The organism is Allobosea sp. TAF32 (assembly GCF_052113585.1).
Classification (GTDB): domain Bacteria; phylum Pseudomonadota; class Alphaproteobacteria; order Rhizobiales; family Beijerinckiaceae; genus Allobosea.
On sequence record NZ_JBFRDM010000004.1, the window covers coordinates 1 to 115343 of the forward strand.

The following is a 115343-nucleotide window of genomic DNA, read 5'->3' on the forward strand; positions in this document are numbered from 1 at the left end:
TCTCTGCCATCTCGGCCTCTCCCTGCTGCGCAGTTCGTCCTGCCAGCCCGTCTGCTTCTGACGGCCCCATCGATTGCCTTCTCTGGATTGCTGCGGCGAGTATCCTGCCCGCTGCAATGCCCGGCTTCTCGATCCACCGGTACGCCAGATCGGCGGTCACAATGATGAGGGGGATGCTGACGATCGTCAGAACGAGCATGTTCGATGGCACAGACAACCGAAAGAGCACCCACGCGACGCCCGARATGACCGGATAGTGACAAAGGTAAATTGAATATGATCGTTGTCCAAAATATAGCGCAGCCGGACTCTTGAGAGTAACCGCATAGAGTTCATCCAACGCTGTCTTGTGGTGAACTGCTGTGTTGGAGAGGCCAAARAACACGACCRTCCAAACCAAAACGGGACGCAATGGCTCAAACGGCAACAACACGATGGCCAGCGCGGTAGCGAATAACAGTCCTTGCGGATTGCAGAGCTTCTCCGAATAGATCAGGCGACTTAGGATGCCGATTGCAAAATAGGAAGCCGCAAGGGGCAAGGCACCRGGCTGGACGGTTGAGAGGCCAAATTTTCGKACCGCCACTTCTGAAGCCGCAACAGCAATCGCCATCGGAATAACCCATTGCCGCTTGTCACGCAGCACGAATAGGATCAATGGCGCGACCAGATAAAATTGCCATTCAAGCGATATGCTCCAAGCCGGCATGTTGAAGGCGTATTCGGAATAGCTAAGGATGTTATTTGAAATGGCGCCATGCATCATGAAAAGATGAGAGAATASATGCATCGGCARATGAGCTCGATCGCTCGATGCGACCTCGTTCACTACTCTTGCGAACTCTGGATCGCCAAAACCCGGCGCGCTGAGGGCCGACGCAAGCAACTCACTTGTGAAGAAACCGAAAAAGCATGTCACCGCAAACAGTGGAAAAATTCGAGCAAACCTTCGAATAATATAGGGGACATAGCCCTCCTGCTTCTCCAGAATGACATGGGTTATGACAAACCCACTTATGATAATGAAGACCAGCACGGACGGAAGACCGACGGCTCGAAGAAGCGAGCTCACGCCATTGGCGTTGAACGCCGAGATGTAGGCGAGGTGAGAAAACACGACCGACCAGGCAAGGATGCCTCGAAGTCCTTCTATAGCCACAAACATTTTGGGCCGAACGGTCAAAGGTAACCCCCGAAGGAAAGATCGATATTATTGGCTTTTGATTGTCATATCAATAACATAAGCCGGATTTTGACTCGAAACAATCTTCCTTTCTTTCGCGAGACGTTCCTGGCTGAGACGAGAAAGTAGGCGTAACCTAGGCAGCACTGCTGCGCGACCATCAACGTCACCGCTACAAACGAGTGGCAAACGAACAGAGCGAGAATTGGTTCCCTATGGAATCGATCAGTTGGTGCGGGAGTTACGAACGCCGGGGTTCACGGGCCTCCAGCCCTTGCTCGATGTCCGAAATCGAACACCTCTCGGAATCCTCTCTGCCTTGTCGTCGTCGCATCTGCGGGCTCAGCCAGCGACCGACCGTCGGCTAAACCTCCGTCTCCATCTCGGCCGCCAGATTCTCGTCCCGATGCCCGACACCCATCCTGGCCGGGAAGACGTTGCGAGAACCGAAATCGGCAATGCGCCAGTCGCTCATACGAGAAGGCCGTGGCGCACGTCCCGAAGCTTCCGCTCGTCGCTGGTCGCGTCGAAGCTTGGTTGCCGCATCCGGCCGGCGAGATATCCTCCCGCAATGCATGACGAAACCGTCACCCACAGTGCCCAAAGGGAAAATTGTCTCCGACGCCGTCAACCTAAACTGCCCAGTTCGAACTTCCGGCGCTCCGGAAACGGGCATAGGTGCCCACGGCCATCAGACAGGCGATAACCAGGCAGATTCCTTCGGCAAGCTTGCAGTTCCGTGGCCGGAGTGCCGAGGCGACAGCTTCCGCGGTGGCAGCAAAGCAGGAGGGTTCAATCAGTGGCGCGCGGGAAAACTGCGCCAGGTTGGTTTGCAACCGCCCTTCGAGCGTCCGCGCTTCAATTGCAAGCGCTAGCGGGATTCGTTGGGGGGGCTGGCTACGATGTGGCTAAAAAAGTTTTTAGCCAGTGGCTCCGGTCAAAGCCTAAGTGCTTGATTTTTATGGTCGGAGCGAGAGGATTCGAACCTCCGACCCCTTGTCCCCCAGACAAGTGCGCTAACCGGGCTGCGCTACGCTCCGACGGCTCGGCTTATAGTGGCCGGCCGCGGCAGATGCAATGCGCTTCGCAGCAATCTTGCACGCATTGGAAGAATGGCCATTCCCGGGCGGCACCCAGCCTTGTTTCGCAGTGCAAAAATCTGGACGGCCTCCCCCATATGGGGGGTGCCGATCGAGCCCCCTGCTGCAATCATCATTGCGCGGCGCGGGAATGAACATCCATGAAACGCAGGCATCAAATGTCGCTGATCGTGCGGCGTGCCCAGATTCGCCGCGCGGCCGCCAGCAGGAAGGACGCATCCCGGCTTCAGGAGGCCGAGCGCCCGAAGCTCCGTCTGGTTTTCTCCAACGACAACATCCAGCATCTCAAGGCTACGTGCGGAGGCGAGGGATCGTCGCGCTCCCGCGAATAGGCGGCCCGATTCTCTTGCCGGCGAAGCGGCCGTTCAGCAATCAGTCATCCGCTGCCGCCTCTGATGCGACCGTCGGCGACGCCTTGTCGCCGCGCGAAAGTGAATGCAGGCGAGGTCGTGTTGAGGCTGGACTGGTTCCATTGCGAGGATTGCGGCTCGCCGGGGGTGTCGATTCCCCAGGCTCTCACCGATGCCAGCATCGTTTCATGCGCCAATTGCGGCTACAGGATAGGCACCTGGGCAGAGTATCGCCGTCATGTCGATCTGGCTCTGCGGGCGGAGCAGGCGCGCAAGACGAGCCGCGTCATCGTGGCGGATCCGATCGGATGCGGCGCAGCCGGGGTTTGAGCTGTCGCCCTCGCAGCTTGGGTCCATGCCGGCGCCCGCAGGACTATCGACGCTATCGCTGATTGCGGCCGGATTCGTACCGCGCGGCGGCTTCTGCCGGTGAGGCCGGCTTCGGCAAGGCCGCGAGCCCCCAGACGAGGCCGATCATCAGATAGAGATGCCGCCAATGGTCGGTGTCGATCTGAAGGCCCTGCAGGATCGTCACGAACAAGACCGGCCACAGCACGATCGCATGCTGCTGCCACGGCCGGCGCTGAAACACGAGGCGCCAGCCGACATAGCAGGTCGCGGCCATCAGCCCGAGCCACGCCACGCCGCCCAGCCAACCATAGGAAGCGAAGGCGTTGATGTAGACGTTGTGGGGATCTTCCGTGAAATGCCAGCGGAAGCGCAGGGGACCGAACCCGTTCGGTGCTTCGAGCAGAAGTGAGATCGAGCGAAACTGGTTGCCGAAGCGCCCGGTCACGCCCTGATCGTAGCTCTGGTCGAGACTCGCACGGGTTTCGAAGACGCTGCGGATGTTCTCGAAGGAGAGCGCGACGGCAAGTGCGGCTGCCGCGGCCATGAAGGCGACAAGCGTCAGCAGCGCGATGCGGCTGCGCTGCGTGCCATTGGGGGCGGTCAGGAATGCGAGCCCGATCATCAGCAGCGCGGAAGCGACCAGATTGCCCCAGGCTCCGCGGGAGAAAGTCAGAAACAGCGCGAACAACGGTACGCTGATCAAGGTGAGCCCGCGGAGGAGGCCGGACCGGCCGGTCAGGATCCGGTGCAGGACATAGAGGATCGGCAGGACGAGGTAGGGGCCCAGCACATTCGCATCCTTGAAGGTGCCGGACGCGCGTCCATAGAGCGTGAAGAGGCTGCCCAGGCCGGCGACGTCGAAATAGCCCAGCACGCCCGCGATGCCCGCATACCAGGCAGCGAAGAGGTAGCCCTTCCACAGGGTCTCCAGCCGGCTCGTCGCATCCTCGGCCATGATTGCCGCAAAGAAGATGCCGGTGATCATCAGATAGACGGAGACGGCGGTGAAGCGGACCGAATCGATCTCGTCCATCCATGGAATGAGCGAGAAGATGCCACCGATGTTGTAGAGGAGCAGCAGCACGGCCAGCGGCAGCAGCTTCTGCGAGAAGCGGATGCCGGCGAGGGCGAAGACGAAGAGCGTCAGCAGGAAGACGAGTTCGTAGGGCGAGGGCTCGACCAGCGCGAAGCCGCTGGAGGCGCCGAGGAGCCAGAGCGTCCCGCGCTGGATCGCCGCATATGAGATCGCGAGCCGGGGGCCCGGCGCCTCATGCGACGGGTGCTCGGCGAAGGTGCTCAATACGCGTTCTCGTTCTTGGTCAGCAGCGAGAACGGAGTCTTGAACAAGATGTAGAGGTCGAGCAGCACAGACCAGTTCTCGATGTAGTAGAGATCGTGCTCGACGCGCCGCTGGATCTTCTCGTCGGTATCCGTCTCGCCGCGCCAGCCATTGATCTGGGCCCAGCCGGTGATGCCGGGCTTCACCTTGTGCCGCGCGAAATAGCCGTCGACGACCTGCTCATAGGCGCGATTGGCGGTCGAGGCGTGGATGGCATGCGGGCGCGGCCCGACCAGGGACAGGTTGCCCTTGAGGACGACATTCAGCAGCTGTGGCAGCTCGTCGATCGAGGTCTTTCGGATGAAGCGGCCGACGCGGGTCACGCGCGGATCGCCTCGCGTCACCTGCTTGGCCGCCGCATAGTCGCTTTTGTCATGGTAGAGCGAGCGGAACTTGAAGACCTCGACCATCTCGTTGTTGAAGCCGTAGCGCTTCTGGCGGAAGAAAACCGGTCCCTTGGAATCGAGCTTGATGGCGATGGCTGTCGCCAGCATCACCGGTGAAAGCGCGATCAGCGCCAGCACGCCGACGACCTTGTCGAATATCCATTTGACGACGATGTCCCAGTCGGCGATCGGCCGGTCGAAGACATCCAGCACAGGCACGGTGCCGAAATAGGAGTAGGAGCGCGGCCGCAGCCTCAGCTTGGAGAGATGCGCCGACAGACGGATGTCGATCGGCAGCACCCAAAGCTTGCGCAGCATGGTCAGCAGCCGCGCCTCCGCCGAGATCGGCAGGGTGAAGATCACCAGATCGAGCTTGGTGCGGCGCGCGAACTCGACGAGGTCGTCGATCGTGCCGAGCTTGGGGTAGCCGGCGACAAGATCGGGTGAGCGTTCGTCGTTGCGGTCGTCGAAGACGCCGCAGATGCGCAGGCCCGTATCCTTCTGGCTTTCGAGGGCCCGGATCAGCGCCTCGCCCGCCTCGCCGCCGCCGACGATCGCGGTGCGCCGTTCCAGCCGGCCGTTGCGGGTCAGGTGGCGCACGCCGAGCATGACGACGATCCGGCCACTCAACAAGGCGGCGGCGCCGGCGAAGTAGAAGCCGACCAACCAGCCGCGCGAGACCTGATCGCTGATCTTGAGGATGAAGAAGACCGCCATTGTGACGAGGAAGAGCATCGTCCAGCCGGTGAGAAGACGCACGGCGCTGGCGATCAGGTTGCGCAGCGCACCGATCGGGTAGAGCTGCAACGCCTGGAAGGTGCCGAGAGCTGAAACGGCGAGTGCCGGGATGGCGATTTGATAGGGGAGGGCATATTCGTGCCTGCCCGCCACGTAGAGCCAGTAGATCAGGGCGCCTGTTGCGATCACGGCGAACGCGTCGACCAGCCGGGCGACACCTTCGATCATGACGGGTGATAATGTCGGCTTGACCGGGATGGCGGCGATGCGCTCGGCGAGGGGGTGAAAGCGCCGCGTCTGGCCCGCTTCCGCCCCGCCGAACATCGTCGGCGTTGCCGAGGCGGCCGCGTCCGCCTTCATCATATCGCGGACATCGAAAGTCCCCATAGCGTCCAATCCTCAAGCCGGATCGCAGCGCCGGGCGCGGCGGTCCCGGTCGCGGTCTATCCGAAATTGCTCACGGAACGCTTAACCCGGCCGCTTCTTCTTTCGCAGGATCGGAAAGGGATCGGGCGAGACGGAGGCGTCCCTGACCTCAAAATGCCCCGTGCGACGGGGCCTGAAAAAGCATAATGCGAAAACCCGATTTTGTCGTGGCGGGCCAATGGCTTGCTCGGGGGTAAAGCTACGTAAAAATCAGCCGGATTCTCGTAAGTCGTTGTTATTGCAAGTTATCGAGAGTTGACAATCGCGATTGGCGCCGGCATATTCCTCTGCGATGAGTGTCTGAGAAGCATATATCGCCCGCTTGGGGCATGGCGTCGGGAGCGTTATTTTTCTCCTTGCGCCGATTGTCGAGGTCAAGCCTCCGCAATCGCTTCTTTTCGGAACTGTCGATTTAAAACTCTAACGATTGCTTGGCTGTCCCTGCGTCGCATCTGCGATGTTCAGCGCCGGCTTCGCCCGTGTGCAAAATGTCTTTTCACTGGTTGGTTCTGCTCGCGGCCATTGCCGTCGAGATCGTCGCGACGGCCGCGCTGAAGTCGGCCGTCTCCGCACCCTGGCTCATCGGCGCCCTGCCGCTGGTCCTGATCGGCTTTTCTTTCATCCTGCTCAGCATTGCGCTGCGCGTCATCCCGATGGCGGTGGCTTACGCCGTCTGGGAGGGGGTGGGCATCGTCGGCATCGCCGTCATCGGCCATCTCCTCTTCGGGGAGCATCTCACGGCCGGCCGCGCCCTCGGCCTTGCTTCGATCCTGGGCGGCATCCTGCTCATCGAGAACGGCGTCGGCCATGGCCGCAAGCAGGATGAGCCGGTCGCTGAGGGGAGGCTTGTGTGAATGTCTCGTTCATTCAGGCCGCCCCCTTCCTCTGGCTGCTGCTGGCGGTCACTTTCGAGATCGCCGGCACCTATCTGCTGAAGCTGTCGGACGGCATGAGCCATCGCGTGGCCGGCGCCGGGGGCATCGTCTTCGTCATGGGGGCTTTCGCTGCCCTGGCTCAGGCGATCAAGGGCATGGATCTGGCTGTCGCCTATGCCGTCTGGGGCGGCGCTGGTCTGGTGATCACGGCGGTCGTCGGTGCGCTGGTCTTCGGTCAGCGCATCCGGCCCGTTGGCTGGCTCGGCATTGTGCTGGTCGTTGCCGGCGTCGCCGCGCTGAAGCTGGTCTGACGCCGCCTCAGGCCATGCCGCGCGCGACCATAGCATCGGACCGAAAAGTGGAATCCACTTTTCGAAAAAATCCGATTCGATAACAAATAGATAGATCGCTGTTACCGCGTCCGATAGGACGCGCGGCGATCTATGGCGTCGCGATAGGCGGCGATGACGCCGTCGACCATGTTATGGATGCAGAAGTTCTGGCGGACATGTGCGGCCAGATCGACCGCCTGGGCCAGCCGCTCCGATTCCGGTGTTTCGAGCATCGTACGAATCGCACCGGCGAGGATCTGCGGATCGTCGGTCTTGATCAGCCGGTTGCGGTGCCGCTCTCCATAGATTTCAGCGATCCCGCCGACATCTGTCGAGATCAGCGGCTGCGCCGCGGCCGCCGCCTCGAGGATGACGTAGGGGAGGGACTCGGCGCGTGACGGGATCACCATCACATGCGCTTGCGCCAGCGCCTTGCGAATGGGGCCCGGAGGTTCGAACACGCATTGATCGGCGATGCCGCGCTGATGCGTCATCTGCCGCAGTTCGGCCTCGTCCGGCCCCGAGCCGACGATCAGGAGGCGCGGCTTCAGCCCGTCGCGCTGACGCAGCAGCTGCAGTGCGTCGATCAGCGTGTCGACGCCTTTCGCCGAGCGCAGTTCGCCGAGATACAGCAGATCGAATTGGGCCTGCGCATGATCGATCGGCTCGAATTCGGCATCCGAGACCCCGTTCAGGACAACGCGATGGCCGGTCCGCGGCGCATGCCCGATATGCGCTTCGAAACGCCCGGCGATGAAGCGGCTTTCGAACAGGAACATGTCCGTTGCGCCCTCGAGCAGGCGTTCGACCGCCATATAGACCCCGTGCTCGCGGCTGCCGGGGTTATAATTGAAGCTGCCGCCATGCGGCGTATAGGCGGTGACATAGCGTCGTCCGGGCGAGAGAAGCGCCGGGAACCGGCCGTAGACGCCGCCTTTCGAGCCATGGCAGTGCACGATGTCGGGGGCCAATCTGCGCCGCACTGCGACGGCTGAGAGCTGCGCCTTGGCGTCGGTCATGCTCGGATAGCGAGACATCGGCACGCGCGTCACGCCAAGTGCCAACTGGCCTGACAGCTCCCGGAAGACTTCGTCGGCTCTCGGGCCGCCGGTGTTCGAGTCGCAGAAGATGCCGACGGCGTGCCCACGCTCCACCTGACCGCGGGCCACGTCGAGGACGTGCCGGAACAGTCCGCCGAGGGGCGCGCGGAAGACATGCAGAATTCGTAAGGGGCGCGTGCCGGCAGCGTCCGTCATGGCAGGAATCCGCTGTGCTTCAGAACCAGCGTTCCTTGATGACGATCGTATCTCCGGGCTGGACGGGGTACGTGATCGGCACGGTCGCGGTGACAGTCTGGCCGTCGATCTGCCGGGTGACTTCTGCCGAGGAGCGCTGTCCGCGCGGGGTGAAGCCGCCAGCGATCGCAACTGCGGTCTGCACGGTCATGCCGTTGACGAAGGGGAACTGGCCCGAGGTGGTGACTTCGCCCAGCACGAAGAAGGGGCGATAGGTGTCGACCTCGACCGAGACCTTGGGCTCGCGCAGATAGCCGCCACGCAGCTTGGCTTCGATCGCCTGTGCGAGCTGCTGGGTGGTGCGGCCCTGCGCTTCGACGGTGTTGATCAGCGGCATGGAAATCCGGCCCGAACCGTCGACCGCATAGATGTTCGACAGATTATCCTGCCCGAAGACGATAATGCGCAGCCTGTCCCCGCTGGCGAGCCTGTAGGGGCCCGCCGGCTCGGCAAGTGTATAGTCCGACGCCACATATTGGGGCGCGCATGCGCCCGCCAGCATGGCGGCGGCCAAAGCGAGAGAGGCGAGGCGTCGACTCATCACAAGGCTATCCGTGCAGAATACGCCCGAGCTTTAGGCGCCATATGGTTAAAAAAGGCTTCCCGGCCGCCTGCGTTAAGCGGCGGAAGGCCGTCTTAACCGGGCAATAACCTTACTGAGGCTTCAATGACGGCCGCGTCCCTGTCCGGGAGGCGTGAGTATTGCGTTCAGAGGTGTGTCATGACCGCTCAGGCAGGGATTGAAGCGCGCAGCGTCGGCGATGGCCGGGGCGACATGCTCGACCTCTCCGCGTTGTGGGCCGCGATCAAGCGGCGCAAGCTCTGGATCATCGGGCCGACGGTTGCGGCGCTCGGCCTGTCGTTCCTTGCGGTCAACGTCGTGACGCCGCGCTATACGGGCGAGGCGCGGCTGCTGCTGGAAAGCCGCGGCACGTTCTACGCATTGCCGGGCCAGTCGCTGCCGGACACCTCCGGTCAGTTCGATGCCGAGGCGGTGCAGAGCCAGGTCCAGGTCATCATGTCGCGCGATCTGGCGCGCGAGGCGATCAAGCGCATCGGTCTCGTCGGGAACCCCGAGTTCGATTCCGGCGTCGGCGCGCTGAGCAGCGTGCGCAAGCTGGCGGTCATGATCGGGTTGGGGGGGCACCCCGCCGATCGCTCGCCGGAGGATCGCGTCCTCGAAAAGTATTTTGACCGGTTGCTGGTCTTCCCTGTCGGCCGTTCACGCATCGTGTCGATCGAGTTCACCTCGGTGGATCCGGCTCTGGCTGCGAAAGCGGCGAACACCATCGCCGAGACCTATCTTGAGTTCCAGGAGGCGGCGAAGCAGGAGAATGCCCGCAGCGCCTCGAACTGGCTTTCGACCACGATCGAGCCGCTGCGCAAGCGCGTCGCCGAGGCCGAGGCGAAAGTCGAGGATTTCCGTTCCAAAAACGGCCTTCTGGTCGGCTCCAACAACACGACCATCACCTCGCAGCAGCTCACCGATCTTTCGAGCCAGCTTTCGGCCGCCCGCAGCCAGCAGACCGAGGCGCAGGCCAAGGCCGGCCTGATCCGCGATGCGATCAAGCAGGGGCGGACCTTCGAGATCCCCGATGTCGCGAACAATGACCTCGTCCGCCGCCTGATCGAGCAGCGGGTCAATCTGCGCGCGCAGATCGCGGCGGAATCGCGCAGTCTCCTGCCCGAGCACCCACGGATCAAGGAGCTCAACGCCCAGCTTCTCGACCTCGAAGGGCAGCTGCGCGCCGCAGCCGAGCGGACCGTGCGGACCCTGGAGAACGAAGCCAAGATCGCGGGCCAGCGCGTCGAGAGTTTCCAGGCGGCGCTCGACGGACAGAAGAAGAATGTGTCGTCCGCCAATGACAGCGAGGTGCAGCTGCGGGCACTGGAGCGCGAGGCGCGCACCCTGCGCGATCAGCTCGAGCAATATATGCAGCGCTATCGCGAGGCGGTGGCGCGGGACACGCTGAATGCCACGCCGGCGGATGCCCGCATCATCTCGCGCGCCGTCGAGCCGACCGAGCCGTCCTTCCCGAAGAAGGTTCCCGTCATATTGGTTGCCACGCTCGCGACCTTCCTGGTCGCGCTGGCGACGATCGTCACGCGTGAGTTGCTCGACGGCCAGGGCCGGCCGCTGCCGGACTCTCCGCGCCGGCCGCGCTGGGTCGCAGCCGGCACGAACGAGGACGAGGCGGAGCAGGCAAGGCCTGCGCCGCAAGAGCCTCGGCACGAGCGGGTCGCCGGCTTGCTGACCCATGCCGGGCGCCTGGGTCAGCTGCGGCTCGACCTCGACCGGCCGGAGCGGGTGCTCGCGGAGATCGCCGAGCGGACGCAGGAGGCGCCGCGCGGCATGGCCCCGATGATGCTCGTGCTCGATGGCGGCGGAGAGGGGGCTGCCAACGCGCGTGACCTTGCCAAGCTGCTGGCGCAGCGCTGCCGCTGCATTCTTATCGACCTGGCGGCAGATGATGAGCACGACGAGCCCGGCTTCTCCGAGCTCCTTGCAGGCGAGGCGCTGTTCTCCGACATCATCATGCGCGCGCCGGGCTCACGCCTGCACAGCATCGGGCCCGGCCGTGCCGGCCGTGCCGCCGTGCTGGCGGCGCCCGATCTCGTCGACGTAGCACTCGATGCGCTCTGCGAAACCTATGACTGGGTGCTGGTCGCCGCGGCTTCCAGCGACGATGGCGCCATGCTGAGCCCCGTCGCCCGCCGCGCCCAGGGCGGGCTGGTGATGAGCGGCCAGTTCGGCAATGGCCACGCCCTCGAAGCGGCCTATCGCCTGAGCGAGCTCACCGAGGCGCCGGTCACGCTTGTCCTCGATGCCGAAGGCGGCGTTCCCGCGGTCTCGTCGCCGCGCACCGAGGTGTCGGCCGGGGCATGATCGCCTCGGCGGAGCTTATTCCTCGTCGCGCTTCTTGCCGTGCAGCCAGCCCGATGCTCGCTGCGCCAGCCTGAGCGCTAAGGGAGAGGCCTTGATCCGCCGCTTGAGCTCCCGCTTCGCCCGGGCCGTCGCGGCGAAGAGCCGGCCCTTCAAGGTGAGCGGCAGAAAGGTGTCGACCAGATCGTCATGGTCGTCGCAGAAGGTGGTCTTGTAGCGTGCTTCGCCCACGCCGAGATCGAAGACGGCCGACCCATCATTGCATTTCTGCCGGATCAGCTCGGCCAGCAGCAATTCTCCCGGGCTGGTCCGGATGGTTTCGCTGTCCATGTCGAACGAGGTCGCCATCCCCGAGAACCGCTCGCCTTGCGCGGCGCCGACATAGGTGGCGACGCTTTTCCCCGCCAGATCGAGCGAGTAGAGCTCGATCCTCGGCGCCGCCTCATCCGTGCCGACTGCCGCGCGCGACAGGAATGCGCGCACTGCCGGCTCGGCAAACGGATCTCGCACACCCATCGCGCGGAAGCGCGCCGCCTTCTGTTCTAGGAACGCCAACAGGACGCGCTCGATCTCGTCGGGCGTTCCCGCGCGGATCATCGTCGAAGGGCCGAAATCCCTGAAGCGGCTGTGCTTGTTCTTGAGCTTCTTGCGCGCATGGCTGCTCATTGAGCGCTTCAGCGTGGCATCGCCGTCGCCAGCGATCAGCGCGAGCTTGTAGGCCCGGCTCGGGCTCGGGCCGGCGGCGAGAAGGGCAGGCGGATTGGCCTGGCCTTGCCATCGCGCCGGCTGATTGACGAAGACGAGCGCGTCCAGACCGCCGATCGCCGCGCCGATCTCGGCGAGCATCTGCTGCGCAAGCGCTGCATCGAGCCTGGCGGCGAAGGCAGGAGCATAGAGACCCATATGGTAGTTCGCATGCTTGCCGCCGATGAACTCGGCGAAGCGGATGCCGTTGCGACGGGTGATGACCAGCGGCAGCAGCGCGCAGAGCGCTCCCTGCGCGTCGCGAAGCAACGCGTAGCGGAATGTCATTAGCTCGGCGGCGCCCACCGTCTCGACGAAAGGGCGGACCCAGCCATAGGCCTGATAGGGCGTGACCAGCGCCTGCGCCTCGAATTCAAGCCAGGCCCCCTCGAGCGAACGGATGTCGCTCTCCACGGAGATCGATGCCCAGGGCCGCATCTCTGCATGGCTGGCAGCGGCATCGGTTCGCGGGTGCGATGTTTCGGCGGCGATGGCAGGCATGGCTTCTCGGCCCCTCGGCGGATTGAGGCGTATCCTCCTTAACCCGTCATTGTGAACGGATCGGTCATGATCCTCCGGCCCGGCAGCGCCATTGTGCAACAGCGTTAGCGGGTGGTTGCACGGAATGGCGATGAACGGACGTCACAAGGCCATCGCGGCCGCATTCAAGCTGATGGCGGCGACGGGCGCGGATCGCTGGGGCCGCAGCTTTGCGCAAGGCGCAGGGATGATCCTGACCTTGCACCATGTCCGTCCGCGGCTGGCGCGTGGCTTCGCGCCCAACGCGTTGCTGGAGATCACGCCCGAGTTTCTCGACGAGGCTCTCAGCCTCATCCGGGCCGAGGGCTACGACATCGTTTCGCTCGACGAGGCCGTCCTGCGCCTGCAGCAGCCGAAGCGCGGCCGTTTCTTCGTCGCGCTGACCTTCGACGACGGCTATCGCGACAATGTCGATCACGCGTGGCCGGTGCTGGCGAAGCATGGCGCGCCGTGGACGCTCTTCGTTACGCCGGGCTTTGCCGATCGCACGGCGCGGCTCTGGTGGCTGGAGTTGGAAGAGGCGATCCGTATCTTGCCGCGGCTCGACATCGCCTTGCCTGAAGGCCCCTGCACGGCCCGCACCGAGACCGACGCCGAGAAGAATCGTGCTTTCGACAGGCTCTATTGGCGTCTGCGCAAAGGGCCGGAGACGATTCTCCTGTCGGCGATTTCCCAGCTTGCCGCGCAGGCCGGCATCGATGCCACGGCTCTGGTCGAGCGCGAATGCCTGCCATGGGAGACGCTACGGTCGCTCTCCGGCGCGCCGGGCATCACCATCGGCGCCCACACCCTGACGCATCCGATGCTAGCCAAACATGATGCCGAGGCCGCGCGCCGCGAGATCGCCGAGAGCAAGGCGCGGCTGGAGGCGGAACTGGCAATGCCGATCCGCCATTTCGCCTATCCTGTCGGTGATCCCGGCTCGGCTGGGCCGCGCGAATTCGCGCTGGCGCGGGAGGCGGGCTTCGAAAGCGCTGTCACGACGCGGCCGGGGCATCTTTTTGCCGAGCACGCCGCCCATCTCCATGCCCTGCCGCGCGTCTCGCTCAACGGCCTCCACCAGAACGAGGCTGCGCTGCGGGCGCTGTTGTCAGGGCTGCCGTTCTGGCTGCGGAACCGGGGACGCAGCCTTGATATCGCCTGACGAGGCTCAGGCCTCGTCCTTGCGCTCCATCCATTTGATCAGTGGCAGAAGCGGCAGCACCCAGGCGAGGCCGAGCGCGACATAGGCGATCGTCTGGACGAGCTTCGGCGCCTCGGTGATCCGGCCCTGCGCCAGCGCCATCGCAACCAGCGCGTAGACGCAGACGAAGACGAGGATCAGCACCGTTCCGAGCAGCTTGCGGTTGCGTTGTCTCATCGGGTTCTCCGCCGCTCGCTCGGGCCTTGCATCGCTCCTGCGGCATTGCAGGCGTTGTCGCGCTGTCGCGACGGGTCTATGTCACCGCAATCAGCGCTTGTGAAGCGCCAGCCAGCATCTGCGACCGAAAGCCCGCCCGTGACCCTCGCCCTCGACCAGACCCGCGCCGACGCCAAGGCCGCTCATGCCGGCATCCGCCGCTGGCTCTGGGCGGTGGCGGGCCTCGTCTTCCTGATGGTCGTCGTCGGCGGCGCGACACGGCTGACGGGCTCGGGCCTCTCCATCACCGAATGGAAGCCGATCACAGGTGCGCTGCCGCCACTCTCGGCCGGGGCCTGGACCGAGGAGTTCGCCAAGTATCAGGCGAGCCCGCAGTACCAGATCCTCAACAACGGCATGAGCCTTGGCGAATTCCAGTTCATCTACTGGTGGGAATGGGGCCATCGCCAGCTCGGCCGCTTGATCGGGCTGATCTATCTCGCCGGTTTCCTCGTCGTGGCGCTGCGCCGCCTGCTGCCGGCGCGGCAGATCGCGACGCTGTTCGGCATGGGGCTGTTGCTCGGCCTGCAGGGCGCGATCGGCTGGATCATGGTCGCGTCCGGCCTCCAGCCCGGCATGGTCGCGGTCGCTCCGGTGAAGCTGACGCTGCATCTCACCTTCGCCGGCTTGTTCTTTGCTTCGGTCGTGGCCTTCGCGACGACGCTGACGCCGCTGCGGCGGGTCGAACCGGCGCGGGGCAGGGCGACCGCCTGGCTGCTCCTGCTGTTGCTCTTCGTGCAGGTTGCGCTCGGCGGCCTCGTCGCCGGCTCCAAGGCGGGCTTCACCTTCAACACCTGGCCGCTGATGGACGGCACGCTCGTCCCGCCCGGCTCGCTGCTCTTCGCCCAGACGCCGTTCTGGGAGAACTTCGTCGACAATGTTGCGCTCGTGCAGTTCGACCACCGCATCGGCGCCTACGTTCTTTTTGCCGTCGCGCTCTGGAACGTCCTGCGGCTGCGCCGCGCCGCGCCGGGATCGGGCAGCGCCAAGCGCGCGACCGCCATCGCCGGGCTCGTGCTGGCCCAATCGGCGCTCGGCATCGTTACGTTGCTGCTGGTCGTACCGCTTTGGGCCGGGCTCGCCCATCAGGCGCTCGGCTTCGCCGTTCTGGCGATGGGCGTGGTGCACCTCACGCGCACTGAGCAGGCGGCGCGCTGCTGAGATTTTCGCCGACCGTCGCATAAACAGAAAGGCGCCGTCGCCGGCGCCTTTTTGGTCTGCAGGTCTCGGGAGGTGCGTGGCTCCGCTCCAAGACGCGGAAGCTCAGGCCAGCGCCTGATCCAGATCGTCGATCAGATCGGCGACATCCTCGAGCCCGATCGAGAGCCGGACCACCTCCGGGCCCGCGCCGGAGGCCGTCTTCTGTGCATCGCTGAGCTGTCGGTGCGTGGTCGAGGCCGGGTGGATCACCAGCGAGCGCGTGTCGCCGATATTGGCGAGATGCGAGAACAGCTTCAGATCCGAGACCAGCTTGACGCCGGCATCGTAGCCACCCTTCAGACCGATGGTCATGACCGCGCCGCCGCCCTTGGGCGAATAGCGCTGGGCGAGTTCGTAATACTTGTTCCCCGGCAGGCTGGCATAGCTGACCCAATCGACGGCGGGATGGGTCGACAGATGCTTGGCGACCGTCAGCGCGTTCTCGCAATGGCGCTGCATGCGCAGCGGCAGCGTCTCGATGCCGGTCAGGATCATGAAGGCGTTGAAGGGCGAGAGTGCCGGACCCATGTCGCGCAGCCCGAGCACGCGGGTGGCGATGGCAAAGGCGAAATTGCCGAAGGTTTCGCCGAGCACCATGCCGTTATATTCCGGCCGCGGCTTGGACAGCATCGGATAGCGCTCGTCGCCGACCCAGTTGAACGAGCCGCCATCGACGATCACGCCGCCGACCGAATTGCCGTGGCCGCCCAGGAATTTCGTGGCGGAGTGCACGACGATGTCGGCACCGTGCTCGAAGGGGCGGATCAGATAGGGGCTCGCCATCGTGTTGTCGACGATCAGCGGGATGTTGTGCTTCTTGGCGATGGCCGCGATGCCGGCGATATCGACCACGACGCCGCCGGGATTGGCGATCGACTCGATGAAGATCGCTTTGGTCTTGGGCGTGATGGCGGCGGCAAAGCTCTCGAGATCGTCGGAGTCGGCCCAGATCACGCTCCAGCCGAAGTTCTTGTAGGAGTGGTTGAACTGGTTGATCGAGCCGCCATAGAGCTTCTTGGCCGCGACGAACTCGTCACCGGGCTGCATCAGTGCGTGGAAGCACAGGAATTCGGCGGCGTGGCCTGAGGCGACCGCAAGAGCAGCCGTGCCGCCTTCAAGCGCCGCGACACGCTCTTCGAGCACGGCATTGGTCGGGTTGCCGATGCGCGAATAGATATTGCCGAAGGCCTGCAGCCCGAACAGCGAGGCTGCGTGGTCGACGTCGTCGAAGACGAAGGAGGTCGTCTGGTAGATCGGCGTGGCGCGTGCGCCTGTCGCCGCATCGGGAGCCGCCCCGGCATGGATGGCGAGTGTGCTGAAACCCGGTGCGCGATCGGACATGGCGTTCTCCCTGGCACTTCTGACGAAACCGTTCGTTCGATTTAACGAACGCGGTCGGCAGCGTCAATTCAGGGGCGGGGCGCCAGTTCCGGCCCGATATGCTCCGGCCGCAAGCCCATGCCGACGAGCCGCGCCGGGATGCGGCGCAGCAGCGGGAACCATCGGAGGAGCTTGAGCGGGAAGGGCGGCTGCACCGGCCCGCTGCCGGCAAGGATCGGGGTGATCAAGCGATTCTGGATCGCGACCTGCAAGGCTTGCGTCGCCTTTGTCGGAAAGGCCCGGCGTTCCTGCACGGCGGCGAGATCGCTGTCGGCGACGCGCTTCTCGCGCAATGGCGCGGCAAGCCGGTTGGCGGCCGCGACCGCGTCCTGGATCGCCAGGTTCACGCCGACGCCGCCGATCGGCGACATCGCATGCGCGGCATCGCCGATGCAGAGCAGCCCCGGCTGCCACCATTGCGCCAGTCGGTCGACCGCGACCGAAAGCAGCTTGAGATCGTCCCAGCTCGCGATCTCGCCGGTACGGTCGGCCAGGATCGGCAGCAATTCGGCGAGGTTCGCCCTGAAGGCGTCGAGCCCGGCAGCCCGGAGCTTCTCCAGCGCCCCTTTCGGGATGACATAGGCGCATTGCCAGTAGTCGCCGCGGTTCAGCATCACGGCGAAGCGTCCACGCGCAACCTGCCCGAAGGTCTGCGCCGCATCGCTCGCGCGCCGGGACAGGCGGAACCAGAGCACATCCATCGGCGCGCCGATCTCGTGGACCGAGAAGCCGCCGGCCTGCCGCAGATCCGAATGGCGGCCATCCGCCGCAACGACGAGATCGGCGGTGATCGTCGTCTCGCCATCCTGCGTCTGCGCGGTGATGCCGGTGACGCGCCCGCCCTCGCGGATCAGCCCCGTCGCCTTGGCCCGCATCAGCAGATGGAAGTGCGGCAGCTCGCGCCCGCGATCGGCCAGGAAATCGAGGAAGTCCCATTGCGGCATGAAGGCGATATAGGGCGCCGCGACCGGCAGATGGCTGAAATCCGCGATCGGCACGTCCTGATCGCCGAAGCGGGCGACGATGCTGCGCTCCTCGGTATGCGGCAGCTTGAGGAAGTCGTCGAGCAGGCCGAGCTCCTGCATCAGCTGCATCGTCGAGGGATGGATGGTGTCGCCCCGAAAATCCCGCAGGAAGTCGGCGTGCTTTTCGAGCACCGTCACATCGACGCCGGCCCGCGCCAGCAGGAAGCCCAGCATCATCCCCGCCGGGCCGCCGCCGGCGATGCAGCAGGTCGTCGCAAGCTCGCGCATTGTCCTGCCTCTCCCTTGCGCGTCATTCTCGGGCTTGACCCGAGAATCTCGTGACCAGCTCTCTGGTCTCCGAGATGGTCGGGTCAAGCCCGAGAATGACGCGGATTTATGTCCCCGGCCGGTTGATCGTCAGCTTCTGGAAGCCCTTGCCTGCGAGCGCAGGCTTCCTGGCGGAGAGGATGCGCGAATTGATGCCCTGCCAGCCGATCTCGCCCGACAGCCGAGCATACTCGATCTTCGGGCAGCGGTTCATGATGACTGTGACGCCCTTCGCCTCGGCGCGGGCCGCGGCCTCGTCGTTGCGCACCGAGAGCTGCATCCAGATCACCTTGGGCAGGGGATCGAGCGCCAATGCCTCGTCGGTGATCGGCCCAGCTGCCTGAGAGTTGCGAAAGATCTCGACCATGTCGATCGGGCCGGGAACCTCCTTGAGCGAGGCGTAGACCGTCCTGCCCAGGATGGTCTGCCCGGCGAGGCCGGGATTGACAGGAACGACGTCGTAACCGCGGTCGAGCAGGTATTTCGTCACGATCCAGCTAGGGCGCGCCTCATTCGCGGAGGCACCGACAAGCGCGATCCGCTTCGTTTCGCGCAGAATGCGACGGATCGCGGTGTCATCGTAGGATTCGTGGCTCAATTGCGGGCACTCGCAGAAAAGTGAAGGGTACCGGAACGCTCCAACGGCATATCAACGTACGCTCAACATAGGCCCGCCATGCTTTGGTGCTTTGCTGGCGCGTCGGGGATGGCCCCCGACTTGTCAGTAGAAACGGAGGGCCTGCCATGTGCGACTATAGCCTGCACAATGTGATGTCCACTCCAGCCAAGGTCGGCGACGAACTGGTTTCGACCCGCTTTCCGCAAGCGAGCACCCGCGGCTTTTGCGCTGTCGGCCGGCCGGACGTGGCCGTCTGCGTGATGCCCGGCACGGAGCTGGCCTTCGCGGCCGATATCGAGTGTGATCGTGGCATGGGGCTGCTGCCGAACCGGAGATATCGCGCCCGGGTCGCACGGTTCCGCCAGGTCGACCTCGACAAGCCCTATGTCCATCACGACGCACTCGAGCTGCCGGATGGACGCCTGGTCATGGTGACGAGCCTGGTGGAGGGTCAGTGCGCCACGGTCCTGCAATTGCCGGCCGAGCCGGCGCGCGAGGGCGAGGCCGCCACGCCTGCGCCGGTCGTGGAACACCACTATCGGGAAATCGTCTGAATGCGCTGCAGATAAGCCCGGCAGTCGATGCGCCGGGCCTGCTATGATTCCCAGATCGGCGCGCGCTTTTCCATGAACGCGCCGATCCCTTCCTCGGCGTCGCGCGCGAGCATGTTCTCGACCATGACCGCCGTAGCGTGGTCGTATGCGGCCTTCAGCCCCATCTCGCGCTGCTCGTAGAAGGCGCGCTTGCCGATCTTGACCGTTGCCGGTGATTTCGAGGTGATGATGCCGGCGAGCCGCTGCGCCTCCGCCAATGCGTCGCCGGCCGGCACGACGCAGTTGACGAGCCCCATCCGGGCTGCCTCCGTTGCCGGCACCATCTCGCCGAGCAGCAGCATCTCCAGCGCATGCTTGGCCGAGAGATTGCGCGAGAGCGCGACCATCGGCGTCGAGCAGAACAGGCCGATATGGACGCCCGGCGTGCAGAAACGGGCGTCGCTGCCGGCGACAGCAAGGTCGCAGCTCGCTACGAGCTGGCAACCGGCGGCAGTCGCCGTGCCCTCGACGGCCGCGATCACCGGCTGGGGCAGGGCGGTGATCTGCTGCATCACGCCTGAGCAGCGCCCGAGGATATCCGTGAAATAGGCCCGCCCACAATCTGCATCGGCGCGATGGGCGGTCATTTCCTTCAGATCATGCCCGGCGCTGAAGACGGGGCCGGCGGCGGCGAGGATGACGACGCGCACCGAGCGGTCGGCGGCGATCGCGGTGAAGGCCTCGCTCAGCGCGGTCAGCATTGCTTCGCTCAGAGGATTGCGAGCCTGCGGGCGGTTCAGCGTCAGCGTCGCGATACCCTCGGCATCCCGCCGCAGGAGGATGGCGGTGGCCGGTTGGTGATGCGCGTTCATGACGATCCTTCCCGGCGCCGCCTGCGCTGCCCTATTTGCGCGAGCCGCCTTCGCGTTTAGGCCTATTGTCGGGGGCAGCCGGCCATGCTGCAAGGGGAGAACTTCCGCCTTAGCCTTCGGTTTTTCGCATGACGATCCGCATGAGCGCCGCCGAGATCGAGAGCTATCTCGACGAGGTCTTTCCGCAGCTCCACCATGGCGGCCGCACCTACTTCATCGAGGAGGTCGGCCCGATGACGGCCCGGATGCGCTGCGACTACCATGAGAAGCATCTGCGCCCGGGCGGGACCATTTCGGGGCCGACGATGATGGCGCTGGCCGATCTCGCGCTCTACGCGGCGATCCTCGCCCAGATCGGCCCGGTCGGTCTCGCGGTGACGACGAGCCTCAACTTCAATTTCCTGCGCAAGCCCGGGCAGGCAGCCCTGATCGGGGAGGCGAAGCTGCTCAAGCTCGGCAAGCGGCTCGCCGTCGGCGAGGTCTGCCTCTATTCGCAGGGCGAGACCGAGATGGTCTGCCACGCGACGGGGACCTATTCGATCCCCGCACGCTGATCCCCGGTCCTGCGTGGAAGAATGATGCGGTATCAGGATACCTTTATTCTCATCGCTATGAGAAAATTGCGTTTTTCGGAAACCTGCACTTTAGAAGCGGCTTGACAGCCGGCTCCACGCCTCCTATTGCCAGCCCACACCGCCGCCGGACCTCCGGCGGCTTGTCCTTTTCTTACGCAACCGAAGGGTGCCCGCGATGAAGACCGTCTCGCTCAAGCCCGCCGATGTCGAAAAGAAGTGGGTTGTGATCGACGCCTCCGGGCTCGTCGTCGGCCGTCTCGCCTCCGTGGTGGCGATGCGTCTGCGCGGCAAGCACAAGGCCGCCTACACCCCCCATGTCGACTGCGGCGATAACGTCATCGTCATCAATGCCGAGAAGGTCTCCCTGACCGGCCGCAAGCGTGACCAGAAGGTGTACTACCACCACACTGGCTTCCCGGGCGGCATCAAGGAGCGTTCGGCCAAGTTCATCCTGGAAGGCCGCTTCCCCGAGCGCGTCGTCGAGAAGGCCATCGAGCGCATGCTGCCGCGCGGCCCGCTCTTCCGCCAGATCCTCGGCAATCTGCGCGTCTACAAGGGCGCGGAGCATCCGCACGCTGCCCAGTCGCCGGAGGCGCTCGACGTCGCCGCGCTCAACAGCAAGAACAAGAGGGTCTGACCGTGGCCGAGGTTCTTCAGTCTCTCTCCCAGCTTGGCGATGCAGCCAAGCCCGCTCAGCCGGAAGCTCCGGTCCACGTCAAGAAGGTCGATGCCCAGGGCCGCGCCTATGCCACCGGCAAGCGCAAGAATGCCATCGCCCGCGTCTGGATCAAGCCCGGCTCCGGCAAGGTCACGGTCAACGGCCGCGATCAGGAGATCTATTTCGCCCGTCCGGTGCTGCGTCTCGTCCTGAAGCAGCCCCTGCAGCATGTCGATCGCCTGACCCAGTACGACGTCATCGTCTCGGTCAAGGGCGGCGGTCTCTCCGGCCAGGCCGGCGCTGTCCGCCACGGCATCTCCAAGGCCCTGACCTTCTATGAGCCGGAGCTTCGCGGCCCGCTCAAGAAGGAAGGCTTCCTGACCCGCGACTCGCGTGTCGTCGAGCGTAAGAAGTTCGGTAAGGCCAAGGCCCGCCGCAGCTTCCAGTTCTCGAAGCGCTGATCGTTTCTGGAATTACCGTTATGCGGAAGGGCGGCTCGCAAGAGCCGCCCTTTTCGTATTGGCTGCAGTTTCGCGCCAGATCAGCCGGAGTCCGCCGTGAGCCGTCCCGTCCTCCTCGTCACCGGCGGCAGCCGCGGGATCGGCGCGGCGACCTGCATCATGGCGGCCAGGCGCGGCTATGATGTTGCTGTGAACTACCAAAGCAACGGCAAGGCTGCAGCCGCGGTCGTCGAGGCCTGCGAGGCGGCCGGCGCAAAGGCTCTCGCATTGCAGGGCGACATGGCCGATGTCTCCGACATCATCCGCGTCTTCGCTGAAGCCAGGGCGGCGCTCGGTGCGCTCACCCATGTCGTCAACAATGCCGGCATCACCGGCAAGTCGAGTTCCCTGGTCGAAGCGGATGCCGCCGTGATCCGTGAGTGCATCGACGTCAATGTCACCGGTGCAATTCTGGTCGCGCGCGAGGCGGCCCGCGCGCTGATCGCCCATGAGGCGGCGCCGGGGAGGGCGATCGTCAACATCTCCTCGGTCGCGGCCGAACTCGGCTCGCCCGGCGAATATGTCTGGTATGCGGCCTCGAAGGGGGCCGTCGATTCCCTCACCCTCGGCCTCGCCAAGGAGCTGGCGCCTCATGGCATCCGCGTCAACGCGGTGGCGCCCGGCATCACCGAGACGGAGATCCACGCTCTTTCGACCGGAGAAGCCGGCCGCGTCGCACGCATCGCGCCGCTGATCCCGCTCAAGCGCGCAGCCACCGCCGAAGAGATCGCCGAGGCGGTGCTGTTCCTCCTGTCGGAGGCATCCAGCTATACGACGGGCGTGATCCTGAAAGTATCTGGCGGCCGCTGACGCCGATGCCGGGCTGCGCTGGAGCGGGGAGCCCGGCCGCTTCGGGAGCGCGCGGCGGGCGATCAGGGAGCGAGCGGGTCTGACGACCCGCTCGCGACGCTACGCAACGCTACTTTGCACGCAACAACTCGTCGCGGGGCGAGGAATTCCTCGGGCCCCGACAGTGTCAGTCGCAGACCTCGACCTGCTTCATCGCGCCATCGATGGGAGCCTGGGTGAATCGGCAGGGATTGGCCTTCAAGGGCGGCGAGTAATAGGCATCCGTCGCCTGATCATGGTATTTTGGATATTCCTGCGGCTCCTCCTGGGGTTGCGGAGCGAGTTGGTTCGCAGCCGGCTGATGTGCCTTGGCGGCTATGGGGGTGACCAGATTGCCGGCACTGCTCAGCGTCGGATTCGGCGTTGCCGGATGGGCTGAGGCTGCCGATTGCACGGCAATGCCTCCAAGGGCAAAAGTCAGGGCGAACGCCGCTGCGGCCAGTGTCTTCTTCATCGCTGTCTCCGAAACCACTGCATCGATAAGCAAGGGGTTATTCGTTCCTGCACGCTTGCAGGAACACCCAAGGATGCTTCCGGAAAAAAGACGCTCCGCAGCTTGATCCGTGGCATTTTCGCGGCAAGGATCACAATGATGTGCGTGCTTATTATACGGAGGCATATGAAGCCGACGGGGCGTAGGGAGCGCCGCCTCTCGCGCGTCGTTCGCCGCTGATGTAGCAAGAGCCTATGCGCGTCCTCCTCATTCTGATCGCCTTCGGCATGATCGCGGTGCCGGCCTTGCTGATGCTGGCGCAAGAGGATCTGCCGCGCGCTCGGCGGATAGGCAGGGCATTGGCCATCTTCCTCGCTCCGGCGGTGGCGCTCGGCTTCATCCATGGCGTCCCGGAGCTCGACGGGCGCGCGATCAACAACCCCAACGCCTGGACGATGCTGCGTCTCGTGCTGACGGCGCTGGCGCTGATCCTGCCCTGGTGCCTCTTCGTCTGGTTCAACGCGCGCCGTTGATTCGAAGGACCGTCATGAGCGAAGCCAGCGACAAGCCGCCGATCGACCACGCCTTCACGGGCGAGCGGCGTGGCGGCGCGGCCGACCCGACCTATGCAGGCGCGCTCTCCTTCATGCGCCGGCCCTATGGCAAGGATGTCGCGGGCTGCGATCTCGTGATCTGGGGCGTGCCCTTCGATCTTTCCGTCACCAACCGGCCCGGTGCGCGGTTCGGCCCGCAGGCGATCAGGCGCGCGAGCGCGATCTTCGACGGCGATCCGCAATATCCGTCGGGTATCGACCCCTTCGCCCGTCTTTCGGCCATGGACTACGGCGACTGTGCCTTGCCGCGCGGTGACCTTTCGGGTTGTGCCGGGGCGATCGAGGCGGAGGCCGCCGCCATCCTTGCTGGCGGCGCGCATCTGATAACGCTGGGCGGCGATCATTTCATCACCCTGCCGCTGCTGCGCGCCCATGTCGCCCGCCATGGCCAGCTGGCGCTGATCCAGTTCGATGCCCATCAGGATACCTGGGATGACGGCCCCGGCGGGATCGGTCATGGCAGTTTTGTGCTGGAGGCGGTCCGCGAAGGGCTGATCGATGTCGAGCGCTCGATCCAGATCGGCATCCGCACCGTCGCACCGCGCGACTGCGGCATCGCCATCCTCGACGCCTATGAGGCACACGCACTCGGCGTCGCCGGGATGGCGCAGCGCATCCGGGAGCGGGTAGGGCAGGGTCCGGCCTACCTCACCTTCGACATCGATGCGCTCGACCCTGCCTTCGCCCCGGGTACGGGCACGCCGGTCTCGGGCGGGTTCAGTGCGGATCAGGCTCTGCGTGCCCTCTGGGCGCTCCGAGACCTCGACATTCGCGGCATGGATGTCGTCGAGGTCTCGCCGCCTTATGACCACGCCGACATCACCGCGATCGCCGCCTCGACCATCGTGCAGCATCACATTCAGGCACTGGCGCTGAAGCAGGCGGGTTGAATCGGTTTGCGAACAGGTGGAATCGAATTCCGAGCCGCTGCCCGCAAGCCGTTGCGGCGACTCGGAAAAGAGGAACGCCGCCTTCGATCCGCCGAACCGGCACGAGCGTGGCGCGGTGCGGTTATGCTTCGGGCCGAAGCCTGCCGTTATTGACAGGGCCCGGTGGCTCCCTCATATCGAAGCGATGGTCAGTAACCTGTCCCGACGTCGCCCGTACTCGGCCGCTCCGGCGCGCCCGCGATGACGCTCGGCCGATGACCGAACGCCCGCGACCGCGCCGAGAAGCGCGGTTTTTTTATGCCTGAAGCCCATCCATTGACGTGCCTACCCAGCGATCGGGGGTCCTGATGAGCCAGAACCTGAAAACCATCTTCATCGACGGCGAAGCCGGCACGACCGGGCTTGGCATCCGCGAGCGGCTGGGTGCGGTGCCGGAGGTCGCGGTCAAGAGCATCGACCCCGGCAAGCGCAAGGATCCGGCCGCGCGGAAGGACATGATGGCGAGCGTCGATCTCGTCGTGCTCTGCCTGCCGGACGACGCCGCCAAGGAATCGGTTGTGCTCGCCGACGAACTCGGCACGAACGCGCCCAAGATCGTCGACGCCGCCACCGCCCATCGCGTCGCGCCGGGGTGGATCTATGGCTTCGCCGAACTCGAGCCGGGCCATGCCGAGAAGATCGCCAAGGCCGATCGCGTCGCCAATCCGGGGTGCTATCCGACCGGCGCCATCGCGCTGCTGCGCCCGCTCGTCGATGCCGGACTGATGGCGCACGACCATCCCGTCACGATCAATGCCGTCTCCGGCTATTCCGGCGGTGGCAAGTCGATGATCGAGGAGTACGAGACCGGTGTCGCACCGGCCTTCGAGCTCTACGGCCTCGGCCTGCGCCACAAGCACCTGCCGGAGCTGCAAGCCTATGCCAAGCTGACGCGGCGGCCGATCTTCGTGCCCTCCGTCGGGAATTTCCGGCAGGGCATGCTGGTTTCGATTCCGCTGCATCTCGACACGCTGCCCGGGCGGCCGAGCATCGCCGATCTTCATCATACGTTGGCCGAGCGCTATGCCGGCTCGAGCTATGTCAGCGTGCACTCCCAGGAGGGGATGGGCGGCAAGATCGAGCCGGAAGCGCTGAACGATACCAACAAGCTCGAGCTGCGCGTCTTCGGGCAGGACGATCTCGGCCAGGCCGTGCTCGTCGCGCGCCTGGACAATCTCGGCAAGGGCGCCTCGGGCGCGGCTGTCCAGAATATCCGCCTGATGCTCGGCCTGCCGGAAGGCTGAGGCCGCGCGGGGCACTTCAACCGCCGATTGCGTCGAAAGGCTTAGTTGGTCTCCCCCAAACAGGGGAGGCCAAGTTGTCGTGGCAAGACTATGCTGCCGGTCAAAGAGGAAGACGTGGCGGGCAGCGATTTCGAAAACGCGCTGATCGACGGCATTTATGAAGCCGCGATCGTGCCTGAGGGCTGGTCCCGCGTCCTGCGGGATACGGCCCGGCTCGCCGGTTGCAAGGAAGCGCTGCTCGGCACGGTCCTCGATGACGACGCCCGCCTGATCGCGTCCTCTCCCGAGTTCGGGCAAGCTTATGAAGAATTGCTGCGGCGCATCCCGTTCGGCATCAACGAGCGGGCGCAGCGTCTGCTCGTCCATGGCCGGCTTGGCTTCATCACTGACAAGGACGTTTTCAGCCAGGACGAGATCGCAAGCGCGCCGCTCTATCAGGACATCCTGATTCCGGCCGGCTATGGTTCCGCTGTCGCCACCGCCATAGCGGCGCCGTCCGGCGACCTGACGATTGTTCATTGCGAGCGGTCCGTGACCGAAGGCTATGTGGATGCAAAAGGCATCTCCGCCCTGGAAAGCCTGCGGTCGCATTTCGCGCGCGCCGGTTTGCTGGGGCGCCGGTTGGCGATGGAGCGGGCGCGAGCCGCGTCGCAGGCCCTCGAGATGATGGGCCTCCCCGCGGCCGTGCTGGGGTTGCGGGGGCAGGTCATCGACGCCAACGCGCTGTTTCAGGATCTGATGCCGGGCGTCTTCCAGGATCGCGCGGCAAGGCTCGCGGTTGCGCACGCCCCCGCGGACGATCTGTTGGCCGCGGCCATCGCGGCCTTGTCGCGGCCCGATCTGCCGCAACCGGTACGGTCCCTCCCGATACCGGCACGGCGGGGCGGCGTGCCGATGGTGCTGCATCTCTCGCCGGTGCGCGGGCAGGCGCGCGATGTGTTTTCCTTCGCCAGCGCCATCGTGGTCGCGACGCCGGTGACGGCGGGGGCCGGGCTCGAGGCCGGCCTGATCGGCGGGCTCTTCGACCTGACCCCGGCGGAGGCGCGTCTGGCCGCCGCGATCGCGGGCGGGCATACGCCCCGCGAAGCCGCACAGCGCCTCGGCGTGACCGAGGCGACGGCCCGCACGACGCTGAAGCGCATTCTGGCGAAGACGGGCTCGCGCCGGCAGGCGGATCTCGTCGGGCTGCTCAAGAGCGCCGCGCCGCCGCGGTGAGCCTTGGACCCCCCATTTGGGGGATGCCAGCCCGGCGAAAGCGGGCGAGAGTGTCGAGGCAGAGACGGCTTTGCCGTCCGCGAACGAAACTTTGCGCCGTCAAAGCCGGGTCAAGCGGCTCTGGCGGCGTTTTTTATCCGCCTCCACCGCCAAAAAAGACGCCGGCAATGGCCGGCGTCCGATGCTGTTCCTGAGTGGCGGTTGGCTCGCTAGGCGAGAGAACTCAGCCCTTGTAGGCGACGAAGTTCTGCTTCTGCTCGCCAAGGCCCTCGATGCCGAGCGCCACGACCTCGCCGCCCTTCAGGAAGCGCGGGGGCTTGAAGCCGAGGCCGACGCCCGGAGGCGTGCCGGTGGTGATCACGTCGCCTGGATCGAGGCGCATGAACTGGCTGATATAGTGGACGAGATAGGCGGCGCCGAAGATCATCGTCTTGGTCGAGCCGTTCTGGACACGCTCGCCGTCGACTTCGAGCCACATGCCGAGGTTCTGGATGTCCTTGATCTCGTCGGTGGTCACCAGCCAGGGGCCGAGCGGACCGAAGGTCGGGCAGCCCTTGCCCTTGGCCCATTGCCCGCCGCGCTCCTGCTGGAATTCGCGCTCGGAGACGTCGTTGCAGACGCAGAAGCCCGCGATTGCGGCCATCGCATCCTTCTCTTCGATGTAGGAGCCGCCGTCGCCGATCACGATCGCGAGCTCGACCTCCCAATCGGTCTTCTTGGAGCCCTTCGGGATGATGACGTCGTCATTGGGGCCGACGATGCAGTTCGGCGCCTTGTTGAAAAGGATCGGCTCCTTCGGGATCTCCGCGCCGGTCTCGGCAGCGTGGTCCGCGAAATTGAGGCCGACGGCGATGAAGTTGCGGACGTCGCCGACACAGGCGCCGATGCGCGGCGAACCCGAAACCAGTGGCAGCGATTCAGCCGAAACCGCCTTGACCTTGGCGAGCGAGGCCGAACTCAGCGCCTTGCCGGCAACATCAGGGATGACGCCGGACAGGTCGCGCAGCTTGCCCTGGGCATCGAGAAGGGCCGGCTTTTCCTGGCCGAGCGCGCCGTAGCGGAGCAGTTTCAAGGTGTTTCCCCCGTTTCAAACGATCTAAATGGGCTTTCGACTCTGACCGGATGTGTCGGCGAAACACAAGTCCGTCTCTGTGCATGGCCGTCCGCAGCAGGAGGGTGCCCAAGATGTTGCCCGATTGCAACTGCGCGCTCCAAAGCGACTCTCTCAACCGCGAGCACGCAACCGGCCCGCATGAATGTCCCCCGCGCAAAACCCACAATAGTTTGCATGTAAACCATCCTTTTCTGAACGGTCGGCCAGTCGGCATCGCAGAAAGGGCAGTTTTTGGCCGTTTTTCGCCGTTCGTATCCGCGAATAAGGAGATCCGGAGACGGATTTTGGGCGATGCAGGCGGGATTGCGGCAGGAAACGGCTCGCGTCATGCTTCGAATCAACCGAGGTCCGCGCGCCTCGGAAAAGCTTAACCGGGATGGATTCGATGAAGGGCCTTGTTCGTACTGCTGCAGCCGCCACGGTTTCGGTTGCCGCTCTCCTCGCCGCTGGCGCCGCTTCCGCGAGCTCTTTCGCGATCCGCAGCGGCCAGAGCGCCGAAGGCCTGGGTATGGCTTATGCCGGTGCGGCGTCCGGCGGCATCGGCATGGGCTCGATGGCCTGGAACCCGGCGACCATCACGATGTTCCCCGGCCGCAACAGCAACTGGAACTTCACCTACCTCAACGCCAATGCGAGCTACGATCCGACTTCGGTTACGCGCCTCGGCTCGCCCAACGGCCCGGCGAGCCCGATCCAGAACGGCACGGGCAATATCGGGGGCGATGGCGGCTTCATCCCGGCCTCCTACTCGGCCTGGCAGCTTACCGACCGGCTCTGGATCGGTATGCACACCGGGGCGCCCTACGGCCTCCGGTCGAAGCCCGACGACCAGGTGCACGCCGCCCAGATCTATGGCCGCTCCGCCAAGGTGACGACGATCAACGTCTCGCCGACCGTCGGCTATCAGGTCAATGATTGGCTCTCGATCGGTGCCGCGCTGCAGGTTCAGTACTTCAGCGCGAGCCTCAAGCAGGCCGCCGGCATCGGCCCGACGGCGCCGCCGGTCATCATCGAAGGCGACACGATCGATTTCGGCTACCGCTTCGGCTTCACGTTGACGCCGTTCCAGGGCACCAGCATCGGCCTGGCCTATCGTTCCGAAATCCGCCAGACGCTGGAAGGCACCTTCCGCACGCCGCTCGCGGTCGTTCCCGTCAAGGCGAACCTCAACCTGCCGGACTCGGTTGTGTTCGGCGTCTCGCAGGTGATCAACGACCAGTGGCAGGTCCATGCCGGCGTCGAATGGACGAACTGGAGCCGCTTCCGCAACATCCCGGTCGTCAGCAAGCTCGGCGGCATCCCGGTGACGAGCCTGAACTTCCAGTATGACGACGCCTGGTTCTTCACGCTCGGCGCGGAATACAAGTACAGCAATGCGCTGACTTTGCGCGCCGGTGTCGGCTACGAACTCTCGGCGGTCAACGACCGCAACCGCACGATCTTCATCTCGGACAATGATCGCCTCTGGCTTTCGGCGGGTGCGAGCTACCAGCTCACCGACAAGATCAAGCTTGACCTCGGCTACACCTTTATCGACGTGAAGAAGGCCAAGGTGAATTACGACGGCGCGCATCCGCAGCAGGGCGCCGTGTTCTATACCGCCGAGGCCAAGCCCTATGTTAACATCGCCTCGGTCGGCATCACCTATCGCTGGGACGACCCGACCCAGACCGTGCCGGTCCATCCGGTCGTGCGCAAATACTGATTTCGGCGCAGAACGCGCTCGGAAAAGCCGGCCCGACAGGCCGGCTTTTCTGTTTCCGACTTCGGCAAGGTTGCCGGAGGCGATCCGCCAGCAAGGGTTCCGGGGATCTCGGCGATCAGTCGCCAAGATCCCGCTGATTCATCTCTTCGCGAGCGTGCCGATCCACTGGCCGATGGCCGGGTCCCGATGCAGGGCCCGCGCGATGACGCGGGCGAGGTGGCGAAGGTCGGCGCGGCGCATTGGCCTCGCCAGCCGACGATGCATCCCCTTGATCGTCTCAGACCCGGACCTTGACATAGGTGCCGGGCGCATCGGCGAGCGCGGGCAGCTTGCCGCCCCCCGGTTCGCGCGCCGCCACCTTCTTCGGCGCCTGCGCTTCGAGCCAGGCGAACCAATGCGGCCACCATGAGCCCGGGTGCTCCTCGGCCTTCGCCTGCCAGTCGGTATAGCTCCCCTTGGCCGGCCCGCCCGTCCAGTACTGGTACTTCACCTTGCTGGGCGGGTTGACGACGCCGGCGATATGGCCGGAGCCCGCCACGACGTGCTCCACCGGGCCGCCGAAGCATTGCGAGCCGTTGAAGACGGATTGTGCCGGGGCGATGTGATCCTCCCGCGTGGCGAGATTGTAGACCGGCATCGTCACGCGCCGCAGATCGAGTCTCTTCCCGCCGATCGTCATCTCGCCCCGGGCGAGTGTGTTGTCGAGATAGCAGTTGCGCAGATAGAAGGAATGGTTCGCCGCCGGCATCCGGGTCGAATCCGAGTTCCAGTAGAGCAGGTCGAATGCCGCGGGCGTCCTGCCCTTCAGGTAATTGTTGACCGCATAGGACCAGATCAGGTCGTTGGGCCTGAGCATGTTGAAGGCGCCCGACATGCGTGAGCCATCGAGATAGCCGGTCTTGGCCATCTGCTCTTCGATTGCGTGGATCTGTTCTTCGTCCACGAAGACCGAAAGCTCGCCCGGCTGCGAGAAATCGACCTGCGTGGTGAAGAAGGTGGCGCTCTCGATCCGCTTGTCGCCGATGGCGGCCATATAGGCCAGCGTCATGCCGAGCAGCGTGCCGCCGACGCAGTAGCCGATGGCCGAAACGCGCTTCTCGCCCGTTATGCGCTCGATCGCATCGAGGGCGGCGAAGATGCCCTCGTGCATATAGCTTTCGAAATCCTTGGTGGCATGCCGGGCGTCGGGATTGACCCAGGAGATGCAGAACACCGTCAGCCCCTGCTCGACGCACCAGCGGATGAAGCTCTTCTCCGGATTGAGGTCGAGGATGTAGAACTTGTTGATCCAGGGGGGCACGATCAGCAGCGGTCGCTTGAACACCTGCGGCGTCGACGGCGCGTACTGGATCAGCTCCATGACCTCGTCGCGGAAGACCACCTTGCCGGGCGTCGTGGCGATGTTGACGCCGACCTCGAAGGCCTTGGCATCGGACTGGCGAATCTTGAGCTCGCCGCCGCCGGCCTCGACGTCCTCGGCGAGCATCTTCATGCCTCGCACCAGATTTTCGCCGTTCTGCTGCAAGGTCTCGCGCAGCAGTTCGGGATTGGTCGCGACGAAATTGGTCGGCGAGAGCGCTCCGGCGATCTGCTTGATGTAGAAGCGCGCCTTGTTGCGCGTATGCGGGTCGAGGTCGTCAGCCTTCTCGACCATGGTCTCGGCCCAGCGCGAGCCGATGAGATAGGCCTGCTTGATGAAGTCGAAGGTCGGGAGGTTCGTCCAGTCCGGATCCTTGAAGCGATTGTCGCGCTGATCTGGCTCGGCGACCGGGGCTACCTCCTCGCCGCTGGCGCGCTTCAGCGCCGCGCTCCACAGATTCATGAAGTCGCGGGTCAACGAAGCCTGCGCTTCGATGATCTTGGCGGGATCATTGACCCATTGCTCGGCGACGCGGCCGAGCGTCTTGACCATGTCGCTCGCCTCATCGGCCTGGCCTGTCTTGGGCTGGCCGCGTTCCAGGGGCTTCAGATAGGCGGCGGTGACCTTGCCGTATTCCTCGACCAGCCGTCCCATGTTCTGCGCGAACTGGTCGAAGTCAGGAACCGGGGACTCGGCGGAACCTTTGTGGTCCTTGGCGCGGTCGTCGACATGGCGGTTCATGAGTCGTCTTCCCCCTTGTCGTCATAGGATAGCGCATGGCTTCCCATTTTGGTCCTATTAAGGACGCAACCGCTGTGCTTTACCAAGCACATTCGACAAACCTGCTGGAAGAACCCATGCCGATCGAGATGCCTGCGACGAAGCCGCTCCGGATCGCGGTGGTGATGGCCGCTGCCGGCATCGCCCTGGCGGGCTGCGCCGGGAATGAGGGCATCAAGGGCGTTGCGGAAGCGGCCGGCATGGCGACGACGCCGCAAGAGGCCAGGAGCTTCGTCCGGGAGACACGGCCCGCGGACGCGCAATACATTCCCGTCGGCAGCACGATCGGGGTCGATCAGCTTTGCCCGGGCCCGAATCCGCCGGCTCCTTACGTGCCGACGGGGCAGGCGGCCCGCTTTGCGGCGCCCAAGCCGACCCGCGGCCCCAATGATCCCTGCAAGAAGCGCTCGGACTTCCAGAAGATCGAGTCCCAGCTCGAGGCCAAGCGCCAGGCCAACGAAAGCGCCGGCACGCAGGCCAAGTCGCTGGGCGAGACGCCGGCTCCCCAGCCTGCGAAGATTCCGCAGAACTGATTTCCAGCCTCGGCGAAAGGAGGGCTTTCGGCGCGCGTGTCGCCATTTCGTCGCAGCGGCAAAATATTGCGTTTTTTGTTCTGTGCGGACGAAAGATGCGGTGCTAAGCACCTCTGGCGCAAAGAAGTGACCAGCGCCTGAGGATGACTGCCGGCGCCCCCGGCCAAGGACCTGTTCGAAATGACCGATTTTCATCGTATCAAGCGCCTGCCGCCCTACGTTTTCGAACAGGTCAACAAGATCAAGGCCGCCGAGCGCGCCAAGGGCGTCGACATCATTGATCTCGGCATGGGCAATCCCGACCTGCCGGCGCCGAAGCACGTCATCGAGAAGCTGGTCGAGACTGCCGGCAAGCCGCGCACCGACCGTTACTCCGCCTCGAAGGGCATTGTCGGCCTGCGCCGCGCCCAGGCGAATTATTATGAGCGCCGCTTCGGCGTGAAGCTCAATCCCGAGACGCAGGTGGTCGCGACGCTCGGCTCCAAGGAAGGCTTCGCCAACATGGCGCAGGCCATCACCGGGCCGGGCGACGTGGTGCTCGTGCCCAATCCAAGCTATCCGATCCACGCCTTCGGCTTCCTGATGGCGGGCGGCGTGATTCGTTCGGTTCCGGCCGAGCCGACGCCGGCGATGTTCCCGGCGCTGGAGCGGGCGATGGCGCATTCCGTGCCGAAGCCGATCGCGCTCGTCACCTGCTATCCGGCGAATCCGACGGCCTATGTCGCGACGCTCGACTTCTACCGGGACCTCGTCGCCTTCGCGAAGAAGCACGACATCATCCTGCTGTCGGACCTCGCCTATGCCGAGGTTTATTTCGACGACGACAACCCGCCGCCCTCGATGCTGCAGGTGCCGGGCGCGATCGACGTTGCGGTCGAATTCACCTCCATGTCGAAGACCTTCTCCATGGCAGGCTGGCGCATGGGCTTCGCCGTCGGCAACGAACGCCTGCTGGCGGCGCTGGCGCGGGTGAAATCCTATCTCGACTATGGCGCCTATACGCCGATCCAGGTCGCGGCCGCGGCGGCGCTCAACGGCCCGGACGACTGCATCCGCGAGATGCGCGATATCTACCGCAAGCGCCGCGATGCGCTGGTGGAGAGCTTCGGCAAGGCCGGCTGGGACTTCCCGGCGCCGGAGGCCTCGATGTTCGCCTGGGTCGCGATCCCCGAAAAGTTCCGCCATCTCGGCTCGCTGGAGTTCTCGAAGCTTCTGATCGAGAAGGCCGAGGTCGCTGTCGCTCCCGGTATCGGCTTCGGCGAACACGGGGATGATTATGTCCGCATCGCCATCGTCGAGAACGAGCAGCGCATCCGCCAGGCGGCGCGCAATATCGGCCGCTTCCTGAAGGGCGCTGACGCGACGCTGCACAACGTCATCCAGATGCCGAAGGCGGGGTAGGGCGGTTCTCCGGGACTGTGGTGCTGCGGCCTCTGGACTCGGAGGCGCAAAACATGGGAACCGATGCGGTGCGGACAGCCTGCTCCGCACCGCGTCCGAGGCCCGTCTCCATGCTCCGAAAAGGCCGCTTGCTCGGCGTTGCTTTCGCCGTCTTCGCCCTGGTCTGCCTCGTCGCGACCTATGACTACTCGAAGGGGCGCATCCCGGAGACGCGCTCGGCGCTGGTTTCCGAAGTGCTGTCGGTCACGAAAGGGCGCGAATGCGCCCGCGACGCGACCGATATCGTCTCCCGTTTCATCCCCGTCGGAACGGAGCGGGCCGAGGCCGAGCGCAGGCTTACCGAGATCACGATCGATCCGCCGAAACCCTGGTTCTGGACGCCGGCGGTCGAGAACAGCACGGTTTCCGAAGGCAACTCCATCGAGGCGCTGCACACCATCAAGGCGACGGCCTTCGGCAGCAACCTGCTGCGCATCTATCTCGGCTTCGAGGACGGAAAGGTGAAGCGCGTCGCTGCGGAAGTGGTCTGCCATTTCGGCTGAGACCGCTTGCTGAAATCGCCGAGGCGCTGCGCCCTTGGGGCCGGTGCTTCACCTGCGCCCTTCGGGCGCGACAGCTTTGACAACGCGGTTTCGTTGCGTCAGGCGCTGAGCTATGTTGTCCAGGGGGCGCTGCCACAGGTGCTGCCATGGAAGCGACGGACAAGGTTTTCGCCGGTCCCATCCCGCAGATCTACGATCGGCTGCTCGTACCTCTGATCTTTCGGCCTTATGCTGACGATTTGGCCGCCCGCGTCATGGCATCGCAGCCCTCGCAGATTCTCGAGCTTGCGGCCGGCACGGGCGCGTTGACGCGGGCGATGGCGGCGCGTCTCGGCGGGGCGAGCATCCTCGCTACCGATCTCAATCAGCCGATGCTCGACCTTGCCGCCGCGCAATTTGCGGGCGATGGCAGGGTCGCCTGGCAGCAGGCGGACGCGCTCGATCTGCCGTTCGCGGATGGGAGCTTCGATGTCGCGGCCTGCCAGTTCGGGGTGATGTTCTTTCCCGACAAGCCGAAAAGCCATCGCGGCGTGTGGCGTGTTCTGCGGCCGGGCGGACGCTATCTGTTCAATGTCTGGGACGCGGTCGCCAGCAACGACTTCACGGTGGTGCTCCTGGAGGCGCTCGCCGAAACCTTCCCGGCCGATCCTCCTCGCTTCATCGAGCGCACGCCGCATGGCTACCATGATATCGGGACGATAGAGCTCGATCTCATGGCCGGCGGCTTCGCAAGGCCGGCGATCGAGCGTGTCGAGAAGCGCGCCCGCGCCGATTCCGCGATCGATGTCGCGACGGCGTTCTGCCAGGGGACACCGATCCGCGGAGAGATCGAGGCACGAGGCGGGCCGGGGCTCATGGCGGCGACCGAGGCCGTCGCGAAGGCGCTGGAGCGCCGGTTCGGCTTGGGCCCGATCGAAGGAGGCCTCGCCGCCTTCGTTGTTTCGGCCCAGCGCGAGTAGCTCTGACGGCATTTGCGGGGCGTTACGGCTTAGCCCTCCGTTGACTCGCATCGCGCCGCATGCGACCCCGCGCCCATGACCAGCGCTGCACTTTCGAACGCTTCCCGGCCTCTGCGTGTCGGCCTCGCCGGCCTCGGCACGGTCGGTGCCTCCGTCCTGAAGATCCTGCAACGGCAGGAGAATGCGCTGGCGGCACGTTGCGGCCGGTCGATCCGTGTGGTTGCAGTCTCGGCCCGCGATCGCAAGCGCGACCGCGGCGTCGATCTTGGCGGCCTGGTTTGGTTCGATGATCCTGTCGCGCTGGCGAAATCCGACGACGTCGATTGTGTGGTCGAGCTGATGGGCGGCTCGGACGGCCCGGCCAAGGCGGCGGTCGAAGCCGCGCTTTCGGCCGGAAAGCATGTCGTCACCGCCAACAAGGCCCTGCTCGCGGCCCATGGCGTCGCGCTGGCGGAACTGGCCGAAAGCAACGGCGTGGCGCTTGCCTTCGAGGCCTCGTCGGCCGGTGGCATCCCGGTGGTGAAGACGCTGCGCGAGGCGCTCGCCGGCAACAATGTCAGCCGCATCTCAGGCATCCTCAACGGCACCTGCAACTACATCCTCTCGCGGATGGAGCAGGAAGGGTTGACCTTCGAGGCCTGCCTGGCGGACGCCCAGCGCCTGGGCTACGCCGAAGCGGACCCGACCTTCGACGTCGAGGGCTTCGACACCGCCCATAAACTTGCCATCCTGACCAGCCTCTCCTTCGGCACGAAGATCGACGCCGAAGCGATTCATGTCGAAGGCATTTCCGCGATCACGCCGCTCGACCTGAAGATGGCCGATGAGCTCGGCTACCGGATCAAGCTGCTCGGCGTCGCCGAGCGCACCAAGACTGGCATCGAGCAGCGCGTGCATCCGACCATGGTGCCGAAATCCTCCGCCATCGCGCAGGTGATGGGCGTGCTCAACGCCGTCAGCGTGGACGCCGATGCGGTTCGCGAGATCACGCTGGTCGGCCCCGGCGCCGGCGGCGATCCGACCGCTTCGGCGGTCGTCGCCGACATCGCCGATGTCGCGCGCGGCACGGCTGGCCTGCCGTTCGGCTTGCCCGTTGCCCGTCTCGAGGAAGCCAAGCGCGCGCCGATGCAGCGTCACGAAGGCGGCTACTATGTCCGCCTCGCCGTCGCGGATCGGCCGGGCGCGGCGGCCGCGATCGCCACCCGCATGGCCGAGGCCGACATTTCGCTGGAGAGCATCGTCCAGCGCCGCTCGCCCGAAGCCGCCAATCGCGATCCGGGAGGCCGTTCCGGCGCGCCGGTTCCGGTCGTGCTGATCACCTATGCCACGAGCGAGTCGGCCATCCGCACCGCGCTCGAAAAGGTCACCGCGGACGGCCATGTCGCGGAACCGCCGCAAGTTATCCGCATAGAGCGGGAATAGGCCTTCGGGTCGATTCTACCCGTAACATTGCAAGGGGAAACCATTTCATGTCCGTCGATCTTCGCATCTCCCCGGATCAGATCATCGAGCGCTATCTCTCGATGGAACTCGTGCGCGTCACCGAACGCGCTGCCGTCTCCGCCGCCCGCCTGCGCGGCCATGGCAACGAGAAGGCCGCCGACCAGGCTGCCGTCGATGCCATGCGCCGCGAATTGAACCGTCTGCCGATCGACGGCGAGATCGTCATCGGCGAGGGCGAGCGTGACGAGGCGCCGATGCTCTTCATCGGCGAGAAGGTTGGCAACAAGCAGGGGCCGAAGGTGCATATCGCGGTCGATCCGCTCGAGGGCACGACCCTTTGCGCCAAGGACATGCCGGGCTCGATCGCGGTGATGGCGATGGCCGGCGCCGGCAGCCTGCTCTACGCACCCGACGTCTACATGGACAAGATCGCGTGCGGCCCGGGCTATGCCAAGGGCGTGATCGACCTCGACGCCTCGCCGGCCGACAACATCAATGCGCTGGCCAAGGCCAAGGGCGTGAAGCCGCATGAGATCTCGACGCTGATCATGGACCGCCCGCGCCATGCCAAGCTGATCGAGGAGGTCCGCAAGACCGGCTGCTCGATCCGCCTGATCACCGACGGTGACGTCGCCGGCGTGATCTTCTGCACCCAGCCAGAGAAGACCGGCATCGACCTTTATCTCGGCATCGGCGGCGCGCCCGAGGGCGTGCTCGCGGCGGCCGCGCTGCGCTGTGTCGGCGGCCAGATGCAGGGCCGGCTTATCCTCGACACCGAGGAGAAGCGCGTGCGCGCGGCGGGCATGGGCGTCAAGGACCCGAACAAGAAATACGACATGTCGGAGATGGCCTCGGGCGACGTCATCGTCTGCGCCACCGGCGTGACCGATGGCGGCCTGCTCTCGGGCGTGAAGTTCGGCAAGGACGTGATCGAGACCGAGACGCTGGTCTATCGCTCGATCACCGGCACGGTCCGCCGCATCTATGGCGAGCACCGTGAGTTCTCGAAGTTCCAGCTCGACTGAGCGCGTTGCGCATGTCGAATGACATTTTGACATAACCGAACGTATGCTAGCCCCGGAAAGCAATCTTTCCGGGGTTTGTTTTTGTCCGCATTCGCCCGAGCGCTCGATTTGGTCGATGGCCTCGATCAGGCCGCATCGCCAATGGCTGCGGGATTGGTTCTGCGTCAGGCCCTTGCCCCGTTTGGAAATTGCGGTTTCTTCGCGGGCTCATTTCCCGCTTCTCCGATTTTGCCCGTGGAGCGCATTGTCGCGGGCGGTCGGCGCTATGCGCAGCTCTCGCCGCCAGGGTGGCTCGAAGAATATACGAGGCTCGGCCTCGACCGCGGAAATCCCGTGATCTTCGCTCCTGCCAGACGGGTTTCACCCTTTCGCTGGAGCGATCCGGGCTTTCCCGATTTGATGGATTGGCGCGGCCTCAAGCTCGCGCGCGAGATCGGCTTGCAGGATGGCCTTGCCGTTCCCTGTCATGAACCGGGCGGGCGCGTCGGTGTCATCAGCATGGGCTTCGAGCGCTTGGATCTCTCGCCGCGAGACATTCGGATTATCGCCCTGGCGGCTGTGCTGACGCATGAGCGGATGACACGCTTCGCGACGATGCCCACCCCGCTTGCGGTTGGCCTCAGCCAACGCGAGCGCGACTGCCTTGCCTATGTCGCCGATGGCCTGTCCGATGGCGAGATTGCCGAAAAGCTGGGCATTGCGCAGACGACCGCCCACAGCCATGTCGAGAACGCCAAGCGTAAGCTCGGTGCCCGCAGCCGCGCGCAGGCTGTGGCGCGGCTCTTCGGAAACACGCCGCCGTAAGTTGTCGAAGGAAGGAGTTGCGCCCTCAGGCTATGGCCGTAGCGGCCGCGCGGCCGGCGGCGCGCCCTGAGAAAATGCAGCCGCCAAGGAAGGTGCCTTCGAGCGCGCGATAGCCGTGGACGCCGCCGCCGCCGAATCCGGCCGCTTCGCCAGCGGCATAGAGCCCCGGCACGGGCTCGCCCGCCGCATCCAGGACCCGTGACGACAGATCCGTCATCAGCCCGCCGAGCGATTTTCGCGTCAGGATGTTGAGCCTGACCGCGATTAGCGGACCATGGGCCCGATCGAGGATGCGATGGGGCTTGGCCGTGCGGATCAGCCTGTCGCCGAGATAGTTGCGCGCGCCACGCAGTGCTGTGATCTGCAGATCCTTCGCGAAGGGATTGGCGAGGGCCCGGTCGCGCGCCTCGATCTGCCCGCGCAGATGCGCCTCGTCGATCAGCGCCTCATGGGTCAGCGCATTCATGCGCGCGACGAGGCGGCTGAGATCGCTCTCGACGATGAAATCCTCGCCCTTGTCCATGAAGGCCTGTACCGGGCCGGGCACGCCGCCGCCGGCGCGGCCGAGGACCTGCCGCCAGCTTCTGCCGGTCAGGTCCGGGTTCTGCTCGGAGCCCGACAGCGCGAACTCCTTGGCGATGATGCTGCGGTTCAGCACGAACCAGGAATAGTCGTAGCCGGTCGTCATGATGTGCTCGAGCGTGCCGAGCGTGTCGAAGCCGGGGAAGAGCGGAACCGGGAGACGGTTGCCGCGCGCATCGAACCAGAGCGAGGACGGGCCGGGCAGGATGCGGATGCCATGGCGCGGCCAGATCGGCGCCCAATTGGCGATGCCCTCGACATAGTGCCACATCCTGTCGCCGTTGATCAGCCGCCCGCCGGCCGCCTCGGCCACTGCGAGCATGGCGCCGTCGACATGATCAGGCACGCCTGAGAGCAGCCGAGACGGGGGCTTGCCAAGGCGCGTCGGCCACCGCGCCCGGACGAGCTCGTGATTGCCGCCGATGCCGCCGGAGGTGACGATGACGGCCTGCGCCTTCAACTGGAAGGAGCCGGTGACGCCGCGTCCGCTCTTTTCGCCGCGCGCAACATGGCTCGGCTCCAGCACCTCGCCTTCGACGCCCTCGATCGCCCCGGCGCTGCGCGTGAAGCCGGTGACGCGGTGGCGGAAATGGAAGGCGAGCAGGCCCTTGGCCTGCGCATCCTTCGCCCGGCGCAGAAAGGGCTCCAGCACCCCCGGACCCGTGCCCCAGGTGACATGGAAGCGCGGCACCGAGTTGCCGTGGCCCGTCGCGAGGCCGCCTCCGCGCTCGGCCCATCCGACGACCGGAAACCAACGCATGCCCATGCCGTGCAGCCAGCTGCGCTTCTCGCCGGCGGCAAAGTCGAGATAGGCCTCGGCCCAGCGCCGAGGCCATTCATCCTCCGGCCGGTCGAAGCCAGCCGATCCGAACCAGTCGTCCCGCGCCAGTTCGCGGGAATCGCGGATGCGCAGCCGCCGCTGCTCGGGGCTGTCGATGAGGAACAGCCCGCCCAGAGACCAGAAGGCCTGCCCCCCGAGCGATTGCTCAGGTTCCTGATCGAGCAGCACGACCTTGCGCCCGGCTTCCGCTATCTCGCAGGCGGCGACGAGGCCGGAAAGCCCCGCGCCGACGATCGCCACATCGGTTTCGTGCTGCATGATCCCCCCGGGATGCCGCCTCTGCCGGTGGCTTGCACGCAATATGACGGCCGCTCCCAATACGGCCAAGCTCGACACTGGTTGACCTCGCGCCCGGCTTGCGCGACGCCGTTGGGACAATGAGTCCGATGCAACAATCCCGTGTTTTCCTTGGCGTCACCCGTTCGGTGCTCGGTCGTCCCTGGCGCGACCGGCTCGATACGGCGGGTCTCGGCCGGGCGGAGGCCTTGTCCCAGCGCGAGGGGCTGTCCGATATCCTGTCGCGCCTGCTCGCTTCTCGCGGCGTCGAGCCGGCCGAGGCGATGCGCTTCCTCGAGCCGAAGCTGCGCGACCTGCTGCCGGACCCGGCCGTCCTCACCGACATGGAGCCTGCGGCGGCGCGGCTGGCGCAGGCGGCGATGCGTGGCGAGCGCGTCGCGATCTTCGGCGACTACGACGTCGACGGTGCCTGCTCCTCCGCGCTGCTCGCCGGCCTTCTGACACAGGGCGGGGCGCGCCCGCGCATCCATATCCCCGACCGGCTGATCGAGGGCTACGGCCCCAACAGCGAGGCTATCCGGATGCTCGCGGGCGAGGGCGCCACGCTCCTCGTCACGGTCGATTGCGGCACGACCAGCGAGGAGCCGCTGGCAGAGGCCCGCAGGCTCGGCCTCGACGTCGTGGTGCTCGATCACCATCAGGCGCCGGAGCGCTTGCCGCCGGTCGAGGCGCTGGTCAATCCGAACCGGCAGGACGATCTCTCGGGACTTGGCCATCTCTGCGCTGCCGGCGTGGTCTTCCTCGCGCTGGTCGCCACCAGCCGGGCGTTGCGCCGGCAGGGCCATTGGGCGGTGCGCGGCGGCGAGCCCGACCTGCTGGCGATGCTCGATCTCGTCGCGCTGGCGACGGTCGCCGACGTCGTGCCGCTGCAGGGGCTGAACCGCGCCTTCGTGCGGCAGGGGCTGGCGATGATGCGCAGCCGCGCCCGCCCTGGCCTCGCGGCGCTGATGGATGTCTCCGGCCTTGATGGGCCGATCCAGCCCTGGCATCTCGGCTTCCTGCTCGGGCCGCGCATCAATGCGGGCGGACGCATCGGAGACGCCGCGCTCGGCGCGCGCCTGCTTCTGAGCGATGACGAGGTCGAGGCGCGCAGCATCGCCGCCGAGCTCAACCGCCTCAACCAGGAGCGTCAGGAGATCGAGCGGCTCGCCGTGCTGGAGGCGGTGTCGCAGGCCGAGCATGAGCTCGCCGGCATGGCCGAACTGCCGGTCCTGCTCACCGGCAGCGCCGATTGGCACCCCGGCATCGTCGGGCTGGTCGCGGCACGGCTCAAGGAGCGCTTCCGCCGCCCAGCCTTTGCGCTCGCGCTGAACGGGGAGGGTGGGGCGACCGGCTCCGGCAGGTCAGTCGCTGGCGTCGATCTGGGCCGGGCCGTGCGCGCCGCCGTCGAGGCGGGGCTCGCGGTCAAGGGCGGTGGCCATGCCATGGCGGCTGGCGTGACGCTGGCTAGCGGGCAGGCCGCGCCGTTCCACGCGTTCCTGAACGACCATCTCGCCCGCGAGGTCGGCGCCGCCGGCGAGGCCGAGGCGCTGCTCGTCGACGCGGCGCTCAGCGCCGGCGGCGCGAGTCCGCGGCTGATCGCCGAGATCGAGAAGGCCGGGCCGTTCGGTTCGGGCAGCCCGGAGCCGGTCTTCGTCTTCCCGGCGCATCGCCTGACCGACGCCGTCGAGATCGGCAGCGGTGGCCATGTCCGCATCAAGCTGCGCTCGGGCGATGGTGCCAGCGTTGGCGGGATTGCCTTTCGCGCGGCGCAGGAGCCCTTAGGGCAGGCTCTGTTCGGGGCGCGTGGCGAAACCGTACATCTGGCGGCGACGCTCTCGCTCAATCGTTGGGGCGGCAACGAGACGGCGGAGCTGCGCATCCTCGATCTCGCTCGCCCGGTCTAGCAGATCGTCATCGAAACCGAGTCATCCACATTTCTTGTGAACGGGCGCTTGCAGAGCGGCAGGCCTGCCACTATACCTCGCCCCGCTTCGGCACGAACCTTCCCGGTTCGAGGCAGAGCGACCTTCGTCTATCGGTTAGGACACCAGCCTTTCACGCTGGGGAGACGGGTTCGACTCCCGTAGGTCGCGCCACTCTTTTAAGGGTGGCTTAAGTAGCTGAAATCAAACGATAAAATGATGCGAAAAATCGAGGGTGTTCCCCGCGATGTCCCCCATTTCTGTCCCCCGCTACAGGGGGGCTGGCGTGCCGACCGCGCACGAATGCCGGCGCAGGCCTTCATTCGGCTGCGCTTCGATGCCGGCGAGGCCTATCAGTTCGACTGGAGCCATGAGGCGATCGAACTCCACGGGCTGCCCGTCGTCGTGAAGGTCGCCCAGATGTGGCTGGCCTATAGCCGCATGCCGAGCGTGCGCGCCTATTTGCCAGACGCAGGAGATGGTCTTCGATGCGCATGACGAGGCCTTCGCCTTCTGTGGCGGGGTTGCCGGCGGCATCTACGACAACGTGAAGACGGCGGTGGAGACCGCCTTCGTCGGCCGCGCCCGGGAGTTCAACCGGCGCTTCCTTCAGCTCTGCCGCATCGCCTGGTCGAGCCGGTGGCCTGCACATCGGCGGCCAGCTCGGAGAAGGGTCGAGTCGAGAACCAGATCGGCACGATCCGCGATCTGCTGTATGCCGAGGGTCATGTCGTGGGGCGCCTGCATGTTGTCACGCTGATGCGGCGCATGGGGATCGAGGCGCTCTATCGCAGGCCGAACACCTCGAAGCGGGTTCCGGGTTATCCGATCTCTCCCCACCTGCTGCGCAAGCTGCCGGTGACCGCACCAACCAGGTCTGGGCGATGGACATCACCTGCATCCCGATGGCGCGAGGCATCGTCTATCTCGCGGCTGTCATCGACTGGTTCAGCCGCGGCATTGTCGCGGCGACGCCGACCAGGGCACTCAGTTCGCCAGCCGCGAGTTTACCGGCCTGCTGATCGGCGCAAATATCAGGACCAGCATGGACGGCAAGGGCGCCTGGCGCGACAACGTCTTCGTCGAACGCCTCTGGAAATCGCTGAAATACGAGGGGGCCTATCTGCGCGCTTATGCCAGCGTGTCGGAGGCGTGCGCCTCGATCGGCCGGTATCTCGACTTCTACAACGGCCGGAGGCCTTGTCAGGGGCTGGGGCGCCAAACCCCCGACCAAGCATACTTCAACACGCTGCTGCCAATCCCGGCTGCGGCATAATCGAGGCTGGAACCCACTTAGCAACAGGCCGGAAACTGTTCAGATAAACCGAGCCGGCGATTGCTGCGAGGAGACCGCTTCCTGTCCCGAACCAATCGGGCAATGGGCACCCGACGCTACAGCCTTGTTACGTTTTCCCCCTTGCCAAGTGTCTGCGCCCTGCCATCGCAAGAAAGGCCCAATCGGCGACGGCATCGGCGAAATCGAACCAACGGGCTGGATGGCCGGTGGCACTCAGCCTTTCCAAGTGATTGCTGAAGGTAGCCTTGTCACGTTCGAACCAACGCAGGCGAAGAAGGCGGCGAATATAGCGCCGCCTCTGCTGAACGAGACGGTGACGGTACTCTTCCTGCTCCAGCACGATCGGGCCGTACCGGACTAAAATTTGCAGCCGATCGAGAAGCGCAAATCCGAGCTTTACATGAACGTCATAGGCATTGCTATCGTGAATCCGCCTAATTGCCAGACCTTCATGGATAAACGCAAGGTTGTTATGCAGGCAAGCGCGTAAAGCAGCCTCAGCATCAAGGTAAGGAAGAAGATTTTCGTCATAAAATGAACGGCTCATGTCGATCAGGGATCGACGAAACAGAAAATGCGTCCCCGAAAATACCGTATTATCCTCGCGCAAATAGGCGCGAATAATTGATATTCCGTCGAAAACGGTCTGATTTCGAGGAATGTTTTCGTCGCGGAGGTGGTCGGAGTATTCGAGGCAACCAACCGCAACCACATCGGGATGCTGTTCTGCGAGCTCGATTTGTCGGCGAATAGAGTCGGTAGTCATCAAATCATCGGCGCATAGGAGCCGGAAATAGCCAGCCTCGGCCGGCAAAAGATTGAGGACAGCGTTGAAATTCGCCGCCATGGGGATCGTGCTCGGATTACGATGGCTCAGGATCGGGACTCGGCCATTCGCATGCTGCGCAATAATCTCCGGAGTGGCGTCCGTGCTAGCATTGTCCAGAATGACGTGAACGAGATTTGGATAATCGAGCGATTGCACGCACGCTATGGTATCAGCCAAATACTTCTCGCCATTGTAGACCGGCGTCGCGATGACGACGAGCGGGAATGCCGACTTTGAGCGCATGATCCGCTTCTCTCAGTTCATGTTAGCGCGAAGTCCCAGACGAAATTTATTTCCCTACCTCTCCACTGCCGTTTACAGCGTCAACTTTTTCTAGCCAGATCTCTCGCCACCACGTGTATATATTTCTTGGACAAAACAATCTATTCTCGCTGTAACTGGAGCGGCAGTACGAATTCTCCAGAATGACAGCGGGTGTTTTGAGCCGCCGCATAAGCCCGGTCCTCTCATCGACGAAAGTCTCCACGCGCGTTTTTACCTGCATAACCTTACCACAATAGGGAACGAGCTCAGCATCAAATCTCATGCCTCGGTTCTGATTGGACGCGTCGATCGTTTTCCGGATTTCCTCAAAGGATCGGACCCGGACCCAGTCCCCGGCTTGTAAATTAAGGTCTGATACCGGCCCGATCGCGCCAGGCGGAAGGTCTCCTGCCCGCCTGGGAAACGGAACGCCGCCCCACAGTGATTGAACCCGATCGTAGAACCAACGTCCAGGACGGCCCAACCTTCGCCTCTTGGCCATGGTCATGTAAATGAATGCGAAGTACAAAAAACCACGCATCATCCTGGGCAGGGAATTATTTCCGGACGCATAGTCCTCGATATACTGGCGTGCGTCCCACCATTTGAGCGGCCGCGTATACTGTAGAAGCTCGGTGGCCTGGCAGAAATACCTTGTATTTTGCTTGGAGTCCGATGCGTGGGTCGCTTTCAACACGTCCTCTTCGGTGCAGCCTGCTGAGAGGCGCCCGGCGTCGGATATTTCCGCGAATTCGCCCTTTTCGACGGGTTTGAGCCAAGCCTGCTTCCAGAAGATCAGGCATCCTGCCTGGCACCCCCCGTAAGCCGCGCCGTCGCACCGATGATTCAAGTGGACACTGTCAGGCAGCCGGCGGCCGACATAATCTCCGCTGACCGTGTCGCAGGTTTTGTGTGCGCTCTTATAGATCTCGAATTTTTGACCACAGTATTCGAACATCTGCGGCATGAACGGCAGTCCATCGAGGCGGCCACCCTTATCGAGCGTTGCAAGGATCTCCTCCTTGCTTCGTACCTCGACCCAGTCACCGGCTCGCATCTTCATGTTGAGCTCCTTCTGTTGATACGTGGTTCGCTCGATCAAGCCCACCCGGAGGCGCGGTGATCCCAGACGATATCCAATTTGACGGGAAAATTCCATGGTAATCGTCATCGACACGACGTAGGGTTCGCGAACAACTTTGCGAACGAAGACCTTCGCGGCTCGAAATCACCGCCCGACCCACCGGGAACGGAAGCATATGGAAGTCCTGAAGCAGCGTACAATTCGAGGCGGCCTCGCCAAGCTTGTCGGCCAGGGGATAACGTTTGCGCTGCGGCTGTTTTACATCGTGGTGATGGCGCGGCTCCTTTCGCCGTCGGAGTTCGGCCTTGTCGCCATGGTCACAGTCATAACCGGAATTTACGACCTGTTTCGGGACGGGGGCCTTTCGGCGGCCGCCATCCAACAAGCAACCGTCACCGAGGAGCAAAAGTCCACGCTGTTCTGGGTCAACATGCTCATAGGCGCGACCCTTACCCTACTTTGCCTGTTGACTGCGCCAATTCTCATTCGCTTTTATCAAGAACCTCGTCTTTTCGGGGTCACGGCGGTGATATCCGGCGGCTTCCTGTTCAGCGCCGCCGGTGCGCAATATGCGGCCATACTGCACCGCGAGTTGCGTTACGTCACGCTGGCTCTGATCGACGTTTTCAGCGTTCTCGTGAATACGGTCACAGCAATCGCGATGGCTGCCACCGGCTGGGGCTATTGGTCGCTCGTTGTACCCTCGGTTGGAATAACAGTTATCAATACTGTCGTGATGTGGCTCGTCGTGGGTTGGAGGCCGGGTTGGCCGCACCGCGATGCCAAGGTGATGGCGATGCTGAAATTCGGCGGAACGACGAGCTTGAATAGCCTCGTCGTTTATATCGCCTATAACCTCGACAAGATTTTGATCGGTCGATTCTGGGGAGCTGATGCGCTCGGTCTTTATTCGCGAGCATATCAACTTATCAATATCCCGACGACGCAACTGAACGGTGCCCTTGGAAGCGTGGCGTTCTCCGCCTTGTCGCGCCTTCAGAATGAGCCTGCGCGATATAAGAACTACTTCATCAAAGGTTACTCGCTCGTCGTTGCTTTGACGGCTCCAATCACACTGTTTTCTGCCGTATTCGCGGATGACATCATTCGCGTCGTAATGGGCCCCCGTTGGGAGGCCGCGGCGACGATCTTTCGCCTGTTGACGCCAACCGTTCTGTTCTTTGGCTTGGTCGATCCGCTCGCCTGGTTTCTGATGTCGAGCGGCCTGCAACGGCGAAGCTTGAATATTGCGTTGGTTCTCGCACCGATTTGTATTGTCTCCTATCTCGCCGGGCTGCCTTACGGACCGACCGGTGTGGCTGCGGCTTTTTCCATCGCGCTGTCCTTGTGGCTTGTTCCRCACATGATGTGGTGCGTCAAAGGCACAAGCATCACGATGACCGATCTACTTGGCGCAATTTGGCCTCCTTTCGGTTCGGCGATTGTCGCGACGATTGCCGCTGTCGCGGTTGAGGCTCTCGTCGGTCACACAGAGCCTGCTCTGTTGAGGGTTGCTCTCAGCGCGAGCGTCATGGCAGCAACTTATTCGGCAATGCTGCTTGTCGTAATGGGTCAGAAAACATTCTATCTGAACCTCATATCCCAGGTGAGGACATAGGTCGTGCTGCCTTGACGGGGCGGCTTCTTGCGGTTTCGAATCTCAGTAAAAATCGCTCGGCGCCAAGGTAAAGGCGCGCGCCGTTGTCCAAGCAGAAATGCCCGCGCGGTCGTTATGCGCTCGACCGAGCGGCCCACCTGTTCCAGCATGAGCGTGCATCTCTTCTGCTTCCGGGGCGTCGGGGCGATTTGGAAACGCTGCTATGGCAGGCGCGGGAAGCGATGGCGTGGCCTCGCCAAAGCCACCGCCCAGGTTCACTTCACCGCCATCGCCTACAATCTCAAACGGACCCGCTCAATCGTCATGGCAGCCGTTTGAGCGCGGAAAAGGCCACTGTAACCCAGCGCCCAACACTCGCATCGAGCGGGCCGCAAACCGCCAAATCCGCGCCGTCTACGCCTACCCGCGCACAGGTCTCACAAGAGGCGATCGAAGCGTGATCGTCCAGGTCGAAGAAGCGCTCGGTGAGTTCCTCGCGATTCCTGGCCTTGGCCGCCTCTGGTGATGTTTGCGTCGGCCTCGCCGGCGACGATCCGGCGAGCGCCAAATGGACGTATTATGGATAAGCCCAGAACAGCTTGTCGTCGAGAAGGCCGCTTTGGCGATGCTTCATCAGCATTTTGAGCCGGGTATAGGGCGGCGCACGGAAGTCATCCTCGCTCATGGCGATACGCTCAAATACATCATGCATTTGGCGGGCGCCGGATTCCGCAGTCCAGCGCGCTTCGAATGTCGGCAACACGTGGCCGATCTTGTCGAAATTCACGCGGTAGGAACGGTTATCCGCGCTCGGCTCGCCGACAATCAACTCGCAACCGGAAAACTCGTTCGCGACGATGCGTGCGATCTCGATAACGCGGTAGTTCTGCTGGTTCGAACCGACATTGAAGATCTGGCCGCGAATACGATCGGGTGGTGCGGTCAGCGACAGATGCACGGCTTGGCACATATCGAGCGCATGAACGAGCGGTCGCCAAGGTGAGCCGTCGGAGAGGAGTTTGATCTGCTTGGTGGTCCATGCGAGGCCGCAGAGGTCGTTCAGCACAATGTCGAAACGCTGGCGCGGCGAGGCGCCATAAGCAGTCGCGTTGCGCAAGAAGCAGGGTTCAAAGTCGTCCCCGGCCATGGCGGAGACATCGTGCTCGACCTTGGCCTTGCATTCCGCATAGGCCGTCTGCGGGTTCACCGGGCTCTCTTCGTCGAGAATCTGGTCTGGAGCGCCGACCCCATAAACTGAGCATGAGGACATGTAGACGAAGCGTTTGACACCGGCTTTGCGCGCGAGTTGTGCCAGCCGTACCGATCCGCCATGATTGATCTCATGTGTCAATTGGGGGTCCTGCTGCCCCAGCGGATCGTTGGACAGTTCGGCGAGATGCGCGACCCCGTCGAAGCCTTCAAGGTCTTCGGCTGTGATTTCACGCAAATCTTTCGTGATGACTGCCGGGCGCGGTCCCCTCATCGGATAGAGCCAACCCTGGCGGTAATAGCCGGTATCGAGGCCAACGGCTTCGATACCCTGCTCGATCAGATACGGACCAAGAAGCGCGCCGATATATCCATCTGCGCCAGTAAACAGCACACGCATGTCTAGACCCCAGCCATCAGAAACCAGCTAATCTGTTCCCAACATACCAACGCGCGAAAGCTTCACATGGCAGCGCACCCCTTTATCCGGCGATCGGGTTGGCCAGCGGTACAGCCCGCTCGCACCGGCATATCGTGGATTAAGTTGCTGAAGCAAAGGAGGCCGGCGTGGAGTTCACGCATCGGCACGATCCGGGACTTCGAAGCCGCAGGCCTGGCTGATCAAGCACATACGCCTCTGCCTCACGACACGCTGCTCAACGAGATCATCATGCCGCAAAATCGCGACTTATTACTAGCAGATTTAATTACCTAAGGGAAGAATGTCTCGGTGCCGCGCTGGCGTATGATTTTTAGGTCGCAAGGGATCATTTTTTATGCGCCCAAGCTTCGAAGCTTGCTATAGTCTTAGATCTGATCCGCAGGGATCGCTCGCCAGTGTCATTTAACTGAATCTTGGGGGGCTGATTTGAAATTCGTCGCTACTAAGCTCGCGGGGGCGTTCATCCTTGAGCTCGAACGCAGGGAGGATGAACGAGGCTTCTTCGCACGGACCTTCTGCCAGAACGAATTCCAAGCTCACGGCCTCAAGGCGACGATCGCACAGGCCAATCTCGCCTCGAACATCCACAAGGGCACGCTGCGGGGCATGCATTTCCAATATCCCCCGGCGGCGGAAACCAAGCTCGTGCGATGCACGCGCGGGTCAATCCTCGATATTATCGTCGACCTGCGTCCGGAGAGTCCCACATTCCTGGAGCATATCGAGGTGGAGCTGAGCCAGGAGAACGGTCGTGCGCTCTACGTGCCGGAGCGTTTCGCGCATGGTTATCAGGCGCTCGAAGACGGGACGGACACCAGCTATCAGGTCGGCGAATTCTATACGCCGAGCGCTGAAGGCGGCCTGATGTACAACGACCCGCGTCTGGGCCTGACATGGCCGCTGCCCGTGACGGTCATCTCGCCCAAAGACCAGGCTTTTGCGCCGTTCGATGCGGTCGAGACCGAGTTGAAGGCCAAAATGGGCTCCAAGCCAGTGTCGGTGGCCGGCTGAAGGAACAGGGGTAGAGCGCCATGCTGATCGTCGATACTGCTCTGAAGAGGCGTGCGGAAGAGAACAACCCGATCCGAGTCGGCATTCTCGGCGCGGGATTCATGTGTCAGGGACTTGCAAACCAGCTCGCGCATTCCGTGCCGGGAATGCGCCTGGCTGCGATCTCCAATCGCCGTCCGGAGCGGGCCCTGAACGTTCTTGCCTATGCCGGCTTCGAGAACAGCAAGCTATCGGACAGGCAGACGGAGCTGGATGAGATCATCCGCTCCGGAAAGCCGGCGGCAACGGAAGATGCCATGCTATTGGCGCGCTCGCCGGAGATCGATGTGCTGGTCGATACGACCGGCTCGGTCGAGTTCGGCGCGCACCTCGTGCTGGAAGCTTTCAAACACGGCAAAGACGTGGTTTTGATGAACGCCGAGATCGATGCCACCATCGGGCCGATCCTGCGGGTGCATGCGCACCGATATGGCCGGATTCTTTCCGCTTGCGACGGCGATGAACCGGGCGTGCAGATGAATCTGGTTCGCTGGGTGCGGGGCCTGGGGCTGACGCCTCGCCTCATCGGCAACATCAAGGGTCTACAAGATCCGTACCGCACCCCGACCACTCAAAAAGCCTGGGCGGAGCGCTGGGGGCAGAATGCGGCGATGGTGACGAGCTTCGCCGACGGCTCCAAGATCAGCTTTGAGCAATCCATCGTCGCAAATGCCACCGGCTTCAAAGTGCTTCAACGGGGCATGTCGCGCGGGCGCGAATACCGCGACGACGTCATGGCGATAGGCAAGCTATACGACATCGACCAGTTGCGAGAGCTCGGCGGCGCCATCGACTATGTCGTCGGCACCCCCCTCACCAAAGTCTTCGTGCTCGCGGAGCATCCTGATCCAAAACAGCAGCACTACCTCAATCTCTACAAGATGGGCGAAGGGCCGCTCTATTCGTTCTTCACGCCTTACCACCTCGTCCATTTCGAGACGCCGCTGTCGATTGCGCGGGTGGTTCTGTTCCGGGATGAGCTGGCGCCGCCGCTCGGAGGCCCGGTGGTCGAGGTCTGCGCGATCGCCAAGCGGGACCTCAAGGCCGGCGAGACGCTCGACGACTACGGCATGTACATGACCTATGGCGAAGCGGTGAATGTCGATGAAATGAGCGCCGGGCGCTATCTGCCAGAGGGTTTGGTCGCCGGCTGCCGCCTCGTCCGCGACATCGCGAAGGACGAGGTCCTGACATATGACGACATCGTCCTGCCGCCCGGACGGCTAGCCGACACGCTTCGCGCTGAGCAATATCGCCATTTCCGTGGCGAGACCTGGCTCGAGGATCTGCTCAAGATTGCGGCGTGATCTCAGCCGGTCGGCCGGCGTCGTAGAAGACGCACATAGGCGCTGCTGAGCGTGTCAAGGCCGCGGCTTCGCAGGCGTCGATACACTGGAAGATGCAGCACGGCGAGGGCGCAAACCCCTGCGTAAAGCAGCCCGGCGGCCGCAATGGCTGCCAGCGCAGGTGCCGTCGAGAGACTTGCGGTTATCAGCGAGAGCGCGAAGCCGATCGCGGCTGCGGTTAGCGTCGGCACGGCGATCACGGCGAGGATATCGAAAATACTGATATTCGTCTGATAAGTGGCCATGAGCATCGAAGGAAAGAACGCGACGTAACGCGAAATGCTGTAACACAGCGCTACGCCCACCGGGCCATATGGAAGCCCCATCAAGAACGAGCTGACATAGATCGGGACACCGATCAGACTCCAATAGAACATGCGATCGGTGCGACCCGTCGAGATATAGATCCAACCGGTCGCGCCCATCGGCACGGATGCCAGCATGCCGAGCACCAGACAGCTGAAGATCAGCTTGACAGGCTGCCATTGGGGGCCGAGCACGATGTCGACGATAGGGGAGGCGCCTCCATAAAGGAGACAGGCCATCGCAGCGCCTACGAGCGTGACGACGCTCAATGCATCGAGATAGGCTTCGCGCCACCTTGCGGGCTCTCGGCGTAGCCGACTCAGCACTGGCACCATTGATGAGCCCAATGGTCCGCTCAGAAAGTTGAGCGGTATCACCAGTAGATTGTAGGCCCGCGAATAGAAGCCGAGTTCGACCGAACCCCAACGGGCTCCGATCAGAATATTATCGAGCTGCTGATGGAAGTAATTCAGAATCATCGCGCCGGTCAGATGGAAGCCAAATTTGAGTGATGCTTTCGCGGCCGACCAGTCTTTCACAATGCTTGGCCGCCAGGGGCAAAGAATCCAGACCGCCGCCGTCGTCGTGAAGGCCGTCACCCATGTTTGAATGACGAGCGCCCAATAGCCGGCGGAGAACAGCTTAGCCGCGATGACGGCGACCACGAGACCGGTTGCAAGAGCGCCAAGCGAGGCGATCTGCAGATCGAGCCAGCGCATGTTACGGGTGAGCAGGGCGGTGGGCAGTCCGCCGAGCGCATAAATCGGTGCGTTCAGGCCGAGCCCGAGGACAACGAGCGGTAAGCGCCGGTCTTCGAAAAACCAAAGTGATGCTGGCGCAGCGACCGCCGAGAGCAGGAACGCCAAGCATCCCATGCCGAGGGCGATCCACATCAAGGCGCTGGCTGTGTTTTGGTCGAGTTCCTCTCGCTGCACCGCGGCCGTCGCCACATTGAGTTCGGTCAGTACGATGACGAAGGCCGTCACCGTGCTGCCCATGGCGACAAGCCCGAACTGGCTCGGTTCAAGCAGGCGCGCAAGCATGGCCGAGCCGGCCAGCTGCAGCGCGAGGCGCACGAACTGGGCGCCTATCGCAATGGCGCCCCCCGCGATCGTGCGTTTCCCGAGAGCATCCCTCAGATGGGGGGGGGACAGCATCCGCTCGTTGACGGCCATCTGCGCCTGGGCATCGCGGTTGCCGATCAATAGGCCCGCCCCCCTTGTAACGCCCGCGCTATCGAAATGGCGGTGCCTGCGGGATCAGATGGTTCGTCAGGGCGTTATCAGATTGAGAAATACATGAAGATATGCTAATGTGCGACTGCGTTAATTTCGTGTCAAGCGGCGTTTATATTTGGAAGGCAAGGCCATGCGTAGGAATGGGCCTGGGACCATCGCTTTCTTCGGTCATTTCAACTCAACGAATTTTGGAAATGAATGTAGTCTTCAGGCCGCTCTGTACAATCTTCGTCGGTTATACCCCGGTTCGAAATTTATCTGCATAACCGATGATCACGAGAACGCTGCAAAAGCTGACGACGTTGAAGCCGTTCCAGTCAACCAAGAGCTGTTCAAATTCTGGGTGGCCAAGACGTCCCTGGGGCGGCTTGTGCGCAGAGCCGTTCTCGGGTTTCCCGCCGAGCTGTGGCGGTGCATTTCCGCAATTATGGTGCTGAGACGCGCGCAAATGTTGATCGTCCCGGGGACGGGATTGCTCACGGATGTCTTCGGGCTGGGGGGGTGCGGGCCCTACGGCCTCTTCAGATGGGCGCTTATTGCGAAGCTCTGTGGATGCCGGCTGCTGTTTCTGAGTGTAGGTGTAGGGCCGCTCTACCGCCGGCTCGGCCGGTTCTTCGCGAAGTCGGCTCTATCGCTGGCTGATTTCCGCTCATATCGGGAGATTTCGAGCCGCGAATACCTCGCGAGTATTGGGTTCAAGGCCGGCTGCGATCCAGTCTACCCGGATCTCGCATTTAGCCTGCCGATCCCGGCCTTGCCGTCAGAGGGAAATAAGGCCCACGAAATCGGCCTGGGGGTCATGAGCTACGCGGGAAATTACAGCGTCCCCAATCCCAGCGCATCGACTGACCAGGATTACTGGGACAAGTTGGTTCGGTTCTCCAGATGGCTGATTTCCCAGGGTTATAATGTGAGGCCCCTCATCGGCGATACAGTGGACGTATCGGCAAGGGACCGCTTTATTCAATTGTTGGGCGAAGGCGCACAAGCACAGGACGACGACGCGATCATTGATGAGCCTGTCACCTCGGTCGAGAGCTTGTTGTCGGCGCTTACCGTATCGGATTTTGTCGTGGCGACCCGCTTTCACAACGTCCTGCTGGCGTTGCTCGGCGGAAAGCCGGTCATTGCCATTTCTTTTCATCACAAATGCGCATCGTTGATGGCTGCGATGGGCATGTCGGCCTATTGTTTGGACATACACGCATTGGATTCAGACGCGCTCATCCAAACTTTCGAGCTCTTGACGGCCGATGCCAGCGACGTCAAAGCCCAAATCGCGCAAAAAGTGCTCGAGTTTCGCGACGAATTGGATGACCAATATAGGCGAGCCTTTGGCGTAGCGGCAGACGCGACCGGTCTAAGAGCCGGATAATCCCAAGCTTTTCGGAGCTGGAGTGCCCCTCACGCGTCGCCGCGTCCGCGATCATGTTTCGCAGATCGCAGAAATGGCCCCCGGCGAACGCCCCCGGGGGGGGGCGGGTGCGGGGGCAGATCCCGCGGGGCAAGAGGCGGCCATTTGCCGATCAGGAGCGATAAGCAAGGCGCTCTTTTGAGAGAGCATCGAACGTGGCAAGCCGGGCCGTCTTGCGCAATGTTACCGACATAAACCGCAGTAAGTTCGCGAACGACATTTCCGCTTGAAGTCCCGTCACATACGAGCGAAACGCTCTGCTCGTCTGCCCGCTGTCGAAGTTCAAATTGCCGATCTCGTACCACCGTTGCGAGATCGAGTTTTTGATCGCGTCTTCCAGCCCGTGCGATTTTATGAAACTGCCATAGGCCCTTTCATACTCCTGCACGACGCGCTGGCTATATTCACAATTCTCAAGAAAATTCTTCGTCAGCCCACCCTGATGAATGCGGTATGTGTGTAAGACGCGCGGAATAACATAGAAATTCGAATTCGTCGCGCATCTCAACCAATAATCATAATCTTCGGCTTGTTTCAAATCTTCGTTAAACAATCCCACCGCCAAAGCGCATGATCTTCGAATGGTAATCCCATTGGTTCCTACAAAATTGACGCGAAGGAGCCATCTCACCGCATCCTGTCGCGAAATTTCTTTCTCAAATGGGAAGTCCGGAAATGCAACCCATTTGCTGAAGTGTCGTTCTGAGCGGCCGTCTTCATGGAGGCGTTCGAAGTCACTACAACAAATATCGACGTTCTCATGCTTGTCCAGAACATCCGCGTGAGCCTCGAGGCGTCGGTCATGCCAATAGTCGTCCGGATCCAAAAACGTGATGTAATCTCCGATCGACGCACCGATGGCGGTGTTTCGCGCTCCAGAAACGCCCTTGTTCGCTTGATATATGTATCGAAGCTTGCCGCCGAACGATGCGGACGCCTCATTGACGACTGACCGGCTATTGTCCGTCGACCCATCGTCGACGACGATAATTTCAAAATCTTGAACTGTTTGTTTTTGGACACTATCGAGCGCCTGCCGAATGAGGTGAGCGTTATTGTAGTTTGCAATCAAGACGCTGAATTTTGGCGTTGCCATTTGGAAACTCCATCCATCCGCTTTATCAAGGTCATCTGACGATGCCAGGAGGCTCTTGGCAGGTTCAGTTTAGAATTCGGTGCAGTCTTGTCCGAGCCAGCCGCAGGAGCGGTTGGCGCTTTTATCATTCCGAGTTCCGGGGTATCGGGGGAGTTCTGTCGCTGGTCGGCGCAGTGTGGGGTCGGCTGGAGCTGCTGTGCTCATCCTCGATGCGTTCAGCGCCTTTGGATTTTGGGTCGCATCTGGCGAGCGGCTCATTGCCTGGCGACGCATGCTCCAGTCCCCCTGAGCTTCAAAAAAATAACGACAGCCGATTGCCGCTGTTCCAGAGCGGTCTCCGCGCGGGAGGGGCTGCGAACAGCAGCACGGATGCGTTGATCGCGCGGCTGAGTTGGAAATCGAGAAGCTCGGACTCTTCCCCCTGCCTGGCCCGGAGCGCGCGCACTCGGTCGCCCTAGTCGCTTTCCTGCCGTTCAAGCTGCGCGCTTGAAACCAAACTTTCGAGGAGCGACACCGAGATTTCTTGCTTCCTGCAGCACTTCAGCAAAAACCGCCCTGTGCGTCGCGGATCGCATCAAAACGAGCACGTAAGTTACGGCAAAAACCAGCGACAGCATCGCCAGTCGAAGGAGCGGCGTCATTGACGACAATAATTCGGCTTCCAATACGTAGCATAGGATTCCGGCAGCGATAGTCGCGACAAGCGCGCCGCTCAGCCCCGTCATGATATCCCGAAAGTGAATTCCCGTATCCCGCAGTGCCCAAGTGGCTATTGGAATGGCCTTCAGCATCATTACGGCGGAGTATGACAAGGCGACGCCCTCTGGTCCGTAAGGTAGTCCGATCATCACCCCGGCCAGCACCAGGGGGGCTGAGACCAGCGCAATTTTCAAACCTCTTTCAGCCATCCCAAGCGCGCTCAATAGCCATCCGATCGGGTTGTTGATTGCGAAAACCAGCACTGTTGGCGTCAAAAGCCTGAATATGGGCACGACTTCGCTCCATCTCGGGCCTAGGAGGACCGCGATCACATCGTCCGCAAATAGCGCGCAAGCGAATGTCAGCGGGAGCGTCAACGCAACAACACATGTATAGATTTGCAGGAATGAGCGCCGCAAGCGGGCGCGATCCCGCTTGACTTGGGCCAAGGCATTGAACGCGACATCCCCTATGGCGTTATTTAAAGTATCTATTGGAAACGATATTAAATAGTTGCTGCGTCCATAGAGTCCTATCGCTTCTTCGCCCCAGAATTTTCCAATCAGGACATTTTGCAAATTGCTGGTGAAGTAAGTTATCGCGCTTGTAAGCGTCATGGTCCTGCCGAAGCGCAACATCATCGTAACATGCACGTCGATACCCGGAATTTTGGGAACCCATCTCGCGCTGTACCACACACCAATAGTTGCGATGAGTGGCTGCAAAGCAATCATATATGCCAAAGCAAAATACCCGTACCCGATCCAGGCGAAATAAATGGCCACTGCTGCGCTGATCAGGTCGGATGTAAGTTCAATTATCGCTACTCTACCGTAGCGCATTTGCCTGGAAATCATCGCCCCATGTTGTATGCCGGCACCCGAAAATATGAATCCAGTTCCGATGATGATCGTCGCAGCAACAAGTCTGGGGTCGCCGTAGAAGGAGGCGATAGCAGGGGCCAGTGCGACGCATACGGCGAAAAGGATCAAGCCGAAGAGGAGGGTTATCCAGAAAAGAGCCGAGGATTGATCCGCCGAGATCGAGTCGCACTGGATCGCAGCATGATAAAGCCCCAGGCTGCTGAAAAGTCCTAAGAAGCCAGTGAAAGTCACAACCATGGTGATCAAGCCATAGTCGCTCGGTGCAATCAGGCGCGCCAGCACCATTGTTGACAGTATTTTTATGATGACTCGTCCAATTTGGGCTATTATTTTTGTGAGCCCGGCGTGGATGGATTTTCCCCGAAGGTTCTCCATGGTGAATTGATGGCTCCATTGCCCCTCTTTGCTTAACGCGGTGGCGCGTGATCGGGTTCGAATACTCTCCGGAGATCACAGGCTGAGCGAGTCGCTTCGACGCGCGATTCTGCGGCCCGGACGACTGACCACCACCCAGCCTTGGAAGCATTTCTCGTTGTCGGATGAAATCCGGGAGCTTGGGGGCTTCGATCTGTGCCAACAAGGCGGTTGTCGGAGCCCACGCCGAGCAAAAGCGCAACCCGTTGCGCGTTTGAGCCATGGCGCAGCGCCTAAGGGCGCGCGGAAGTATTTGCCGGAGTAGACCGCCTCCTTTGGTGCAATCAGCGGCATGGCGGCTGCCGAGCAAGAAAGTGATGGGCAGGTCCCGGCATTGGCCAGCATGTTGGCTTCGGTCGTGCGTCCGCGGGGCGGCGCTGACCCATCGTCGTGCCTGATCCCGCGAACGGTGCTTCCACGGAGAAGACCTGAACACGCACTGGTCCTGGACGCTTGCGGATGTGGCCGAACCGAAGGTCCGCGAAGCGAACAGACGGCGGCTCGGCTCAGACGCCGCGAACTGCGCGTATCAGCCAAAATGCAACGTCGTTGATCCATGCCTCATTCTGGGGGCTCCGAAGCGGGCCGGAATGCGACTGTGGTCATTTTGGGGAGCGGATCTGCAGTCGTTCATGGCCTTCGTCCAATGCCTTGGCTGCGTCTCAGAGAAGCCGGACGAATTTTGAGGTAATCCGGAAGGGTTACCTCATGTGTGCGGGCGGGAATCCCTTTGCTCGCTTCGTTGTGCACTGCTCCAAGCGTAAGCTCATTGCTCTCGTGGGTTGAGTAGTGAGGATGTAATCGTGGCATCGAGCGCAGAAATCTCGGCGACGGAATTGCATGATACCGCGCAGAGGATCAAGGAACTTCGAAAGGCCGCGACCGAACACGCTGTGGAAATCGGGCGTGAACTACTCAGCATTAAAGAAAAGATGCCTCACGGTGCCTTCGTTAAGTGGGTCGAAAAGGCGTGCGAGTTCAAGATCAGAACCGCGCAGGACCTGATGAAGCTCGCGCGTGAGGCGCATTCCGATGAGAAGCTCGTCGCGCTGATGGTTCCGTCGACGCTGCGCGTCTACCTTTCCAAGAAAATCCCACCTGCGGTCCGTAGTACGATCCTGAAACGGCTCGAGAACGGCGAGCGCATCTCGCGCAACGAAATCTATTCTCAGGCTTCGGATGCGAGGACGACGGCTAAGGCGGACGCCGGCGATCGCTCGATACGCGAAGGGATGTCCTCGTCGTTCTTCTCCAAGCCTGAAACTCTGAAGACGACTGAAGAGAAACGCAGCAATGCCGGCGGCGATCGAGCACGGGCGGTAGCTGAGCTGATTCTTCGCCGTCTCAGCCCGCAAGACTACGAGACGATCATGGAAGAAACGAGTTGGGAGGTTTGGAACCGGGCTTTCGTCTGGATGAGAGCTGCGCAGATCGTGGATTCCGAACGGGTAGAGCTCACACTATCAAACGCGCCCGCCCCTCAGAACTTTGAGGCGCTGCCAGCCAAATTGCAGTGAATATTGTTGCGTGCTTTTTGTTAATTGCCTGCGGTGCCGAAGTAGGGTGATGGCACTATAGCCGCTGTATCGAGCGAGCCGAGAGCGGGCATTGGCAGCAGACGAATAGAGATCGGGAGTCCAATGACGGTCTATTTTGGAGAGCGCCAATCTTTAATGCCGTCCGGCTTAGATTGCCTCCGTCGCCGCTGGAAGCTGGTTGCTGCTTGTGTTGTATTCTCAACGGTGCTCGGACTGCTTTTTTCGTTACTCCGGCCGGTGAATTATACCGCTTCAACGCAGCTTTTGATCTACGTGAAGGAAGTCCAGCCGGGGCCGGACCTGGTCATTTTTCTGGGGCGTGCCGATCTCACACAGGTCGAGAACGAGATCGAGATCATCCGCTCGCGCGGCACGCTGACCAAAGTGGCGCAGTCGCTGAAATTGTCCGAGGATCCCGAATTCGTTCCGCCAGCGACGTCCCTGCAAAGCATCGCGCAATGGCTGTTCGGCGCGCCGTCGGCGACGTCTGATGAAAGCCGCAACAGACAGGAACTCGCCGTCGACGCGCTCACCAAGCGCATCGAATTGAAGCGGATTGGAACGAGCCACACCATCCTCGTCAACGTAACGACTTCCGACCCGGAGAAGTCCGAGCGGATCGCGAACGGCATCAGCCAGGTCATGCTTCAGGCGCGGGTCAGCGCGGACCAGGACGGCAGCAGGTCGCCGCTGCTGCGGGAGCGCCTGCAGGGATTGGGTCCCAGCGTCTATGTGATGACGCGGGCCCTTGCTCCGGACAGGCCGAGCGGACCGCGCAAGCTCCTCGTCATCCTCGGGGCCTTCATTGTTGGACTTGTCGCCGGATCGATGCTGGCTCTGCTGCTGGACTTCAAGGACAAGACGATCCGCACCGCCGCGCAGGTTGAGGATTTCGGCCTGGAATGCATCGGCGCGATCCCCTTGCTCAAATGCGGTGCTTCGGCGGCTTCGCGGTCGCCTCGCTCGACGAAGGAGCAGGGGAGGGAGGATCCGTTTCTGCCTGTTCCGCTGCTGAATCAGACTTTGCTCCGGATGACGGTCGCGATTGAAGCATCGAAGGCGCGCGTCGTCGGCATTGCGTCTTCGGTCGCGAACGAGGGGGCGACCACGGTTGCAAGGCAGCTCGCACATATGGCGGCTCGCAGCCAGCGGAGAGTGCTGCTTGTGGAGCTCGATCGAAACGAGACGCCGCGCGCCCTCGCTCAGGCCCCGTCGCCGGGCGGAGTGCCTGTTTCCGGGACGAATGAGCGGCCGAGCGACGGTACTCGTCGGAGCAATCGTGCAAGCGGCCCTGATGTTCTTGTGACTGCGGCCTGGGACAGCATCGAAGCGCCCGCGAACTGGTGGATGCATAGCAATCAAAAGTTCTCGGCCGATTATGACCTCATCATCGTGAGCCTGCCGCCGCTTGAACGCGGAGCCGAATTCCGCATGGCCGCGCAGGACCTCGACGGAATCCTGCTCGTTATCAGATGGGGTAAAACAGAGATGGAGCAGGTCCAGCGCGCCTTCGCGGTATCGGGCGCCATGCCATCGGACTTCATCGGAGCAGTCCTGAACATGATGGACGATCGGATGATCGGACAGTTCGGGGACAAGCTCTGGGAGGCGGAAGCAGCAACGACAATTCGACGAGGCCTCTTCGGACTGGCGATGCCAGCGGAGCCTGTCGCGGGGCAATCATGAATCGGAAAGGTGCTACGATGAAGCGGAACCGTTCATGGCTTAATGTCGCGGGATCAATTTCTCTGGTTCTGTGCGTGGTGAGTGGAAGCGCAGTCCGTGCGACATCTGATTACAGCGTTCGCGCTAACGACAAGCTCAAGATCAAGATCTTCCAATATCCTGAGTTGAGCGGCGAATACACTGTTCGCGCGAACGGTACGATTTCCATCGCGCCCGTTGGAGATATTCCGGTCAACGGCCTTTCGGCCAACGAGATCGCGAACCAGATTTCCGATCGTTTCGTGCGGGCGGGGATCTCCGACAAGCCTGGCGCGTCGGTTGAAATTCTCGAGACGCGGCCGGTCTATGTCCTGGGCGATGTGCAGAAGCCGGGTGAGTATCCATTCCGACCAGGGATGACCGTCCTGCAGGTCGTCAGCCTCTCCGGTGGGTGGCTGCGGTTCAACGACCCCGGCCTCATGCGGCTCGATCGGGACAGCATCACCATAACCGGTGAAATGCGGACTCTCGTCAAGCGGTACCAGCAGCTGACGGCGCGCCGGGCTCGCCTGAACGCAGAACTGGTGATGAAGGCCGATATCCAGTTTCCGCCGGATCTTATGATGCGGTCGCAGAACGACACCGGGCTGCGGCAACTCATCGACGAAGAGCGCTCTCTTTTGAACATCCGCGTCGACGCACTCAAGACGCAGATCGAGAGCCTCGAGCAGAATCGCGACCTGTATGAACGCGAGATCGACGCAGTCAAACGCCAGATCCAAGCCAACAAGGCTCAATACGCAAGCGCTGAAAAGGAGCTCGTGGAAGTTCGTGATCTGGTCAGGCGTGGTCTGTCGACCCTCAGCCGCTTGACGAATCTTGAACGCATGCAGGCTCAGCTCGACATGAACGAGCAGGGCTTGCAGACGCTGATCTTGCGGGCGCGCCAGAACATCACGCAGGTCGATCAGAGGATCTTCGATCTGAAGAGCGAGCGGAATGCGTCCTTGACCGCCGAAGTGCAGAAAGTCCGGATGGATCTCGATGACATCAGCGTCAAGTTCGAGACCAACCGGAGCCTTCTCGTCGAGGCCCAGGTGACGATCCCGACCCTGGTCGGCAATTCCGACGCCACTGTCGAAACCCGCAGCCTGACGGTGGTGCGTATGCAGGACGGGAAGGCGCAGACGATTGACGCGCAGGAGAGCACCGAACTGCTGCCCGGAGACGTGCTCAGGGTTCAGAGGAGCATCCTTCCGAGCGGGCTGGGTATAGGCGCGCCTGAACAGACCAACATCATGGTGCCTGCTCGGGTCAAGCAATAGCAGCGCGGCTGCGCGATCTGCGTAGCCGTGCGCCCGGCCCCGTTTTGCTTTTGAGTCATGGATTGTTGCGTGCGCTGATGTGAGTGGGAGATCGACGATGGCCTTCGGCGACAAGGACTACGGGAAGACGAGGGAAGGTGACGGGCTCTCGATTCAACAGCAGATGCTGGCATTCGAGCCGCAGCTGCGTGCCTACGCGATGTCCATCAGCCGCAGCGCTGACCGATCCGACGATCTGGTTCAGGAAACGCTGCTGCGCGCCATCAGCAAAATCGACACCTTTCGGCCGGGCACGAACCTTGGCGCCTGGCTGACGACGATCCTGCGAAACTGCTACCTCTCCGATCTCCGGCGCCGCCGCCATGAGGTGGAGGACGCTGACGGGTGCTATTCCGAGGCGTTGCGCTCCGCGCCGGAACAGGAAGGCCAGCTGGAATATCAGGAATTCTGCGCGGCTTTGAGAGAGATTCCGTTCGACCAGCGCGAGGCGCTTCTGCTGGTCGGGGCTGCCGGGCTATCCTACGAAGATACGGCCACGCTTTGCCGCACCACGACCGGAACCATCAAGAGCAGGATCAACCGGGCTCGCTCGCGATTGGCGGCGTTGCTTGCGATCGATAGCGTAGCCGAGATCGGTTCCGACAGTCAGACCCGCGCGGTCATGGTCGGCCATCAGGGCATGGATTCCACGCGGTGGCTTTTCTGAACGCCGGAGAATCGAGGCTCCGGCGCCGTACCTTACGATCTCCGAGCGGTCTCGCACGGAACCCGTGCGAGACCGCCGCGCGCTTACCGTTCGCGCAAGCTGTCGTGCTGGTAGCGGGAGAGCGGCGAGAGCAGATAGCTGATGATCCGCCGCCTTCCGGTCTTGATCTCCGCCGTCACGGCCATGCCGGGCGACAGATTGACCTGCTTGTCCTCGATCGCCAATTGCGTGCGGTCGAGGGAGACGCGCGCGGAATAGAGCAGTTCCTGGCCGCGCGGCTCGCTGCTGTCGGTGTTCGCGCCCGACGTCTTGTCGGCTGAGCTGTCGGGGATCTTGTCGCGCGCGATGGCATCCTGCGACACGTTGAGAATGGTTCCTCGCAGCAGGCCGTAGCGCGTGAAATTGAAGGTGTCGATCTTGATCGCGGCCTCCTGGCCCGCGCTGACAAAGCCGATATCCCGGTTCGAGATCATCGCCTCGATTTCCAGCCGGCTTTCCGCCGGAACGACGAGCATCAGCGACTGCGCAGGCGTCACCACGCCGCCGATCGTGTGGATAGCGAGCTGCTGCACGATGCCGTCGACAGGTGCCGTCAGCCTTTGCAGGTTTTTGCGCTGCTCGGCCTTCACGATATCCCGCTTGAGGCCCGCGGCCTTCTGCTGCGCTTTGGTCAGCTCGTCGAAAAGGGTCCGCTCATACTCGGCAATGGTTTTCGTGCGTGTCTCCATGAGTGCGGTGACTGCAGCATTCGTCTCGTTGCCGCGCTTCTCCTGAACGAGGATATCCTGGCGCTGGCCGACGAGGTCCTGCAGTTCGGTGAGGTAAGTCACCTTGGAGCCAAGCTCCTTCTGGAAAAGCTGCTCGCGGATTTCGACGCGCTGCTGGAGCGGCACGATGGTAGACTTCAGCTTGTCGACGGAAGCCTGGATCGTGTCGCGTTCGGCTCCCTTTTGCGCGAGCTGACCGTCGATGGCAGCGAGCTTGGCCTTTTGCTCGCCGTTCTGGCTGACGAGGAAACCGCGGTACATCCGGAGCAGATCCGGCGGAGCGTCCTCGGGCGGGGCGAAGGCCGAAAGCGGATCGTCCTTGTTGGTGATCGCCGCCTGCAGTCTGGCGATGTCGAGGCGTGCAGCCATCAGGTCGTTTTGCAGATGTCCGAGCTCGGCATCGGAGGTGGTCGTATCGAGCTCGACCAGCACCTCGCCCGCCTTGACGCTCTGGCCGTCATGGACCCGGATCGCCCGAACGACGCCGGTCTCGAACGGCTGGACCGTTTTGGTGCGGCCGCTGGGTATGATCTTGCCGGGGGCAACGGCGACGATGTCGACCGTACCGATGCAGGCCCACACCAGCGCGACGGCGAAGACGGCGATGATGGTCAGGCCGATGGTGCGTCCCAAAGGCGAAGGCGGGGTTTCGACGATCTCGAGCGCCGCGGGCAGGAACGCCAGCTCCTGAGATCTCATACGGTTTTCATTCATGGATCGTGCGACAATGGCCTTCTGAAGGGCTTGCGAGCGGGTCGCGAGGCCTTGTGCCGTCGTCGTCAGAGCCTGTTTGGCCCGGATGGCGACAGCCTTGTCGAAGCGCGTGAGACCCGCAGCGGCCTCGGCCTGCTTCAGCAGGACGAGACGCCCGGCCCATTGGGCTTCAAATTCGGCCCGCGTCAGCAGGGTAGGCTCCGTGAGGTTTGAGGCCACGACGACGGCCTTTTCCTCTCCCACCTTGCCGAGCAGGAGGAACCCGCCGCCGCGAAGCTCTGCGATGCAGGGCAGCGGAAGTTCGGACAGCTTGTCCCAGGTGACGGACTGGGACCGCCCTGCGAAGCCATAGGCCCGTGCACCGCGCAGCATCTCGGCGATGCCGACGGCTCCGTTGCCGATATGGCGGCGAAGCTCTTCTACCGTGGCGGCGACGCCGCGCAGTCGCAGCAGCATCTCCAGGGCAAGAAGGCCAGATTGATCGTTTGTGAGCGCGTGCATGGCGTTTGCTTCGCCGCGGCTGCTTCCCTCCGGGAAATCAGCGCGCCGCATGTGTCCCCTGGGCTACGGAAAGGGCGGTCGAGTCGATGGTGTTCGCGGTCGCGGATCGAGCGGCCGTGTGGCTCGCCGTCGCCGGCGGGCTTCCGGCCTCAGGCAGTCCGGACTGGAGGCGGTGTAGCGTGGCGTAGCGCCCGCCCGTCCGCATCAGCGTCTCATGCGTGCCATCCTCGATCAGGCGGCCGCCTTCGATGGTCACGATGCGATCGGCCATCCGCAGGGTGGAGAGGCGATGCGCGATAATGAGCACCGTCCTTGAGCGCGCGATCTGCGCCATGTTCTGCTGGATGATGTGCTCGCTCTCGTAGTCGAGCGCGCTGGTTGCCTCATCGAAGATCAGGATGCGCGGATTGGTCGCCAGGGCGCGGGCAATGGCGATGCGTTGGCGCTGCCCGCCGGACAGGCTGCCGCCGCGCTCGCCGACGATCGTGTCGTAGCCCTCCGGCAGTTTGAGGATGAACTCATGCGCGCCTGCCAGCGTCGCGGCCTCGATCACCTTTTCCGCCGGAAGGGAGGGGTCGGCCAAGGCGATGTTGTCGCGGATCGAGCGGTTGAACAGGATATTGTCTTGCAAGACGATGCCGATCTGGCGGCGCAGCCAGGAAGGATCGATCTGGGCGACATCGACCCCGTCGACCAGAACCCGGCCGCTTTCCGGCACGTAGAGCCGCTGGGCGAGCTTGGCCAAGGTGCTCTTGCCTGACCCGGACGGGCCCACGATGCCGATCATTTGCCCGGCCGGAATATTCAGGCTGACGTCGCGAAGAATCTCCGGCCCGTCGATCCGGTAACGGAACGTGACATGCTCGAAGGAGATGTCGCCGCGGACCGAGGGGAGGGCCGTGCGGCTGGGGTTGTAGGCCGGCTCTGGCGTGGTGTTGAGAATATCGCCGAGGCGGGCGATCGACAGCCGCGTCTGGTGGAATTCCTGCCAGATTTGCGCCAGCCGCAGCACGGGGCCGCTGACGCGCCCGGCGAGCAGGTTGAACGCAATGAGCTCGCCGACCGAAAGGCTGCCGCCGATGACCAGCTTCGCGCCGACATACAGGATCGCTGCGGTCACGATCTTGCTGACGAGCTGAACGGTCTCGCTGGCGACGTTACCCAGGCTCAGCACCCGGAAGCTTGCTGCGACATAGGCCGCCAGCTGCTCCTCCCAGCGCTGTTGCATCTGGGGTTCGATCGCCATGGCCTTGAGCGTTTCGACTGCCGTCACGCTCTCGACCAGAAAGGCCTGGTTCTCCGCGCCACGGGCGAATTTCTCGTCGAGGTACCGACGAAAGAGCGGCGTCACGCCCGCGGATATCGCGACATAGACGGGTAGCGACGCCAGCACGATCCAGGTCAGCTGCGGCGAATAGAAGAACAGCGCGGCGACGAAGACGACCGTGAAGAACAGATCGATGACGAGCGTCAGCCCCGAGCTGGTGAGGAAGTTACGGATGTTCTCGAGCTCGCGCACGCGAGCGACAGAGTCGCCGACGCGTCTCGCCTGGAAATAGCCGATCGGCAGCGCCAGCAAGTGACGAAACAGGCGCGCGCCGAGCTCGACGTCGATCCGGTTCGTGGTGTGGGAGAACAGGTAGGTTCGCAAGGCGCCGAGGACGACCTCGAACACGGCGATCGCCACGAGGCCGAAAGCGAGCACGTCCAGCGTGCTCATGCTTCGATGCACGAGAACCTTGTCGATGACGACTTGGAAGAACAGCGGCGAGATCAGGCCGAAGAGTTGGAGGAAGAACGACGCCACCAGAACTTCGGTGAGGAGCCACCGGTACTTGTGGATGGCGCCCATGAACCATGTGACGTCGAAACGGCGGGCGAGATCGGTCAGCGAAGCCCGCTTCGTCATCAGCACGAGCCGGCCGTCCCAGGCCGCTTCCAGCTCGGCCCGAGACATCATGCTCGGCCGCGGCGCGTTCGGCGCCTGGACGAGGATGCTGTCTTCGCCGCAGCGTCCGAGCAGCAGGAAGCTCCCGTCGCGCATGGCGGCAATCACGGGGAGCGGCGTATGCGCCAGGCGCTCCCAATTCGTCGTTATGGAGCGGGCCTTGAGGCCCAGGCTCTTGGCGCAGCGGATCATCTCCGTGACGCCGATGCGGCGACCTGGAAACTGATGCTGGATCTGCTCCGGGGTTACGCTCACGCCCTGACTGCTCAGGATGAACATGAGCGCGGCCAGGCCGCCATCAGGCAACGGAAGGGTATCGTTATCGGGCTTTTTCAAGCTTTTTGTCCCGCGTATAAATCGTTTGACGCATGCGCGCGGGGAGTTGCCCACGTGCACACTACGACGAGCGTCAAAACGCTCTCATGCCGCGTTGATACGAAGACGCCAGAATTCGGTGTTTCGCTGACTTGGATCGTCGTCTTGGATCGCCGTGCGCCCTTGCGGACGCACGGCGTCAGTCTTGACGCGTCGGATGCCCGAAAGGTGGGAAACCCACCTTTCGGGCCGATGCATTACGCGTGTGACTTCGCGAGCGTCTGGGCGACGTTGTTCAACCATCCCTGCATCTGAGCAGCGGTGGACGTCGCCGAAGGCGCGGCGAAGCTGGAGGCCGCGTACTGACTCAACAGGGCAAGCTTCGGCGTCACCGAGCTGTCGGACGGTGCAGCGCTTGCACCATTGTCCTGGAAGCCGGGGAAGCCAACCGTCTTGCGGCTGCCGAACGTCAGGTCCGTCAGATTCGCCTGGCTGGTGTTGCCAAGTGAAGCGTCCGATGTCGTCGGCAAAGCCGACGACGAAGCGGTCGCGGACGGGTCGACAGTGGACGCCACCGTCGCAGGGGCCGCAAGAGCGGTCGCCGACGAGGTGAGCGCTGTCGTCCGTTGACTGGCCGACGTCGTGCTGACGACAAGCGTTCCGGCGGGCTGAAGTGGCGCACCGGAGAGGTTGACGCTATTGCCTGCCTTATCCGCAACACCACCCAGGTTGTACTTGGTCACCGCAAGGTCGGAGGCCTTCTCACCGGCTCCCACCTTGTAGCTGAACTGCAGGGTGTTGGTGCCGGCGCCGCTGACGTATTTGGCGGTGCCGTTGCTGTTCAGCGACAGGGTCGGCGTACCGTTGACGGTGACCACTTCGTTGAAGTTGACCGAAAAATACACGGTGTCGCCAGAGCGAACGGTGCCGTTTCCGTTGGTGAGACCGGATCCGTTGGCCGCGATCCACTGGACCTTTGGCTTGGTGGTATCGGCCGACGACGTCGCGCTGACGACAAGCGTTCCGGCGGGCTGAAGTGGCGCACCGGAGAGGTTGACGCTATTGCCTGCCTGATCCGTGACGCCGCCCAGATTGTAGCCGGTGACCGCGAGGTCCGAGGCCTTCTGGCCGGCACCCACCGTGTAGTCGAACTGCAAGGTGTTGGTGCCGGAGCCACTGACGTACTTGGCGGTGCCGTTACTGTTCAACGACAAGGTCGGCGTGCCGTTGACGGTCATCGCCTCGTTGAAGTTGACCGACAACCGAACGGTGTCGCCGGCGCGAACCGTCCCGTTGCCGTTGGTGAGACCGGAGCCGTTGGCGGCGATCCACTGCACCTTGGGCTTCGTTGTATCGGCCGGAGTCGTGGGGGTGACCGGCGTCGTTGGGTTTACCGGGGGCGTGGGGTCGATCGGCGCCTGGGTCTGGACAGCCAGCGTTCCGGCAGGCTGATGCGGTGCGTAGGCGACATTGGCAACATTGCCGGCCAGGTCCTTCACCCCCGACAGGTTGAAACCACTGATCTCAAGATCGGCGGCATTCTCGCCCGCGGCAACAGTGTAGTCGAACCGCAAGGTGTCGGTGCCGGAACCACCCACATACTTGGCGGTACCGTTGCTGTTCAGCGACAAGGTCGGCGTGCCGCTGACGTTGACCAACTCGCTGAATTTCAGCGTAAGGCTCACGGTGTCACCGGCTTTGACCGTGCCGGTACCATTCGTGACCCCCGTCCCGTTGGCCGCAACCCACTGCACCGTCGGCGCAGTCGTGTCGGCTGCGGGCGTGGTCGGGGTTGTCGGGTTGGTTGGGGTAGTGGGGTTGGTCGGGTTCGTCGGGTTCGTCGGATTGGTAGGATTGGTCCCCGGATTTCCCGAGCCCGGCGTGCCACCACTCACGGCTTGCAGCAACGGCGTGATGCTCTGCACGTCCTTCAACAACGCAGAGTGTGTTGCCTCGTCGAAGGCGTTGGCCTGCATACGGACGTTGGTCGTGCCGCCGGCTACGTCGACGACATAGGCGCCGTACTGCTGCATGGCCTTGAAGACTTGCTGGCCAAGTGCGGAGAGGCCAGCCGGCATCGGCGTACCCGGCGGAATCGCGAGGTGTTGCCCTTCCTGGACGATGCCCGAAGCGTTGCTGCCGTCGCTGGAGATGGCCTGGCCGACAGCGCCGGGCTTGGCGAGGCCGAAGTCGACCGCGAGCTGCAGCGCGTGATCGATCGATCCATCGTTGGTCTCGTCCTTCACGATAAGGCCGCCGAGCTGGCTCGCGCCGACAGCCGTGATGCCCGCGCCGAGGAAGGGCGACTTGCTGCCCCACCCGTCACCGGTGACGACGTTTTCGGCCCCGAACGAAGCGGCCGAACCGGTCGTGTTACTCGTCCTTTTGAACTGCCAGAAGTTATACGCAACGTCACCGTCGATGACGATCAGTTCGCCATCGGTACCCGCGGCGCCGTTCGCGGCCGCCGGCATGTGAATGCTGATGGTGCCGCCAGGATATCCCCATCCCGGTGGATACGTGACCTGGACAAGTGGATCGGAAGATGAAGCAACATAAACCGAAGGTGAGTAACTGCTCCAGGCGGCGCCGTAATTGTATCCAGTTGATCCGGGCCAATTGAGTTTTGTGAATGTTGCGTCACTAGCAACTTGTGTATTCCAACTCGAAGACGCAGTAAATGGCCGAGTTTCGAGTGAGGTCATAAGCCTATTTTCCTTAGTTTTATATAGAAAGGAACGGGAGCGGAATTAGTAGGCCAGCCGGGTAGTCCTCGCCGTTCCATGGAAACGCAGCGAAATAGACAGGCACGCCGCGCGATTAGCGGTCGGATGACGGGTCATCGCCATATCTGGTGGCGAATCAAAGGCCCATCCACCAGCGAACGTGGCCAGATATCGTGTTTGGAATGTGATGCCAAAATGAAATTGTTTGGGCACAAAAATCTGGGGATATCTTAACTATATGATCCGCTTCTTTGGCTGAACGCTCTATAGAATCAACGATTCTCCCGATAATCACAATGGACATGAGATGCGCGGGGCGCAAGTCTCAAGCGCGAGTGTTTGACAGCTATGCGTTTGATGCAATGCTCTCAGGGCGCTCGTTTCGAGCGGGCCTTGGCTTGCGGTCATCCGGAGGTCACGGATTTCCCTGGCGCCGCTGCCCCAGGCGCTGAAGCAGCGGGGAGATCCGGGCGAGATCCTGCTGCAGCGCGACGATCGTCATCCGGTCGTAGCCATTTGCCTGGGCGCGCAAATTGGTGACGCCTCCGGCCACGTCGATCACGAATGCACCGTACACTTGATAGGCGCGAAAGACTTTTTGCCCGAGAGGCGACAGGCCTCGCGGCATCGCAACGCCGGTTGGAATGCCCAGGCGCTCTCCTTCCTGGACCAGACCGTCCGGGTTTCTGCCGTCGCCATTGATCGCCTCGCCGACGCTGCCCGGTCTCGCATAGGTCGCATCGATCGCAATCTGCAGCGCATGCTGGATATCGCCGCGATCGGTTTCCGCCTCGACCAACAGGCCGGCGAGCTGGCTCGATCCGGTGGCCACGATGCCGGCGCCCAGGAAGGGCGACCTGCGCCCCCAGCCGTCTCCGGTGACGAGGTTCGTTGCGGCGTAGGACTGAGCCGCCGCCGTCTCGGGGCCCGACCGCTTGAATTGCCAGAAGTTATGAACGGTGTCGCCGTCGATCACCAGCAATTCTCCGTCTGTCCCCGGCGCGCCATCCGCATACGCGGGAATGCGGATCTTGAGGGTGCCGGCGGGGAGCCCCCAGCTTGCTGGATGCTCGACGGAGACAACGGGGTCCGATGCTGAGCTCACATGAATGGCGGGAGAATAGCTGCTCCAGGCGACGCCGAAGCGGGCGCCCATTGGCCAATCGATCGCTTCGAAAGTGGCGTTCGGTGCGATGGGCGTGTTCCACGACGAACTGGCCGCGAATGGCCGTTGGCCGAGGGTGAACTGACCACCCGGTCTGTCGCCGAGGGCGATCCGTGTGTCGTCTGCTGAAGCGGATGACCAGCATGCGGCGACAGCGATCGCGAATGGGCAGGCGAGCAGGGCCAGAACCGGGAAGGGCAGAGCTCGCAGGCTTTGCGATATGCGATACGATCCCATCGACCGACTGCCTCAAAAAAACGCCCCCGTATCCAGGCGGCGGTACGCCTTCATCGCTCCGTCCGGACCCAATTGATCTGGCGATTGACGAAGAAGCGGATGAGCGATGGAAGCTTGCGCAGGCAATAGGCTGGCGCCGCCGCCAGCTCACGCCAGGAAATGATCTCCTGTGCGAAACGCCACCACGCGACGCCGATGACCCCTGCGAAGCAGGCGAGCGCGCTCGAGGCGACGACAAGCGGGCTCGCAGCCCCCGTCATGACGAACCATGACAGGCTCAGGCCCCACATCACCACGATTGACAACGCCAGCAGCGTCAGCGGCGGAATGCAGAGGTCGAGCGTGAAGGCGAACAGATTCAGGCTGCCCTTTGATATTGAGTGCCGGATCAGCGGAAAAAAGAACTCTCCGATGATCGCAAGATGGCCATGCTCCCATCGCGTGCGTTGCTGGCGCTTTCCGGTCTCGCCCTGGGGAAGCTGGCTGACGATCTGCGCGTCGGGGCAAAAGGATGGCGGCTTTCCCACAATGGCAAGCTCGGCACCGAATTTCTGATCTTCCGCGAGATGCCCCGTTGCGAGCTCGAGCTGGCTGGCGAGGGAGAAGGGCAGCGCCATCCCCGAGCCCATCAGCTGGCACGGCCACCCCAGACGCGCGGAGCCCAATGGCCGCACGAAGGTCTTGATCGTCCAGGCCAGCCGCGAAACCTTGTCCGCCGGGCTTGGCGATGGAGGCGCCAGCATCGAGTATCGCGCCTGGGCCGGGCGCCCCGTCGCAGCGCATTGCTTGGCCAGGGTTTCGAGCGCGCCGGGCATCACTTCGCAATCGGCGTCGATGATGACGATGATCTGCGGCGGATCGGAGCCGAGCGCCCGGACACCGTGATCGAGGGCATAGCCTTTTCCGATCCGCGTCGTGTCCCGGCGGATCGTCACATCTGCGCCTGCGCGCGCCGCCGCCTGCGCGGTGTCGTCGGAGCAGTTGTCGGCCACCACCAGCAGGCGCCCGACCGGGGGCAATTGAGGCATGATCGAAGCGATCGAGTGCGCGATGATCGCTTCTTCATTATGGGCGGGCATGATGATCGCGAAGCGTGGGCAGGGCGTCGAGAGCGCTGCCGCCAACCGCCGCGTCGGCAGGAGTGCCGCGCCAATCTGCATAGCGAGAAAAGCGACGGCGATCGCGATCAGGAGACCCAGTATGACCAATGCGAAGGTGACCGTTCCGATCACGGCCGTCATGATGACCCTGGCCCCGGAACGTTCGCTGGCATCCGTGCCGTCGCCTCCGCTGCGAGTGCCGCTTGGAGGATTGCTTCGGCAGGCACGCTTCGATCGCGCGGGAGGTTCGCGAGTGCTTTTGTCGGATCGGCCTTGCCGCGGCGTTCGGTGCCGCCCAGCGACCTGGCCAGGACGTCAAGGATCTGTTCGGAAGCGTGGCCGTCGCCGAACGGGTTCTTGGCCTGCGCCATCGCGCGATACGCCTCGGGGTCGGTAAGCAGTTCCTCGCAGGCCGAGACGATTGTATGGACCTCGGTGCCGACAAGGCGCGCAGTGCCGGCTTCGACAGCCTCCGGACGCTCAGTGGTGTCCCTGAGGACCAGGACGGGCTTGCCAAGAGCCGGCGCCTCTTCCTGAACGCCACCGGAATCCGAAAGGATGATGTGGGCGCTGTTCATCGCGAGCACGAACTGTTCGTAGGCAAGCGGCTCGATGAGCGAGACGCGTGCGTGCGAGCCCAGCATCGGCTCCACGACCTGGCGCACGCGCGGACTGAGGTGCACGGGGCAGACCACGCGCAAATTCGGGAAACGCTCGAGCAGGATGAGCACGGCCTCGCAGATGCGCTGCATCGGCTCGCCATGGTTCTCGCGGCGATGCGTCGTCAGAAGCAAGGTCGGCGAGGACGCGCGCGCCAGCGTAGGGGCCGACTTCGAGAGAGTCAGCAGCAACGCATCGATCGCGGTGTTTCCGGTGACCCATATCGTCTCTGCCGGAACATTCTCCTTCAGCAGGTTGTACCTTGCCGTTTCGGTCGGAGCGAAATGATAGTCGGCGATGACGCTCGTTAGGCGGCGATAGACTTCCTCGGGGAAAGGGGCCTGCTTGTCGTAGGTTCGCAGCCCGGCTTCGACATGCGCGACGGGAACATTCTCATAGAATGCGGCCAGTGCGCCGACGAAGCTTGTCGTCGTGTCGCCCTGTACGACGACGACATCGGGTCGGACCTCCGAGATCACCCGTTGCAGCCCTTCCAGCGCAGCCATCGTGATATGCGCCAGGTTTTGATCTTTGCGCATGACGTTGAGGTCGGCGAGAATCGGCAGGTCGAAATAGGCCACGACCTGATCGAGCATTTCCTTGTGCTGGCTGGTGCGCACCGCCAGCATCTCAAAGCGCTCGGCGTCGGCTCGCGCCGTCAGGATCAGGGGGGCAAGCTTGATTGCCTCGGGTCGGGTGCCCATCACGACAAGAATGCGTTTGCGGGAAGCCATCTCAGCCCTCGTTTAGGGTCGCGGGGTCACGCGCCGGAAATGGGAAGCCTGGGCGATCGCGCTCCAGGAAATCAGGCCGAGGAACTGGGAGTTCGTGACCAGATAGCGCCTGAACAGCCGGCGGGGTTCCTGGGCGAGTCGATACGCCCATTCGAGCCCGATGCGCTGGACGAAGGCGGGCGCCCGTTTTCGCAGGCCGGCGATGACATCGAAGCTGCCGCCGACCCCTATGACGATCCGGGCGCCGAGATTGTCCCACTGCTCCTCGATGAAACATTCCTGTCGCGGCACGCCCATCGCGACGAAGAGAAGCCCGGCTCCGCTTTCCGCCACGGCTTTCGCGCGGGCCTCGGCCTGCTCGGGCCCGAAATAGCCATCGGCATAGCCGCGGACATCGAGGCTGCGATGCCGGTTCTGCAGCGCCTCGACCGTCGCGCGCACTGTGCTGTTCTCGGCGCCGAGAAAATAGACGCCGATCCGCTCCTGCGCGGCGCGTGCACAGAGTTGGTCGATCAGGTCGATACCGGTTACGCGCTCAGGCAAAGGCTGTTGCCAGAGATGCGAGGCCCAGACGAGCGGCTGTCCGTCGGCGACCGTCCAGCGCGATGAATCGACGAAGCGCTGCAGCCGCGCGTTCGATCGCATCATCATCAGGATCGCGACGTTCACCGTCGCCAGGACGCCGCGCTCTCCCGCCTGGATGGCCCGAATGAGTTCTTCCACGGTCTGCTCCGTGGAGAGCTTGTCGAAGCGACCATTCAGAATCTGCGTCCGGTCGGGAGGTATTGCTTCAGGTGAGGCAAGCTGAGCTGTGTCTGACGGCATGGAAAATCCCTCAGGCAAAAGTGCTCAAGCGAAGGCAATGGCTGAATCACCAGCCTTCGCGGCGGGGGGGCGTCGCGCATTTGCGCTGCACGCCGTCTGAATAGCTAACGGTCGGAGTCGGTGATTTGTTCGCCGCGAGCCACTTGCCGCTGGCGCGGATGATCTGGCTTATCGCCAAGAAAGCGGGAATGATGACGTTGCGTCATGCATCGAATTGGGTCGGTCAAATGCGCAACCGGTTGCGCTTTTGGTCGGCGATTACGCTCACGATCTCGTGCGAAGACCAAACTTCACCGAACGTAAAGAACCCGCGCCTCTCGCCCGCATTGAGCTTGTGCGGGCGTCGAGAGGCTTTGGAAAACTGCGGGAGCGTTTGGCGAGCCAATGTCAACAAATGTTGTTTCTCCCGGAACCCAGCATCATTCCGCAACTGCGCTCAATCACAGGACGCAGGTGTTTTGGACCGTGGTGGTGGCCGGCCTCGAGATGGTCGTGGTCGTTGCTTGCGCCTATGGCGCATTCGTCGCGTATTCGGCGGCTGTCTACGGCGTGATCTTCTTCCGGGCCGAATATGCCCTGGCTTCCGTCGCGGCGGGAGCGCTGTACGTCGCCCTGTGTCTCGCCGACAACCAGTATGATCTGCTCGGCCCGGAATGGAACGAGCACAGCCGTTCGCGGGGCGGCGCCGCTATCGGTCTTTCATTCGTCATCTTGCTGACGATCGGCTACGTGACCGACAATCTCGACGACTATTCTCGCGGCACGTTCCTCGCGCAGCTGGTGGCCGCGTTGCTGGGCCAGATCGCGATCAGAGCGGTTCTCTGGCAAGTCATTGATCATGTGCGCCGGCGCGGGCAATGGCGCCGGGAAAGTATGGTCGTCTTGATCATGCCCGGCGCACAGGCCGTAGGCGATATTCGCGCGCGGCTGGCGGCACGGCACGAGCATATCCTGCGGTGGTACGACTTTCCCTCGGCGTCCGGGCAGGCGGGTGGCAATGCTTCCCTGGAGGAGCAGCTCTCGGAGATCCGGCGCGAATGCCGGGCGTTGCCTATCGACGCGGTGCTCATTCTGTTCGGCTCGGACAATATGGAGGTTGTCGCCGGCACCGTTGGGGCGCTGTCGGAGCTTCCAGTACGCATCCAGCTCTTGCCGGTGGAATTGGCCGAGCTCATGCGCCGCAGCCGCATCGGACACTATGGTCAGCAGCGGGTGCTCGAATTGTTCTGCGGGCCATGCTCGTTGCGGGATCGGCTGCTGAAGCGCAGTTTCGATATCATCGTCGCCGCCTCGGCACTGACCCTCCTGTGGCCGCTCTTCGTTGTCATCGCAACCTTGATAAAGCTCGACTCGCGGGGCCCGGTGCTCTTTCGGCAGACTCGTCTGGGTTTCAACAATGAGCCGATTCTGGTTTTGAAGTTCCGCAGCATGACGACTTTGGACGACGCGACCAACGAGTTTCGTCAGGCCGTCCGGAACGATCCCCGCGTAACCCGCATCGGACGGGTGCTGCGGCGGACGAACATCGACGAGCTGCCTCAGCTGTTGAATGTCCTCAGGGGCGAGATGTCCATCGTCGGGCCGCGGCCGCATGCCGTTGCCCATAATCACATGTTTGCAGACCAGATCCGTAGAATGTTCCGCCGGCATAACGTCAAGCCGGGGATCACCGGCTGGGCTCAGGTCAACGGCCTTCGCGGCGAGACCGATACGTTCGAGAAGATGCAGAATCGGATCGAACACGATCTCTACTACGTCGATAACTGGTCATTCTTCTTTGATCTGAAGATCATGGTCCTGACCGTCATATCGAAGCGCGCGTACACCAACGCATATTGAGCGACAAGGGAAGCGTCGATGCGGATCTGTTACTTCGTATCTGAATATCCCGCGGTCTCGCACACTTTCATTCGGCGCGAGATCGTCGAGCTCGAGAAGAACGGGATCTCCGTTCTCCGCGTCTCGCTTCGCAATAGTGGCCGCAAGCTGGTCGATCCGGACGACGTTAGCGAGAAGGGTCGCACGCGCTACATCTTCGACGGCAACCGCGCCAAGTTCGCCGCCGCCTTTGCCGACGCCTTGGTGCAGAGGCCAAAAGCTCTGGCAAAAGCCACTTGGGCTGCATTGAAAATGATGCGGCGCTCAAGTCGCCCGGCACCTCTGCACCTCGCCTATCTTGCCGAAGCGCTGGTCCTCGCGCGATGGGTGCTGCAGGAGAACATTCAGCACGTCCACGCGCATTTCGGAACGAATGGCGCGGAAGTCGCCATGCTCTGCCATATTCTCACCGGCGTGCCCTACAGTTTCACAATACATGGCCCGGATGAGTTCGACAGGCCCGAATATCTTGGCTTGCCCGCCAAGGTGAAGCATGCCGCATTCGTCTGTGTCGTGAGCTCGTTTACGGGAAGCCAGCTTTGCCGTTGGATCCCCCCGGAGGAGTGGTCGAAGATCAAGCTGGTGCGTTGCGGGCTGGACGCCGATTTCCTGGACATGCAGCCGCTCAAAATCGTTCCGAAATCGCAGCTGGTGACGGTCGGCCGCCTGAGCGAACAGAAGGGGCAACTGGTTTTGCTCCATGCCCTTGCGGTCCTGGCGCGCGAGGGCGTGCCGTTCAGGCTGACCATGGCCGGAGACGGTCCGCTGCGGCCGCAACTGGAGCGAAGCATCCGGGAACTCGGGCTGGACAAGCAGGTCGTGCTGGCGGGCTGGATGAGCAACGCCCAGGTCCGCGCCGCGATACGCGAGGCGAGGGCGCTGGTTCTGCCGAGCTTCGCCGAGGGATTGCCGGTGGTCCTGATGGAAGCGCTGGCGCTCGGCCGCCCGGTCATCACGACCTATGTCGCCGGCATTCCCGAGCTGGTCACGGAGCAGGCCTGCGGCTGGCTCGTGCCGGCCGGAAATATCGATCAACTCGCGGGCGCGATCAGGCAATGTCTGATGGCTCCCGACACACTCGTGAAGACCATGGGCTCGGCCGGGCGAAAGCGCGTGCTCGAGCAGCACGACATCGTCCAGGAATGCCGGAAGCTGGCAGCTCTCTTCAGGGCGAAGGCGTTTGATCCGGCGCCGATTGACGGGGCAGACGAGGTCGATGAGCCCGCGAGCGCCTATGAAGCGGCGACCGCCGAGGGTCATGGAGCGAGAGCTGACAACGTGGTCACGCTTCGCCCCGGCCACTCGGCCTGCGCGAATGGGTGATCACGCGGTGATGGGCCACGAGAGGAAAGAGGAGCGCCTGAGTGGTTGACGTCACCGTCATCGTTCCAACGCATAATCGTCGGCACATGCTGCCCCAGGCAGTCCATTCCGTCCTGCGCCAGCACAGCGTTTCAATCGAACTCGTTGTGGTCAACGATGGTTCGACCGACGACACGCGGCCGTGGCTCGATCGCCTCGCGGCTACGGATCCGCGCGTTGCGGTCGTGCATCATGAACAGCCGCGCTTCATATCGGGCGCGCGGAACGCCGGTCTTGCGCGCGCCGCGGGGCGCTGGGTGGCATTCTGCGACGATGACGATCTATGGGCGCCGGACAAGCTGGCTAAACAGCTAGGCGCCTTGCGCGCGGGTTCGGCGCGGTGGGGGTGTACGGGTGTCGCGGTCGTCGACGAGAACCTGGGCGTCATCGGTCATCATCACGTCGAGGGGGGCGATGTGCTGGCAGCTCTGCTCGAAAGCAATCGGATCCCGACGGGATCGACGGTGATCGCCGAACGCGACCTTGTCCGGGAGGTCGGAGGCTTCGACACTGCGCTGCGGGGCTCCGAGGATTGGGATCTCTGGATCAGGCTGGCGCGGCATTCGCCGCTGGCGGCCGTTGACCGGCCCCTGATTGCCTATCGCCTGGGCCGGCAATCGCTGTCGATGAACATCAATCCCATGCGGGCGGGGCGTCTGGTCATCGCCGAGCGGTACGCGGCACTGGCGGCGGCCTACAGCGTCAGCTCGGACGAGGCGGGGCATGAACGCTATCTCGCCAGGCAGCTTCTGCGCGGTGGCGCGCGGTGGCGCGCCGCTACCATTTTCGCGGCGCTCGCGTTCAGGCACGGCAAATGGCGGGAACTGCCGCGCGTCGCCGCCGCGCTGATAGCGCCGCAGATGACGGATCGGCTCGGTCAGGCGCGCGCCGCGGCCGCGGTCCCCATCTCCTGGCGTCAGGAGGTCGAACTCTGGCTGCAACCGATCCGCGATGCCAGCCAGGTGAGCACGCAGCATCCTCGAGCTTGGATCGGGGCCAGGGAGCGGGAAGCATGAAACCGACACTCCGCATGGTCGGCGCTGTCCCGGGCGGTGCGCTTCAGGGCGACGCGGATCGCGTCTCGCCGACCACCTCTGTGCGAGCGGCCAATAGTGAGGCGATCTGGAGCCTGCTGCGCGCCACGGTGTTCGGCGTCCTGCTGATCCGGGCCTCGTCCGACCCGATCTTCAATCTGCTGACGGGAGACGCCGGCGGCTCGTCGATGGGCGTGGGCGCCCTCTTCAATGTGCTCGTGATCGCGCTTTCAGTCGTCTTTCTCGCGCGGGAGCCGATGAGGGCGCCGTTTGCCGTCTTGGCGCTATGGGGACCGTTCCTGCTGATCGCCTTCGGCTCGACATTTTACGCGCCGGACTTCACCGCTGCGGCGCGGATTGCTTTCGTGCTGCTAACCTACTGGGCGTTTTTCGCGATTCCGTTCTTCATCTTGCGGTCGGTCCGCGATGTCTCCCAGTTCGTCCTTGTGGTAATCGGATCGTCCATCCCGCCCACGCTTTACGCGTTTGTCGATATTGCACGCGGTCTCTCCGATTTTGCCGAGTTCCGTCTGCAGAGCACGTTCTCGCATCCGAACATCTATGCCTTCTATCTCGTGCTGGTGCTGGGGCTGGCGCTCTATGTCAGAGCATCGCGGATCATTCGCGTGACACCGCGCATCTACATGCTGGTCACGCTCTACATCCCGCTCCTGACAGCATTTCTGATGCTCACCAAAACGCGCAGCGCCTGGGGCGCGTGCGGCCTGATGTTTCTGGTTTACGCGCTCAAGATCGACCGCCGGTTTCTCGCCGGCTTTCTCCTGGTTCCGGTACTGTTCATCGCAAATCCCAGCCTGATGGATCGGTTGACGGACATCACGGCTGCAACGGAGGTCGACAACTTCGACCAACTCAACGAAAGCAACCGGCTGAACTCATACGTCTGGCGGCAAGCGCTGTGGGAATCCGCGATTCCGCAGGCGCTGGAGCGGCCGCTTCTCGGGCACGGCCTGGAGTCGTTCAAGCCGGCGACGCCGAGCTTCTTTCCGCTGATCGGCCCTCAAGGCATCGACGGCCACAACTTCTATCTGCAGATGAGCTTCGAACTGGGGCTGCTTGGTCTTCTTGCGTTCGCTTGGCTGATTGGTTGGGTGGCCTATCGCCTGGTGAGGGCGATGCCGCGCGATCCGCCAGGACTTCTGGTGATGTTGTGCCTTCTCGTTGCCTATGTGCTTGAGTCCTATTCGGACAACATGCACTTCTATCTGTCGTTCAATTGGTACTTCTGGTTTATCATGGGTACGATGTGTGCCTGGATACGCCGGGAGGAAATGCTTGCGGCGGCGCCCAATAGAAATCGCCGGATGATCATGTAGCGCCGAGCAGGCGCTCGCGTGGCCGGCCGTGTCGCAACGAAAGCTGCCAGCCGACTTCGCTGCCCAACGATCGCGCTCTGGCCGCCGGCTTCAGCAGGTCCGGACGGGGTCGGCTCGTCCCGCCGTTTCCTCGCCTCTCTCCCCGTCGTCAGGTGCTGTCGATGCGGCTTTGAAGCTCCACCGCAGGAACGGAGGCTGATCCTCCAGCGTTTGCTCTGTGAATGCCACTGCAGGCGGACGGCGCCGGGTGGGGGGAAGGTCAGGCGCTGACGTTATCGTCGTATCACGACGCGACCGCGCCGGCAGGGTGCTTCTCCTCATCCGCAAGTTTGTCAGGCCGCGCCGGGCGTAGGAATCGCGGCCCTCTTTTTGATTGAGCCCCATGCTGGACAAGAGCAGCCATCCACCGGTCGTAGAGAGTGCTGAAGGAGCCGGCTACCGGATCGACAGACGGCCGCGGCCGTCGTTCGGCCTGGGCAGCCTCCGGAGCCGCAAACGACTTCTCGGTATCGGTGCGCTTCTATGTCTGGCGATCGCCGGCATCTATGTCGGATCCCGTTCGACGACATACACCGCTTCCAGCCAGTTGCTCGTCTACATCAGACAGGTCCTCACGGGCCCCGATATGGCGGTCCTGCCGGGCCGGGCGGATCTTCCGATGGTTCAGAACCAGATGGAGCTTCTTCGCTCCGGCAATGTGCTGACCCAGGTGATTGACGCGCTGCAACTGACCCAGGACCCAGAATTCGCCGCCGATGGCCGGGCCCCGTCGGGGCCGCAAAAGGGCGATGCCGCGCAGGCTTCCTCGGAAGCGGCGCAGAACGGGCCCGCCTATAGCGCGACGCTGAAAGCGATCAACAGCAAACTCGGCGTTCGTCAGGTCGGAACGAGCCATATGATCACGGTGAGTTTCAAAGCCTCTGACCCCGAGAAGGCTGCGCGCATCGTCAACAGCGTGATCCGTGTCTATCTGCAGGAGCGCGGACGGGCATCGGATGCGGCCTCGTCGAAGGCGCCTACGCTACGCGAGCTCTATCAGAACCTCGGCCCGAGCGCTCAGGTGGTTTCGGAAGCCGAGCCGCCGGTTAAGGCAGACGGACCGCCGGCGATATTGATCCTCGTTGCCGCGGCGTTGTTTGGCCTCTGCGCCGCCGCGGCCGCCGCCATCCTGCTCGACGTGATCAACGATACGGTCCGCAGCGCGCAACAGATGGAATATGTCCTCGACCTGGAGTGCCTGGGCATGGTGCCGCGCTTCCCGAGCCTGGGTTCATCGGGGGAGGACGCCGCCGCCCGGCATCTGTTCGCATCCGAAGCCCAGGTCTTGCGACGCGTGGCTGCTACGTTGCAGGGCACCTCCCTGCGGGGGCTGCGGACGATCGGCGTGACGTCGACTTTGGCGGGCGAGGGGGCAACGACGCTTGCCATCGGCCTGGCGAAGATGGCGGCAGCCTCGGGAAAGCGTGTCCTGCTGATCGATGCCGTACCGGAAAACCCCTCGGTCTCGCGTTGGGTTGCGAGCCTCTCGCGCTCTCCGCTCGGTCCTGGAGCAGATCAGACCGAAGCGCTTGGCCACAGCGTCAAGGCGCAGGCCGGGCTGCATGTCCTCCCGCTGGCCGAACGGCCCGAGGGAAGGCTCCGTCCGATGCGGCGCGATCTGCTGGACGAGATCCTGAGAGCGGCCGAAGGCTCCTATGACCTGGTGATCGTCGATATGCCATCGCTCGTGGCAGGTCCCGAGGTGCGGGCGGCTGCTCAGTCCCTGGATGGCTTCCTGCTCGTCGTGAAATGGGGAGCCACGGAATCCGAGCTTGTCCGGCAGGCTTTTCAATCCACTGGTCAGGCCCGGCCTAAATTCATCGGCACGGTGCTCAACATGGCCGATGAAGCGGCGATGAAACGTTATGGATACAGACGGCCTGAAGAAATGAAGGTCGAGACCGCTTCCTGAGACAAGAAAAGCCGAGCCGCGGTCCGCGGGCATTTACGGAAGGAGAGTATCATGAAGGTCGTGCTCTTTTGCGGTGGTGCCGGCATGCGGCTCCGGGGCTATGTTGATGATGTGCCTAAGCCCATGGTGCAAATCGGCTCTCGCCCCATTCTCTGGCATCTGATGAAGTATTATGCCCATTTCGGCCATAAGGACTTTATCCTCTGCCTGGGCCACAAGGGTTATGCCATCAAGGATTACTTCCTGAAGTATGACGAGTCGATCTCGAACGACTTCGTCTGGTCCCGTGGCGGCCAGAAGATCGACTTCATCAACCGCGACAGCGACGACTGGACGATCACCTTCGTGGAGACCGGCCTGCACGCGACGATCGGCGAACGACTGAAGGCCGTGCAGCCCTATCTGCGTGGCGACGAGTATTTCCTCGCGAACTACGGCGACGGTCTCAGCGATCTGCACCTTCCGACGATGATCGAGGAGATGCGGCAGAGCAGCGCAGTTGGCTCCCTGCTTCTCGTGCAGCCGACGGCGAGCTTCGATATCGTCAGGACGACGCCGGACAGCAAGGTTGCCGAGGTGTCGGCGCTGAGTCACTCCGATATCTGGATCAATGGTGGTTTCTTCGTCTTCCGGAACGAGATCTTCGACTACATCAATCCCGGCGACGAACTGGTGCGGGAGCCTTTCGCGCGGCTGATCCAGCAACAAGCCTTGTTGGCGCATAAATGTACCGGCTTCTGGCAGTGCATGGACACCTTCAAGGACAAGCAGCGCCTTGAGGAACTCAATGACACCAATCCACCGTGGAAGGTGTGGAAGGACTGCGCCGCCGTCTCATGCCCCGCGACGACGCCGGTCGCTCCCGCGGTACCGCAAGCGGCCCCCACGATGCCGCAAGCGGCTCCCACGATGATGCAGGTGGGGTGATCATGCTTCGCCTGAAGCCGGATGGCGGCGGCGCTGCCCCTTTGCAGGTCCTGTGCCTGGGCTGTCACTCCGACGACATTGAGATCGGTTGCGGCGGAACAGTGCTGCAGCTCGCAGCGGAGCGCCCGGACGCCGTGTTCCATTGGGTTGTCTTTAGCGCGAACGGGGTTCGCGCATCGGAAGCGGAAAGCGGAGCGCGACAATTCGTCGACCCCGCCCGCATGAAGCGGGTCATCCTGAAGGATTTTCAGGATGGCTACATGCCTTTCGTCGGAGCCGACATCAAGAACGTCTTCGAAGAGCTCAAGCGAGAAGTGTCTCCGGACATCATCTTCACGCACAACCGTCACGACTCCCATCAGGATCACCGGCTGATCGCCGAGCTGACTTGGAACACGTTTCGCAGTCACCTGATCCTGGAATACGAGATTCCGAAGTATGACGGCGATCTCGGGCAGCCGATCGTCTTCAATGCTCTTTCAGACGATGTCTGCGAAAAGAAAGTCGATTTGATCCTCAATACCTTTAAATCCCAGAGCAACAAGCATTGGTTTGACCGCTCGACCTTCATGGCACTGATGCGGCTGCGCGGAATCGAGTGCAACGCGCCCAGTGGATATGCCGAGGCATTCTATGCCCGAAAGTTGATGCTCTGAACCGGCACTCGAGAACAAGATGCAGGACTTAAAGAACAGAACTGCGCGCGCCGGGCTGATCAATGTCGGCGCGCGCGGGCTCGGCTTCATGATCCGCATCCCGTCGCTCATGATTCTGGGGAGACTGCTGACGCCGGAAGACTATGGCCTGGTCACCATGGTGACAGCCTTCACCGGTGTACTCAATATGGTCGGTTGCTTCGGTTTGTTTCAGGCCGCCATTCAGCGCGACGAGTTGAGCGAAGAAGAGTCCTCGTCACTGTTCTGGCTGAACATGGCATCCGGCACCTTGCTCACGCTGATTACCCTCGCAGCCTCCCCCCTGGTCAGCGCGTTTTACGGCGAGCCGCGCCTTCTCGCGATCATGGACGTGATCGCCTTCACCTTCGTCATCACCGCCGCGGGCATCCAGCATGGCGTGATGCTGCAGCGGCGGATGTCGTTCGGGACCTCGGCGAAGGTCGATATCTGCGCTTTGCTGATCGCGACCGCCGTGTCGATCGAGATGGCCAGGACCGGCTACGGCTATTGGGCGATCGTGTCGATGACCATCACGCTGCCGCTCGTCACGACCATCGGCTTGTGGCTATCGACACGCTGGATTCCAGGCCGCCCGCGGGGCGCGGCCGGCCTGCGTTCGATACTGCGGTTCGGCATCGGCACGACGCTGACCGGTTTCCTCTCCTATGTCACGAACAATATCGACAAGCTTCTGCTTGGCCGCGTCTGGGGCACCGAAGCCGCCGGGCTTTATGGTCGCAGTTTCTATCTGATCAATTTTCCGACCGAGAGTCTGAGCACCACCATCGGGGAGGTGGCTTTTGCTGCGCTGTCGCGGACCAAGAGCGATCTCAACCGCTTCCGGCGCTTCTTCCTGAAGGCCTATTCGCTGGTGGTGACGTTGACCTTGCCCCTGACGGTCGTCTGCACGCTCTTCGCCAACGATCTGATCGTGGTGGTCTTGGGGCCGAAATGGGCGAGCGCTGCCGAAATATTCAGGATCCTTGCTCCGACGATCCTGGTCTTTGCAATTTCCAATCCGCTCGGCTGGCTGCTCAATGCGCTCGGCATGGTCAAGCGCGGGGTGTATATCGGGCTGTTCTCCGTCTCACTTATGATCACGGGCGTGCTGATCGGGCTTCCTTACGGCCCACGCGGTGTCGCAATGGCCTATTCCGCCGTCATGGTGCTCAAGGTGATCCCGGTGACCATTTGGGCGCTGCGTGATACCGGGGTTCGATACCGTGAGTTTGTCGGGACACTGGCGAGACCGCTGGCTGCGAGCCTGGTCGCGGGAATGATCGCTTATGTGGTGCATGCGCTCGCCGCGCCGGCGTTGTCGCCGCTGTCGCGTCTTGCGCTGGATCTGGGCTCGTTTGGCGCAACCTATGTCGCGGCACTGCTTCTCATCGCAGGTGAGAAGGCACTGCATCTTGATCTCTTTCGCAACGCGGGAGCTACGTCTCCCATCTGACGCAGCTGCTACTCCCGCGGGCCCGGCGCTCGCTACCACGGCAGCCGATATGCCAAGCAGGCGAGGTCGCGAAATCCCCCGGTTCAAAAAGGAAATTCATATTCGAGTACAGTCTTGTGCCGGAACTCCGGAAATATGACGGGCATTGTTGATGTACAGGGGGCAGAAATTTAGAGGTGGCGCATGCACTTCGCGAAGACAAGCGTCGATGGGGCGATGGTAATCGAACCCGCTCCGCATGCCGATATCCGCGGGCGTTTCATGCGCGCTTGGTGTCTCAAGGAATTCGCCGATCAGGGGATCGCGTTCGAGCCTGTCCAGGCGAATATGGGGCGCAGCACGAAACGCGGGACGGTTCGCGGAATGCACTTCCAGGAAGCGCCGGCCAGCGAGGCCAAGCTGGTGCGCTGCACGCGGGGCGCGATGTTCGACGTGGTCCTGGATCTGCGGCCGGATTCGCCGAGTTACGGCGCCTGGCACGGCGTGGTGCTGAGCTGCGACAACGGGCGCATGCTCTACCTACCCGAGGGTTGCGCGCATGGATACCAGACCCTCGAGGCGGATACCGAGATGCACTACATGACATCGGCCTTCTATGCGCCGACGGCTGTCAGGGGCGTGCGCTTTGACGATCCGGTCTTCGGCATCGTGTGGCCCTTGGACGTAACCGAGATTTCTGAGCAGGACCGCGACTGGCCGCCGGCAGCACATGTGCTCGGCCATGTCGCCTCTACCCCCTATCTGACCGTGTGACGGATGTTGCGGGTTTTTTCGGATGGCCTCGTTCGACGATGTCACTGCGCCGGCAGGACGTCGCTGCGGCGTGACGTGGTGCGAACAGCAACTGCGGCGGCCGATCGGGATGGTGCAGGCTTCGAGGCGCCGCGTCTGCGTCGAGGCAGCCTCGTGATCTAAGGAGCTGTAGCGCAGCCGAGCACGTCCGTGGGCCCTGAGGCGCTTCAGAATAGACGATGACGTGATCAGTCTGGAGCTAGATCAGCCATGCTGAATCGTTCTTTCTGGCAGAACCGCAAAGTGTTCGTCACCGGACACACGGGCTTCACCGGCAGTTGGCTGTCATTGTGGCTGGATGCGCTCGGGGCGGAGGTCACCGGCTACGCGCTCGAGCCGCCGTCCGAGCTGAACCTCTTCGAGCAGGCGAGGGTCGGCGAATGCGTGCGCTCGATCCGCGGCGATGTCCGGGATTTCGCTCACCTCAAGTTGGCGCTCGCCGAATGCAGGCCCGACGTGGTCATCCACATGGCCGCCCAGTCGGTGGTTCGCAGCGGCTATGAAGAGCCGGTCGAGGTCTATGGGACGAACGTCATGGGCACTGTCCATCTGCTGGAGGCGGTGCGCCAGCTCAAGCGCCCCTGCGTCGTGGTCAACGTAACCAGCGACAAATGCTACGAGAATCAGGAATGGGTCTGGGGCTATCGCGAAAGTGATCCGATGGGTGGTCACGACCCGTATTCCAATTCCAAGGGCTGTGCCGAGCTGGTGAACAGCGCTTATCGCGACTCCTATTTCTCGCCGGAAACCTTGTCCAAGCACGGCGTCGCGTTGGCGAGCGTTCGCTCGGGAAATGCCATCGGAGGCGGTGACTGGACCGCCAATCAGCTCATCCCGGATCTGGTCCGGGCTTTCCTGGGGCGCCGGCCCTGCCGCATTCGCAGCCCCTCGGCGATCAGGCCCTGGCAGTTCGTCATGATGCCGCTCCACGGCTACCTGCTGCTGTGCGAGAGGCTCGCCGAGGACGGAGCCCGCTACGCATCGGGATGGAATTTCGGGCCGGTGGAGACGGATGCCAAGCCGGTTTCCTGGATCGTCGAAAAGCTCGTGAAGCTATGGGGCGACGGCGCCTCCTGGACGCTCGACGCGACGGCTCATCCCGCAGAAGCGAAGCTGCTGCGTCTTGATACCGCCAAGGCGAGGGCGGCTCTCGACTGGCATCCGGTCCTCCAGCTCGATCAGGGCCTGGCCTGGACCGTCGAATGGTATCACGCCTTTCAAGGAGGGCAGGATCTCCAATCCCTTACGCGCCGACAGATCGAGCGCTACGAATATCTGCTTCAGGACTATGCCGCGCAGGACGCGGCCAGAACGCGGCCCAAACCAGCTGCGCCGATGCCTTTGCTTCCGATGGCCAAAGGTTGACCTCGTAAAGGAGCGCGGCACCCAAAGGACGTGCATCCATGCCAAACGTCATCGTGCTTGAAAACGGAATGGCCGGCCGCGGTCCGGCGGGCGGCCTCTGGGACGAAGGCATGGCGCCGGTTATCCGTGACAGGAATTCGCACGATGGCGGGAATACGATGTGGTCAGGCCATGAGCCGGCGTCAGCCCATCCGCAGCCACGCCAACGCGAATTTTCGAACGGCATGCGGAGGAGTTGCGACGCACTGATCCTGTGCGTGCTGATGCGCGGCGCTTCGCCTTCGCGGCGATGCGGAGGAGCTAAGGCGCGCGGCGGATCACCTGATACCGGCATGGACGAAGTCTTGGCTCGTACGGGCAGTCGCGACGTTCGGTTTAGAGCGTCTTTTTCTGACGGGTTGTCTTATGTCTAATAAAGTAAAAATGGATTCGATCCGATATAATAGAATGCCTCCAAGAGGTCATGCAATATGAAAAATAAACATCGTCCGTTTGTAAGCGTTGTGACGCCGTTGGGGGATGGCGGTGAATTCTTTCGGGAGTGCATCGAGAGTGTCATTTCGCAGACTTATAATGATTTTGAGTACATTATTCTGAGTAATTCAGCGGATGAAGATAGTTTGCGTGTTGCTGACGAATATAGTCGGCGAGACAATCGCGTTAAAATTTATAAAAACAAAGATATGCAACAAGGTATTGCGGGATATAATAAAGCTTTTGAATTGATTTCAGAGAAAAGTAAGTATTGCAAGATGGTTCTGGGAGAGGATTGGATCTACCCGGAATGCCTGGAAAAAATGGTGGGTCTCGCTGAGGAGAACCCGAATGTCGGTATTGTCGGTGCGTATCAACTGAGTGGCGGCCGGGACATATGGTACGTCCGGAATCTCGGATTGCCGTATTCGAAGACCGTTATTTCGGGTCGAGACATTTGTCGTTCTTACCTCCTCGGGACGCAGAGAGTGTTTGGAAACCCGACATCGGTTCTATATCGCTCGGATCTGGTGCGGAATACTGAAGCGTTCTTTCCCAACCCGACTCAGGAAGCAGATATCAGCGCCTGCCTTAAGCATCTGCGATATGCGGATTTCGGTTTCGTGCATCAGGTTCTCGCGTACGAACGAATTCATTATCGCAGAGCAACGACCTCCTCTCTCGAATTCAATGCCTATGTCTCGGCAGAGATCAGCGACTGCCAGGAATATGGCGACTGGTACCTGACCAGACGCGAACGCGAGGAGCGTATCGGGGAGCTGCTGGACCAATACTATTCGTATTTGTCCGCCAGTGCGTTCAAATTCAAGGATAGGAAATTCTGGGATTATCACGCCGAGCGCCTGCGTGATCTCGGATATCAGTTCGACGGGCGCAAGCTGTCCATGGGAATTGTGGCAAAAGCATTCGATCTGATCTTGAACCCGAAAGAGACATTCCAGATGCTGAGCGGGCGAATTCGCTTGCACTATATGCTGAGAGGTGCGCGCGCGACATCGAAAGGTGGATGACGCTCGACCTCAAGGGTTTGCTTCAATTTGGCTCGAAGCTCGCTTCGGTCGAGAAAGTCGAGTGCGAACGACGCCCGGAGCAATTTCATGGAATTTCCAACGGGCGGAGTGTTGGGAATTCTCACAGGGTCGTTTGCGAGATTGCCGATGGCCGGCATGTTGGGGTGGCGGCCATGTTCCAGGCTTGAAGAGCCGACTTTGATCGCACCCAGCAGCGCTGTTCTTGTGGGGATGGTAGGCTGAGCTTTCGGGAATCTGCCTCGGTGCGGCACACAGCTATCGGGCAAGAGGCGGAGCTCTTGGCACATGCTCAGAATGTCGTCTGCATTTTAGGTTAACCCATGGGTGCTGTGGAATTTAATCGATAAAAAACAAGCCGATAATCAAGGTTCGGTGCGACGTGACGCAAGGGCAGAGTCGGTGCGAAGTCTTGGGGCAATGGTAAATGATTTGCTAATTGGCTTGCCGGTCGTGTGAATTTTAGCTATCAATGATCTCTGCCGATGCCGACCGTTCGACTCCACGTCGAGCTGATGACTAATTCGTTACGGGCATTTCAGTGGCTGAAAAATTCCCTGACGATTCAAGGCAAATATAGGGCCGATCAAATATCGACCGCAGCGAGAGTGCGTTGCGCAAGTATCTGTTGGCCGAATATCGTCGAACCTGATATTTGCAAGTAAAGCCTTATGCTATCTGTCGACGAATATTGATGATGACGGTTAAAGACGGCGCCTGGCCTATCTCGAGGGGATATGAGTTTTCCTGATGATTCAGGAGGGGCTAATGAGGGAGAGTAAAGCGTATGGTATCGTCCTCATTGGAAAATACTCCCTGATGAAAGAAGGCATCGCCCGGGTTCTTCTAGAGAAGAATTTTCGCATTCTTTCTGCGTCATCCTATGAAGAGCAATTGGCGAGCAAGCTTCGAGCCCAGAGGCACATGTTTCTCATCGCCCATACCAGCGATGATTTCGATCTCGCAGTGGCGGAAATCGAGCTGGTAAAGGACCAGCACCCGAACGTGCCGATCGCCGTGGTGACGGATCACTATGAGCCTAACGAGCCAGCTTTGGCGTTCAAGGCTGGGGCAAGCGGTTACCTCGCCAACGTCATTTCCTGCGATTCCTTCGTCAAGTCGATCGAGCTGGTGATGCTGGGTGAGACAGTGTTCCCGCCTGCATTCCCGTCATCGGCGGCCTCCTCGGCCAAAAAAAATCGCCGCCCTAAAGCCGTCCCCGTTCCCAACGACGATGAACAGGTTGCGTCATGCTCTCCGCCTGAGAGTGCGGGCGCGCCGCTGCTTTCTCCGCGGGAAATGGCGATCTTGCGTTGTCTGATCGAAGGGGACGCCAACAAGTCCATCGCGCGAAAGATCGATATCGCCGAGGCGACGGTAAAGGTTCACGTCAAAGCCATTCTGCGCAAGATCCGGGTTCAGAACCGAACGCAGGCTGCGATCTGGGGAATGAACAACGCATTGCAGCTGCAGCCGGCGAACAACAACTCCCAGTTCTCTTCCACCGATGCGGACAAAGCGCTCATGAAGTCCGCCGCCAGCGTTTATCAAGTCTGACGGAGTCCGCTAGGTCTTGGGTAGCGGCCTTCTGATGGACCGAAGGCGCATGAACGGAGATCTGGCCGACGCAGATTGCCGGCCGCGCGGCCCTTCGTCGGCAGGAGTTTGCCTGCGCAGTGCGCAGGAGGTCGCCGATGCCCGTTCTGTCAGGCGTGTGATCTCATCCCCAGCCCGGACGCCAGGCGTTCGAACCGGCGGCGATCGCGACGGAGTTGCGGGCCGCGTCGTCGGCTCTCTCGAGAGGCTGTCGCCTGCACGCTGCCGCGCCGGTTGCGATCTGCTCGGGCGGATCGTCGCAAATTCGCAAGTCATAAGCGGCTTTGATTGCACTTCGGCCGAAATCTAGCCGAAGTTCGGTCTTGAGCCTCCGCGGCGGCTTTCCTAGCCTGTTCGGTAATCGGTCGCGACAAGATCGAATGGATAGGGAGGACGGCCATCGCCTTGCCCTGGCACAGGTTGAGCCCGGACGAGCTCGCGCTGCTCGAAGCGACCTTCTGGTCGGGCGGCGTTGCGCGCTATGCTTTGGCCGATGCTCTGCAATTCTCGCGCAGCAAGACCAATGCGCTGGCGGCGGGGCTGCTCGATCAGGGCTTGCTCGACGAAGCCGGGTTTCAGCATTCGACCGGCGGGCGCCGCCCCGAGACGCTGCGGGTCAATGGCCGCATCGGCGTCCTCGTCGGCGTCGATATCGGCGCGACCAGCCTCGACGTGGCGCTGCTTCAGCCGGACCTTTCGATCATCGCGCGCCATTCCCAGGAAGCCGATGTCGGCGCCGGGCCCGGCCCGATCATGGCTCGGCTGCGCAGCCTGCTGCCGGCGATGCTCGCGCAGAACGGCATCGCGCCGGACCGCGTCCTCGCCATCGGCATCGGCGTGCCCGGCCCGGTCAACTTCGCCATCGGCCAGCTCGTCAATCCGCCGCTCATGCCCGGCTGGGACAGCTACGCCATCCGCGACGATCTGCGCGAAATCACCGCTGCCCCCGTCTTCGTCGACAACGACGTGAATCTCATGGCGCTCGGCGTGCTCTGGCGGCAGCGCAAGCAGATCGACAATTTCCTGGTGATCAAGGTTGGCACCGGCATCGGCTGCGGCATCGTCTGCCATGGCGAGCTCTATCGCGGCGCCACCGGCTCGGCCGGCGACATCGGTCATATCTGCGCCGATCCGGAGGGGCCTTTGTGCCGCTGCGGCAATCGCGGCTGCGTCGAGGCCATGGCGGCTGCGCCCGCCATCGTTGCGATGGCGATGGAGGCGGCCAAGAGCGGGCGCAGCCCGGCGCTCGCCGCGAAGCTCGCCGAGATGGGCAGGGTGGAGGCGGTCGATGTCGGCGCGGCGTCCCGTGCCGGCGATGCCGAGGCCGATGCGATCGTGCGTCGTTCCGGCCGGCTGATCGGGCAGGTGCTGGCGGCGCTCGTCAATTTCTACAACCCGTCCCACATCTTCATCGGCGGTGGCGTCGCGGCCATCGGCCCGATGTTCCTTGCCGCGATCCGGCAGAGCGTGAACCAGCGTTCGCTCGCCCTCTCGACCCGCCATCTCGAGATCACCGCCGCGCCGCTCGGCTCCGAGACGGGCCTGATCGGCGCGGGCGTGCTCGCCATGCGCGAAGCCTTGCGCAGCGGGAGCCCGGCATGAGCGAAGCGCCGCAGAAGCGAGCGGGCCTCTCCGTCGCTTTCGACGGGATCGTGAAGCGTTTTGGGTCGGTCCAGGTCCTGCATGGCGTCTCCTTTGTCCTCGAGCCCGGCCGCGTCTGCGGGCTGCTCGGCGAGAACGGCGCCGGCAAGTCCACCCTTATGAAGATCCTCGCGGGCTATGAGCAGCCGAGCGAAGGCCGGGTGCTGATCGATGGCGAGCCCGTTTCCTTCTCCGGCTCCCGCGACGCCGAGGCGCGCGGCATCGTGCTGATCCATCAGGAATTCAACCTCGCCGAGGATCTGACGATCGCCGGCAACATCTTCCTCGGGCATGAGCGCCGCAAGCGCTGGTTCCTCGACGAACGCGCCATGCACCGCGAAGCACAGGCGGCGCTCTCGGAGGTCGGCCTCGCCCGCGATCCGGACGAGCCGGTGCGTCGCCTGATCGTTGCCGAGAAGCAGCTTGTCGAGATCGCCAAGGCCCTGTCGCGCAAGGCGCGCTTCCTCATCATGGATGAGCCGACCGCGACGCTGACGCCCTCGGAAGTGGCGCGCCTTTTCGGGTTGATCGAGCGGATGAAGGCGCAGGGCGTCACCATCGTCTACATCTCGCACAAGCTCGACGAGGTCGAGCGCATTACCGACGAAGTGGTGGTGATGCGGGACGGCCGGCTGGTCGGCCGCGCGTCCACTGCCTCGCTCACCCGCCACGACATGGCGACGATGATGGTCGGCCGCGAGATCGCCGATCTCTTCCCCGACAAGGTAGAGCCGGAGGCGGCGGCAGCTCCGGCGCTGCAGGTCGCGGGCTTCACGGTCCCGGGCTGGGCGCAGGATATTTCCTTTGCCGTGCGGCCGGGCGAGATCCTCGGCTTCGCCGGGCTGGTCGGCGCCGGCCGCACCGAGCTGTTCGAAGGCCTCATGGGCCTGAGGCCGGGCAGTGGCGCGATCCGGCTCGGCGGCAAGCCGGTCGCGCTGCGCTCGCCGCGCGACGCCGCTCGCAACGGGCTCACCTATCTGAGCGAGGACCGCAAGGGAAAGGGGCTGCACACCGCCTTGCCGCTAGGCCCCAACCTGACGCTGATGGCGCTGGAACGCTATTCCCGGCCCTGGCTCGATCAGGGCGCCGAGCGTGACGCGCTGAAGGGCGCCGTCGCCGAGTTCGGCATCCGCGCTGGCTCGCTGGAGGCTCGCGCCGCCTCCCTTTCCGGCGGCAACCAGCAGAAGCTGGCGCTCGCCAAGGTGCTGCATCCGCAGCCGAAGGTGCTGGTGCTGGACGAGCCGACGCGCGGCGTCGATGTCGGCGCCAAGCGCGAAATCTATTTCCTGATCCAGAGGCTGGCGGCCCAGGGACTTGCCGTCATCGTCATCTCGTCCGAGCTGATCGAGTTGATCGGGCTAGCCCATCGCGTCGCGATCATGCGCGAGGGCCGGCTCGTGACGGTGGTGGGTGGCGACGAACTCACCGAAGAGACCATGATCGCCTATGCAACGGGAGCGCGCCATGTCGCAGCCTGAGACCTTGCAGGCCGGGCCGGCGGCAGCGCGCCGGGAGGCGGGAACCCCACTCGCCGAGCGCATCGCCAGCATTGGCCCGATCGTCGGCCTGATCCTGCTCTGCGGTCTGGGTGCGCTGCTCAACGGCGACTTCGCCACGCTCGACAATGGCTTGAACGTGCTCACCCGCACCGCCTTTATCGGCATCATCGCGGTGGGCATGTGCTTCGTCATCATCCTCGGGGGCATCGACCTGTCGGTTGGCTCGATGGCGGCGCTGATCGCTGGCTGCGTCATCATGTTCATCAACTGGGCGGCGGGCGCGCTGGGATCGCCTGTGCTCGCGGTCCTCTGCGGGGCGATGCTCGCGGTGCTGCTCGGAGCCGTCTTCGGCCTGATTCATGGCGTGCTGATCGCCAAGGGCCGCATCGAGCCCTTCATCGTCACGCTCGGCACGCTCGGCATCTTCCGCGCATATCTGACCTATTTCGCCGATGGCGGCGCGCTGACGCTGGAGAACAGCCTCGCCGACATCTACGCCCCGGTCTATTACGGCAGCCTGGCCGGCGTGCCCGTCCCCGTCATCGTCTTCCTGCTGGTCGCCGTGGTCGGGGCGCTGATCCTGAACAAGACGGTCTATGGCCGCCATGTCCAGGCGATCGGCTCCAACGAGACCGTTGCCCGCTATGCGGCTGTCGATGTCGAGCGGGTCAAGATCCTCACCTACATGCTGCTCGGTATCTGCGTCGGTATCGCCACGCTGCTCTACGTGCCGCGTCTAGGCTCGGCATCACCGACCACGGGCCTGCTCTGGGAACTGGAGGCGATCGCTTCCGTTATCGTCGGCGGTGCCGCGCTGAAGGGCGGACAGGGCAGCATCACCGGCACGGTCGTCGGCGCGATCCTGCTCTCGGTGATCGGCAATATTCTCAATCTGACGAGCCTGATCAGCGTCTATCTCAACGCTGCCGTGCAGGGCTTCGTCATCATCACTGTCGCGTTTTTGCAGAAAGGCCGCCGCTGAAGGTTGGCCACACAGGGAGAGAAGCGATGTCCATGCAGACCAGACGCAGCCTCTTGCTCGCCGCTACCGCAGCGGGCCTCGCCTTCGCGGCGACGAGTGCCGCCGCCGAGCCCGTCAATCTCGGCGTTTCCATTCCCGCCGCGACGCACAGCTTCATGGGCGGCATCAACTACTGGGCAAACCAGGCGAAGAAGGATCTCGAGGCCAAGCACAAGGACCTCAAGATCACGATCCGCACGGCGGCCAACGCGACCGAGCAGGCCAACCAGCTCCAGGATCTCAGCACGGTCAACAAGATCAACGCGCTCGTCGTCTTCCCCTTCGAGTCGGCGGCGCTGACCCGGCCGGTCGCCAATGTGAAGGCGAAGGGCGCCTATGTGACGGTGGTCGACCGCGGCCTCACCGATACCTCCGCCCAGGACGCCTATGTCGCGGGTGACAACACCGCCTTCGGCAAGATCCCGGCCGAGTACATCGCCAAGACGCTGAACGGGAAGGGCACGGTCGTCGCGCTTCGCGGCATCCCGACCACGCTCGACACCGAGCGCATGGACGCCTTCAACAGCGTGTTGAAGAACAACCCCGACATCAAGCTGCTCGATGCCAAGTTCGCCAACTGGAACCGCGACGACGCCTACAAGGTCACGCAGGACTTCCTGACGCGCTTCAAGGACATCGACGCCTTCTGGGCGGCGGATGACGACATGGCGTTCGGCGCGATCCGCGCCATCGACCAGGCTAACCGCAAGGATATCAAGGTGATCTTCGGCGGTGCCGGCGCCAAGGACATGGTCAAGGTCATCCTCGACAACAAGGACCCGCGCATCCAGGCCAATGTCAGCTATTCGCCGAAATTCATCTACGACGCGATCAAGCTGACGGCCGAGGCGCGGCTGAAGGGCGAGAAGCTGCCGGCGACCACGATCATCCCCTCGGTGCTGATCGACAAGAGCAACGCCAAGGACTTCTACTTCCCCGACTCGCCGTTCTGAGGCGCTGAGGGCTCTTCCCGGCCGCTCCGTCCGCGGAGCGGCCGCCAGATTCACGCATGGACAGGCCGATGACCGACGCATTCCCCCCCCGGCTGCGCTACGCCATGGTCGGCGGCGGTCACGGCGCCTTCATCGGCGCCGTGCACCGCCATGCCATCGCCCTCGACGGAGAGGCGGAGCTGACGGCCGGTGCGTTGTCCTCGACGCCGGAGAAGGCCCTGGCCTCCGGGCGTGCGCTCGGCCTGAGCGATATGAACAACCATCCAAGCTGGCAGGCGCTGCTCGAAGCGGAGTTGGAGCGCCCGCTGGAGGCCCGTGTCGATGCCGTCGTCATCGTCACGCCGACCGACAGCCATTTCCCGATTGCGCACGCTTTTGCAGAGGCCGGCTTCAACGTCGTCTGCGACAAGCCGTTGGTTCATACCAGCGCCCAGGCCGATGCGTTGGTCGAGACGGTCGAGGCGGTCGGCACGGTCTTCGGCGTGACCTACAATTACACCGGCTACCCGATGATCAGGCAGGCGCGCGAGATGGTGCGCTCGGGCGCGCTCGGCGCCGTCCGCAAGGTCGTGGTCGAGTACAATCAGGGCTGGCTCGCCAGCGCGCTGGAGAAGACCGGCAACAAGCAGGCCGGGTGGCGCACCGATCCCGCCCGCAGCGGCATCGCCGGAGCGCTGGGCGATATCGGCTCGCATGCCGAAAACCTCGTCTCGGCCGTCACGGGTCTGGCGATCGAGGAACTCGTCGCCGATCTCGGCGCGCTCGTGCCCGGCCGCGCGCTGGATGATGACGCGAGTATCCTGCTGCGCTTCGCCGGAGGCGCGCGAGGTGTGCTTATCGCCTCGCAGATCAATGCCGGGCTCGAGAATGACCTGCGGCTGCGTGTCTCGGGCGAGCTCGGAACGCTGGAATGGCGGCAGGAGGAGCCGAACCGGCTCGTCCACCACCGCCAGGACGGCCCGACGCAGATCCTGACGCGCGCCACGCCCTGGCTGTGTGAAGCGGCGCGCCGGGCAGGGCGGATTCCGCCCGGTCACCCGGAAGGCTTCATCGAGGCCTTCGCCAACATCTATCGCGGCATCTTCGCCGATATCCGCGCCCATCAGGCAGGCCGCGTGGCCGATGCGTTGGATGCCGACTACCCCACCGTGGTCGATGGCGCCCGCGGCGTCCGCTTCATCGAGTGCGCCGTCGCCTCTTCGTCAGAGCACTGCTGGCTGCGCCTGGAAGGGCCGAAGGGCGGCTGAAAAGCCGCCCCGGCTCTTATTTCTGCTCTGCGACTTCCAGCGGCATCGGCTTGGAGTGCTCCTTCGGCTTGAACAGCTTCATCACGAAGACGAAGAAGGCCGGGACGAGGAAGACCGCGAGGATCGTGGCCGAGATCATCCCCCCGAGCACGCCGGTGCCAATGGCGTTCTGGCTCGCGGCGCTCGCGCCGGAAGCGATCGCCAGCGGCACGACACCGAGGGTGAAGGCGAGCGAGGTCATCAGGATCGGGCGGAAGCGCAGCCGGGCGGCCTCGGTAGTCGCCTCCAGCAGCGGCTTGCCCTCGGCATGGAGATCCTTGGCGAACTCGATGATCAGGATCGCGTTCTTGGCCGAGAGGCCGATGATCGCGATCAGGCCGACCATGAAGTAGACGTCGTTGGGCATGCCCCTGAGCGTCACCGCCGCGACCGAGCCGATGACGCCGAGCGGCACCACCATCATCACTGCAATGGGGATCGACCAGCTCTCATAGAGCGCCGCGAGCAGCAGGAAAACGAACAGGATGCTGAGCCCGATCAGGAAGGGCGCCTGCGATCCCGACTGGATCTCCTGCAACGACTGGCCGGTCCATTCATAGCCGAAACCCTGTGGCAGGTCGCGCGCCAGCCGCTCCATCTCGGCGATCGCCGCACCTGACGAATAGCCCGGCGCCGCCTGCCCGGCGATGCGCACGGCGGGATAGCCGTTGTAGCCGACGACCTGGGTCGGGCCCTTCTGCCATTCGACCGTAGCGAAGGCGGAGAAGGGCACCATGCCGCCATGCACGTTGCGGACGTTGAGGCGCAGGAGATCGGCCGCCTGCATGCGCTGACTCGCCTCGGCCTGCACGGTCACGCGCTGCATGCGGCCGGCATTCGGGAAGTCGTTGACATAGGAGGAGCCGAGATTCGCCGAGATCGTGGCGTTGATGTCGGCGAAGGCGACGCCGAAAGTGTTCGCCTTCTCGCGGTCGATGATCAGGTTGACCTGGGCCGCGTCGGCCAGGCCCTCGACGCGCACTCCCGCCAGCACGGGGCTCTGCGTGGCGGCGTTGAGCAACTGCGTACGCGCCGCCGACAGCGCCTCCTGGCCGAGGCCGCCGCGATCCTGCAGGCGGAAGCTGAAGCCGGTCGAATTGCCGAGGCCCGAGATCGGCGGAGGCGAGAGCGCGAAAGTCTGCGCGTCCTTGATTTGGAACATCTTGCCGTTGATGCGCTGCGCGATCGCCGCGGCGGAATCACTCGGGCCGCGCTCGCTCCAGTCCTTCAGGGTGATGAAGGCGAGCGCCGCGTTCTCGCCGGCTCCGGCGAAGCTGTATCCGGAGATGCCGACCATGCGGGAGACGGCGGGCTCGGCCAGTACGATCTTCTCGACCTGCTGGAGAACCTCGAGGGTGCGATTGGCGCTGGCTTCCGGCGGGGCCTGGATGTCGACGAGCAGATAGCCCTGGTCCTCGTTCGGCAGGAAGGCCGAAGGCAGGCGCAGGAAGCCCCAGCCGAGGCCGGCGAGCAGTGCGAGATAGATCACCATGTAGCGGCCGGGCTTGCGCGTGATCGCGCCGACGGCGCCGGCATAGCGATGGGTCGCGCGATCGAAGCTACGGTTGAACCAGCCGAAGAAGCCCTTCTTCTCGTGATGACCGCCCTTGGCGATCGGCTTCAGGAAGGTGGCGCAGAGTGCGGGCGTCAGTGTCAGCGCCAGGAAGCCCGAGAACAGGATCGAGACCACCATCGTCAGGCTGAACTGCTGGTAGATGATGCCGACCGCGCCGGGGAAGAACGCCATCGGCACGAACACAGCCGTCAGCACCAGCGTGATGCCGATGATCGCGCCGCTGATCTGGCCCATCGCCTTGCGGGTCGCCTCCTTCGGCGGCAGCCCTTCCTCGGCCATGATGCGCTCGACATTCTCGACCACGACGATGGCATCGTCGACGAGGATGCCGATCGCCAGCACCATCGCGAACATGGTCAGCACGTTGATCGAGAAGCCGGCGGCGAACATCACGGCGCAGGTGCCGAGCAGAGCCACCGGCACGACCAGCGTCGGGATCACCGTGTAGCGGAAGTTCTGCAGGAACAGGAACATCACGACGAAGACGAGCACCATCGCCTCGAGCAGCGTGTGCATCACCTTCTCGATCGAGACCTTCACGAACGGCGATGTGTCGTAAGGGATCTCGTGCTTGAGCCCGGCGGGAAAGAAGCGGGCGAGCTCGTCCATCTTGGCGCGTACCGCCGTCGCGGTGGCCAGTGCATTGCCGGTCGGCGAGAGCTGCACGCCGATGGCCGCGCTCGGCTGGCCGTTTAGGCGGGTGGAGAAATTGTAGGACTCGCCGCCGACCTCGACCCGCGCGACATCGCGCAGCCGGACGGAGGAGCCGTCCGTGTTGGCGCGCAGCACGATCGACCCGAATTCCTCGGGCGTGGTGAGCTGGCCACGGACCAGAACCGTGGCCGAAAGCTGCGTGCCGATCGGGTTTGGCTGGGCGCCGACGCGGCCGGCCGCGACCTGCGCATTCTGTGCCTGCACGGCAGCGATGACGTCATTCGCCGTCAGCTTCAGGCCGAGCAGCTTCTCCGCATCCATCCAGATGCGCATCGAGCGCTGGGTCGCGAACAAAGTCGCGCTGCCGACGCCGGAGACGCGCCGAATCTCGCCGAGGACGTTGCGGCTGAGATAATCGCCGAGGCCGACGGCATCGACACGGCCGTCTTCCGAGGTCAGCGTCACCAGCAGCAGGAAGCTCGTGCCAGCCTGCTCGACGCGCAGGCCCTGCTGCACGACCGAGCGCGGCAGGCGCGGCTCGACGCGGCTGATCCGGTTCTGCACCTCGACCTGCGCCTCGCCGATCTTGGTGCCAGGCGCGAAGGTGACGGTCAGGTTGATGCGGCCATTCGCCTCCGATGTGGACTCGAAATAGAGCAGGCCGGGGACGCCGTTCAGCTCCTCTTCCACCGGTCGCGTGACGCTCTGGTAGATGTCCTCCGGCGAGGCGCCGGGATAGTTTGTGCTGATCGTGATCTGTGGCGGCGCGACGTTCGGATACTGCGCGATCGGCAGCATCGGGATCGTGATGACCCCGCCGAGCATGATGAAGATCGCGACGACCCAGGCGAAGATCGGCCTGTCGATGAAGAAGCTCGGCATCGTATCAGCTCTGCTTGCCGGCGGCCTTGGCCGGGGCGGCCGCCTGCCAGGGCGCACCGGTAAACGTCGCGCCCGGGCGGATCTTCTGGAAACCCTCGACGACGACCTGCTCGCCGGGCTTGAGCCCGTCATCGATCACCTGCCGGTTCTCCAGCGTCCGGCCGGCACGGACCGACCGCAGCTCCAGCGTGCCGTCCTGCTTGAGGATGTAGAGCTGCGCCTGCCCGCGGCCGTCGCGCTGGATCGCCTGCTGCGGCACGGCGATGGCGTTGCTCTGCACGCCCTGCTCGATCTCGACGCGGACATACATGCCGGGCAGGAGGTCGCCCTCCGGGTTAGGGAACTCACCGCGCAGCGTCACCTGCCCGGTGGTCGCATCGACGGTCGCTTCCGAGAACAGCAGCTTGCCCGAATGGCGATAGCGCTCGCCATTGTCGAACAGCAGCTGGACATTGGCCGCGCCGGGGTTCGAACTCGTCAGCGCACCAAGCTTGAGAGCGCGGCGCAGCGCCAGCAATTCGCCGGCGGACTGGGTGAAGTCTGCGTAGACCGGGTCGAGCTGCTGGATCGTCGCCAGAATATCGGCGGCGCCGGTGCCGACGAGCGCGCCTTCGGTGATCAGTGCGCGGCCAATCCGGCCGCTGATCGGGGCGCGGACCTCCGAATATTGCAGGTCGAGCTGCGCCGCTGCGAGACCCGCTCGCGCTGCCGCGACATCGGCGTCGGCCTGGGCGAGCGCGGCGACCGCGCTTTCCTGCTGCTGCGCACTGGCGACGTTGCGCTCGCGCAGCTCGACGATGCGGTCGGATTGCTGGCGGGCCTGCAACTGCGTCGCCTCGGCGCGCTTCAGGGTCGCCTCGGCGCTCTCGACGCGCACCCGGAACGGAGCGGGGTCGATCCGATAGAGGACGTCGCCTTGCTTGACGAGGCTGCCCTGCTGGAACACGCGCTCGACGACGATGCCCGTGACGCGTGGGCGCACCTCGGCGATGCGGGTCGGCGCGATGCGCCCCGGCAGGTTGTTGGTCACCGGCAGGTTCTGTGGCTCGACGGTGACGATGCCGACCGTCACCGGCGGCATCTGGGAGGCCGATTTGGCAGGCTGCTTCTGCTCGCTGCATGCGGCCGCGAACAGCGGCAGGGCGATGACGAGGATGCGGGAAAGGGTCGAAGTCGAGAAAGACATGGGTTCGGGCTCGGCGCTCGATGAGTTCAGTGTTTGCGTGTCAGGTCTGGGGAATCGCGCTCGGCGACTGCCCGATCAACCACCCGATCTCGGCGATCAACCTGTCGCGCTCAGGCTCCGGGAAGCTGAGCAGCCCGAACCAGTCGAGCAGGGTCAATCCCTCGACCGCGAGGAAGGCGAGCAGTGCGCCGCGCGGATGTGTCGAGGATGCGGCGATGGCGGACAGCGTGTTCTGCAGAGACTTCTGCACGGGGCCGCGCAGCTCGGCATCCTGCGCCAGAGCGACGCAGAGGTTGAGGGCGACCGCGCGGTCCTCTTCCGAGGACGAGCGCGAGGCGGCGGCCAGTCGCCCGCGAATATCCGCATCCGGCTTGCCGATTTCGGCATCGATGAAAGACTGGATCCGCTTTTCCTCGCTGCCGACACGGCGCTCGATGAGTGTGCCGATCAGCGCGCGCTTGCTCTTGTAGTCGTAGAGGACGCTGGCCTTGCTGATGCCGGCCTCTGCAGCCACGGCATCCAGCGTCAGATGCGCGGCTCCTGCCCGCATCACGACGCGTTCCGCCGCGTCGAGAACCGCCTCTCGGTCGATGGTTCTGTGCCTGCCCATGATCTGGCTTTCATAAATATCCAACCGGTTGGATATTTATTTGGGCGCGAAGAGTCAAGGCGAGCCAGATGGGCGGGCGCGCCTGACATCCGGCAGCCCGCGTTGAATTGCGTAACTTCGAGAGGAGCGGGCGCTTGCGCTTAAGTCGCGGAAAGCGCTCGGGATTCGCTCATTTCACGACGAAGCCGTGGGCGAAGGGATCGCGATCGTCGATGAAGATCGTGTTGATGCCCGTCATCCGCGCCCAGCCGGCGATGGAGGGGATGATCGCCTCGCGGTTGGCGACGGTCGTCGCGGCCTCGACACGCCCCTTGAACAGCGAGCCGATGATAGACTCATGCACGAATTCGTCCCCGACCTTGAGCTTGCCCTTGGCGGCGAGCTGGGCCATCCGCGCCGAGGTGCCGGTGCCGCAGGGCGACCGGTCGATCGCCTTCTCGCCATAGAACACCGCGTTGCGGGCGTGGGCTTCCGGCTTGGTCGCCTGGCCGGTCCACTGGATATGGGAGAGGCCCCGAATCTCCGGATGCTCGGGATGGACGAATTCGTATTTCGCGTTGAGCGCCGCGCGCAGCTTCGGCGACCAGCCGACGAGTTCGCCGGCAGTGTGATCGGCCATGTCCCGGAAGTTCTTCTGCGGCTCGACGATCGCATAGAAATTGCCGCCATAGGCGACGTCGACCACGATCTCGCCGAGGCCTTCGACCTCCGCCGTCAGCCCCTCGGCGTAGAGGAAGCCCGGCACATTGGTCAGCCGCACCTCTTCGACGAAGCGGCCCTCCTGGCGATAGGTGATATCGACCTTGCCGGCAGGCGCATCGATTGCGAGCCGGCCGGGCTCGCGCGGTGTGATCAGCCCGTTCTCGATGCCCATGGTGATCGTGCCGATGGTGCCGTGTCCGCACATTGGCAGGCAGCCCGACGTCTCGATGAAGAGCACGGCGACGTCGCAATCGGGCCGGGTCGGCGGGTAGAGGATCGAGCCGGACATCATGTCGTGGCCGCGCGGCTCGAACATCAGCCCGGTGCGGATCCAGTCGAACTCCCGCAGGAAATGCGCGCGCTTCTCCAGCATGTTCGCACCTTCAAGCCTGGGGCCGCCGCCCGAGACTAGGCGGACGGGATTGCCGCAGGTGTGGCCGTCGAGGCAGGAGAAGGTGTAGCTGGCCATAGGTCCGGTCTCCGGAGGCGCCTTGGGCCCGCGGCGATAGGCTGGCCCCATCGCCGCGCGCTCGGTTGGTACTCGCGTGTCAGGCCGCGTATTTCTGCACGGCGCCGGCCTGCTGCGTCCAGGCGGCAAACCAGCTGTCGAACAGCTTGAGCTGCGCTTCGGCGTAGCCGCGCTGGCTCTCGGTCAGCATATCCGTTTCGTTGAAGTGCAGGGCGTATTCCTTGTCGCCCTTCAGCACCATCAGATGCTTGAAATAGAGCACGAGGTCGGGGCCTTCGTCGAAGGAGGAGAGGATGGCGAGCGCCTGCTCCAGCTCGAGCGCCCGCTGGCGCGCCTCGGCATCGCCCTGGGCTGCCGCCTCGGACAGCCTGCACAGATGCAGCACCTCCTTCGGCAGGACATTGCCGATGCCGGTGATCGCGCCGGTCGCGCCGCAGTTCACATAGCCGTGGAAGACCGCGGTATCGACGCCGATCATCAGCGAGACGTCGTCGCCGCGGCTGGTGATGTTCTCGGCCGCATAGCGCATGTCGGCCGGGCCGCCGAACTCCTTGAAGCCGACGAGGTTCGGATGCTCTGCCCGTAGGGCGAAGAACAGGTCGGCCCGGGTGGCGAAGCCGTAATAGGGGCTGTTGTAGATCACCGCCGGCAGATCCGGTGCGGCCGAAAGGATCGCCTTGAAATGCGCCTTCTGGGCGAGGACGACCGTGCCGCGTGAGAGCACGCGCGGGATCACCATCAAGCCCTGGGCGCCGACCTTCTGAGCATGGGCCGCAAGCGAGACGGCCGAGGCCGTGTTGACTGCGCCGGTGCCGACGATCACGGGGATGCCGGCCTTCACCAGCCGCTCGACACCTTCCATGCGCTGCGCATCCGTCAGCAGCGGCCAGTCACCCATCGAGCCGCAATAGACCACGGCCGACATGCCGGCTGCGATCAGTTCCTTGCCCTTGCGCACCAAGGCATCGAAATCGGGCGTCCGATCCGCCTTGCAAGGCGTCATCAGGGCGGGGATCACGCCCGAGAAAATCTTGGCCTTCATCGCGCTCTCCTGCTGGCTTTGTGGTTGGGGGGAGAGCGCTGTGCCGCGCCGCGACAGGCCTCTCTCCGGCATCTTTATCGCATGTTGCATATTATTTGTCGACAATAACGAAGAGCAAGCGCTACAGGGTCATCTCCAGCCGTTTGTCTCCCACCGTAAGCTTCTGGATCTGCTGGATGATCTGCTCGGCATGGGCGCGGCCGAGGCGCTCGGCCGCAACGATGTCCCGCGCGGCGATCGCGGCGATCATGTCCTCATGTTCGTCGACGAATTGCTGCGGAAGCCGGTCGTCATAGGACTGGTAGTAGAGTCGCAGGAAGCGACGGCCTTCGTCGAGAAGCCGGCTGAAGAGGCTGTTGAAATAGGGGTTGCGGCCGGCTTCGGCGATCGCCGCATGGAAGGCTGCGTTCGTTGCGATCATTGCGAGCGCGTCCTGCGCTCTCACCGCCCCGGCGAATTCCGCCTGCCGGACCCGGATCGCGTCCAGATCCTCCGGGCGATGGTTCTGGGCCGCGAGCTGCGTCGTCACCCGGTACATCAGCATCAGCGCGTCGAAGAAGGGCGACAGGTTCAGGAAGTCGAGGTTCGACACCATCGTCGAGCGATTGGGGAGGGTGACGATCAGCCCTTCGCCGGCGAGCCGCACGAGAGCCTCGCGGATGGGGGTGCGCGACATCTCGAACCGCTCGGCGAGCTGCACTTCGTCGATCGGGCTACCCGGCGGCAGCACCAGATCGAGAATCTCGTCGCGTAACAGATCGTAGACCAGCTTCACGCCGGAGCCGCGTTTGCGCTCGGGCGCTGCGTTTGTGGTCGTCTTCGCCGGTTTCATTCGCGCACCTCTTGTCGACAAGAGGGATAGTGAAGGAGCGGAACCCGATCAACGAACCACGCGCCTGACCCCGCGATTTCTTCAGATCAGCGCCAGCAGATGCAGCCCGACGAAGCAGCCGGCGCCGCCGGCGATCAGCAGCAGGGGATTGACCGGCGTCAGCATCAGCAGCGCTGTCGAGACGAGCGCGGTGCCGCGTGCGAGCCAGCCTCCGTCGAGCGATTGGATCAGCACATAGCTGGCGGCCAGGATCATCCCGGCCGCGACGGGACGCAGCCCCTTCTCGAGTGCGCGCAGCAGCCTTGCGCCCTCATAGCGCGACCAGATATGGGCCACGCCGTAGATGAGGAAGGCGGTCGGGCCGAAGATGCCGACGGTCGCGGCCAGCGCGCCCCAGAACCCGGCGATCTGCCAGCCGATCAGCGTCGCCAGGAGCGAGCCGGGCCCCGGCGCCAGCCGCGCGATGGCGAAGGCATCGACGAATTGCGTGGCGCTCAACCAGTGATGCACGTCGACGATCTGGCGGTGCATGTCGGCGATGGCGCTTTGGCCGCCGCCGATCGTCACCAGCGAGAGCGGCAGGAAGACCACGAGGATGCTGAGCGGCAGATTGGGCATCCGGTGCTCAGCCCCGATAATAGGTTACGGCGACACTCAGCGAACCGGCGGCGAGCACGGTCCAGAGCAGCGGCCATTTCAGGATGGCGACGGCAAAGAAGGTCGCGGCCATGATCGCGAGCGGAAAAACCCGGCGCGGTACGCGCCGCGCCGCCGTCAATCCCATCGCCAGCGAGAGGCCGATCGCGGCCGAGGCGGCGCCGCCGAGCGCCACATGGGTGACGGCATAGCCGCCGAGCGACGAGAAGACCGTGCCGATCAGCACGATGACGATCGCTGCCGGCACCACGATGCCGAGCCAGCAGGCGATCGCCCCGCTGCGGCCGCCGAGCTTGTAGCCGATCCAGATCGCCATATTGGTGACGTTGACGCCGGGGAGCGCCTGCGCGATCGAGAGCCCGTTGAGGAAATCCTCCTCGCTCATCAGCCGGCGCCGCTGCACGAATTCCCGCAGCATCCAGCCGCTCAGGCCGCCGCCGAAGCTGGTCAGCCCGATCCGCGCGAAGATCAGGAAGAGTTGCAGCGCGCTCGGGCGCTCGGCCAAGGCGTTCGGCATGTGATTCCAGGCCATCTGGCTGCTGAGAGGGCCAGAAAGCAGTATTTGTCGGATGTTGCCAGCGTCGGGACGCATGCGCGCCATGACGCAGGGCCGGGAAAGCTTTGGAGAGGGTAGGTCAAGCCCGGCGCAGGGTGCGCTTGACCGCGCGCTTCAGCCGGTCGCCCGCCTTGCGCACGAGCGCCCGGTTGCTGCCTTCGCTTCCGTCCGGAAGCTCCGAGATCGGCAAAGCCGTGCCCTCCGGCCCGGTCGGCGCGGCGCCGTTGCGAAAGCCGATGATCGCGGCAGCCGGGCTGGCCGCGGGCCCGAGCGCGACAGCTGGCAGCGGGAGGCTCGCGAGGCTCGGGCTGCTCGGGCCGAGGATGGCCTTGATCGGCAGGTGGTCGGAGGCGATGCGCGCCAGCGGCGTATCGTGGACCGTGACGTCGGACAGCATCTCCGGCCGGTTGGCGATGATGCGGTCGAGCGCGAGCAGCGGCAGGCCCGAGGGAAAGCTGGGTACGGGCATCGGCAGCGCGCCGAAAGTGGGCCCGAGCTCCTTGAGCGACGAACGGTCGCCGAGGCGCCATTCATTGAGGTCCCCGAGCAGGAGCGTGGGGCGCTCGTCGCGGTTCCTCATCACGTCGAGGAGCATGCGAGCCTGCTGCGAGCGCGAACGGCGCAGCAGGCCGAGATGGGCGGCGACGATGCGCACCTCCCTGCCGCCCTCCAGATCGAGGTCGACGACCAGCGCGCCGCGTGGTTCGAGCCCGGGCAGGGAGACCTGATGGACGTCCCGCACCAGCCCCTGCCTGAACAGCACGACATTGCCGTGCCAGCCATGGGCGGCGGCGTTGGCGCTCTCGATGGGGACCGGGATGAGGCCCGTCTCCTCCTTCAGCCTCGCGAGGTCGAGCAGGCCGTGGCGGGCGCCGAAACGCTTGTCGGCCTCCTGCAGGGCGATGATGTCGGGGGCGATCTCGCGGATCACCTGCGCGATGCGGCCGGGATCGAAGCGACCGTCGACGCCGACGCATTTGTGGACGTTGTAGGAGGCGATGAGCGTGCCTGCCGGCCGCTCGCCCGGCCCATGCCTGGGCGCTTCATCGCGGTTCTTCCGCTGGCGGAGCGAGGCGATGATGCTGGCGCGCAGGCTCGGGCTCTTCTTCTGCATCGCTCTGCCGTTTGAGGCTTTGGCCCGCTCGAATCGAACAGGACGAAGCTTTGCATATCCATCGCGTCAGGGCGTTGACCGTTTCGGCTCAAAGATAGGGAGAGCCGAGCCAGATCAACCTGTCCATCAGACGCAAGACATAAGGGCGTGCGCGCAGGCCGGCAAGCGTGACAGGTGTCGCCTGCGCCATCACGGCCTCGACGCGCTCGGCAATTCCGCCGGCGAAATCATGGTCGAGCACTTCGATATCGATCTCGAAATTCAGCCTGAGCGAACGGGGGTCGAGGTTCGAGGAGCCGACATAGGCCCAGCAACCATCGACGACGAAGAGCTTGGAATGGTCGAACGGGCCGGTCGAGCGCCAGATTCGGCAGTAATTCTTGAGAATCTGGTCGAATTGCGCAGTCATCGCCCTGTCGACCAGCACCAGATTGTTGACGGAGGGGACGATGATGTCGATATCGACGCCGCGCCGCGCCGCCGTGACGAGCGCGCTGATCAATTCCTGATCCGGCAGGAAATAGGGCGACATGATCCTGACGGAGCGCCGCGCGACCGAAAGTGCGCCCATCAAGAGCTTGTGATTGGTCTCCAGATAGCTGTCGGGGCCGGACGGAACGGCCCGCACGAGCGCGGCGAGTTCGCTGGCGGCAGGCAAGGTGATGTCCCATGCCGGGCCTTCGAGCGCCTCGCCGGAGGCGAAGCGCCAGTCCTCCGCCGCGACCATGAAGAGATCGGCGACGATGGGCCCGGTCAGGCGGAAATGCGTGTCATGGGCATAGGCGTCTCCTGCGAACTCGCGGGTGAAGCCCTGGCGGATGTTCATGCCGCCCATGAAGGCGACGGTCCCGTCGACGACGATGATCTTCCTGTGCGTCCGCAGATTGGCGTAGGGCAGCCTGAGGCCCATGATGATGTTGCCGTTGAACACGTCGACCGCGACGCCGCCCTCGCGCAGATGGCCGGCGATGCTTGGCACCGAATAGCGGGCGCCGACCGCATCGATCAGCACGCGCACCGCGATCCCGCGCCGATGCGCGGCGATCAGCGCATCGGCGATGCGCAGGCCGATAGGGTCGCGGTCGAAGATGTAGCTCTCGAGGATGACGCTGCGCTCGGCCGCCCCGATGGCGGCAAGCATGGCGCTGTAGGCTTCGTCGCCGCTTCGCAGGGTTTCGATGCTGTTGCCGGTGGTCAGAGGATGGCGGGCGACGCGGTCGCCCAAAGTCTTGAGCGCCGCGAAGCGCTGCCCGAACCGCGCCCCGACCACCTTGTCGCTGGCGTGGAAGTGCGTTCCGGGTCGACCATGGCCGGGCCGTTGCGCCAGGATCGTGGCGCGTCGGATCCGGTTCACGCCCGCAATCGCATAGAGAAGGGGGCCGACGATCGGCGAAAGGATGATGACGCCGGTCCAGCCGATGGCGGCGCGCACTTCGTCCTTCGTCATCACCGCATGCGCGCCTGCGACGGCCGCCATCACGATGGAGATGGCGGCAAGGATATGCGGCCAATAGGCTTGGAGAATCCCCCACATGCCCGTGAAGCTAGCGCGTGGGCGGCCGGTTCGCCATGGCGGCGGTTTGGAGGGGGCGTCCCGATCGCCAGGAAGACGGTGCGCCCCATTCGCTGTCATCACGCGTCAGGGATGGGAGGGAGGGCGGCGAGACCGGACTCGCCTTCCGCCGGGGAGAGGCTTATAAAGGAACAAAGAGAGAACAGTTACCTTATTGCCATGCCCGTAACCACTACCTTGACCTTGGCCGATCTGCGCCGCAGCCTTGCCGAAGGGGCCCTACGCGCCGGGCCGGCTTCGCAGGCGCGGATCGGCCTGGGCGTGGCTTCGCTGGACGAGACCCTGAATGGCGGTCTCGCGCGGGCGGCACTGCACGAGGTCTACGCCGCCGAGATTGCCGATCTCGCCGCCGCGACCGGCTTCGCGCTCGGACTCGCTTTGAGGGCGGGGGCAGCGGAGGAAAAGGCTGCTGAACGGCCGATCCTTTGGGCACGGCAGGATTTCGTCGATGCCGAGGCGGGCCGGCTGCACGCGCCGGGGCTCAACGAACTCGGCCTCGACCCGGCGCGCCTCCTGCTGGTGCGGGCGCGCGACGGCGAAAGCGTGCTGCGGGCCGGTGCCGAGGCGGCGCGCTGCCCGGCGCTCGGCGCCGTGCTGATCGAGCCCTGGGGGGAGCCGCGCTCCTTCGACCTGACGGCGAGCCGCCGCCTCGTCTTGGCGGCCGAAGGCTCGGGCGTCCCGGTTCTGCTGCTGCGGGTGGCGGCGGCCGAGGCGCCGAGCGCGGCGCGCACGCGCTGGCAGGTCCGGACGCTCGCCTCGCGGGCGCTGGAGGCCAATGCCCCGGGTGCCCCGGCCTTCGCCTTGAGATTGCTGCGCCAGCGCGGCGGCGCGGCGGAACGTGAGTGGCGTGTGGAGTGGGACCGTGATCGACGATCTTTCGCGGAACGCAGCCTTTTCGACCGATCCGACAGACTGGCTTCCCGGACAGACCATGCCGCGCCGCTATCTCGCCCTCTGGTTCCCCTTCCTGGCGACGGACAGGTTGCGGCGGACGGGCGCGATTCCGGCCTTCGGCGCGCCGGCTGAGAAGCCGTATGTCCTGGTCGAGACGCAGCACAACGCGCTGCGCCTGGTCGATTGTGACCGGCGTGCTCTCGATCTCGGTCTGGCCCGCGGCCTGACGCTGGCTGATGCCCGCGCCCGTATCCCCGATCTCGTCGCGCTGGAGGCCGAGCCGCAGGCGGACCGCCAGTTTCTAGAAGCGCTCGCTGCCTTCTGCGACCGCTTCACGCCCCTGGCCGCGCTCGATGAGCCGCATGGTCTCATGCTCGACATCACCGGCTGCGCCCATCTCTTCGGTGGCGAGGAGGGGATGGTCGGCCTTGTGCGGCGGGTGATGGACCGGATGGGCTTGAGCCTGAAAGCCGCCATCGCCGGCACGCCCGATGCCGCCCGCGCCTGCGCCCGCTTCGCACGGGGAGGCATTATCCCGCCGGGGCAGGATGAAGCGGCGCTGCGACCGCTGCCGGTCGCGGCGCTGGAGGCCGAAGCGGAGACCGTGATCGCGCTCTCCCGCGCCGGCTTGAAGAGGCTGGCCGATCTCGCGGAGCGCCCCTCGGAAACCCTCTCCGCCCGCTTCGGCGAGGGGTTGGCGATGAAGCTCCGGCGCATCCTCGGCCACGAGGATAGGCGCATCGTGCCGCTGCGTCCGCCGCCCGATTGCGTGGTCGAGCGCCATTTCGCCGAGCCCTTCGCCGATACTGCGAGCCTCGAGGCCGAGGTCACCCGCCTGATCGGGGAAGCCGCGCGGGTGCTGGAGGCGCGCGGCGAAGGCGGGCGCGTCTTCGAGATCGCCTTCTTCCGCAGCGACGGCGCTGTCCGCCGTCTCGCCATCGAGACCGGCCGGCCCTCGCGCGATGCCAAGGCGCTGCTCCGGCTCTATCGCGAGCGTATCGAGGCGCTGGCCGATCCGCTCGATCCCGGTTTCGGCTTCGATGCGATCAAGCTCGCCGTGCCGGTCTGCGAACCGCTGAACACGCCGCAACACAGCCTCGATGGCCGCGCCGTCGAGGAGGAGGCCGTGGCTGATCTCGTCGACCGGCTCGTCACCCGCTTCGGCCGTGACCGGGTGCTGCGCTTCGCGGCGCAGGACACGCACCATCCCGTTCGTGCGGCAAAAGCGCTCTCGGCCGCCGCGCCGCTGTCGCAAGCGCCCTGGCCCGAACCCGAGCCGGCGGAGCCGCCGGCCCGCCCGCTCCAGCTCTTCGAGCCGCCACAGCCGGTCGAGGCCATCGCGGAAGTGCCGGACGGCCCCCCGATCCGCTTCCGCTGGCGGCGTCTCACCCATGACGTCGCCCGCGCCGAAGGTCCCGAGCGCATCGCCCCCGAATGGTGGCGCGACGGCAGCGACGAGCCGATGCGCGACTATTACCGCGTCGAGGATGCGCAGGGCCGGCGGTTCTGGCTTTATCGCACCGGCTTCTACGAAGCCGACAGCGCGCCGCCGCGCTGGTTCCTGCACGGGCTCTTCGCATGAATCAGATTGCGAGCCCCTTCGCCGAACCCGTTGCGGCAACGAATTTTTCTTTCCTGCGCGGCGCCTCGCCGGGGCCGAATATGGTGCTGACGGCGCTGCTGCTTGGATATGCCGGTATCGGCATCGCCGATCGCAACACGGTGGCGGGCGTCGTGCGTGCCTGGGCCGCGCTGAAGCATCTGCGTGAGGACGGCTTGCCGGCGCCGGAAAAGGTGCGCGAGGGCGGTTGCCCGGGCGAGTATGTCTGGATTGAGAACCCGGCCTTCGCGGAGGTGCCCTTCACCCCCGAGCAGATGAAGGCGATGGCGGAGAGCTTCAAGCTCGCGACCGGCACCCGCCTCGTCTTCGCCGACGGCACGCCCGACATCGTCGTCTATCCGGCCAATCGCGAGGGTTGGGGGCGCCTCTGCAGGCTGCTCAGCCATGGCAATCGCAAGGAAGGCGTGAAGAAGGGAGAATGCCGCCTCGTCATCGATGATCTCCTGAATGATGCCCGCGACCTGCTGCTGATCCTGATGCCGGCGCAGCGCCTTGACGGCCTGCCGGAACTGCTCGCGCAGCTCGACGATGCCGCACCCGGCGCGGTCTGGCTCGGTGCCAGCATGCACCGGCGCGGCGACGACCGCCGCCGCCTCGCGCGTCTCAAGGCCATCGCCGCCGCGACCCGCACCCCGCTGATCGCGACCAATGACGCGCTTTACGATTCCATCGAACAGCGTGATCTGCAGGACGTACTCAGCTGCATCCGCGAGGGCGTCACCATCGAGCGTGCCGGGCGCCTGCTCGAATTCAATGCCGAGCGTCATCTCAAGCTGCCGCAGGAAATGGCCCGCCTCTTCCGTGACGCACCCGAGGCCATCGCCGAGACGCAAGCCCTCTTCTCCCGCGTCGAGTTCGATCTCGGCCAGCTGAAATACGAGTATCCCGACGAGCCGATCCCGCCCGGGTGGAAGGATCAGGACTGGCTGGTGGAACTGGTTCGCCGATGCTGCCTGATCCGCTATCCGGATGGCGTTCCGGATAAGGTTCAGGGCTTGCTGGCGAAGGAACTCGACCTGATCGGGAAGCTCGAATACGCCCGCTATTTCCTGACCATCCGCCAGATCGTCGAATTCGCGGAGAGCAAAGGCATCCTCTGCCAGGGCCGCGGCTCGGCCGCCAATTCCGCCGTCTGCTACGTGCTCGGCATCACCGCGGTCGATCCGGCCGACAACGACGTGCTGTTCGAACGCTTCATTTCGACCGAGCGCAAGGAGCCGCCCGATATCGACGTCGATTTCGAGCATGAGCGGCGGGAGGAGGTGATCCAGTGGATCTATAAATTCTATGGCCGCCACCGCGCCGGCATCGCCGCCACCGTGATCCATTACCGGCCGCGCAGCGCCATCCGCGAAGTCGGCAAGGTGCTGGGGCTGACAGAGGACATCACCGCCCGCCTTGCCGACACGCAATGGGGAAGCTGGGGCACGGAGATCGGCGATGCCCGTGTTCGTCAGGCCGGGCTCGATCCGACGAATCCGACGATCCGCCGCGCCGTCGACTTCGCGGTGCGGCTACTGCATTTTCCTCGCCATCTCTCGCAGCATGTCGGCGGCTTCGTCTTGTCGCGCGGGCGCCTCGACGAAACCGTGCCGATCGGCAACGCTGCGATGGCGGACCGCACCTTCATCGAATGGGACCGCGACGACATCGACGAGCTCAAGCTGATGAAGGTCGATGTGCTGGCCTTGGGCATGCTGACCTGCATCCGCAAAGCGTTCGAGCTGATCGCAGGCCACGACGGAAAACCCTATCAACTCGCCGATTTCACGGATGGCGACGAAGGCACCTATGACATGCTCTGCGAAGGCAAGTCGCTGGGCGTCTTCCAAGTCGAGAGTCGCGCCCAGATGAACATGCTGCCGCGCCTCAAGCCGCGAAAATTCTACGATCTCGTGATTCAGGTCGCGATCGTCCGGCCCGGCCCGATCCAGGGCGACATGGTCCATCCCTATCTGAAGCGGCGGGCGGGCATCGAGAAGGTGACCTATCCCTCGCCCGCACCGGAGCATGGTCCTCCGGACGAGCTCTACGAAGTGCTCAAGAAGACCGAAGGCGTCCCGCTCTTCCAGGAGCAGGCGATGCGCCTCGCCATGGTAGCCGCCAAATTCTCCGACATCGAAGCCAACGGCCTGCGCAAGGCGATGGCGACTTTTCGCAACGATGGCACCATCGGCAATTACGAAGATCTGATGGTGGGACGGATGGTCGATCGCGGCTATGAGCGCGATTTCGCCCAGCGCTGCTTCGAGCAGATCAAGGGCTTCGGCAGCTACGGCTTCCCGGAGAGCCACGCAGCTTCCTTCGCCAAGCTGGTCTACATCTCCTCCTATCTGAAGAAGCATCACCCGGCCGCTTTCGCCTGCGCGTTGCTGAACTCGCAGCCTATGGGCTTCTACGCCCCGGCCCAGATCGTCCGGGAGGCGCAGGAGAACGGCGGCGTCGAGCCGCATCCTGTCGATGTCAATTCCAGCTGTTGGGACAACGGGCTGGAGGAAGCCGACGATGGGCAATCGGTAATCGGAGCCGATAGCTCTCATCCGGGCCACCTCGCCGAAAAAAGCGCGGGGAACCTTCTCCCGGAGGGAGAGGGCAGGGTGAGGGGTTCTCCCGGTTCCTGCACTCAAAAGGGGGCGGGCGAACCGAAGGAGAAACACCCCTTCGCCCTGCGCCTCGGCTTCCGCCAGATCGACGGCTTCAAGGAGGATTGGGGCAAAGCCATCGCGGAAGCACGAGAAGCGGGTGGCGCCTATCGCGACGTCGAGGACCTCATGCGCCGGGCCGCTCTGCCTGCCCGCGCCATGCGCCTGCTCGCCGATGCCGACGCCTTCCGCTCGCTCGGACTGGACCGGCGCGAGGCGCTCTGGGCCGTGCGCCGCCTGCCGGACGACGCGGCTCTGCCGCTGTTCCAGGCGGCGCAGGCGCGCGAGCTGGGGCAGGAGCCGACGGTGGCTCTGCCTGTCATGCCGCTCGCCGAGCACATCGTCGCCGATTATCAGACCGTCCGGCTCTCGCTGAAGGGGCATCCGATGCAGCTTTTGCGCCCGCGCTTCCGCCGCGAGGGCATCCTGAGCTGCGCCGAGACCAACGCGAAGCCCGACGCCGCCTTCGCCCGCACGGCCGGAATCGTGCTGGTGCGCCAGCGTCCGGGCAATGGCAACGCCATCTTCGGCACGCTGGAGGACGAGACCGGCATCGCCAATGTCGTGATCTGGGCGCGGTTGTTCGAGCGTTTCCGTCGCGAGGTCATGGGCGCGCGGCTGATGCTGGTCGAGGGCAGGGTGCAGAAGAGCGTCGAGGGGGTGATCCACCTCATGGCCCAGCGCATTATCGATCGCTCGGCCGATCTGCTCTCGCTGTCGGACACGCATCGTGCCGAGATTCCCATGCCCGTCGACGAGCTGAAGAACCCGCCGCTGCCGCGCCACCGCCATCCGCGAAATGTGCGCATTCTGCCGAAATCGCGGGATTTCCATTGAGAGGACGAGCATTCGTTTGTTTCGCCTCGTTCGGATCGTCGTCGTAGTACCCGTTCGGGGAGGTATTGCGTTCGTTAAAACAATCTTCTCCTCTGAAAGTGAAATAAGAAAAAACCCGCTACTGCATGTGAATTGAGCTTTGGGACCTGCGGGTATAAGTCGTCTGTTCGATTTACCGAACAGGTGGCGCGGCAGAGCGATGGCTAAAAGCCCTGGCCAGGACGAGGCGACAGCAATCGAAGCGGCAGCGGATGAGGGGGCGGTCGAAATGTTGCCGCACCGTGCCGCAGTGTTGAATGCGGCGCTCGGTTCCGTCGACATTTCGGCTCGCCTCGCCAGGGTTGCTGCGGCGGCAAAGGGGCCTGTGGTCTTCACCACCTCCTTCGGCCTCGAAGATCAGGTGCTGACTCATTTCCTCGCCATGGCGAAGCTGCCGGTGATCTTCGCCACGCTCGATACCGGCCGGCTGTTCCCCGCGGTCTATGCGCTCTGGCAGCAGACCGAGGAGCGCTACGGCATCCTGATCCGCCCCTATTTTCCGCGCCACGAGGCGGTCGAGCTCTATGTCCGCCAGAACGGCATCAACGGTTTCTACGCTTCGCGCGACGCCCGCAAATCCTGCTGCGACATCCGCAAGGTCGAGCCGCTCGGCCGGGCGCTCGCCGGGGCCGATATCTGGCTGACCGGTCTGCGCGCCGACCAGTCGGCGGCGCGCGGCGCGGTTCCGTTCGCGGAGGCCGATGCGGCGCGCGGCCTCGTCAAGGCGAGTCCGCTGATCGACTGGACGCGCGAGCGCACGCTTGCTTTTGCCGAAGCCAACGATGTCCCGATCAACCAGCTGCATGCGCAGGGCTTCGTCTCGATCGGCTGCCAGCCCTGCACCCGTGCCATCCGCCCCGGCGAGGCTGAGCGGGCCGGGCGCTGGTGGTGGGAGGACGATGCCGCAAAGGAATGCGGCCTG

General features: G+C 63.6%; 93 protein-coding genes, 2 tRNA genes and 2 pseudogenes (1 of these 97 running past the window's edge). 58 read left to right on the forward strand and 39 right to left on the reverse strand.

Going from position 1 to position 115343, the window contains the following annotated elements; all coding sequences use genetic code 11:
- Together AB4Z16_RS10030 and AB4Z16_RS10035 are read right to left on the reverse strand one after the other, a co-directional pair.
- A partial coding sequence (locus tag AB4Z16_RS10030; RefSeq protein WP_441511200.1) for an acyltransferase family protein occupies positions 1-1183 on the reverse strand: 1183 nt, incomplete at its 3' end.
- A 962-nt stretch (positions 1184-2145) separates the two neighbouring features.
- Positions 2146-2223, reverse strand: a tRNA-Pro gene (locus AB4Z16_RS10035).
- Between the two features lie 218 nt (positions 2224-2441).
- Between AB4Z16_RS10035 and AB4Z16_RS10040 the strand changes: the two genes are divergently transcribed.
- Both AB4Z16_RS10040 and AB4Z16_RS10045 read left to right on the forward strand, forming a co-directional pair.
- Positions 2442-2615, forward strand: a complete 174-nt coding sequence (locus AB4Z16_RS10040) for a hypothetical protein (RefSeq protein WP_441511201.1) — start codon at positions 2442-2444, stop codon at positions 2613-2615.
- A gap of 117 nt (positions 2616-2732) precedes the next feature.
- Positions 2733-2963: a hypothetical protein gene (locus AB4Z16_RS10045; RefSeq protein ID WP_441511202.1), complete on the forward strand. Its 231-nt coding sequence runs from the start codon at positions 2733-2735 to the stop codon at positions 2961-2963.
- A 52-nt stretch (positions 2964-3015) separates the two neighbouring features.
- Here AB4Z16_RS10045 and AB4Z16_RS10050 read toward each other — a convergent pair whose 3' ends face one another.
- Positions 3016-4284 carry an O-antigen ligase family protein gene (locus AB4Z16_RS10050; RefSeq protein ID WP_441511203.1) on the reverse strand — a complete coding sequence of 423 codons (1269 nt, stop codon included), beginning with the start codon at positions 4282-4284 and terminating at the stop codon, positions 3016-3018.
- Positions 4281-5834, reverse strand: a complete 1554-nt coding sequence (locus AB4Z16_RS10055) for an undecaprenyl-phosphate glucose phosphotransferase (RefSeq protein ID WP_441511204.1) — start codon at positions 5832-5834, stop codon at positions 4281-4283. Before AB4Z16_RS10055 ends, AB4Z16_RS10050 begins: the two co-directional genes overlap by 4 nt.
- A gap of 527 nt (positions 5835-6361) precedes the next feature.
- Between AB4Z16_RS10055 and AB4Z16_RS10060 the strand changes: the two genes are divergently transcribed.
- Entirely contained in the window at positions 6362-6727 is a 366-nt protein-coding gene (locus AB4Z16_RS10060; RefSeq protein WP_441511205.1) for a DMT family transporter, read from the forward strand.
- Entirely contained in the window at positions 6724-7059 is a 336-nt protein-coding gene (locus AB4Z16_RS10065; RefSeq protein ID WP_441511206.1) for an SMR family transporter, read from the forward strand. The genes AB4Z16_RS10060 and AB4Z16_RS10065 overlap by 4 nt, the downstream gene beginning before the upstream one ends.
- A 101-nt stretch (positions 7060-7160) precedes the next feature.
- On the opposite strand, the gene AB4Z16_RS10070 is transcribed toward AB4Z16_RS10065, so the two are convergent.
- Both AB4Z16_RS10070 and AB4Z16_RS10075 read right to left on the reverse strand, forming a co-directional pair.
- Positions 7161-8336 carry a glycosyltransferase gene (locus tag AB4Z16_RS10070; protein WP_441511207.1) on the reverse strand — a complete coding sequence of 392 codons (1176 nt, stop codon included), beginning with the start codon at positions 8334-8336 and terminating at the stop codon, positions 7161-7163.
- Positions 8337-8355: 19 nt separating this feature from the next.
- Complete coding sequence (locus AB4Z16_RS10075) at positions 8356-8916, reverse strand: polysaccharide biosynthesis/export family protein (protein ID WP_441511208.1); 561 nt, start codon at positions 8914-8916, stop codon at positions 8356-8358.
- Positions 8917-9096: 180 nt separating this feature from the next.
- On the opposite strand from AB4Z16_RS10075, the gene AB4Z16_RS10080 reads away from it, so the two are divergent.
- Positions 9097-11262 (forward strand): GumC family protein, encoded by a 2166-nt coding sequence (locus tag AB4Z16_RS10080; protein WP_441511209.1) that lies wholly within the window; start codon positions 9097-9099, stop codon positions 11260-11262.
- Positions 11263-11277: 15 nt separating this feature from the next.
- Here the strand turns inward: AB4Z16_RS10080 and AB4Z16_RS10085 are convergent, their stop codons facing one another.
- Entirely contained in the window at positions 11278-12504 is a 1227-nt protein-coding gene (locus AB4Z16_RS10085; RefSeq protein ID WP_441511210.1) for a GNAT family N-acetyltransferase, read from the reverse strand.
- 130 nt (positions 12505-12634) lie between these two features.
- On the opposite strand from AB4Z16_RS10085, the gene AB4Z16_RS10090 reads away from it, so the two are divergent.
- The gene (locus AB4Z16_RS10090) at positions 12635-13687 is read left to right on the forward strand and encodes a polysaccharide deacetylase family protein (RefSeq protein WP_441511211.1); all 1053 of its coding nucleotides are present in this window, start codon (positions 12635-12637) and stop codon (positions 13685-13687) included.
- Positions 13688-13693: 6 nt separating this feature from the next.
- Here the strand turns inward: AB4Z16_RS10090 and AB4Z16_RS10095 are convergent, their stop codons facing one another.
- Positions 13694-13903, reverse strand: a complete 210-nt coding sequence (locus tag AB4Z16_RS10095; protein ID WP_441511212.1) for a DUF2842 domain-containing protein — start codon at positions 13901-13903, stop codon at positions 13694-13696.
- 78 nt (positions 13904-13981) lie between these two features.
- On the opposite strand from AB4Z16_RS10095, the gene AB4Z16_RS10100 reads away from it, so the two are divergent.
- Complete coding sequence (locus AB4Z16_RS10100) at positions 13982-15103, forward strand: COX15/CtaA family protein (protein ID WP_441511213.1); 1122 nt, start codon at positions 13982-13984, stop codon at positions 15101-15103.
- A 102-nt stretch (positions 15104-15205) separates the two neighbouring features.
- On the opposite strand, the gene AB4Z16_RS10105 is transcribed toward AB4Z16_RS10100, so the two are convergent.
- From AB4Z16_RS10105 to AB4Z16_RS10115, 3 genes are all read right to left on the reverse strand, one after another.
- Positions 15206-16483, reverse strand: a complete 1278-nt coding sequence (locus AB4Z16_RS10105; protein WP_441511214.1) for an O-acetylhomoserine aminocarboxypropyltransferase — start codon at positions 16481-16483, stop codon at positions 15206-15208.
- Between the two features lie 68 nt (positions 16484-16551).
- Entirely contained in the window at positions 16552-17775 is a 1224-nt protein-coding gene (locus AB4Z16_RS10110; RefSeq protein WP_441511215.1) for an FAD-dependent oxidoreductase, read from the reverse strand.
- Positions 17776-17881: 106 nt separating this feature from the next.
- Positions 17882-18412, reverse strand: coding sequence for a CoA-binding protein (locus AB4Z16_RS10115; protein ID WP_441511216.1), 531 nt, complete (start codon positions 18410-18412; stop codon positions 17882-17884).
- Positions 18413-18558: 146 nt separating this feature from the next.
- On the opposite strand from AB4Z16_RS10115, the gene AB4Z16_RS10120 reads away from it, so the two are divergent.
- Complete coding sequence (locus AB4Z16_RS10120) at positions 18559-18987, forward strand: hypothetical protein (protein WP_441511217.1); 429 nt, start codon at positions 18559-18561, stop codon at positions 18985-18987.
- 41 nt (positions 18988-19028) lie between these two features.
- Here AB4Z16_RS10120 and AB4Z16_RS10125 read toward each other — a convergent pair whose 3' ends face one another.
- Positions 19029-19838, reverse strand: a complete 810-nt coding sequence (locus tag AB4Z16_RS10125; RefSeq protein WP_441511218.1) for an enoyl-CoA hydratase — start codon at positions 19836-19838, stop codon at positions 19029-19031.
- Positions 19839-19966: 128 nt separating this feature from the next.
- On the opposite strand from AB4Z16_RS10125, the gene AB4Z16_RS10130 reads away from it, so the two are divergent.
- From AB4Z16_RS10130 to AB4Z16_RS10145, 4 genes are all read left to right on the forward strand, one after another.
- Positions 19967-20392 carry a PaaI family thioesterase gene (locus AB4Z16_RS10130; protein ID WP_441511219.1) on the forward strand — a complete coding sequence of 142 codons (426 nt, stop codon included), beginning with the start codon at positions 19967-19969 and terminating at the stop codon, positions 20390-20392.
- A 196-nt stretch (positions 20393-20588) separates the two neighbouring features.
- Positions 20589-21050: a 50S ribosomal protein L13 gene (gene rplM, locus AB4Z16_RS10135; RefSeq protein WP_441511220.1), complete on the forward strand. Its 462-nt coding sequence runs from the start codon at positions 20589-20591 to the stop codon at positions 21048-21050.
- A gap of 2 nt (positions 21051-21052) precedes the next feature.
- A complete protein-coding gene (rpsI, locus tag AB4Z16_RS10140) occupies positions 21053-21532 on the forward strand; it encodes a 30S ribosomal protein S9 (RefSeq protein ID WP_441511221.1) in 480 nt (159 codons plus the stop codon).
- Positions 21533-21628: 96 nt separating this feature from the next.
- Positions 21629-22381, forward strand: coding sequence for an SDR family oxidoreductase (locus tag AB4Z16_RS10145; RefSeq protein WP_441511222.1), 753 nt, complete (start codon positions 21629-21631; stop codon positions 22379-22381).
- Between the two features lie 166 nt (positions 22382-22547).
- Here AB4Z16_RS10145 and AB4Z16_RS10150 read toward each other — a convergent pair whose 3' ends face one another.
- Positions 22548-22874 (reverse strand): hypothetical protein, encoded by a 327-nt coding sequence (locus tag AB4Z16_RS10150; protein ID WP_441511223.1) that lies wholly within the window; start codon positions 22872-22874, stop codon positions 22548-22550.
- 233 nt (positions 22875-23107) lie between these two features.
- Here AB4Z16_RS10150 and AB4Z16_RS10155 point away from each other — a divergent pair, with 233 nt between their 5' ends.
- The 4 genes from AB4Z16_RS10155 to AB4Z16_RS10170 all read left to right on the forward strand — a co-directional run bounded on the left by AB4Z16_RS10155 (position 23108) and on the right by AB4Z16_RS10170 (position 26855).
- Positions 23108-23386 (forward strand): hypothetical protein, encoded by a 279-nt coding sequence (locus tag AB4Z16_RS10155; protein WP_441511224.1) that lies wholly within the window; start codon positions 23108-23110, stop codon positions 23384-23386.
- Positions 23387-23400: 14 nt separating this feature from the next.
- A complete protein-coding gene (gene speB, locus AB4Z16_RS10160; protein WP_441511225.1) occupies positions 23401-24357 on the forward strand; it encodes an agmatinase in 957 nt (318 codons plus the stop codon).
- Between the two features lie 347 nt (positions 24358-24704).
- Positions 24705-25640, forward strand: a complete 936-nt coding sequence (gene argC, locus AB4Z16_RS10165) for an N-acetyl-gamma-glutamyl-phosphate reductase (RefSeq protein ID WP_441511226.1) — start codon at positions 24705-24707, stop codon at positions 25638-25640.
- Between the two features lie 114 nt (positions 25641-25754).
- Positions 25755-26855 (forward strand): helix-turn-helix transcriptional regulator, encoded by a 1101-nt coding sequence (locus AB4Z16_RS10170; RefSeq protein WP_441511227.1) that lies wholly within the window; start codon positions 25755-25757, stop codon positions 26853-26855.
- Positions 26856-27078: 223 nt separating this feature from the next.
- On the opposite strand, the gene AB4Z16_RS10175 is transcribed toward AB4Z16_RS10170, so the two are convergent.
- On the reverse strand, positions 27079-27927 hold the full coding sequence (locus tag AB4Z16_RS10175) for a fumarylacetoacetate hydrolase family protein (RefSeq protein WP_441511228.1): 849 nt from the start codon (positions 27925-27927) through the stop codon (positions 27079-27081).
- Between the two features lie 427 nt (positions 27928-28354).
- Between AB4Z16_RS10175 and AB4Z16_RS10180 the strand changes: the two genes are divergently transcribed.
- Positions 28355-29674, forward strand: coding sequence for an OmpP1/FadL family transporter (locus AB4Z16_RS10180; protein WP_441511229.1), 1320 nt, complete (start codon positions 28355-28357; stop codon positions 29672-29674).
- A 277-nt stretch (positions 29675-29951) separates the two neighbouring features.
- Here the strand turns inward: AB4Z16_RS10180 and AB4Z16_RS10185 are convergent, their stop codons facing one another.
- Positions 29952-31775: a PHA/PHB synthase family protein gene (locus tag AB4Z16_RS10185; RefSeq protein ID WP_441511230.1), complete on the reverse strand. Its 1824-nt coding sequence runs from the start codon at positions 31773-31775 to the stop codon at positions 29952-29954.
- Positions 31776-31891: 116 nt separating this feature from the next.
- On the opposite strand from AB4Z16_RS10185, the gene AB4Z16_RS10190 reads away from it, so the two are divergent.
- The 7 genes from AB4Z16_RS10190 to AB4Z16_RS10220 all read left to right on the forward strand — a co-directional run bounded on the left by AB4Z16_RS10190 (position 31892) and on the right by AB4Z16_RS10220 (position 38521).
- Positions 31892-32347 (forward strand): hypothetical protein, encoded by a 456-nt coding sequence (locus tag AB4Z16_RS10190; protein WP_441511231.1) that lies wholly within the window; start codon positions 31892-31894, stop codon positions 32345-32347.
- Positions 32348-32527: 180 nt separating this feature from the next.
- Positions 32528-33748 carry an LL-diaminopimelate aminotransferase gene (locus tag AB4Z16_RS10195; RefSeq protein WP_441511232.1) on the forward strand — a complete coding sequence of 407 codons (1221 nt, stop codon included), beginning with the start codon at positions 32528-32530 and terminating at the stop codon, positions 33746-33748.
- Between the two features lie 128 nt (positions 33749-33876).
- Positions 33877-34290, forward strand: coding sequence for a hypothetical protein (locus tag AB4Z16_RS10200; protein ID WP_441511233.1), 414 nt, complete (start codon positions 33877-33879; stop codon positions 34288-34290).
- 146 nt (positions 34291-34436) lie between these two features.
- Positions 34437-35249: a class I SAM-dependent methyltransferase gene (locus AB4Z16_RS10205; RefSeq protein ID WP_441511234.1), complete on the forward strand. Its 813-nt coding sequence runs from the start codon at positions 34437-34439 to the stop codon at positions 35247-35249.
- 75 nt (positions 35250-35324) lie between these two features.
- Entirely contained in the window at positions 35325-36671 is a 1347-nt protein-coding gene (locus AB4Z16_RS10210) for a homoserine dehydrogenase (RefSeq protein ID WP_441511235.1), read from the forward strand.
- A 47-nt stretch (positions 36672-36718) separates the two neighbouring features.
- Positions 36719-37717 carry a class II fructose-bisphosphatase gene (glpX, locus tag AB4Z16_RS10215; protein WP_441511236.1) on the forward strand — a complete coding sequence of 333 codons (999 nt, stop codon included), beginning with the start codon at positions 36719-36721 and terminating at the stop codon, positions 37715-37717.
- Positions 37718-37951: 234 nt separating this feature from the next.
- Positions 37952-38521, forward strand: coding sequence for a helix-turn-helix transcriptional regulator (locus AB4Z16_RS10220; RefSeq protein ID WP_441511237.1), 570 nt, complete (start codon positions 37952-37954; stop codon positions 38519-38521).
- A gap of 25 nt (positions 38522-38546) precedes the next feature.
- On the opposite strand, the gene AB4Z16_RS10225 is transcribed toward AB4Z16_RS10220, so the two are convergent.
- Entirely contained in the window at positions 38547-40202 is a 1656-nt protein-coding gene (locus AB4Z16_RS10225; protein WP_441511238.1) for an FAD-binding dehydrogenase, read from the reverse strand.
- Between the two features lie 128 nt (positions 40203-40330).
- On the opposite strand from AB4Z16_RS10225, the gene recJ reads away from it, so the two are divergent.
- From recJ to AB4Z16_RS10245, 4 genes and pseudogenes are all read left to right on the forward strand, one after another.
- On the forward strand, positions 40331-42127 hold the full coding sequence (gene recJ / locus AB4Z16_RS10230) for a single-stranded-DNA-specific exonuclease RecJ (protein ID WP_441511239.1): 1797 nt from the start codon (positions 40331-40333) through the stop codon (positions 42125-42127).
- 117 nt (positions 42128-42244) lie between these two features.
- Positions 42245-42319 (forward strand) — tRNA-Glu (locus tag AB4Z16_RS10235).
- Between the two features lie 129 nt (positions 42320-42448).
- The gene (locus tag AB4Z16_RS10240; RefSeq protein WP_441511240.1) at positions 42449-42643 is read left to right on the forward strand and encodes a hypothetical protein; all 195 of its coding nucleotides are present in this window, start codon (positions 42449-42451) and stop codon (positions 42641-42643) included.
- A gap of 201 nt (positions 42644-42844) precedes the next feature.
- A pseudogene (locus AB4Z16_RS10245) lies at positions 42845-43421 on the forward strand (transposase); the annotation flags it as partial.
- Positions 43422-43548: 127 nt separating this feature from the next.
- On the opposite strand, the gene AB4Z16_RS10250 reads toward AB4Z16_RS10245, so the two are convergent.
- Both AB4Z16_RS10250 and AB4Z16_RS10255 read right to left on the reverse strand, forming a co-directional pair.
- On the reverse strand, positions 43549-44514 hold the full coding sequence (locus AB4Z16_RS10250) for a glycosyltransferase (RefSeq protein ID WP_441511241.1): 966 nt from the start codon (positions 44512-44514) through the stop codon (positions 43549-43551).
- Positions 44515-44560: 46 nt separating this feature from the next.
- The gene (locus AB4Z16_RS10255) at positions 44561-45706 is read right to left on the reverse strand and encodes a hypothetical protein (RefSeq protein ID WP_441511531.1); all 1146 of its coding nucleotides are present in this window, start codon (positions 45704-45706) and stop codon (positions 44561-44563) included.
- An 88-nt stretch (positions 45707-45794) separates the two neighbouring features.
- Between AB4Z16_RS10255 and AB4Z16_RS10260 the strand changes: the two genes are divergently transcribed.
- Positions 45795-47237 carry a lipopolysaccharide biosynthesis protein gene (locus AB4Z16_RS10260; protein ID WP_441511242.1) on the forward strand — a complete coding sequence of 481 codons (1443 nt, stop codon included), beginning with the start codon at positions 45795-45797 and terminating at the stop codon, positions 47235-47237.
- Positions 47238-47793: 556 nt separating this feature from the next.
- Here the strand turns inward: AB4Z16_RS10260 and AB4Z16_RS10265 are convergent.
- Entirely contained in the window at positions 47794-48825 is a 1032-nt protein-coding gene (locus AB4Z16_RS10265) for an NAD-dependent epimerase/dehydratase family protein (RefSeq protein WP_441511243.1), read from the reverse strand.
- A gap of 468 nt (positions 48826-49293) precedes the next feature.
- On the opposite strand from AB4Z16_RS10265, the gene rfbC (AB4Z16_RS10270) reads away from it, so the two are divergent.
- Entirely contained in the window at positions 49294-49878 is a 585-nt protein-coding gene (rfbC, locus tag AB4Z16_RS10270; RefSeq protein ID WP_441511244.1) for a dTDP-4-dehydrorhamnose 3,5-epimerase, read from the forward strand.
- 20 nt (positions 49879-49898) lie between these two features.
- A complete protein-coding gene (locus tag AB4Z16_RS10275) occupies positions 49899-51224 on the forward strand; it encodes an NAD(P)H-dependent oxidoreductase (RefSeq protein ID WP_441511245.1) in 1326 nt (441 codons plus the stop codon).
- Positions 51225-51226: 2 nt separating this feature from the next.
- Here the strand turns inward: AB4Z16_RS10275 and AB4Z16_RS10280 are convergent, their stop codons facing one another.
- Positions 51227-52774, reverse strand: coding sequence for a lipopolysaccharide biosynthesis protein (locus AB4Z16_RS10280; protein ID WP_441511246.1), 1548 nt, complete (start codon positions 52772-52774; stop codon positions 51227-51229).
- 148 nt (positions 52775-52922) lie between these two features.
- Here AB4Z16_RS10280 and AB4Z16_RS10285 point away from each other — a divergent pair, with 148 nt between their 5' ends.
- The gene (locus AB4Z16_RS10285; RefSeq protein ID WP_441511247.1) at positions 52923-54182 is read left to right on the forward strand and encodes a polysaccharide pyruvyl transferase family protein; all 1260 of its coding nucleotides are present in this window, start codon (positions 52923-52925) and stop codon (positions 54180-54182) included.
- Positions 54183-54333: 151 nt separating this feature from the next.
- Here AB4Z16_RS10285 and AB4Z16_RS10290 read toward each other — a convergent pair whose 3' ends face one another.
- Positions 54334-55317 carry a glycosyltransferase family 2 protein gene (locus AB4Z16_RS10290; protein WP_441511248.1) on the reverse strand — a complete coding sequence of 328 codons (984 nt, stop codon included), beginning with the start codon at positions 55315-55317 and terminating at the stop codon, positions 54334-54336.
- Positions 55318-55790: 473 nt separating this feature from the next.
- On the reverse strand, positions 55791-57275 hold the full coding sequence (locus AB4Z16_RS10295) for a lipopolysaccharide biosynthesis protein (RefSeq protein WP_441511249.1): 1485 nt from the start codon (positions 57273-57275) through the stop codon (positions 55791-55793).
- Positions 57276-58117: 842 nt separating this feature from the next.
- Here AB4Z16_RS10295 and AB4Z16_RS10300 point away from each other — a divergent pair.
- The 4 genes from AB4Z16_RS10300 to AB4Z16_RS10315 all read left to right on the forward strand — a co-directional run bounded on the left by AB4Z16_RS10300 (position 58118) and on the right by AB4Z16_RS10315 (position 62548).
- Positions 58118-58831 (forward strand): DUF3102 domain-containing protein, encoded by a 714-nt coding sequence (locus AB4Z16_RS10300; protein ID WP_441511250.1) that lies wholly within the window; start codon positions 58118-58120, stop codon positions 58829-58831.
- A 123-nt stretch (positions 58832-58954) separates the two neighbouring features.
- The gene (locus AB4Z16_RS10305; protein WP_441511251.1) at positions 58955-60538 is read left to right on the forward strand and encodes a Wzz/FepE/Etk N-terminal domain-containing protein; all 1584 of its coding nucleotides are present in this window, start codon (positions 58955-58957) and stop codon (positions 60536-60538) included.
- Between the two features lie 17 nt (positions 60539-60555).
- On the forward strand, positions 60556-61842 hold the full coding sequence (locus tag AB4Z16_RS10310; protein WP_441511252.1) for a polysaccharide biosynthesis/export family protein: 1287 nt from the start codon (positions 60556-60558) through the stop codon (positions 61840-61842).
- Between the two features lie 97 nt (positions 61843-61939).
- Entirely contained in the window at positions 61940-62548 is a 609-nt protein-coding gene (locus tag AB4Z16_RS10315; RefSeq protein ID WP_441511253.1) for a sigma-70 family RNA polymerase sigma factor, read from the forward strand.
- Positions 62549-62631: 83 nt separating this feature from the next.
- Here AB4Z16_RS10315 and AB4Z16_RS10320 read toward each other — a convergent pair whose 3' ends face one another.
- The 7 genes from AB4Z16_RS10320 to AB4Z16_RS10350 all read right to left on the reverse strand — a co-directional run bounded on the left by AB4Z16_RS10320 (position 62632) and on the right by AB4Z16_RS10350 (position 74138).
- On the reverse strand, positions 62632-64530 hold the full coding sequence (locus tag AB4Z16_RS10320) for an HlyD family type I secretion periplasmic adaptor subunit (RefSeq protein WP_441511254.1): 1899 nt from the start codon (positions 64528-64530) through the stop codon (positions 62632-62634).
- 37 nt (positions 64531-64567) lie between these two features.
- Positions 64568-66814 (reverse strand): type I secretion system permease/ATPase, encoded by a 2247-nt coding sequence (locus AB4Z16_RS10325; RefSeq protein ID WP_441511255.1) that lies wholly within the window; start codon positions 66812-66814, stop codon positions 64568-64570.
- A gap of 236 nt (positions 66815-67050) precedes the next feature.
- Positions 67051-69267 carry a hypothetical protein gene (locus tag AB4Z16_RS10330; RefSeq protein WP_441511256.1) on the reverse strand — a complete coding sequence of 739 codons (2217 nt, stop codon included), beginning with the start codon at positions 69265-69267 and terminating at the stop codon, positions 67051-67053.
- 667 nt (positions 69268-69934) lie between these two features.
- On the reverse strand, positions 69935-70921 hold the full coding sequence (locus AB4Z16_RS10335) for a hypothetical protein (RefSeq protein ID WP_441511257.1): 987 nt from the start codon (positions 70919-70921) through the stop codon (positions 69935-69937).
- A gap of 50 nt (positions 70922-70971) precedes the next feature.
- Positions 70972-72162 carry a glycosyltransferase family 2 protein gene (locus tag AB4Z16_RS10340; protein ID WP_441511258.1) on the reverse strand — a complete coding sequence of 397 codons (1191 nt, stop codon included), beginning with the start codon at positions 72160-72162 and terminating at the stop codon, positions 70972-70974.
- Positions 72159-73415: a non-hydrolyzing UDP-N-acetylglucosamine 2-epimerase gene (wecB, locus tag AB4Z16_RS10345; RefSeq protein WP_441511259.1), complete on the reverse strand. Its 1257-nt coding sequence runs from the start codon at positions 73413-73415 to the stop codon at positions 72159-72161. The genes AB4Z16_RS10340 and wecB overlap by 4 nt, the downstream gene beginning before the upstream one ends.
- A 12-nt stretch (positions 73416-73427) precedes the next feature.
- Entirely contained in the window at positions 73428-74138 is a 711-nt protein-coding gene (locus tag AB4Z16_RS10350) for a WecB/TagA/CpsF family glycosyltransferase (protein WP_441511260.1), read from the reverse strand.
- Positions 74139-74693: 555 nt separating this feature from the next.
- Between AB4Z16_RS10350 and AB4Z16_RS10355 the strand changes: the two genes are divergently transcribed.
- The 18 genes from AB4Z16_RS10355 (at position 74694) to AB4Z16_RS10440 (ending at position 96496) form a co-directional block, all read left to right on the forward strand.
- Positions 74694-76079, forward strand: a complete 1386-nt coding sequence (locus tag AB4Z16_RS10355; RefSeq protein ID WP_441511261.1) for an exopolysaccharide biosynthesis polyprenyl glycosylphosphotransferase — start codon at positions 74694-74696, stop codon at positions 76077-76079.
- A gap of 18 nt (positions 76080-76097) precedes the next feature.
- Positions 76098-77441 (forward strand): glycosyltransferase, encoded by a 1344-nt coding sequence (locus tag AB4Z16_RS10360; RefSeq protein WP_441511262.1) that lies wholly within the window; start codon positions 76098-76100, stop codon positions 77439-77441.
- 41 nt (positions 77442-77482) lie between these two features.
- Positions 77483-78496, forward strand: a complete 1014-nt coding sequence (locus AB4Z16_RS10365) for a glycosyltransferase family 2 protein (RefSeq protein WP_441511263.1) — start codon at positions 77483-77485, stop codon at positions 78494-78496.
- On the forward strand, positions 78493-79851 hold the full coding sequence (locus AB4Z16_RS10370) for an O-antigen ligase family protein (protein WP_441511264.1): 1359 nt from the start codon (positions 78493-78495) through the stop codon (positions 79849-79851). Before AB4Z16_RS10365 ends, AB4Z16_RS10370 begins: the two co-directional genes overlap by 4 nt.
- A 382-nt stretch (positions 79852-80233) precedes the next feature.
- Positions 80234-81802 carry a hypothetical protein gene (locus AB4Z16_RS10375; RefSeq protein ID WP_441511265.1) on the forward strand — a complete coding sequence of 523 codons (1569 nt, stop codon included), beginning with the start codon at positions 80234-80236 and terminating at the stop codon, positions 81800-81802.
- 51 nt (positions 81803-81853) lie between these two features.
- Positions 81854-82729 carry a glycosyltransferase family protein gene (locus AB4Z16_RS10380; protein ID WP_441511266.1) on the forward strand — a complete coding sequence of 292 codons (876 nt, stop codon included), beginning with the start codon at positions 81854-81856 and terminating at the stop codon, positions 82727-82729.
- A 2-nt stretch (positions 82730-82731) separates the two neighbouring features.
- Positions 82732-83385, forward strand: coding sequence for a PIG-L deacetylase family protein (locus tag AB4Z16_RS10385; protein WP_441511267.1), 654 nt, complete (start codon positions 82732-82734; stop codon positions 83383-83385).
- 19 nt (positions 83386-83404) lie between these two features.
- Entirely contained in the window at positions 83405-84859 is a 1455-nt protein-coding gene (locus AB4Z16_RS10390; protein WP_441511268.1) for a lipopolysaccharide biosynthesis protein, read from the forward strand.
- Positions 84860-85042: 183 nt separating this feature from the next.
- A complete protein-coding gene (gene rfbC, locus AB4Z16_RS10395; protein WP_441511269.1) occupies positions 85043-85612 on the forward strand; it encodes a dTDP-4-dehydrorhamnose 3,5-epimerase in 570 nt (189 codons plus the stop codon).
- A 249-nt stretch (positions 85613-85861) separates the two neighbouring features.
- Positions 85862-87016 (forward strand): CDP-glucose 4,6-dehydratase, encoded by a 1155-nt coding sequence (gene rfbG / locus AB4Z16_RS10400; protein ID WP_441511270.1) that lies wholly within the window; start codon positions 85862-85864, stop codon positions 87014-87016.
- A 470-nt stretch (positions 87017-87486) separates the two neighbouring features.
- Positions 87487-88521 (forward strand): glycosyltransferase family A protein, encoded by a 1035-nt coding sequence (locus AB4Z16_RS10405; protein WP_441511271.1) that lies wholly within the window; start codon positions 87487-87489, stop codon positions 88519-88521.
- Positions 88518-88709 carry a hypothetical protein gene (locus AB4Z16_RS10410; protein WP_441511272.1) on the forward strand — a complete coding sequence of 64 codons (192 nt, stop codon included), beginning with the start codon at positions 88518-88520 and terminating at the stop codon, positions 88707-88709. Before AB4Z16_RS10405 ends, AB4Z16_RS10410 begins: the two co-directional genes overlap by 4 nt.
- A gap of 649 nt (positions 88710-89358) precedes the next feature.
- A complete protein-coding gene (locus AB4Z16_RS10415) occupies positions 89359-90096 on the forward strand; it encodes a LuxR C-terminal-related transcriptional regulator (RefSeq protein ID WP_441511273.1) in 738 nt (245 codons plus the stop codon).
- Between the two features lie 444 nt (positions 90097-90540).
- Positions 90541-91737, forward strand: coding sequence for an ROK family protein (locus tag AB4Z16_RS10420; protein WP_441511274.1), 1197 nt, complete (start codon positions 90541-90543; stop codon positions 91735-91737).
- Entirely contained in the window at positions 91734-93254 is a 1521-nt protein-coding gene (locus AB4Z16_RS10425; protein ID WP_441511275.1) for a sugar ABC transporter ATP-binding protein, read from the forward strand. Before AB4Z16_RS10420 ends, AB4Z16_RS10425 begins: the two co-directional genes overlap by 4 nt.
- Positions 93241-94257: an ABC transporter permease gene (locus AB4Z16_RS10430; protein ID WP_441511276.1), complete on the forward strand. Its 1017-nt coding sequence runs from the start codon at positions 93241-93243 to the stop codon at positions 94255-94257. Before AB4Z16_RS10425 ends, AB4Z16_RS10430 begins: the two co-directional genes overlap by 14 nt.
- A gap of 26 nt (positions 94258-94283) precedes the next feature.
- Positions 94284-95249, forward strand: coding sequence for a substrate-binding domain-containing protein (locus AB4Z16_RS10435; RefSeq protein ID WP_441511277.1), 966 nt, complete (start codon positions 94284-94286; stop codon positions 95247-95249).
- Positions 95250-95317: 68 nt separating this feature from the next.
- Positions 95318-96496 (forward strand): Gfo/Idh/MocA family protein, encoded by a 1179-nt coding sequence (locus AB4Z16_RS10440; RefSeq protein ID WP_441511278.1) that lies wholly within the window; start codon positions 95318-95320, stop codon positions 96494-96496.
- A gap of 16 nt (positions 96497-96512) precedes the next feature.
- On the opposite strand, the gene AB4Z16_RS10445 is transcribed toward AB4Z16_RS10440, so the two are convergent.
- From AB4Z16_RS10445 to AB4Z16_RS10490, 10 genes and pseudogenes are all read right to left on the reverse strand, one after another.
- Entirely contained in the window at positions 96513-99647 is a 3135-nt protein-coding gene (locus AB4Z16_RS10445; protein ID WP_441511279.1) for a multidrug efflux RND transporter permease subunit, read from the reverse strand.
- 4 nt (positions 99648-99651) lie between these two features.
- Positions 99652-100833, reverse strand: coding sequence for an efflux RND transporter periplasmic adaptor subunit (locus tag AB4Z16_RS10450; protein ID WP_441511280.1), 1182 nt, complete (start codon positions 100831-100833; stop codon positions 99652-99654).
- A gap of 40 nt (positions 100834-100873) precedes the next feature.
- Positions 100874-101443, reverse strand: a complete 570-nt coding sequence (locus AB4Z16_RS10455) for a TetR/AcrR family transcriptional regulator (protein WP_441511281.1) — start codon at positions 101441-101443, stop codon at positions 100874-100876.
- A 169-nt stretch (positions 101444-101612) separates the two neighbouring features.
- A complete protein-coding gene (locus AB4Z16_RS10460) occupies positions 101613-102614 on the reverse strand; it encodes a 4-hydroxyproline epimerase (RefSeq protein ID WP_441511282.1) in 1002 nt (333 codons plus the stop codon).
- 79 nt (positions 102615-102693) lie between these two features.
- Complete coding sequence (locus AB4Z16_RS10465) at positions 102694-103656, reverse strand: dihydrodipicolinate synthase family protein (protein ID WP_441511283.1); 963 nt, start codon at positions 103654-103656, stop codon at positions 102694-102696.
- Between the two features lie 121 nt (positions 103657-103777).
- A complete protein-coding gene (locus tag AB4Z16_RS10470; protein WP_441511284.1) occupies positions 103778-104488 on the reverse strand; it encodes a GntR family transcriptional regulator in 711 nt (236 codons plus the stop codon).
- An 81-nt stretch (positions 104489-104569) separates the two neighbouring features.
- Positions 104570-105106: a chromate transporter gene (locus AB4Z16_RS10475; protein WP_441511285.1), complete on the reverse strand. Its 537-nt coding sequence runs from the start codon at positions 105104-105106 to the stop codon at positions 104570-104572.
- 7 nt (positions 105107-105113) lie between these two features.
- Positions 105114-105662: a chromate transporter gene (locus AB4Z16_RS10480; RefSeq protein ID WP_441511286.1), complete on the reverse strand. Its 549-nt coding sequence runs from the start codon at positions 105660-105662 to the stop codon at positions 105114-105116.
- Between the two features lie 358 nt (positions 105663-106020).
- Positions 106021-106815, reverse strand: a pseudogene (locus tag AB4Z16_RS10485) (endonuclease/exonuclease/phosphatase family protein); the annotation flags it as partial.
- Between the two features lie 88 nt (positions 106816-106903).
- Positions 106904-108349, reverse strand: coding sequence for a phospholipase D-like domain-containing protein (locus AB4Z16_RS10490; RefSeq protein WP_441511287.1), 1446 nt, complete (start codon positions 108347-108349; stop codon positions 106904-106906).
- A gap of 198 nt (positions 108350-108547) precedes the next feature.
- Here AB4Z16_RS10490 and AB4Z16_RS10495 point away from each other — a divergent pair, with 198 nt between their 5' ends.
- The 4 genes from AB4Z16_RS10495 to AB4Z16_RS10510 all read left to right on the forward strand — a co-directional run.
- Entirely contained in the window at positions 108548-109414 is an 867-nt protein-coding gene (locus AB4Z16_RS10495; protein ID WP_441511288.1) for an ImuA family protein, read from the forward strand.
- Entirely contained in the window at positions 109320-110864 is a 1545-nt protein-coding gene (locus AB4Z16_RS10500) for a Y-family DNA polymerase (RefSeq protein ID WP_441511289.1), read from the forward strand. Before AB4Z16_RS10495 ends, AB4Z16_RS10500 begins: the two co-directional genes overlap by 95 nt.
- Positions 110861-114382 (forward strand): error-prone DNA polymerase, encoded by a 3522-nt coding sequence (locus tag AB4Z16_RS10505; RefSeq protein WP_441511290.1) that lies wholly within the window; start codon positions 110861-110863, stop codon positions 114380-114382. The genes AB4Z16_RS10500 and AB4Z16_RS10505 overlap by 4 nt, the downstream gene beginning before the upstream one ends.
- Positions 114383-114650: 268 nt before the next feature.
- A protein-coding gene (locus tag AB4Z16_RS10510; protein ID WP_441511532.1) for a phosphoadenylyl-sulfate reductase crosses the window boundary here: on the forward strand, positions 114651-115343 show its 5' portion. 78 nt of this gene lie beyond the right edge of the window; 693 of the gene's 771 nt are visible here — the first part of the coding sequence; it begins with the start codon at positions 114651-114653; its stop codon lies beyond the right edge, outside the window.

What these genes read in the sequence shown, in the direction of transcription:
- AB4Z16_RS10475 (WP_441511285.1), bottom strand. Translation starts at nt 105,106, where the DNA reads ATGCCCAATCTGCCGCTCAGCATCCTCGTGGTCTTCCTGCCGCTCTCG.
- AB4Z16_RS10090 (WP_441511211.1), top strand. Translation starts at nt 12,635, where the DNA reads ATGAACGGACGTCACAAGGCCATCGCGGCCGCATTCAAGCTGATGGCG.
- AB4Z16_RS10100 (WP_441511213.1), top strand. Translation starts at nt 13,982, where the DNA reads ATGTCACCGCAATCAGCGCTTGTGAAGCGCCAGCCAGCATCTGCGACC.
- glpX (WP_441511236.1), top strand. Translation starts at nt 36,719, where the DNA reads ATGTCCGTCGATCTTCGCATCTCCCCGGATCAGATCATCGAGCGCTAT.
- AB4Z16_RS10185 (WP_441511230.1), bottom strand. Translation starts at nt 31,775, where the DNA reads ATGAACCGCCATGTCGACGACCGCGCCAAGGACCACAAAGGTTCCGCC.
- AB4Z16_RS10320 (WP_441511254.1), bottom strand. Translation starts at nt 64,530, where the DNA reads ATGCACGCGCTCACAAACGATCAATCTGGCCTTCTTGCCCTGGAGATG.
- AB4Z16_RS10465 (WP_441511283.1), bottom strand. Translation starts at nt 103,656, where the DNA reads ATGAAGGCCAAGATTTTCTCGGGCGTGATCCCCGCCCTGATGACGCCT.
- AB4Z16_RS10055 (WP_441511204.1), bottom strand. Translation starts at nt 5,834, where the DNA reads ATGGGGACTTTCGATGTCCGCGATATGATGAAGGCGGACGCGGCCGCC.
- AB4Z16_RS10470 (WP_441511284.1), bottom strand. Translation starts at nt 104,488, where the DNA reads ATGAAACCGGCGAAGACGACCACAAACGCAGCGCCCGAGCGCAAACGC.
- AB4Z16_RS10305 (WP_441511251.1), top strand. Translation starts at nt 58,955, where the DNA reads ATGACGGTCTATTTTGGAGAGCGCCAATCTTTAATGCCGTCCGGCTTA.
- rfbG (WP_441511270.1), top strand. Translation starts at nt 85,862, where the DNA reads ATGCTGAATCGTTCTTTCTGGCAGAACCGCAAAGTGTTCGTCACCGGA.
- rplM (WP_441511220.1), top strand. Translation starts at nt 20,589, where the DNA reads ATGAAGACCGTCTCGCTCAAGCCCGCCGATGTCGAAAAGAAGTGGGTT.
- AB4Z16_RS10450 (WP_441511280.1), bottom strand. Translation starts at nt 100,833, where the DNA reads ATGTCTTTCTCGACTTCGACCCTTTCCCGCATCCTCGTCATCGCCCTG.
- AB4Z16_RS10295 (WP_441511249.1), bottom strand. Translation starts at nt 57,275, where the DNA reads ATGGAGAACCTTCGGGGAAAATCCATCCACGCCGGGCTCACAAAAATA.
- AB4Z16_RS10360 (WP_441511262.1), top strand. Translation starts at nt 76,098, where the DNA reads ATGCGGATCTGTTACTTCGTATCTGAATATCCCGCGGTCTCGCACACT.
- argC (WP_441511226.1), top strand. Translation starts at nt 24,705, where the DNA reads ATGAGCCAGAACCTGAAAACCATCTTCATCGACGGCGAAGCCGGCACG.
- AB4Z16_RS10405 (WP_441511271.1), top strand. Translation starts at nt 87,487, where the DNA reads ATGAAAAATAAACATCGTCCGTTTGTAAGCGTTGTGACGCCGTTGGGG.
- AB4Z16_RS10490 (WP_441511287.1), bottom strand. Translation starts at nt 108,349, where the DNA reads ATGTGGGGGATTCTCCAAGCCTATTGGCCGCATATCCTTGCCGCCATC.
- AB4Z16_RS10255 (WP_441511531.1), bottom strand. Translation starts at nt 45,706, where the DNA reads ATGACGATTACCATGGAATTTTCCCGTCAAATTGGATATCGTCTGGGA.
- AB4Z16_RS10130 (WP_441511219.1), top strand. Translation starts at nt 19,967, where the DNA reads ATGACGATCCGCATGAGCGCCGCCGAGATCGAGAGCTATCTCGACGAG.
- AB4Z16_RS10070 (WP_441511207.1), bottom strand. Translation starts at nt 8,336, where the DNA reads ATGACGGACGCTGCCGGCACGCGCCCCTTACGAATTCTGCATGTCTTC.
- AB4Z16_RS10385 (WP_441511267.1), top strand. Translation starts at nt 82,732, where the DNA reads ATGCTTCGCCTGAAGCCGGATGGCGGCGGCGCTGCCCCTTTGCAGGTC.
- recJ (WP_441511239.1), top strand. Translation starts at nt 40,331, where the DNA reads ATGCAACAATCCCGTGTTTTCCTTGGCGTCACCCGTTCGGTGCTCGGT.
- AB4Z16_RS10390 (WP_441511268.1), top strand. Translation starts at nt 83,405, where the DNA reads ATGCAGGACTTAAAGAACAGAACTGCGCGCGCCGGGCTGATCAATGTC.
- AB4Z16_RS10455 (WP_441511281.1), bottom strand. Translation starts at nt 101,443, where the DNA reads ATGGGCAGGCACAGAACCATCGACCGAGAGGCGGTTCTCGACGCGGCG.
- AB4Z16_RS10340 (WP_441511258.1), bottom strand. Translation starts at nt 72,162, where the DNA reads ATGACGGCCGTGATCGGAACGGTCACCTTCGCATTGGTCATACTGGGT.
- AB4Z16_RS10240 (WP_441511240.1), top strand. Translation starts at nt 42,449, where the DNA reads ATGCCGGCGCAGGCCTTCATTCGGCTGCGCTTCGATGCCGGCGAGGCC.
- AB4Z16_RS10265 (WP_441511243.1), bottom strand. Translation starts at nt 48,825, where the DNA reads ATGCGTGTGCTGTTTACTGGCGCAGATGGATATATCGGCGCGCTTCTT.
- AB4Z16_RS10440 (WP_441511278.1), top strand. Translation starts at nt 95,318, where the DNA reads ATGACCGACGCATTCCCCCCCCGGCTGCGCTACGCCATGGTCGGCGGC.
- AB4Z16_RS10415 (WP_441511273.1), top strand. Translation starts at nt 89,359, where the DNA reads ATGAAAGAAGGCATCGCCCGGGTTCTTCTAGAGAAGAATTTTCGCATT.
- AB4Z16_RS10330 (WP_441511256.1), bottom strand. Translation starts at nt 69,267, where the DNA reads ATGCCGGCGGCCGCGAACGGCGCCGCGGGTACCGATGGCGAACTGATC.
- AB4Z16_RS10180 (WP_441511229.1), top strand. Translation starts at nt 28,355, where the DNA reads ATGAAGGGCCTTGTTCGTACTGCTGCAGCCGCCACGGTTTCGGTTGCC.
- AB4Z16_RS10205 (WP_441511234.1), top strand. Translation starts at nt 34,437, where the DNA reads ATGGAAGCGACGGACAAGGTTTTCGCCGGTCCCATCCCGCAGATCTAC.
- AB4Z16_RS10425 (WP_441511275.1), top strand. Translation starts at nt 91,734, where the DNA reads ATGAGCGAAGCGCCGCAGAAGCGAGCGGGCCTCTCCGTCGCTTTCGAC.
- AB4Z16_RS10335 (WP_441511257.1), bottom strand. Translation starts at nt 70,921, where the DNA reads ATGGGATCGTATCGCATATCGCAAAGCCTGCGAGCTCTGCCCTTCCCG.
- AB4Z16_RS10155 (WP_441511224.1), top strand. Translation starts at nt 23,108, where the DNA reads ATGCGCGTCCTCCTCATTCTGATCGCCTTCGGCATGATCGCGGTGCCG.
- AB4Z16_RS10095 (WP_441511212.1), bottom strand. Translation starts at nt 13,903, where the DNA reads ATGAGACAACGCAACCGCAAGCTGCTCGGAACGGTGCTGATCCTCGTC.
- AB4Z16_RS10310 (WP_441511252.1), top strand. Translation starts at nt 60,556, where the DNA reads ATGAAGCGGAACCGTTCATGGCTTAATGTCGCGGGATCAATTTCTCTG.
- AB4Z16_RS10370 (WP_441511264.1), top strand. Translation starts at nt 78,493, where the DNA reads ATGAAACCGACACTCCGCATGGTCGGCGCTGTCCCGGGCGGTGCGCTT.
- AB4Z16_RS10505 (WP_441511290.1), top strand. Translation starts at nt 110,861, where the DNA reads ATGAATCAGATTGCGAGCCCCTTCGCCGAACCCGTTGCGGCAACGAAT.
- AB4Z16_RS10040 (WP_441511201.1), top strand. Translation starts at nt 2,442, where the DNA reads ATGTCGCTGATCGTGCGGCGTGCCCAGATTCGCCGCGCGGCCGCCAGC.
- AB4Z16_RS10500 (WP_441511289.1), top strand. Translation starts at nt 109,320, where the DNA reads ATGCCGCGCCGCTATCTCGCCCTCTGGTTCCCCTTCCTGGCGACGGAC.
- speB (WP_441511225.1), top strand. Translation starts at nt 23,401, where the DNA reads ATGAGCGAAGCCAGCGACAAGCCGCCGATCGACCACGCCTTCACGGGC.
- AB4Z16_RS10315 (WP_441511253.1), top strand. Translation starts at nt 61,940, where the DNA reads ATGGCCTTCGGCGACAAGGACTACGGGAAGACGAGGGAAGGTGACGGG.
- AB4Z16_RS10410 (WP_441511272.1), top strand. Translation starts at nt 88,518, where the DNA reads ATGACGCTCGACCTCAAGGGTTTGCTTCAATTTGGCTCGAAGCTCGCT.
- AB4Z16_RS10125 (WP_441511218.1), bottom strand. Translation starts at nt 19,838, where the DNA reads ATGAACGCGCATCACCAACCGGCCACCGCCATCCTCCTGCGGCGGGAT.
- AB4Z16_RS10060 (WP_441511205.1), top strand. Translation starts at nt 6,362, where the DNA reads ATGTCTTTTCACTGGTTGGTTCTGCTCGCGGCCATTGCCGTCGAGATC.
- AB4Z16_RS10430 (WP_441511276.1), top strand. Translation starts at nt 93,241, where the DNA reads ATGTCGCAGCCTGAGACCTTGCAGGCCGGGCCGGCGGCAGCGCGCCGG.
- AB4Z16_RS10495 (WP_441511288.1), top strand. Translation starts at nt 108,548, where the DNA reads ATGCCCGTAACCACTACCTTGACCTTGGCCGATCTGCGCCGCAGCCTT.
- AB4Z16_RS10480 (WP_441511286.1), bottom strand. Translation starts at nt 105,662, where the DNA reads ATGCCGAACGCCTTGGCCGAGCGCCCGAGCGCGCTGCAACTCTTCCTG.
- AB4Z16_RS10380 (WP_441511266.1), top strand. Translation starts at nt 81,854, where the DNA reads ATGAAGGTCGTGCTCTTTTGCGGTGGTGCCGGCATGCGGCTCCGGGGC.
- AB4Z16_RS10110 (WP_441511215.1), bottom strand. Translation starts at nt 17,775, where the DNA reads ATGCGCGAGCTTGCGACGACCTGCTGCATCGCCGGCGGCGGCCCGGCG.
- AB4Z16_RS10085 (WP_441511210.1), bottom strand. Translation starts at nt 12,504, where the DNA reads ATGCCTGCCATCGCCGCCGAAACATCGCACCCGCGAACCGATGCCGCT.
- rfbC (WP_441511269.1), top strand. Translation starts at nt 85,043, where the DNA reads ATGCACTTCGCGAAGACAAGCGTCGATGGGGCGATGGTAATCGAACCC.
- wecB (WP_441511259.1), bottom strand. Translation starts at nt 73,415, where the DNA reads ATGGCTTCCCGCAAACGCATTCTTGTCGTGATGGGCACCCGACCCGAG.
- AB4Z16_RS10120 (WP_441511217.1), top strand. Translation starts at nt 18,559, where the DNA reads ATGTGCGACTATAGCCTGCACAATGTGATGTCCACTCCAGCCAAGGTC.
- AB4Z16_RS10195 (WP_441511232.1), top strand. Translation starts at nt 32,528, where the DNA reads ATGACCGATTTTCATCGTATCAAGCGCCTGCCGCCCTACGTTTTCGAA.
- AB4Z16_RS10105 (WP_441511214.1), bottom strand. Translation starts at nt 16,483, where the DNA reads ATGTCCGATCGCGCACCGGGTTTCAGCACACTCGCCATCCATGCCGGG.
- AB4Z16_RS10445 (WP_441511279.1), bottom strand. Translation starts at nt 99,647, where the DNA reads ATGCCGAGCTTCTTCATCGACAGGCCGATCTTCGCCTGGGTCGTCGCG.
- AB4Z16_RS10080 (WP_441511209.1), top strand. Translation starts at nt 9,097, where the DNA reads ATGACCGCTCAGGCAGGGATTGAAGCGCGCAGCGTCGGCGATGGCCGG.
- AB4Z16_RS10290 (WP_441511248.1), bottom strand. Translation starts at nt 55,317, where the DNA reads ATGGCAACGCCAAAATTCAGCGTCTTGATTGCAAACTACAATAACGCT.
- AB4Z16_RS10225 (WP_441511238.1), bottom strand. Translation starts at nt 40,202, where the DNA reads ATGCAGCACGAAACCGATGTGGCGATCGTCGGCGCGGGGCTTTCCGGC.
- AB4Z16_RS10460 (WP_441511282.1), bottom strand. Translation starts at nt 102,614, where the DNA reads ATGGCCAGCTACACCTTCTCCTGCCTCGACGGCCACACCTGCGGCAAT.
- AB4Z16_RS10150 (WP_441511223.1), bottom strand. Translation starts at nt 22,874, where the DNA reads ATGAAGAAGACACTGGCCGCAGCGGCGTTCGCCCTGACTTTTGCCCTT.
- AB4Z16_RS10190 (WP_441511231.1), top strand. Translation starts at nt 31,892, where the DNA reads ATGCCGATCGAGATGCCTGCGACGAAGCCGCTCCGGATCGCGGTGGTG.
- AB4Z16_RS10075 (WP_441511208.1), bottom strand. Translation starts at nt 8,916, where the DNA reads ATGAGTCGACGCCTCGCCTCTCTCGCTTTGGCCGCCGCCATGCTGGCG.
- AB4Z16_RS10250 (WP_441511241.1), bottom strand. Translation starts at nt 44,514, where the DNA reads ATGCGCTCAAAGTCGGCATTCCCGCTCGTCGTCATCGCGACGCCGGTC.
- AB4Z16_RS10375 (WP_441511265.1), top strand. Translation starts at nt 80,234, where the DNA reads ATGCTGGACAAGAGCAGCCATCCACCGGTCGTAGAGAGTGCTGAAGGA.
- AB4Z16_RS10435 (WP_441511277.1), top strand. Translation starts at nt 94,284, where the DNA reads ATGTCCATGCAGACCAGACGCAGCCTCTTGCTCGCCGCTACCGCAGCG.
- AB4Z16_RS10275 (WP_441511245.1), top strand. Translation starts at nt 49,899, where the DNA reads ATGCTGATCGTCGATACTGCTCTGAAGAGGCGTGCGGAAGAGAACAAC.
- AB4Z16_RS10210 (WP_441511235.1), top strand. Translation starts at nt 35,325, where the DNA reads ATGACCAGCGCTGCACTTTCGAACGCTTCCCGGCCTCTGCGTGTCGGC.